Annotated in this window: 101 protein-coding genes (2 of these 101 cut by a window edge); 50 read left to right on the forward strand and 51 right to left on the reverse strand. The window is 65.0% G+C overall.

The features are described 5' to 3' along the window. Positions 1–78: the final stretch of a hypothetical protein gene (locus ACE10X_RS32730; RefSeq protein WP_038383026.1), read on the forward strand. Its footprint begins 318 nt before the window's first position; the window shows 78 of its 396 coding nt (coding positions 319–396); the start codon falls outside the window, past its left edge; the stop codon is at positions 76–78. A gap of 240 nt (positions 79–318) precedes the next feature. Then, positions 319–834, forward strand: a complete 516-nt coding sequence (locus tag ACE10X_RS32735; protein WP_038383025.1) for a mismatch-specific DNA-glycosylase — start codon at positions 319–321, stop codon at positions 832–834. A gap of 43 nt (positions 835–877) precedes the next feature. Here the strand turns inward: ACE10X_RS32735 and ACE10X_RS32740 are convergent, their stop codons facing one another. Further along, positions 878–1,312 (reverse strand): hypothetical protein, encoded by a 435-nt coding sequence (locus ACE10X_RS32740; RefSeq protein ID WP_038383024.1) that lies wholly within the window; start codon positions 1,310–1,312, stop codon positions 878–880. 206 nt (positions 1,313–1,518) lie between these two features. Between ACE10X_RS32740 and ACE10X_RS32745 the strand changes: the two genes are divergently transcribed. The 3 genes from ACE10X_RS32745 to ACE10X_RS32755 are packed head-to-tail and all read left to right on the forward strand — an operon-like array spanning position 1,519 to position 2,838. After that, a complete protein-coding gene (locus ACE10X_RS32745) occupies positions 1,519–1,956 on the forward strand; it encodes a YeeE/YedE family protein (protein ID WP_375763390.1) in 438 nt (145 codons plus the stop codon). A gap of 2 nt (positions 1,957–1,958) precedes the next feature. Further along, complete coding sequence (locus ACE10X_RS32750) at positions 1,959–2,438, forward strand: DUF6691 family protein (RefSeq protein ID WP_038383022.1); 480 nt, start codon at positions 1,959–1,961, stop codon at positions 2,436–2,438. Between the two features lie 4 nt (positions 2,439–2,442). After that, positions 2,443–2,838, forward strand: a complete 396-nt coding sequence (locus ACE10X_RS32755; RefSeq protein WP_028343730.1) for a RidA family protein — start codon at positions 2,443–2,445, stop codon at positions 2,836–2,838. 333 nt (positions 2,839–3,171) lie between these two features. Here ACE10X_RS32755 and ACE10X_RS32760 read toward each other — a convergent pair whose 3' ends face one another. Beyond that, a complete protein-coding gene (locus ACE10X_RS32760; RefSeq protein ID WP_304557593.1) occupies positions 3,172–3,933 on the reverse strand; it encodes an SOS response-associated peptidase in 762 nt (253 codons plus the stop codon). A gap of 62 nt (positions 3,934–3,995) precedes the next feature. Here ACE10X_RS32760 and ACE10X_RS32765 point away from each other — a divergent pair, with 62 nt between their 5' ends. From ACE10X_RS32765 to ACE10X_RS32785, 5 genes are all read left to right on the forward strand, one after another. After that, positions 3,996–4,496: a hypothetical protein gene (locus tag ACE10X_RS32765; protein WP_038383020.1), complete on the forward strand. Its 501-nt coding sequence runs from the start codon at positions 3,996–3,998 to the stop codon at positions 4,494–4,496. A gap of 42 nt (positions 4,497–4,538) precedes the next feature. Continuing rightward, positions 4,539–4,958: an NUDIX hydrolase gene (locus ACE10X_RS32770; protein ID WP_038383019.1), complete on the forward strand. Its 420-nt coding sequence runs from the start codon at positions 4,539–4,541 to the stop codon at positions 4,956–4,958. A gap of 85 nt (positions 4,959–5,043) precedes the next feature. Next, positions 5,044–5,421, forward strand: a complete 378-nt coding sequence (locus ACE10X_RS32775) for a TIGR02301 family protein (protein ID WP_028343726.1) — start codon at positions 5,044–5,046, stop codon at positions 5,419–5,421. After that, complete coding sequence (locus ACE10X_RS32780; protein WP_038383018.1) at positions 5,411–6,067, forward strand: HAD family hydrolase; 657 nt, start codon at positions 5,411–5,413, stop codon at positions 6,065–6,067. Before ACE10X_RS32775 ends, ACE10X_RS32780 begins: the two co-directional genes overlap by 11 nt. A gap of 155 nt (positions 6,068–6,222) precedes the next feature. Continuing rightward, positions 6,223–6,489, forward strand: a complete 267-nt coding sequence (locus ACE10X_RS32785; RefSeq protein WP_028332620.1) for a hypothetical protein — start codon at positions 6,223–6,225, stop codon at positions 6,487–6,489. A gap of 77 nt (positions 6,490–6,566) precedes the next feature. On the opposite strand, the gene ACE10X_RS32790 is transcribed toward ACE10X_RS32785, so the two are convergent. Further along, positions 6,567–7,901 (reverse strand): dihydroorotase, encoded by a 1,335-nt coding sequence (locus ACE10X_RS32790; protein WP_304557592.1) that lies wholly within the window; start codon positions 7,899–7,901, stop codon positions 6,567–6,569. 127 nt (positions 7,902–8,028) lie between these two features. On the opposite strand from ACE10X_RS32790, the gene ACE10X_RS32795 reads away from it, so the two are divergent. From ACE10X_RS32795 to ACE10X_RS32815, 5 genes are all read left to right on the forward strand, one after another. Next, entirely contained in the window at positions 8,029–8,910 is an 882-nt protein-coding gene (locus ACE10X_RS32795; RefSeq protein ID WP_038383014.1) for a folate-binding protein YgfZ, read from the forward strand. Next, entirely contained in the window at positions 8,907–9,533 is a 627-nt protein-coding gene (locus ACE10X_RS32800; protein WP_038383013.1) for a DNA-3-methyladenine glycosylase I, read from the forward strand. Before ACE10X_RS32795 ends, ACE10X_RS32800 begins: the two co-directional genes overlap by 4 nt. Beyond that, positions 9,530–10,141 (forward strand): YfbR-like 5'-deoxynucleotidase, encoded by a 612-nt coding sequence (locus tag ACE10X_RS32805; RefSeq protein ID WP_038383012.1) that lies wholly within the window; start codon positions 9,530–9,532, stop codon positions 10,139–10,141. Before ACE10X_RS32800 ends, ACE10X_RS32805 begins: the two co-directional genes overlap by 4 nt. Before the next feature lie 115 nt (positions 10,142–10,256). After that, complete coding sequence (locus ACE10X_RS32810; protein ID WP_038383011.1) at positions 10,257–10,763, forward strand: tyrosine phosphatase family protein; 507 nt, start codon at positions 10,257–10,259, stop codon at positions 10,761–10,763. Between the two features lie 109 nt (positions 10,764–10,872). Further along, a complete protein-coding gene (locus ACE10X_RS32815; RefSeq protein ID WP_375763391.1) occupies positions 10,873–13,575 on the forward strand; it encodes a DUF2339 domain-containing protein in 2,703 nt (900 codons plus the stop codon). Between the two features lie 25 nt (positions 13,576–13,600). Here the strand turns inward: ACE10X_RS32815 and ACE10X_RS32820 are convergent, their stop codons facing one another. The 8 genes from ACE10X_RS32820 to ACE10X_RS32855 form a co-directional block, all read right to left on the reverse strand. Continuing rightward, positions 13,601–13,834 (reverse strand): DUF6894 family protein, encoded by a 234-nt coding sequence (locus tag ACE10X_RS32820; RefSeq protein ID WP_016844381.1) that lies wholly within the window; start codon positions 13,832–13,834, stop codon positions 13,601–13,603. Positions 13,835–13,973: 139 nt separating this feature from the next. Further along, the gene (locus tag ACE10X_RS32825) at positions 13,974–14,552 is read right to left on the reverse strand and encodes a hypothetical protein (RefSeq protein WP_028343719.1); all 579 of its coding nucleotides are present in this window, start codon (positions 14,550–14,552) and stop codon (positions 13,974–13,976) included. 186 nt (positions 14,553–14,738) lie between these two features. Continuing rightward, on the reverse strand, positions 14,739–15,725 hold the full coding sequence (locus ACE10X_RS32830) for an MDR family oxidoreductase (RefSeq protein ID WP_038383016.1): 987 nt from the start codon (positions 15,723–15,725) through the stop codon (positions 14,739–14,741). Between the two features lie 130 nt (positions 15,726–15,855). After that, complete coding sequence (locus ACE10X_RS32835) at positions 15,856–17,100, reverse strand: MFS transporter (protein ID WP_028343717.1); 1,245 nt, start codon at positions 17,098–17,100, stop codon at positions 15,856–15,858. Between the two features lie 397 nt (positions 17,101–17,497). Continuing rightward, the gene (locus ACE10X_RS32840) at positions 17,498–18,976 is read right to left on the reverse strand and encodes a cell wall hydrolase (RefSeq protein ID WP_038383009.1); all 1,479 of its coding nucleotides are present in this window, start codon (positions 18,974–18,976) and stop codon (positions 17,498–17,500) included. Between the two features lie 123 nt (positions 18,977–19,099). Continuing rightward, a complete protein-coding gene (locus ACE10X_RS32845) occupies positions 19,100–19,357 on the reverse strand; it encodes a hypothetical protein (protein WP_157787880.1) in 258 nt (85 codons plus the stop codon). A gap of 26 nt (positions 19,358–19,383) precedes the next feature. Further along, entirely contained in the window at positions 19,384–22,293 is a 2,910-nt protein-coding gene (gene ppdK, locus ACE10X_RS32850; protein ID WP_038383008.1) for a pyruvate, phosphate dikinase, read from the reverse strand. A gap of 91 nt (positions 22,294–22,384) precedes the next feature. Then, positions 22,385–22,540: a DUF3096 domain-containing protein gene (locus tag ACE10X_RS32855; protein WP_016844375.1), complete on the reverse strand. Its 156-nt coding sequence runs from the start codon at positions 22,538–22,540 to the stop codon at positions 22,385–22,387. A gap of 234 nt (positions 22,541–22,774) precedes the next feature. Between ACE10X_RS32855 and ACE10X_RS32860 the strand changes: the two genes are divergently transcribed. Further along, complete coding sequence (locus tag ACE10X_RS32860) at positions 22,775–23,134, forward strand: DUF1236 domain-containing protein (protein ID WP_028343713.1); 360 nt, start codon at positions 22,775–22,777, stop codon at positions 23,132–23,134. Positions 23,135–23,373: 239 nt separating this feature from the next. Here the strand turns inward: ACE10X_RS32860 and ACE10X_RS32865 are convergent, their stop codons facing one another. The 9 genes from ACE10X_RS32865 to ACE10X_RS32905 form a co-directional block, all read right to left on the reverse strand. After that, complete coding sequence (locus tag ACE10X_RS32865) at positions 23,374–24,474, reverse strand: hypothetical protein (protein ID WP_038383007.1); 1,101 nt, start codon at positions 24,472–24,474, stop codon at positions 23,374–23,376. Positions 24,475–24,612: 138 nt separating this feature from the next. Further along, complete coding sequence (locus ACE10X_RS32870) at positions 24,613–24,987, reverse strand: GFA family protein (RefSeq protein ID WP_038383006.1); 375 nt, start codon at positions 24,985–24,987, stop codon at positions 24,613–24,615. Beyond that, positions 24,984–25,580: a bifunctional 2-polyprenyl-6-hydroxyphenol methylase/3-demethylubiquinol 3-O-methyltransferase UbiG gene (locus ACE10X_RS32875; protein ID WP_038383005.1), complete on the reverse strand. Its 597-nt coding sequence runs from the start codon at positions 25,578–25,580 to the stop codon at positions 24,984–24,986. Before ACE10X_RS32875 ends, ACE10X_RS32870 begins: the two co-directional genes overlap by 4 nt. Positions 25,581–25,583: 3 nt before the next feature. Continuing rightward, on the reverse strand, positions 25,584–27,680 hold the full coding sequence (gene glyS, locus ACE10X_RS32880; protein ID WP_375763392.1) for a glycine--tRNA ligase subunit beta: 2,097 nt from the start codon (positions 27,678–27,680) through the stop codon (positions 25,584–25,586). Next, positions 27,680–28,615: a glycine--tRNA ligase subunit alpha gene (locus tag ACE10X_RS32885; RefSeq protein ID WP_038383003.1), complete on the reverse strand. Its 936-nt coding sequence runs from the start codon at positions 28,613–28,615 to the stop codon at positions 27,680–27,682. Before ACE10X_RS32885 ends, glyS begins: the two co-directional genes overlap by 1 nt. A 117-nt stretch (positions 28,616–28,732) precedes the next feature. Beyond that, on the reverse strand, positions 28,733–28,924 hold the full coding sequence (locus ACE10X_RS32890; RefSeq protein ID WP_026193154.1) for a hypothetical protein: 192 nt from the start codon (positions 28,922–28,924) through the stop codon (positions 28,733–28,735). Positions 28,925–29,040: 116 nt separating this feature from the next. Beyond that, the gene (locus ACE10X_RS32895; RefSeq protein WP_038382999.1) at positions 29,041–29,952 is read right to left on the reverse strand and encodes a S49 family peptidase; all 912 of its coding nucleotides are present in this window, start codon (positions 29,950–29,952) and stop codon (positions 29,041–29,043) included. 246 nt (positions 29,953–30,198) lie between these two features. Next, on the reverse strand, positions 30,199–31,056 hold the full coding sequence (locus ACE10X_RS32900) for a tRNA1(Val) (adenine(37)-N6)-methyltransferase (protein WP_375763393.1): 858 nt from the start codon (positions 31,054–31,056) through the stop codon (positions 30,199–30,201). Then, entirely contained in the window at positions 31,019–31,246 is a 228-nt protein-coding gene (locus tag ACE10X_RS32905; protein ID WP_026193157.1) for a DUF2007 domain-containing protein, read from the reverse strand. Before ACE10X_RS32905 ends, ACE10X_RS32900 begins: the two co-directional genes overlap by 38 nt. 135 nt (positions 31,247–31,381) lie before the next feature. Between ACE10X_RS32905 and ACE10X_RS32910 the strand changes: the two genes are divergently transcribed. Then, on the forward strand, positions 31,382–32,392 hold the full coding sequence (locus ACE10X_RS32910) for a polyprenyl synthetase family protein (RefSeq protein WP_038383001.1): 1,011 nt from the start codon (positions 31,382–31,384) through the stop codon (positions 32,390–32,392). 177 nt (positions 32,393–32,569) lie between these two features. Here ACE10X_RS32910 and ACE10X_RS32915 read toward each other — a convergent pair whose 3' ends face one another. Next, the gene (locus ACE10X_RS32915; RefSeq protein WP_038382998.1) at positions 32,570–33,409 is read right to left on the reverse strand and encodes an AraC family transcriptional regulator; all 840 of its coding nucleotides are present in this window, start codon (positions 33,407–33,409) and stop codon (positions 32,570–32,572) included. A gap of 238 nt (positions 33,410–33,647) precedes the next feature. Here ACE10X_RS32915 and ACE10X_RS32920 point away from each other — a divergent pair, with 238 nt between their 5' ends. After that, positions 33,648–34,889 carry an ABC transporter substrate-binding protein gene (locus ACE10X_RS32920; RefSeq protein WP_051002824.1) on the forward strand — a complete coding sequence of 414 codons (1,242 nt, stop codon included), beginning with the start codon at positions 33,648–33,650 and terminating at the stop codon, positions 34,887–34,889. Between the two features lie 222 nt (positions 34,890–35,111). Then, positions 35,112–36,215 (forward strand): mandelate racemase/muconate lactonizing enzyme family protein, encoded by a 1,104-nt coding sequence (locus ACE10X_RS32925; protein WP_028343703.1) that lies wholly within the window; start codon positions 35,112–35,114, stop codon positions 36,213–36,215. 187 nt (positions 36,216–36,402) lie between these two features. Here the strand turns inward: ACE10X_RS32925 and ACE10X_RS32930 are convergent, their stop codons facing one another. Next, positions 36,403–36,774: a hypothetical protein gene (locus tag ACE10X_RS32930; protein ID WP_304557589.1), complete on the reverse strand. Its 372-nt coding sequence runs from the start codon at positions 36,772–36,774 to the stop codon at positions 36,403–36,405. Positions 36,775–36,968: 194 nt separating this feature from the next. On the opposite strand from ACE10X_RS32930, the gene ACE10X_RS32935 reads away from it, so the two are divergent. After that, on the forward strand, positions 36,969–37,193 hold the full coding sequence (locus ACE10X_RS32935) for a hypothetical protein (protein WP_038382995.1): 225 nt from the start codon (positions 36,969–36,971) through the stop codon (positions 37,191–37,193). Positions 37,194–37,283: 90 nt separating this feature from the next. On the opposite strand, the gene ACE10X_RS32940 is transcribed toward ACE10X_RS32935, so the two are convergent. From ACE10X_RS32940 to ACE10X_RS32950, 3 genes are all read right to left on the reverse strand, one after another. Next, on the reverse strand, positions 37,284–37,421 hold the full coding sequence (locus ACE10X_RS32940) for a hypothetical protein (protein WP_375763394.1): 138 nt from the start codon (positions 37,419–37,421) through the stop codon (positions 37,284–37,286). A 30-nt stretch (positions 37,422–37,451) separates the two neighbouring features. Beyond that, positions 37,452–37,886 carry a cupin domain-containing protein gene (locus tag ACE10X_RS32945; protein WP_021080031.1) on the reverse strand — a complete coding sequence of 145 codons (435 nt, stop codon included), beginning with the start codon at positions 37,884–37,886 and terminating at the stop codon, positions 37,452–37,454. A gap of 321 nt (positions 37,887–38,207) precedes the next feature. Further along, the gene (locus tag ACE10X_RS32950) at positions 38,208–38,864 is read right to left on the reverse strand and encodes a glutathione S-transferase (RefSeq protein ID WP_038382994.1); all 657 of its coding nucleotides are present in this window, start codon (positions 38,862–38,864) and stop codon (positions 38,208–38,210) included. 174 nt (positions 38,865–39,038) lie between these two features. On the opposite strand from ACE10X_RS32950, the gene ACE10X_RS32955 reads away from it, so the two are divergent. Then, positions 39,039–40,262 (forward strand): polyhydroxyalkanoate depolymerase, encoded by a 1,224-nt coding sequence (locus ACE10X_RS32955; RefSeq protein ID WP_375763395.1) that lies wholly within the window; start codon positions 39,039–39,041, stop codon positions 40,260–40,262. Between the two features lie 238 nt (positions 40,263–40,500). After that, positions 40,501–41,295, forward strand: a complete 795-nt coding sequence (locus ACE10X_RS32960) for an extracellular solute-binding protein (RefSeq protein ID WP_375763396.1) — start codon at positions 40,501–40,503, stop codon at positions 41,293–41,295. 259 nt (positions 41,296–41,554) lie between these two features. On the opposite strand, the gene ACE10X_RS32965 is transcribed toward ACE10X_RS32960, so the two are convergent. The 6 genes from ACE10X_RS32965 to ACE10X_RS32990 form a co-directional block, all read right to left on the reverse strand. Continuing rightward, positions 41,555–43,291, reverse strand: coding sequence for a bifunctional protein-serine/threonine kinase/phosphatase (locus tag ACE10X_RS32965; protein ID WP_038382992.1), 1,737 nt, complete (start codon positions 43,289–43,291; stop codon positions 41,555–41,557). A gap of 59 nt (positions 43,292–43,350) precedes the next feature. Then, complete coding sequence (locus ACE10X_RS32970; protein WP_038382991.1) at positions 43,351–44,169, reverse strand: formate/nitrite transporter family protein; 819 nt, start codon at positions 44,167–44,169, stop codon at positions 43,351–43,353. A 431-nt stretch (positions 44,170–44,600) separates the two neighbouring features. Then, positions 44,601–45,347, reverse strand: coding sequence for a transporter substrate-binding domain-containing protein (locus ACE10X_RS32975; RefSeq protein WP_080583240.1), 747 nt, complete (start codon positions 45,345–45,347; stop codon positions 44,601–44,603). 157 nt (positions 45,348–45,504) lie between these two features. Further along, positions 45,505–45,930: a DUF4399 domain-containing protein gene (locus ACE10X_RS32980; RefSeq protein WP_028342408.1), complete on the reverse strand. Its 426-nt coding sequence runs from the start codon at positions 45,928–45,930 to the stop codon at positions 45,505–45,507. Between the two features lie 37 nt (positions 45,931–45,967). Next, on the reverse strand, positions 45,968–47,512 hold the full coding sequence (locus ACE10X_RS32985) for an SUMF1/EgtB/PvdO family nonheme iron enzyme (protein WP_038382989.1): 1,545 nt from the start codon (positions 47,510–47,512) through the stop codon (positions 45,968–45,970). 206 nt (positions 47,513–47,718) lie between these two features. Further along, positions 47,719–48,909 carry an MFS transporter gene (locus tag ACE10X_RS32990; protein WP_018273066.1) on the reverse strand — a complete coding sequence of 397 codons (1,191 nt, stop codon included), beginning with the start codon at positions 48,907–48,909 and terminating at the stop codon, positions 47,719–47,721. Between the two features lie 75 nt (positions 48,910–48,984). Between ACE10X_RS32990 and ACE10X_RS32995 the strand changes: the two genes are divergently transcribed. After that, positions 48,985–49,785 carry a helix-turn-helix domain-containing protein gene (locus ACE10X_RS32995; RefSeq protein WP_028342411.1) on the forward strand — a complete coding sequence of 267 codons (801 nt, stop codon included), beginning with the start codon at positions 48,985–48,987 and terminating at the stop codon, positions 49,783–49,785. A 158-nt stretch (positions 49,786–49,943) separates the two neighbouring features. Next, positions 49,944–51,296 (forward strand): malonyl-CoA decarboxylase, encoded by a 1,353-nt coding sequence (locus ACE10X_RS33000; RefSeq protein ID WP_038382988.1) that lies wholly within the window; start codon positions 49,944–49,946, stop codon positions 51,294–51,296. A gap of 250 nt (positions 51,297–51,546) precedes the next feature. On the opposite strand, the gene ACE10X_RS33005 is transcribed toward ACE10X_RS33000, so the two are convergent. The 9 genes from ACE10X_RS33005 to ACE10X_RS33045 all read right to left on the reverse strand — a co-directional run bounded on the left by ACE10X_RS33005 (position 51,547) and on the right by ACE10X_RS33045 (position 61,290). After that, complete coding sequence (locus tag ACE10X_RS33005; RefSeq protein ID WP_051002827.1) at positions 51,547–53,919, reverse strand: TonB-dependent siderophore receptor; 2,373 nt, start codon at positions 53,917–53,919, stop codon at positions 51,547–51,549. A gap of 300 nt (positions 53,920–54,219) precedes the next feature. After that, positions 54,220–55,281 (reverse strand): hypothetical protein, encoded by a 1,062-nt coding sequence (locus ACE10X_RS33010; protein ID WP_038382986.1) that lies wholly within the window; start codon positions 55,279–55,281, stop codon positions 54,220–54,222. 181 nt (positions 55,282–55,462) lie between these two features. Further along, the gene (locus ACE10X_RS33015) at positions 55,463–56,632 is read right to left on the reverse strand and encodes a mandelate racemase/muconate lactonizing enzyme family protein (RefSeq protein WP_168856946.1); all 1,170 of its coding nucleotides are present in this window, start codon (positions 56,630–56,632) and stop codon (positions 55,463–55,465) included. A 125-nt stretch (positions 56,633–56,757) separates the two neighbouring features. Then, complete coding sequence (locus tag ACE10X_RS33020) at positions 56,758–57,018, reverse strand: DUF3297 family protein (RefSeq protein WP_028342416.1); 261 nt, start codon at positions 57,016–57,018, stop codon at positions 56,758–56,760. Further along, the gene (locus ACE10X_RS33025) at positions 57,015–57,491 is read right to left on the reverse strand and encodes a glutathione peroxidase (protein WP_038382982.1); all 477 of its coding nucleotides are present in this window, start codon (positions 57,489–57,491) and stop codon (positions 57,015–57,017) included. The genes ACE10X_RS33020 and ACE10X_RS33025 overlap by 4 nt, the downstream gene beginning before the upstream one ends. Position 57,492: 1 nt before the next feature. Continuing rightward, entirely contained in the window at positions 57,493–58,884 is a 1,392-nt protein-coding gene (locus ACE10X_RS33030; protein ID WP_038382981.1) for an amidase family protein, read from the reverse strand. A 71-nt stretch (positions 58,885–58,955) separates the two neighbouring features. Then, positions 58,956–59,522: a c-type cytochrome gene (locus ACE10X_RS33035; RefSeq protein ID WP_038382980.1), complete on the reverse strand. Its 567-nt coding sequence runs from the start codon at positions 59,520–59,522 to the stop codon at positions 58,956–58,958. Between the two features lie 72 nt (positions 59,523–59,594). Further along, positions 59,595–60,866, reverse strand: a complete 1,272-nt coding sequence (locus ACE10X_RS33040) for a sorbosone dehydrogenase family protein (RefSeq protein ID WP_085970512.1) — start codon at positions 60,864–60,866, stop codon at positions 59,595–59,597. A gap of 166 nt (positions 60,867–61,032) precedes the next feature. Next, positions 61,033–61,290, reverse strand: a complete 258-nt coding sequence (locus ACE10X_RS33045) for a DUF6894 family protein (RefSeq protein ID WP_016839844.1) — start codon at positions 61,288–61,290, stop codon at positions 61,033–61,035. Between the two features lie 324 nt (positions 61,291–61,614). Here ACE10X_RS33045 and pqqA point away from each other — a divergent pair, with 324 nt between their 5' ends. The 6 genes from pqqA to pip all read left to right on the forward strand — a co-directional run bounded on the left by pqqA (position 61,615) and on the right by pip (position 66,070). Beyond that, a complete protein-coding gene (gene pqqA / locus ACE10X_RS33050; RefSeq protein WP_035635412.1) occupies positions 61,615–61,695 on the forward strand; it encodes a pyrroloquinoline quinone precursor peptide PqqA in 81 nt (26 codons plus the stop codon). 160 nt (positions 61,696–61,855) lie between these two features. Continuing rightward, complete coding sequence (gene pqqB / locus ACE10X_RS33055) at positions 61,856–62,785, forward strand: pyrroloquinoline quinone biosynthesis protein PqqB (protein ID WP_038382979.1); 930 nt, start codon at positions 61,856–61,858, stop codon at positions 62,783–62,785. A gap of 20 nt (positions 62,786–62,805) precedes the next feature. Beyond that, complete coding sequence (pqqC, locus tag ACE10X_RS33060) at positions 62,806–63,561, forward strand: pyrroloquinoline-quinone synthase PqqC (RefSeq protein WP_028342422.1); 756 nt, start codon at positions 62,806–62,808, stop codon at positions 63,559–63,561. A gap of 10 nt (positions 63,562–63,571) precedes the next feature. After that, complete coding sequence (gene pqqD, locus ACE10X_RS33065) at positions 63,572–63,880, forward strand: pyrroloquinoline quinone biosynthesis peptide chaperone PqqD (protein WP_016839838.1); 309 nt, start codon at positions 63,572–63,574, stop codon at positions 63,878–63,880. Next, positions 63,877–65,109, forward strand: coding sequence for a pyrroloquinoline quinone biosynthesis protein PqqE (gene pqqE, locus ACE10X_RS33070; protein ID WP_375763397.1), 1,233 nt, complete (start codon positions 63,877–63,879; stop codon positions 65,107–65,109). The genes pqqD and pqqE overlap by 4 nt, the downstream gene beginning before the upstream one ends. Next, the gene (pip, locus tag ACE10X_RS33075; protein ID WP_038382977.1) at positions 65,099–66,070 is read left to right on the forward strand and encodes a prolyl aminopeptidase; all 972 of its coding nucleotides are present in this window, start codon (positions 65,099–65,101) and stop codon (positions 66,068–66,070) included. The genes pqqE and pip overlap by 11 nt, the downstream gene beginning before the upstream one ends. A gap of 168 nt (positions 66,071–66,238) precedes the next feature. Here pip and ACE10X_RS33080 read toward each other — a convergent pair whose 3' ends face one another. Then, positions 66,239–68,596, reverse strand: a complete 2,358-nt coding sequence (locus tag ACE10X_RS33080; RefSeq protein ID WP_304557586.1) for a caspase domain-containing protein — start codon at positions 68,594–68,596, stop codon at positions 66,239–66,241. Between the two features lie 183 nt (positions 68,597–68,779). Here ACE10X_RS33080 and ACE10X_RS33085 point away from each other — a divergent pair, with 183 nt between their 5' ends. From ACE10X_RS33085 to ACE10X_RS33100, 4 genes are all read left to right on the forward strand, one after another. Continuing rightward, entirely contained in the window at positions 68,780–69,451 is a 672-nt protein-coding gene (locus tag ACE10X_RS33085; RefSeq protein ID WP_038382972.1) for a DUF4286 family protein, read from the forward strand. 287 nt (positions 69,452–69,738) lie between these two features. Beyond that, positions 69,739–71,538, forward strand: a complete 1,800-nt coding sequence (locus ACE10X_RS33090; RefSeq protein WP_038382971.1) for an FAD-dependent oxidoreductase — start codon at positions 69,739–69,741, stop codon at positions 71,536–71,538. Beyond that, positions 71,508–73,355 (forward strand): 2-oxoacid:acceptor oxidoreductase subunit alpha, encoded by a 1,848-nt coding sequence (locus tag ACE10X_RS33095; protein ID WP_018273082.1) that lies wholly within the window; start codon positions 71,508–71,510, stop codon positions 73,353–73,355. The genes ACE10X_RS33090 and ACE10X_RS33095 overlap by 31 nt, the downstream gene beginning before the upstream one ends. Continuing rightward, complete coding sequence (locus tag ACE10X_RS33100) at positions 73,352–74,407, forward strand: 2-oxoacid:ferredoxin oxidoreductase subunit beta (protein ID WP_028332672.1); 1,056 nt, start codon at positions 73,352–73,354, stop codon at positions 74,405–74,407. Before ACE10X_RS33095 ends, ACE10X_RS33100 begins: the two co-directional genes overlap by 4 nt. A 402-nt stretch (positions 74,408–74,809) precedes the next feature. Here ACE10X_RS33100 and ACE10X_RS33105 read toward each other — a convergent pair whose 3' ends face one another. The 4 genes from ACE10X_RS33105 to ACE10X_RS33120 form a co-directional block, all read right to left on the reverse strand. Next, entirely contained in the window at positions 74,810–75,502 is a 693-nt protein-coding gene (locus ACE10X_RS33105) for an ABC transporter substrate-binding protein (protein WP_244435706.1), read from the reverse strand. A 178-nt stretch (positions 75,503–75,680) separates the two neighbouring features. Then, positions 75,681–77,225 carry a SpoVR family protein gene (locus ACE10X_RS33110; protein WP_375763398.1) on the reverse strand — a complete coding sequence of 515 codons (1,545 nt, stop codon included), beginning with the start codon at positions 77,223–77,225 and terminating at the stop codon, positions 75,681–75,683. Positions 77,226–77,229: 4 nt separating this feature from the next. Beyond that, a complete protein-coding gene (locus tag ACE10X_RS33115; protein ID WP_038382968.1) occupies positions 77,230–78,498 on the reverse strand; it encodes a YeaH/YhbH family protein in 1,269 nt (422 codons plus the stop codon). 109 nt (positions 78,499–78,607) lie between these two features. After that, positions 78,608–80,551, reverse strand: a complete 1,944-nt coding sequence (locus ACE10X_RS33120) for a PrkA family serine protein kinase (protein WP_038382967.1) — start codon at positions 80,549–80,551, stop codon at positions 78,608–78,610. A gap of 497 nt (positions 80,552–81,048) precedes the next feature. On the opposite strand from ACE10X_RS33120, the gene ACE10X_RS33125 reads away from it, so the two are divergent. The 8 genes from ACE10X_RS33125 (at position 81,049) to ACE10X_RS33160 (ending at position 89,910) form a co-directional block, all read left to right on the forward strand. After that, positions 81,049–81,666, forward strand: a complete 618-nt coding sequence (locus ACE10X_RS33125) for a hypothetical protein (RefSeq protein WP_375763399.1) — start codon at positions 81,049–81,051, stop codon at positions 81,664–81,666. 53 nt (positions 81,667–81,719) lie between these two features. After that, positions 81,720–82,166, forward strand: a complete 447-nt coding sequence (locus ACE10X_RS33130) for a DsrE family protein (protein WP_375763400.1) — start codon at positions 81,720–81,722, stop codon at positions 82,164–82,166. Positions 82,167–82,382: 216 nt separating this feature from the next. Then, a complete protein-coding gene (locus ACE10X_RS33135; protein WP_375763401.1) occupies positions 82,383–85,229 on the forward strand; it encodes a bifunctional transaldolase/phosoglucose isomerase in 2,847 nt (948 codons plus the stop codon). Between the two features lie 12 nt (positions 85,230–85,241). After that, positions 85,242–86,225, forward strand: a complete 984-nt coding sequence (gene gnd, locus ACE10X_RS33140) for a phosphogluconate dehydrogenase (NAD(+)-dependent, decarboxylating) (RefSeq protein ID WP_038382961.1) — start codon at positions 85,242–85,244, stop codon at positions 86,223–86,225. Positions 86,226–86,345: 120 nt separating this feature from the next. After that, positions 86,346–87,839, forward strand: coding sequence for a glucose-6-phosphate dehydrogenase (zwf, locus tag ACE10X_RS33145; RefSeq protein ID WP_244435705.1), 1,494 nt, complete (start codon positions 86,346–86,348; stop codon positions 87,837–87,839). 1 nt (position 87,840) lies between these two features. Next, entirely contained in the window at positions 87,841–88,593 is a 753-nt protein-coding gene (gene pgl / locus ACE10X_RS33150) for a 6-phosphogluconolactonase (protein WP_375763402.1), read from the forward strand. A gap of 28 nt (positions 88,594–88,621) precedes the next feature. Next, on the forward strand, positions 88,622–89,110 hold the full coding sequence (locus tag ACE10X_RS33155; RefSeq protein ID WP_051002821.1) for a gluconokinase: 489 nt from the start codon (positions 88,622–88,624) through the stop codon (positions 89,108–89,110). Beyond that, positions 89,107–89,910 carry a Cof-type HAD-IIB family hydrolase gene (locus tag ACE10X_RS33160; protein WP_038382958.1) on the forward strand — a complete coding sequence of 268 codons (804 nt, stop codon included), beginning with the start codon at positions 89,107–89,109 and terminating at the stop codon, positions 89,908–89,910. Before ACE10X_RS33155 ends, ACE10X_RS33160 begins: the two co-directional genes overlap by 4 nt. A gap of 255 nt (positions 89,911–90,165) precedes the next feature. Here the strand turns inward: ACE10X_RS33160 and ACE10X_RS33165 are convergent, their stop codons facing one another. Next, complete coding sequence (locus tag ACE10X_RS33165; protein WP_375763403.1) at positions 90,166–91,974, reverse strand: glycoside hydrolase family 15 protein; 1,809 nt, start codon at positions 91,972–91,974, stop codon at positions 90,166–90,168. A gap of 15 nt (positions 91,975–91,989) precedes the next feature. Next, on the reverse strand, positions 91,990–93,939 hold the full coding sequence (gene malQ, locus ACE10X_RS33170) for a 4-alpha-glucanotransferase (RefSeq protein ID WP_038382956.1): 1,950 nt from the start codon (positions 93,937–93,939) through the stop codon (positions 91,990–91,992). Positions 93,940–94,142: 203 nt separating this feature from the next. On the opposite strand from malQ, the gene ACE10X_RS33175 reads away from it, so the two are divergent. The 6 genes from ACE10X_RS33175 to treY are packed head-to-tail and all read left to right on the forward strand — an operon-like array spanning position 94,143 to position 108,185. After that, on the forward strand, positions 94,143–96,092 hold the full coding sequence (locus ACE10X_RS33175; RefSeq protein ID WP_038382955.1) for an alpha-1,4-glucan--maltose-1-phosphate maltosyltransferase: 1,950 nt from the start codon (positions 94,143–94,145) through the stop codon (positions 96,090–96,092). A gap of 10 nt (positions 96,093–96,102) precedes the next feature. Then, on the forward strand, positions 96,103–99,408 hold the full coding sequence (gene treS, locus ACE10X_RS33180) for a maltose alpha-D-glucosyltransferase (protein WP_304557584.1): 3,306 nt from the start codon (positions 96,103–96,105) through the stop codon (positions 99,406–99,408). Further along, positions 99,405–101,552: a 1,4-alpha-glucan branching protein GlgB gene (gene glgB, locus ACE10X_RS33185; protein WP_038382953.1), complete on the forward strand. Its 2,148-nt coding sequence runs from the start codon at positions 99,405–99,407 to the stop codon at positions 101,550–101,552. The genes treS and glgB overlap by 4 nt, the downstream gene beginning before the upstream one ends. A gap of 3 nt (positions 101,553–101,555) precedes the next feature. Beyond that, positions 101,556–103,628, forward strand: coding sequence for a glycogen debranching protein GlgX (gene glgX, locus ACE10X_RS33190; RefSeq protein ID WP_304557583.1), 2,073 nt, complete (start codon positions 101,556–101,558; stop codon positions 103,626–103,628). Next, complete coding sequence (treZ, locus tag ACE10X_RS33195) at positions 103,625–105,397, forward strand: malto-oligosyltrehalose trehalohydrolase (RefSeq protein WP_038382951.1); 1,773 nt, start codon at positions 103,625–103,627, stop codon at positions 105,395–105,397. Before glgX ends, treZ begins: the two co-directional genes overlap by 4 nt. 4 nt (positions 105,398–105,401) lie before the next feature. Beyond that, the gene (gene treY, locus ACE10X_RS33200; protein WP_038382950.1) at positions 105,402–108,185 is read left to right on the forward strand and encodes a malto-oligosyltrehalose synthase; all 2,784 of its coding nucleotides are present in this window, start codon (positions 105,402–105,404) and stop codon (positions 108,183–108,185) included. A 9-nt stretch (positions 108,186–108,194) separates the two neighbouring features. On the opposite strand, the gene ACE10X_RS33205 is transcribed toward treY, so the two are convergent. Continuing rightward, entirely contained in the window at positions 108,195–108,503 is a 309-nt protein-coding gene (locus ACE10X_RS33205; RefSeq protein WP_038382949.1) for a polyhydroxyalkanoic acid system family protein, read from the reverse strand. Positions 108,504–108,671: 168 nt separating this feature from the next. On the opposite strand from ACE10X_RS33205, the gene ACE10X_RS33210 reads away from it, so the two are divergent. After that, positions 108,672–108,836, forward strand: coding sequence for a DUF3309 family protein (locus ACE10X_RS33210; protein ID WP_076823921.1), 165 nt, complete (start codon positions 108,672–108,674; stop codon positions 108,834–108,836). A gap of 79 nt (positions 108,837–108,915) precedes the next feature. On the opposite strand, the gene ligD is transcribed toward ACE10X_RS33210, so the two are convergent. Beyond that, entirely contained in the window at positions 108,916–111,558 is a 2,643-nt protein-coding gene (gene ligD / locus ACE10X_RS33215) for a DNA ligase D (protein WP_051002819.1), read from the reverse strand. Between the two features lie 127 nt (positions 111,559–111,685). On the opposite strand from ligD, the gene ACE10X_RS33220 reads away from it, so the two are divergent. Beyond that, positions 111,686–112,573, forward strand: a complete 888-nt coding sequence (locus tag ACE10X_RS33220) for a Ku protein (protein ID WP_038382963.1) — start codon at positions 111,686–111,688, stop codon at positions 112,571–112,573. A gap of 110 nt (positions 112,574–112,683) precedes the next feature. Here the strand turns inward: ACE10X_RS33220 and ACE10X_RS33225 are convergent, their stop codons facing one another. Next, entirely contained in the window at positions 112,684–112,938 is a 255-nt protein-coding gene (locus ACE10X_RS33225; protein WP_038382947.1) for a DUF6496 domain-containing protein, read from the reverse strand. Positions 112,939–113,021: 83 nt separating this feature from the next. Beyond that, positions 113,022–113,451: the 3' portion of a response regulator gene (locus ACE10X_RS33230; protein ID WP_038382946.1), read on the reverse strand. The gene runs 260 nt beyond the window's last position; the window shows 430 of its 690 coding nt (coding positions 261–690); its start codon lies off the right edge, out of view; the stop codon is at positions 113,022–113,024.

Genomic DNA, 113,451 nt, shown 5'->3' on the forward strand with positions numbered 1-113,451 from the left:
ACGTTCCTGATGGTGCGCGCGACCGGACCGTCGCAAGCGGTCACGACGGAAGAAGAGATCAAGGAGCCGGTGCGCTAGCGCGCGATGAAGTTTGCTTGAATGGGTCTGGCGAGACAAACTCGTTCCACCTCGCCCGCTTGCGGGGTCGTGACGAGCGAAGCTCGCTCTTAGGTCGGCGCCGGGTGGGGGCTCTCTCCACGATGCGACTCGCGGAGAGAGCCCCACCCCAGCCCGCCCCCGCAAGCGGGAGAGGGAGCGCAGCTCCTTCGCGGCTGCTACGCAACTCTGTCTCATCAATGCTCTATTGACCCTTCCGAGATGCCCGATCACAACCTCCACCGCCTCCCCGACCAGCTCCGCGCCAATCTGCGCCTGGTGTTCGTCGGCACCGCAGCGAGCACGCGGTCAGCCGCCGTCGGGCATTATTACGCGCATCCCGGCAACCGGTTCTGGCGCGCGCTGCATGAGGCCGGCATCACGCCGCGGCGCTATCGGCCGGATGAGTTCGCCGCGCTGTTCGCGCTCGGCATCGGCTTCACCGATCTCTCCAAGACCGGCGCCGGGATGGATCACGAAATCAGCAGGCAGTCGTTCGATGTGGTGGGCTTCCGGGCGAAGATCGAGACCTATCGGCCGAGCACCGTCGCCTTCACCAGCAGGAAGGCGGCGAGCCTGTTTTACAACAGGCCGACCAGCGCGCTCGTGCTCGGCCGGCAGCCCTCAGTGAACGGCTTTCCCGAAGTGTTCGTGCTGCCGTCGCCATCAGGCGCGGCCTCGGGGCATTGGACCTTACGGCCGTGGCGCGAGCTCGCCGAGTGGATCACAGAATCGTAGGATGGGCTCTACCCATCCTACGAGGTCGCACGAGACCGAACGCTTATTCCTTCAACGTGATCGCAAGCCCGCTGAGGTCGACATTGGCCATCAGGCCGACCTGCTTGCCGCTCAGCTCGAGCACCGCGCCGTTCGGGTTGGTCAAGAGGATGCCGCGCACGCCGGCGCCGAGCGCAACGCCCATGCCCGCCGCCGCATAGACGCCGTTGATATCCTGCGGACGGCGGATATTGCGCACCCGCCCCTGCAACGTGGTTTGCGAGCCGCCGAACACGAGGCCATAGTCCAGCCCGCCGGCGGTGAGCCCATAGGTCTGGCCGTGGAACGTCATGACACCCTTGCCGGCGGAGCCGCCGAACACCCAGCCGCCCTTGAAGATCACGAGCGTCACCGCGCCCTCGTCAGCCAGGGCGGCGGACGTTCCGGTGAGCAGCGCCAGCGCGAGCAGCGCGGCGCGGGCGGCGGATGGCAATCTCATGGGAGTTCTCCGGACGAAGTGAGAGCGAATCGCGGCAACCCAACCGACCGGCGGCACCACTGAAATGCCGCGAAACATGCGGGATTGCGCTTGTTCCTGATGGTGCGGAGTCTATCATCGCCTCCGCAGCCGCGCGACCACTGGCGCATGCGCGCCCACCGCTTTGCCGGACCGCTGAGGAGTTTGCGCAACAGGGATCTGCATCGATGCACGATTTCACCCCACTTTCCGGCCTCGCCGGCGGCGCGCTGATCGGGCTTGCCGCCGCGCTCTTGATGCTGCTGACCGGGCGAATCGCCGGGGTCACCGGCATCGTCGGTGGCGCGCTGCAGGCCGATACCGCCGACCGTAGCGCCGATCGTTCCTGGCGCATCGCGTTCATCGCGGGACTGATCGCAGCGCCCCTGATTGCGGCGCTGTTCGGCGCGCCGCTGCCGCGGCCGGCGATGAACGCGAGCCTTGTGGTGGTCGCGATCGCGGGACTGCTGGTCGGGTTCGGCACAAGGATGGGTAATGGCTGCACCTCGGGCCACGGCGTCTGCGGCTTTGCGCGGCTGTCCGGCCGTTCGATTGCGGCAACGTGCATCTTCATGCTGACGGCGATCGCAACGGTCGCGATCGTCAGGCACGGGATCGGAGGCTAGCGATGCCGGTGCTTACCAGTTTTGTCTGCGGCCTGATCTTCGGCGCGGGGCTTCTGATCTCCGGCATGACCGATCCGCAGAAGGTGCTCGGTTTCCTCGATCTGTTCGGCGCGTGGGATGCGACGCTCGCCTTCGTGATGGCGGCCGCGGTTGCGGTTGCAGCAACCGGCTTTGCGATCGCGCGGCGGCGCGTCGCGCCCGTCTTCTCGGCGCGCTTCCTCTGGCCCGACCGCCGTGACATCGATGCGCCGCTGGTTGCCGGCGCGGTGCTGTTCGGCATCGGCTGGGGCCTCGTCGGCATCTGCCCAGGGCCGGCATTGGTCAATCTCGCCGGCCTCTCGCTACCGATCGTGGTCTTCGTTGTCGCGATGCTCGCAGGCATGATCGGCCAGAATCTCTTCGGTACGAATCTTTGGCGCCGGCGTGCGGCGGCCCCGCGCGCCATCGAAACTTCTCCCCTTCCATCTCACGCAGACGGGTGACCCAATGACTGAAAAGACAGCTATCAAGCACTTCCCTCCTCCGCCCGGCGTCCAGGCGCCGCCACTCTCGTTCGGCGCCCGCGTCGGCGATTTGTTGTTCATTTCCGGCATTCCCGGCTTCGACGCCAATCGCGAGCTGCCCGACGGCTTCGAGGCGCAGTTCGCCAATGTCGTGACCAACTTCAAGCGCGTGCTGAATGAAGCGGGCGCGACGATGCGCGATCTCGTCAAGGTCAACGTGCTGCTGACGCGCGCCAGCGACGTCGCGACGATGAACGCGCTGTATGCCGGCGCGTTCGGCCCCGCGCCCTACCCCGCGCGCACCACCTGCGTGGTGGTGGCGCTGCCCAATCCGAAGATGCTGATCGAGATCGAGGGCGTGGCACACGTGAAGGGGTGATGCAGCGATCGTCGCAGTAATCGTAGGTGGGTTAGCGGATTCACGTCGCGAGAATGCGAATGTGTAACTCGCAGCGAGCCACAAACTCGAGTCGTCCCGGGCAAGCCAACGGGTCGGCGCGAAGCGCCGCCCGATGACAGGCTCCGCGCGACCCGGGGCCCATAGCCACCAATGCCAATTGCTTTGCAATGCTGGAGCCACAGCGCGCTGCGACAACCAAACCCTGTGGTTATGGGTCCCGGCCCCCGTGCGCAATTGCGCACTAGGCCGGGACGACGATGTGGAGAAACGTGGGCACAAATCCACTCCGCCCAGCGCGGCTTCAGATGCCCCTCAAAACAACGATCCCTGGCCGTCGTCCTCGCGCACGGTCGCCTTGCGCGGCGCGGCCTTCTTCGGCGCCGGCGCGTCCTCCGCGGCGATCTCCTCCGCCGTCATCGGCAGCAGCAATTGCGCATCATCGTTGGCGACGGCGTTGACGCGCATCGTCACCTGGTGCCAGGCGAACTCGCCGACCTCGGGACCCTTCAGCATCGGCATCACGTCCTCGACATCGTTCGGCAGGCAGTCGAGCCAGCGCGTGAATTGCTCGGGCCTGATCGTGACCGGCACGCGGTGATGCAGCTGCGCGAGGTCGGGACTGGCCGGCGCGGTGACGATCGCGACCGTATCCTGCTCCTCGCCGTTCGGCCCCATCCAGGTCTCGGCAAGCGCGGCGAAGGCGAGCGGGTGGCCGTCGCGGCGATGGATGAAGAACGGCCGCTTGCGGCCGCCGGCATCCTGCCATTCGTAGTAGCCGTCGGCCGGGATCAGCGCGCGGCGCCGCTTGATCGCGTTCTTGAAGGCGGGCTTCTCGCGCACCGTCTCCGAGCGCGCGTTGATCAGGAGCGAAAAGGTCCTGGGGTCCTTGACCCAGGACGGGATCAGGCCCCAGCGCATCAACTGAAAATGCCGGCCGCCATTCTGCAGCAGCACCACCGGGATCGGCTGGGTCGGCGCAACATTATACCGTGGCGGAAAATTCGGCTGCTCGATATAGCCGAACATCTCGCGCAAGGCCGCCGGCGGCGAGGTAATGACAAAGCGTCCGCACATTTGCCGTCCAGAGTGGTATCCGTTTATTCTGCCTTAACTTGGACCGTTAAAGACTGCGATCAATGACCTCAACGGCCGCCATAGCGGGCTCTTCCCCGCGACCGACGTACCCCGACGAGGCGCGGGCGGCGCTGTTGCGCGCCGCCAACATCAATCCCCGCACCGGGCTTGCCACCGACTACCTCAATCACTTCAACGAAGCCATCATGCTGCTGGAGATGGTCCCGGACCTGCCGGAATGCGCCAGCGATTTCCTCGAATGGCAGCCCCTGTCCTATGCCGAGCATTTCACCGCGTCCAATTTCCGGGCGCGCGATCTCGCGATCGAGGCCTATGAGACCGCGGACGCCGCAATCCGGGTCGAATTCGACCAGCTCACCGACAGCATGACGAAGATCCTGACCGAGGTTGGGGCGGCGATGCGGCAATTGCAGCAGGACAAGAGCCGGGTCGCGCTCGCCGAGCAGGCGATCGTCTGGGTCAAGCCGCTGGTGATGCAGACCGCCGGCATCATCAACGGCGCCGCAGAGGCCGATGTCGACAGCATCATGGCGGGCGCCTGAGATATCGGGCATGATGGCCTTCACAACCGGCTGCCAATCACCTTGACCTCTCCCGAACCTCCGATCCGCCCGCAGCTCGCCGTGTCCGGCGTGATTTTCCGTGAGGGCAAAGTGCTGCTGGTGCGCCGCGCCCGCTCGCCGGGCAAGGGCTTCTATTCGCTGCCCGGCGGCCGGGTCGAGTTCGGCGAAACGCTGCACACGGCCCTGCACCGGGAGATCGACGAAGAGACCGGCCTCAAGGTCGAGATCCTCGGCCTCGCCGGCTGGCGCGAGGTGCTGCCGACCGGCCCCGGAGGCGGGCACTATCTGATCATGACCTTCGCCGCGCGCTGGGCATCCCGCGAGCCCGTGCTGAACGACGAGCACGACGATTTCAAATGGCTGGCTCCGGAGGAGATCGGCGACCTCAAGGTCACTGGCGGGCTGCATGAGGTCATTGCGGCCGCCCGGCGGCTGGTTTGAGGCCGGTTTTAGCGGCTTTGGCGGGCCATGCCGCCTTGCCTCGGGCGCATTGAGGGGGCATACCACCGCCATTCCGGAACCCCTGATGATCAGAGCCTTTCTAGCCGTTGTGATCCTGATGTCGGCATGCCTTGCGACGCCCGCCCGGGCGCAGGACGCGGCTGCGCCGTTCGACGGCGATCTGCAGCGGCTGGCCGAGATCCTCGGCGCCCTGCACTATCTGCGCGGCATCTGCGGCTCCAACGAGGGCGCCAAATGGCGCAACGAGATGCAGGCGCTGATCGATGCCGAGACCCCCTCCGGCGACCGCCGCGCCCGCATGATCGCGGGCTTCAACCGCGGCTATAACGGCTTCCAGCAGACCTACCGGACCTGCACGCCCGCGGCCACCGTGGCGATCCGCCGCTACATCGAGGAGGGCTCGAAAATCTCCCGCGACCTGACGGCCCGCTATGCCAACTGAACGGGCGATCTTCTTCGACCTCGACGGCACCCTGACCGACCCGAAGCCCGGTATCACCGGTTCGATCCAGTACGCGCTGGAAAAGCTCGGCCGGCCGGTTCCCTCGCAGGATGACCTGACCTGGTGCATCGGGCCGCCGCTCAGGGCGAGCTTTGCGATGCTGCTCGGCGGCGAGGAGCTCGCCGATCGCGCGGTCGAGCTCTACCGCGAGCGGTTCGGCGATGTCGGGCTGTTCGAGAACGCGGTCTATCCCGATATCGCGGAAGTGCTGGCCGAGCTGCGCAGGGCGCCGGGCCGGATGTTCGTGGCGACCTCGAAGCCGCATGTGTTCGCGACGCGCATCGTCGCGCATTTCGGTCTCGGCGGCTATTTCGACCACGTGTTCGGCTCGGAGTTCGACGGAACCCGGGTCAACAAGGTCGACCTGCTCGGCTATGCGCTGGCGCAGACCGGGGCCGATCCGGCCAAATCCCTGATGATCGGCGATCGCAGCCACGACGTGATCGGGGCGAATCGAAACGGCATCCGCGCGGTCGGCGTCACCTATGGCTACGGCACGTCGGAGGAGTTGACCCAAGCCGGCGCCAGCCATCTGTGCGCCACGCCGCGCGCGGTGCTCGACCATATCCACAGCTCATTCGGCTGATCGAGGCCCGGATATCCGGAATTCCCCTTTAAATGCCGAGGCGGCCGTTAACCTTTTCGAAAGATGTGGGCTAGGCGGTACCCGCATGCGTGATACATCTCGCGGGTCGCAGTGGTTCGCTCCTCGGACCGCGCGCATCCATTTTGCAGAGTTTCATGCGCCATCCAGCGTCCTTCCCCCATCACCAAGACCCGCGGCCCGACCACGAGCAGAAACAGGCAGCGCTGGGCTACCTGAACGAGGCCTGGGCTGAAGCGCGTCACGACGGCGTCGATGGCGACTGCCTCGCGCAGGCGAGCCTGTTCGCGGCGCTCGCCGAGCTCGTCGGCACCTATGGCGAGGACGCGGTGGCAAAATTCGCCGAAGGCCTCGCCGCGCGCGTGCGCAACGGCGAGTTCTCGCTGGCATTGGCCAGGCAGTAATCCGGCAAAGCGTTTTCGAGCGGCACCGGTTCGCGCAAAGAAAACGCGTCAAACAAGAATCTAGCGCATTTGATGCGCTAGGCCTTCAGCGTCTCGAGGAACCGGACCGGTTCACCGGTGGACGGTGTCGTGACTTCGCCCTGCCACATCACCCGCCTGCCGCGCACGAAGGTGCCGACCGGCCAGCCCTGCACCCGCACGCCGTCATAGGGCGTCCAGGCGGCGCGCGAGGCGATCCATTTGTTGGTGATGATCTCGCTGCGCTTCAGGTCGACGACGGTGAAGTCAGCATCATAGCCGGCCGCGATGCGGCCCTTGCAGGCGATGTTGAACAGGCGCGCGGGCCCCGCGCTGGTGAGATCGACGAACCGCTGTAGCGGCAGCCGCCCGGCATTGACGTGATCGAGCATCAGCGGCACCAGCGTCTGCACGCCGGTCATGCCCGACGGCGAGGCCGGATAGGTCCTGGCCTTCTCCTCCAGCGTATGCGGCGCGTGGTCCGAGCCGAGCACGTCGATGATGCCCTGCTCGATGCCGTACCAGATGCCGGCGCGGTGATCGGCCGAGCGCACCGGCGGATTCATCTGGGCCAGCGTGCCGAGCCGCTCGTAGCACTCCGGCGCGGCCATGGTGAGATGGTGCGGCGTCGCCTCGCAGGAGGCGACATCCTTGTGGTCGCGCAGGTACAGAATCTCTTCCTTGGTCGAGATGTGCAGCACGTGGATGCGCTTGCCGGTCTCGCGCGCCAGATTGACCAGGCGCTCGGTCGCCATCAGCGCGGCGGTCTCGTCGCGCCACACCGGATGCGAGCGGGCGTCGCCCTCGATCCGCAGCGGTTTGCGCTCGTTGAGGCGGTATTCGTCCTCGGCGTGGAACGCGGCGCGGCGCCGGATCACCTGGAAGATCCGCCGCAGGCTTTCGTCGTCCTCGACCAGCAGCGCGCCGGTGGAGGAGCCGATGAACACCTTGACACCGGCGCAGCCCGGGGCGCGCTCGAACTCCGGCAGATCCCGCACGTTCTCGCGGGTGCCGCCGATGAAGAACGCGAAATCGCAATGCATGCGATGGCGGCCGCGCTTGATCTTGTCGGTGAATGCCTCTTCCGTGACCGTCAGCGGATTGGTGTTCGGCATCTCGAACACGGCGGTGACCCCGCCCATCACGGCGCTGCGCGAGCCGGTCTCGAGGTCTTCCTTCTGGGTCAATCCGGGCTCGCGGAAATGCACCTGGGTGTCCATCACGCCGGGCAGGATGTGCAAGCCCTTGCAGTCGATCACCTCGCCGGCCGAGGCCTGACCGAGCGAGCCGATCGCGGCGATGCGGCCGCCCGCGATACCGATATCGCGCAGGCCCTCGCCGTCCTGATTGACCACGGTGCCGGATTTTAGAATGGTGTCAAAATGCTGATTCATCGGTCCTCGACGCCCGCTTTCGGCTGTCGCGCGGGCCTTGTTCGGCGCACTCTAGCGCCTTAGCTTGGCAGGGGATATCGCGGCCTGCGCGTTTCCCAAGGAACTTGGAAAAAGAGCCAATTTGCGAATGAAAGCAGCGTTTCTTCCAGATCGGGGCGTGGTCAAGGTCTCTGGCGAGGACGCCCGCAACTTCCTCAACGGCCTCGTCACCGCCGACATCGCCGAGCTGCGCGCGGGACAGGCCCGATTTGGCGCGCTGCTAACGCCGCAGGGCAAGATCATCGTCGATTTCCTGATCACCGAGATACCCTCAGGCCATGGCGGCGGCTTCCTGATCGACGCGCCGCGCGCGCTCGCCAAGGGCCTCGCCGATAAGCTCGGCTTCTACAAGCTGCGCGCCAAAGTCGTGGTCGAGAACCTTTCCGACAGCCTCGGCGTGCTGGCCGCCTGGGATGGCGAGCCGGCGGCGGCACCGGATCTCGCGTTCGCCGATCCGCGCAACGCGGCGCTCGGCTGGCGCATCCTGATCCCGGAAGATTTGAAGCAGAAGCTCGCTGAGCTGATCGGAGCCGATCTCGTCGACTCCAGCGCCTACGAGGCGCATCGGATCGCCACCGGCGTGCCGCGCGGCGGGCTCGACTTCATGTATGGCGACGCCTTCCCGCACGAGACCAACATGGATCGCCTGAACGGCGTCGATTTCGACAAGGGCTGCTATGTCGGCCAGGAGGTGGTGTCGCGCATGCAGCACCGCGGCACGGCGCGCACCCGCACAGTGAAGATCATTCTCGATGGCCCCGCGCCAGAGGCCGGCGCGACGATCCTGGCCGGCGACAAGCAGGTCGGCACCATCGGCTCGACCGCCGGCGAGAAAGGTCTCGCGCTGGTGCGCATCGACCGCGTCGCCGACGCGCTCGACGCTGGGCTAGCGCTGACCGCGGGTGGGCTGTCGCTACACCTCGCCGAACCTGACGCCGTCCGCATCACACCCAAGCAGACCGTCGCATGAGCCGTACCGCGCAACTGCATCCCGACGGCAAGACACGATGCCCCTGGCCGGGCGAGGATGCGTTCTACGTCGCCTATCACGACAATGAATGGGGCGTGCCGGAATATGACGACCGCGCGCTCTATGAAAAGCTGATCCTCGACGGCTTCCAGGCCGGCCTGTCCTGGATCACGATCCTGCGCAAGCGCGAGAACTTCCGCAAAGCCTTCGACGATTTCCAGCCCGAGAAGATCGCGCGCTACACCGACAAGAAGGTGCATGCGCTGATGAACGACGCCGGCATCGTCCGCAACCGCGCCAAGATCGAAGGCACGGTGGCGAGCGCGAAGGGCTATCTGGAGATCATGGAGAAAGGCCCCGGCTTCTCGAAATTCCTCTGGGACTTCGTCGACGGCAAGCCGAAGGTCAATCAGTTCAAGACCACCGCGAGCGTGCCGGCCTCGACGCCGGTCTCGATCAAGGTCTCGAAGGAGCTCGGCGCACGCGGCTTCAAGTTCGTCGGCCCGACCATCGTCTACGCCTTCATGCAGGCGACCGGCATGGTCAACGATCACCTCGTCACCTGCTTCTGCCACGAAGCCTGCAGCGGCAAGCTCCGCACGCCGCGGCTCAAGAAAAAATGACCGCGCGCAAATCGACGGAGACCGTCCGCGCCTGGCAGCGGATGTTGTCCGGACGCCGGTTGGACCTGCTCGATCCGTCACCGCTCGATATCGAGATCGTCGACATCGCGCACGGGTTGGCGCGGGTCGCGCGCTGGAATGGCCAGACCAGCGGCGCGCACATCTTCTCGGTGGCGCAGCATACATTGCTGGTCGAGGCGGTGATGCGCCAGCAGATGCCGCGCGTCGACATCAGCCATCGTCTCGCCGCACTGCTGCATGACGCGCCGGAATATGTCATCGGCGACATGATCTCGCCGTTCAAGGCGGTGCTGGCCGGCGAATACAAGGTGGTGGAGAAGCGGCTGTTGTCGGCGATCCATGTCCGCTTCGGCCTGCCCGCCGTGCTGGCGGACGAGATCACCCAGCAGATCAAGGCCGCCGATCGCGGCGCCGCGTATCTGGAGGCGACGCATCTGGCGGGATTTTCGCAAGCCGAAGCAAAGCGGCTGTTCGGCCGCGATCCGGAACTGCCCGAAGCGACCGAACGCGACTATCTGACGCCATGGACCGCAGCGCGGGCCGAAAAGCAGTTCCTCGAGCGCTTCAAGGCATTGCACGAGTCATAGGAGCGGCACACGTGCCGCCGGTTGCGCCGCAAAACGAAGAATCGGCATGGCACCCCCGCATTTGCCCACTCGGGAGCAGCCGTTATAATCCGGCACACCCGATAGAAGGACCATCATGCTTCACGTCTGCTCGCTTGCCGCACTCTCCGACACGGTTCGCGCCACCGGCGCCAGCCATGTGCTGACCGTGATGGCCAATGTCGACCAGGTTCAGCGGCCGCCCTCCGTGCTGCCGGCCAACCACCTGAAAGTGTCGATGGACGACATCATCGAACAGATGGACGGGTTCGTTGCGCCCAACGAGTCGCATATCGAGAAGGTGCTGAGCTTCGTGCGCGGCTGGGATCGCCAAGCACCGATGGTGGTGCATTGCTACGCCGGCATCAGCCGCTCGACCGCGAGCGCATTTGCCACGGTCTGCGCGCTCAACCCGCACCGCGACGAAATGTCCATCGCCCGGATGATCCGCGAGGCCTCGCCGATCGCGGCCCCCAACCGGCTGATCGTCAGCCTCGCCGACAAGGCGCTGGGACGCGAGGGCCGGATGCTGCGCGCACTCGACGCGATGGGTCCCGGCAGCATGAGCGTCGAAGGGCGGCCTTTCCACATCGATCTGGACTAAGCGCGGCCGGTCACGCCCGATCGCTTGAACTTCCGGTCCTCCTCGCTGCACTACTAGGTTGCGACGGGCCGCCGGCTGGCCAAGCCCGGCGCGTCCTGCCGGAGGCCCAATGTTCGATTCGCCGTTCGACTTCCTGACGCTGGTCCTCGCCATCGTCGCCATCATTTTCGCGCGCAAGGCGCTGGGCCGGATCGACCTGCTGCAGCGACGCCTGGATGCGATCGAGGCCGCGGGCGGCGCCGCCGTGCGGACGGCCGTGCCGCCGCCGCTGGCCCCGCTGCAGGAGTTCGAGCAACCGCTGCCGACGGCGCCTTCCGCCGCGCCGCCACCGCTCCCGGAGGCGGCTCCCGGCGAGCCGGCCGCGCAGAGCGAGCCAGCCGCGGACGCTGCAGGCGCCGCACCGCCGCTGCCGGAGCCGCCGGCTCCGCCGCAGCCGACGCCCGGCTTCGAGGAGACGCTCGGCACGCGCTGGGTGGTTTGGATCGGCGGCCTGACGCTCGCGCTCGGCGGCTTCTTTATGGTGCGCTATTCGATCGAGGCCGGATTGCTCGGCCCCGGCGTTCGCACGATGCTCGGCGGATTGTTTGCGCTGGCGCTGCTCGGCGCCGGTGAATGGACCAGGCGCCAGGAAAGCATCTCCAATATCGCCGCGCTGCCGATCGCCAATATCCCGGCGATCCTCACCGCCGCCGGCACCGCGGTGGCGTTCGCCACCGTCTACGCAGCCTATGCGCTGTACGACTTCCTCGCGCCGGCAACCGCCTTCGTCCTGCTCGGCATGGTCGCGCTCGGCACGCTGGCGGCCGCGCTGCTGCACGGACCCGCGCTGGCCGGGCTCGGCATCGTCGGCGCCTTCGTCACGCCGCTTCTGGTGTCGTCAGACAAGCCCGACTTCTGGTCACTCTACATCTACCTCGCCATCGTCACGGCGGCAGCCTTCGCACTTGCCCGCATCCGGCTGTGGCGCTGGCTCGCGGTCACGACGATCGCCTTCGCGCTGCTGTGGACCTTTCCGTGCCTGGCGTGCGGGCCCGAGATGATCGCGCCACACGTCTTCCATGTGATCGCAGGCTTCGTGCTGGCGGCGCTGCTCGTGGTCTGCGGCTTCATGTTCGGTCCCGATGGCGATGGCGAGGAGATCGAGCCGATCTCCTCGGGCTCGCTCGCCGCCTATCTGCTTGGCGCGATGCTGATCGTGCTCAACAGCGCCCACGCCGACGTCGCGATGATCGGCTTTGCCCTGCTGACGGCCAGCAGCCTTTTCGTTGCATGGCGCGCACCCGCCGCCGCCGGAGCGATCGGCGCGGCATCGGTGTTCGTCTTCATCGTGTTCGGCGAATGGGCCGTCCGCCGCAACGTCGACATGCTGGTGCTGCCGGGCGGTGCGATTCCGGGCATCGGCCCGTCCGCGACCGATGGCTCGGTCTCGCTGCATCTCGTCACTGCGGCGCTTTTCGCAGCCGCCTTCGGCATCGCCGGCTTCGTCGCGCAATTCCGTTTTGCCACCACGAAGGTGACGGTGACCTGGGCCGCAGCGGCCGTGTTCACGCCGGTCGCGCTGCTGGTCGCGCTCTATGCACGCATCGCGCATCTCGACCGTTCGATCCCGTTCGCGATCCTCGCCGTGCTGCTGGCGGCGGCCTACGCAGCCGCGACCGAGGCGCTGACCCGGCGCGGCGAGCGGCCGGAGCTGTCGCCGTCGATTGCGTTGTCCGCCACCGGCGCCCTCGCCTCGCTGGCGCTGGCGCTGACCTTCGCGCTCGACAAGGGCTGGCTCACCATCGCGCTCGCGCTGGTCTCGGTGGGTACGGCGTGGCTGTCGGTACGGCGGCCGATCCCGTTCCTGCGCTGGCTTGCCGCGATTCTGGCCGGCATCGTCGTGCTGCGCATCGGCTATGAGCCGCGGATCGCGGGCGACGCCGTCGGCACCACGCCGATCTTCAACTGGTTGCTGTGGGGTTATGGCGTGCCGGCGCTGTCATTCTGGGCGGCAAGCCATTTCCTGCGCCGCAACGGCGACGACGTGCCGCTGCGCATCGTCGAATCCGCGGCGATCCTGTTCACGGTGCTGCTCGCCTTCATGGAGATCCGCCACGCGGTCAATAGCGGCGATGTCTACTACGCCAGCGCCGGGCTGACCGAGGTCGCACTGCAGGTCGGCGTGACGCTTGCGATGGCGATCGGACTGGAGCGGCTGCGCCTGCGCAGCGGCAGCATCGTGCATAATGTCGGCGCGATCCTGCTGACCGCGTTCGCCGGGCTTGCCAGCCTGTTCGGGCTGCTGGCGCTGGAGAACCCGATGCTGTGGTGGCAGGACGTCGGCGGCAGCTTCATCAACCTGCTGCTGCTCGGCTATGCGCTGCCGGCGGTGCTGGCGCTGCTGCTGTCCTATGCGGTGGCGGGCCATCGTCCTGCCGGCTACGCCAACACGATCGCCGCCGGCGCGCTGGTGCTTGCGCTCGCCTATGTCACGTTCGAAATCCGCAGGCTCTACCATGGACCGGTGCTGACGCGTGGCGAGACCACGGGCGCGGAGCAATACACCTATTCGATCGTCTGGCTGATGTTCGGCGTCGCGCTGCTCGGCGTCGGCATCATGGTCAACTCGCAGCGGGCGCGGCTCGCGTCTGCTGCGGTGATCGGGCTGACGATCCTGAAGGCGTTCCTGATCGACATGTCGACGCTCACTGGTGTCTACCGCGCGCTGTCGTTCATGTGCCTTGGCATCGTGCTGGTCGCGATCGGCTGGTTGTATCAGCGGATCCTGTTTCGCAGGCGGGCCGCTCCGACGCTCGCGCAGGCCGAGGGTTAGAACTTGCCGTCCTGAAAGACAGCCTTCAGTCGACGGACTCGGCGACCAGTCGAATCCTGAACACGGGTTTTCTGCCCTCGTCGAGCAGCTCCATGTGCCATTCGCTGTTCTGCTTCAGATTGCGCGAAATGCTGCCGAGGAAATTTCCGCAGACCTTGGTCATCTCGGCCCAGGCCACGTCGCGGCTTTCAAACTCCGTCGCGTGGTCGGATGCACCAGCGTAATCGCCGTCACTGATTCGAAAAAAATATTGCGCCATATGACTACTCAAAATCAGAGTCCCCAATGTCCCGCCTCGCGGCGAACGCCAGGTATTGAGTAGCGAGCAAGGCGTGGCGACCGCCATCCGTATGACTACGGCTTGGCGGCGCTATTCCCGCTAGCGCGCAGATGAAAGGTTAGTCAGTGGAGCGACGCAATTCCGGCGCGCTCTCGACCTTGGCGGGCTCAGCCTTGACCGGCTCGAGCTTCGCGCTTCCGACCTGCGGCGTCTCAACGCGCGACACTTCGGTCTGCGAGGCATCCGCGGATCGGGTGCGCGGATGCAGCGAGCGCGGACGCGCCGCCGCGCGCGCCATCAGCATCTGCTGGCCGCCCTGGTGATGGAAATCGCAATAGGCAAAGCCCATGCCGGAGACCGAACCGCGGAACGTGCGGTCATCCTGCTTGTCGAGATTGAAGCACGGTTCGAACGGAATGCCCTTCAGGGACGCGCAAACGCTCTGACCGCGGATCTGCAGCGTGTTGCCGGGCAGGCGCACGTGACGGATCGGCCCCGAGCCGGAGAACTGGATCGAACCTGTCGCACCCAAATCGTCGAGGATGCGGCCGGCGCCGCGGGTGCCGTCGAAACAGGTGAAGGCGAACACCTTGCCGGCGACGAACCTGCGGGCCTCATCGGCGTTCATCTGGCCCGCGAATGCCGGCACGACCATCGCTCCGGCCGTGACGGCCCCCAACACCAAACGCGCAAGCATGAGCTACTCCACTGACGAGCGCGGGCACCCGCTCCTTGTTGCGCATGATCCCCGCACCAACGCTTCTCGGCGTCTGCGCGAGGAAACCCGGCCCCCCGGGATCATGCCGCAAGTCTCTTTACCCGCTGCTTACCATACCAACAGTGGCAACATTGGAGCAGCTTGGTTGGTAAAGTCTGAACGTCCTCAGACTATTTTTACCACGATGCGGCCGCGGACCTGGCCACCGAGGATTTTTGCGCCAAAGCCGATGACTTCGTCCAGGGCGATTTCGTGAGTGATATCAGCCAGTTTTGCCTTATCCAGGTCGCTGGCGAGGCGGCGCCAGGCGGTCCTGCGCCATTCGATCGGACACATCACTGAATCGATACCGAGAAGGCACACACTCCGCAAAATGAAGGGCGCGACCGACGACGGCAGATCCATACCGGCCGCCAGACCGCAGGCCGCGATGGCTCCGCCGTACTTGGTCATCGACAGCAGGTTGGCGAGCGTGGTCGACCCGACGCTGTCGACGCCGCCGGCCCAGCGCTCCTTCGCCAGCGCCTTTGGCGCACCTGACAGTTCGGCGCGGTCGATCACCTCGGTGGCGCCGAGACCCTTGAGATAGTCGGTCTCCGACATCCGCCCGGTCGACGCGATGACGTGATAGCCGAGCTTCGAGAGCACGGCGATCGCCACCGAGCCGACGCCGCCGGCGGCACCCGTGACCACCACCGGGCCGCTCTTCGGGGTCAGGCCGTGCTTCTCCAGCGCCAGCACCGAGAGCATCGCGGTATAGCCGGCGGTACCGACCGCCATCGCATCGCGGGCCGAGATGCCGTCGGGCAGCCGCACCAGCCAGTCGCCCTTGACCCGGGCCTTTTCGGCATAGGCGCCGAGATGGGTCTCGCCCATGCCCCAGCCATTGCAGACGACCTTGTCGCCCGCCTTCCAGTCCGGATGGCTGGATTGCTCGACCGTGCCGGCGAAATCGATGCCGGCGATCATCGGGAACCGGCGCACCACCGGCGCCTTGCCGGTCAGTGCGAGGCCGTCCTTGTAGTTCAGCGTCGACCACTCGACGCGGACGGTGACGTCGCCGTCCATCAGCTCGGCTTCATCGAATTGGGTGAGTGCGGCGGTGGTACCCTTGTCCGCCTTGTCGATCCTGATTGCCTTGAACGTTGCCACGATGTGCACTCCCCGTAATCTTGGTTTCGGGGAATGGTTTAGAGCATGATCCGGAAAAGTGGAAACCGGTTTTCCCTCGCGACAAACGCGGAACGCGTTTGCGCGGAGATCATGCTCACTACAAAGAGCATCAGGCAGGCTGCGCAACCGGGCGGACGACGGGCTTTTCGACGATCGGCAGGTTGATCAGCGCCGACAGCACGCCAAACAGTACCGACAGCCACCAGATCGGGGTGTAGGAGCCATACTGCTCGAACACGATGCCGCCGAGCCAGACTCCGAGGAAGCCGCCAACCTGATGGCTGACGAAGGCGAAGCCGTACAGCGTCGCAAACCAGCGCGTGCCGAACATCAGCGCCACCAGCGCCGAAGTCGGCGGCACTGTGGAGAGCCAGGTCAGGCCAGAGATCGCGCCGAACGCGATCGCCGAGAAGGTCGTGATCGGGAACGAAATGAAGGCGATGATCGACAGCGCGCGGGTGAAGTAGATCACCGACAGGATGTAGCGCTTCGGGAAGACGTTCTGCAGCCAGCCGACGCTGAGCGAGCCCACGATGTTGAACAGGCCGATCGCCGCGATCACCCAGCCGCCGGTCGATGCCGGAATGCCGCGGTCGGCGAGATAGGCCGGCAGATGCACGGTGATGAAGGCGAGCTGGAAGCCGCAGGTGAAGAAGCCGAGCACCAGCAGCACGTAGGAGCGATGGCCGAACGCCTCCGCCAGCGCGGTCTTGAACGATTGCTGATCGGCGGGCGCAGCGTCATTCGTCTCCGCCGGCGGCGTCGAGAGCGCCAGCGACAGCGGCAGGATCAGCAGCATCAGCGCGCCGAATACGAGGAGCGCGGTCTGCCAGCCGAAATTGTCGATCATCGCCACGCCGAACGGCGCGAACAGGAATTGGCCGAACGAGCCCGCGGCGGTGCCGGCGCCGAGCGCGATGCCGCGCTGCGCGGGCGGCAACAGCTTGCTGAATGCCGACAGCACCAGGTTGAACGAGGAGCCCGACAGGCCGAAGCCGATCAGGACGCCGGCGCCAAGGTTGAGCGAGAGCGGCGTCGCCGAGTAACGCATCAGGAGCAGGCCCGCGGCGTAAAGCAGTGCGCCGACGACCATCACACGCAGCAGGCCGAAGCGGTCGGCAATTGCGCCGGCGATCGGCTGGCCGAGCCCCCACAGCAGGTTCTGCAGCGCCAGCGCGAGGCCGAACACGTCGCGGCCCCAGGTGAATTCATGGCTCATCGGCTGCACGAAGAAGCCGAGGCTGGAGCGCGGGCCGAAACTCAGCAGCGCAATCGCGCAGCCGCAGACGATGATGACAAGCGGCGTGCGCCACGTGCCCGACGTCGGTCGAAGATCCCCGGTGGTAACGGCCATCTTGTCTTCCCCAGCAACTGCTGCGCGGGGAGCAGCCCCGCCGAACATTACGGGGAGTTAATGCAGGTGCATGAAAACCCCAAGAGGGGCCGGAGAAAAATATTCGCCTGCAGGGCTGCTCTGCAGAATCGGAGAGGATGATGACCGTCATTCCGGGGCAGGCCCTGCGGACCATCCCGGAACGACGGCGTGAGGTTGCGACGCGTCCGCCCCGAATATCGCGACGGCTCAGGCCGAATGGCGGGAAACGTTCTCTTCTCCTTCCCCCTGAAAGGGGGAAGGTCGGGATGGGGGTCAGCCACGAGCATCGCTGCTCGTGGAGGGACCAATCCCCACCCGCTTTGCTCTGACGAGCAAAGCGACCTCCCCTTTTCAAGGGGAGGTTAGGTTGACAGCCCTATCGCCTGGCGCTGGCCTGCTCGGCCGAGCTCTGGGCGGCCTCGGCGAGCTGCGCCGAGATCTTGGCGGTCTCGGCCGGGTTGCCCCAGCTCGGCGCGTCACTGCCGTCGCCCCAGGCGCGCGGGCGGTAGAAGGTGTGGACGCCGAACTTGTACATCTTCTTCATCTCGCTGACCCAGGACGGCCGCACCCAGTAGGCGTGGTAGTGGGTCGAGCGGTCGACTTCCGGCAGCCACAATTCGCCGTCGAGCATCGCCTTCGCGATCTTCCTGGCGCGATCCCACATGTCGGGCTCGCGGACGACGTCAGCGATGTTGTCGCAGGCGAAGGTGAACTGACAGGCGTAGTGGCGGTTCTTGTTCTGGTAGACCACGCCGCACACCGTCTCCGGATATTTGCCTGAGAAGGCGCGGTTCAGCACCACCTGGGCGACCGCGATCTGGCCACGCACCGCTTCGCCGCGGGCTTCGAAATAGACCGCCTCGGCGAGGCACTTCTCCGACTTGGCGCGCGACTTCTCGTCGAACAGGCCGAGCCGCTCCGCCGGCGTCTTGGTGTGCTGGTCGTCGGCATTGACCTCGCCCTTCGGCGCGATGCTCTCGCCCATCTCGCCGGCCTTGACCGGACCATCGGCATCGACCGGCAGTGATGCCATCACCTTCATGTCGGGATCGGGCGTTGCTGCCGGCGTCACGACAACCGGCGCCTCGCCGGGCTGCCAGCGCTCGAGGTTCTCCGGCGTGCCGAGCGACGAGCCGAAGAACAGGCTGGCGGTCTGGAATGCGAACGGGTCGCGCTCCCGCGCCGCATCGGCGGGCGCAGCCGCGGGCTTCGCGGGCGCGGGCTTCAGATCGTCGAGCGGGTTGGCCTCGAGCGAGAGCGACACGTCGTTTTGCTGCGGCGACGGCTTGGCATATTGCGGCAAGGGCGGCGCGCGCAGCGCCTCCTGCAATTCAGGATCGAGCGGCGCGCTGTCGGCCGGCGCGGTCGCGGTCTTCATGCCCTTGATCGACGAATTCGATGTCGCGGGATCCTCGTTCGCCGGCGCCGTATTTGCAGGCTCCGCCGGTTCGACCTGGTCAGGCCGCCTGACGACGAGACGATCGCCCTTCAGGGTGCGATCGACCTTGGGAAAATCGGATGCCTGGTAGCGCGGCGGCGGGGCCGTGATCGGATTGCGCGTCACCGTTCCGGTGATGTCGAGGTTCGAACTGTCCAGTCTTGCGAGCAGGATTTGCGGGGCTTGCGGCGCGGACGTGCCGATCGGACGGCCGAAGCTGTAGGTCGCGACCTGGATGGAGCCGACCGCGGAGGCGAAGACGCGCTTCTGCCAGCGCTCGGCGACGCCGGGCTGCCGGGCCAGGAGCGAGGCAATATCCTGATATCCGATCTCGGTCGGCATCAGTGCGAAGATGCCAAGACCGAGACCGAAGAGCGCAAGACGTGCGCCCTTCGGCTGGTTACGCGACACAAACATCGTACGCTCACGCAACGCTTACTGAGTGCAATCGAACGCGGTACATCCGCGCAATTCGACCTTTCTCGTTGCTAAACCGTTTAGGTTGCCGCGGAGTTAATCGGCGTTGCTCGCGCGCTACACTCAAGCGTTGCAGCAGTGCTTGTCCGATGCATCGCGAGAGTTGGTAAATGCGCGGCGCATGGAAATCGTAAACATCCGGTCAACGCGGATGGTGAATAGAGTGTTGCGCGCGCCGTAGGACTCCGGCGCGTAGGATGGGTGGAGCGCAGCGATACCCATCATCTCTCCACGCAGAGGCAATTGATGGGTATCGCTTCGCTCCACCCATCCTACGAACTGCGCGACAAAACAAAATGGCCGGGACTTGGTCCCGGCCATTGCACTTCTCTGAACTACGTAGTCGCTCACGCCTGGCTGGCGATCTCCTTGCCGAGCGCGGCCTGCGCCGCGGCGAGACGCGCGATCGGCACGCGATAGGGCGAGCACGAGACGTAATCGAGCCCGACCTCGTGGCAGAACGCGACCGACGCGGGATCGCCGCCGTGCTCGCCGCAGATGCCGACCTTGAGGTTCGGCCGCGTCTTGCGGCCGCGGGTGACGCCGATCCTGACGAGCTCGCCGACGCCGTCGCGATCGACCGAGATGAACGGATCGATCTCGAGGATGCCCTTGGCGACATAGGTGCCGAGGAAGCTCGCGGCGTCGTCGCGGCTGATGCCGTAGGTGGTCTGCGTCAGATCGTTGGTGCCGAAGGAGAAGAACTCCGCGGTCTCGGCCACCTCGCCCGCCATCAGGCAGGCGCGCGGCAGCTCGATCATGGTACCGACCTGGTAGCTCAGCTTGACGCCGGTTTCCTTCATCACCGCGTTGGCGGTCGCATCGATCCGCGCCTTGACCAGATCGAACTCGGCCTTGGTCGCGATCAGCGGCACCATCACCTCGAGACCGACCGGCTTGCCGGTGCGCTTGCCGGCCTCGACGGCGGCCTCGAAGATCGCGCGCGCCTGCATCTCGGCGATCTCCGGATAGGCGATCGCAAGACGGCAGCCGCGGAAGCCGAGCATCGGGTTGAACTCGGAGAGTTCGCGGGCGCGGTCGGCGAGCTTGCGCGGATCGGTGTTCATGGCGCGCGCCACTTCCTCGATCTCGGCCTGGGTGTGCGGCAGGAACTCGTGCAGCGGCGGATCGAGCAGGCGGATCGTGACGGGCAGGCCCTGCATGATCTCGAACAGCTCGACGAAGTCGGCGCGCTGCATCGGCAACAGCTTCGACAGCGCGGCGCGGCGCGACTGCTCGTCTTCGGAGAGGATCATCTCGCGCACGGTGCGGATGCGGGTCTCCTCGAAGAACATGTGCTCGGTGCGGCAGAGGCCGATGCCTTCGGCGCCGAACTTCACCGCGGTGCGCGCGTCATCCGGCGTGTCGCCGTTGACGCGGACGCCGAGCTTGCGGACCTCGTCGGCCCAGCCCATCAGCGTACCGAACTCGCCGGACAGTTCCGGCTCGATCATCGGCATGCGGCCGGCCAGCACCTGTCCGACCGAGCCGTCGATCGTAATGACGTCGCCGGTCTTGAAGGTGCGTGATCCCACGCTCATGGTGCCGCGGCCGTAATCGACACGAATGGTGCCGCAGCCGGAGACGCAGGGCTTGCCCATGCCGCGCGCAACCACCGCCGCGTGCGAGGTCATGCCGCCGCGGGTGGTGAGGATGCCTTCCGCGGCGTGCATGCCGTGGATGTCCTCAGGGCTGGTCTCGATGCGGACCAGGATGACCTTGCGTCCGTCGGCCTGCAGCTTGGCCGCTTCGTCCGACGAGAACACGATCTCGCCGGAGGCGGCGCCGGGCGACGCCGGCAGGCCGGTCGCGATCACGTCGCGCTTGGCGGCCGGATCGATGGTCGGGTGCAGCAGCTGGTCGAGCGATGCCGGATCGATCCGCGTCACCGCGTCCTTGCGCGAGATCAGGCCTTCATTGGCGAGCTCGACCGCGATGCGCAGCGCCGCCTTCGCGGTGCGCTTGCCGCCGCGGGTCTGCAGCATCCACAGCTTGCCCTGCTCGACCGTGAACTCCATGTCCTGCATGTCGCGGTAATGCTTCTCGAGCAGCGTGTAGATCCGCGTCAGCTCCTTGAACGCGACCGGCATCGCGGCTTCCATCGACAGCTTGTCGGAGCCGGATTCCTGGCGCGCTTCCTCGGTGATGTCCTGCGGCGTACGAATGCCGGCGACGACGTCCTCGCCCTGCGCGTTGATCAGGAACTCGCCGTAAAGCTTGCTCTCGCCGGTCGAGGGATTGCGGGTGAAGGCGACGCCGGTCGCCGAGGTCTCGCCCATGTTGCCGAACACCATCGCCTGCACATTGACGGCGGTGCCCCAGGATTCCGGAATGTCGTGCAGCTTGCGATAGGTCACCGCGCGGGCGTTCATCCAGGATGAGAACACCGCGCCGATCGCGCCCCACAGCTGATCGTGCGGATCCTGCGGGAAGTCGTGGCCGGTCTCCTTGGCGACGGCCTCCTTGTACTTGCCGACCAGCTCGACCCAGTCGTCGCCGGTGAGGTCGGTGTCGAGCGAATAGCCCTGGCCGTCCTTGAAGGTGTCGAGGATGTCCTCGAAGTGATGATGCTCGAAGCCGAGCACGACGTCCGAATACATCGTGATGAAGCGGCGATAGCTGTCATAGGCGAAGCGGCGGTCGCCGGAGAGTTCGGCGAGCGCTTCGACGGTGCTGTCGTTGAGGCCGAGGTTGAGCACGGTGTCCATCATGCCCGGCATCGAGGCGCGCGCGCCCGAGCGGACCGAGACCAGCAGCGGGTTCTTGGCGTCGCCGAACGTCTTGCCGGTCAGCTTGCCGACATAGTCGAGCGCTTTCTCAACCTGAGCTTTCAATTCCCTCGGATATGTCTTGTCGTGCTCGTAGAAATAGGTGCAGACCGAGGTCGGAATGGTGAAGCCGGGAGGCACCGGCAGGCCGAGATTGGCCATTTCCGCGAGGTTGGCGCCCTTGCCGCCGAGCAGATTGCGCAAGGTCGCCTGGCCCTCGGCCTTGCCGTCGCCGAACGTATAGACCCACTTGCCGGCCTTGATCGCAGCCGGGGCCGCCTTCTTCGCAACGGCCTTCGCCGGCGCCTTGCTGGCGGGCTTTGCGGCCGGCTTTGCAGCCGATTTGGGGGAGGCTTTCGGCGCCGCCTTCGGGGCGCTCTTCTTCAGCGCCTTCCGCACTGGCGCGGCCTTGCGGGCTGCGGCGGAGGGCTTTGATTTCGCTGCTGTTTTGCCGGCAGTTTTCTTGGACTTCGCGACGGCTTTGGCCATGTCAGACAACAATCCGAAAAGAGGGGTCGAAGATGCGCGCCTTACACCATTTTGAGGGGTTCCGCGCAAGCCGCGAAACCCCGCTTTCCCGCTAGAGGTGCAGCCAGCGCAGCAGACCCATCCCCACGAGCCCGACGAAGATCAAATAGATCGCGACGATGTAATTCAGGAGCCGCGGCATGATCAGGATCAGGACGCCTGCGATCAGAGCGACGATAGCAGGCAGATGCCCAGCGGTGATGGTCATTGAAGTTTTCTCCGGGGGTTTCTTGGAAGAGCGAATCGAGCGGCAGTTTATCCGCTGAGGGGGTTCCCACATCAAGACGCCCGCACGGCCTGGGAGTTCCCGCAACTCACGAAAATTGCTCCAAATTGCCGCGTATATGGCGGCGGTTTCCCGGAACATCACCGCAGCCGATGCATTGGCTCGCCGTGCGCATCGGCGAAGGCTGGCGCGCACCGAAAAAGAATGGAGCGAGCCATGCGAAACAGAATACTTGCCGTTGCAGCGGTCGCTGCTGCGATCACGGTGCCGGCTGTTGCCGCACAGGCCCAGACCGTTGGCGTCGTCCGCGGTGGCCCGCCGGTTGCAGTCGATGATGACGAGGGCATTACTGTCGAGCAGCGTCCGGCCTTCCGCGAGTACATCGTGCGCGAGCGCGTGCCGAACTACACGGTTCCGGATCGCATCGTGGTCGGCACCGTGCTGCCGGACGCCGGCGTGACCACTTACGACGTGCCGCAACGGTTCGGCGCGACGCCCTATCGTTACACCGTCGTGAACGGTGAGACCGTTCTGGTCGAGCCGCGTTCGCGACGGATCGTTCAGGTGGTCGACTAGATCAACGTCAGCACGATCGCCTGAACGACAGTCCGGGCGCCGCGCAAGCGGATGTGCGCGAGTATCGACCGGACCAGAAAGCCCCGTCCGGCCTCCCCTCCGGGCGGGGCTCTTCCGTCGTGTTGTGATCGTCGTGTTGTGATCGTCGTGTTGTGATGAATTCCAGCGCCTGGTCTTGACGCGCTTTCTTCACGTTCTTCACGCAACCCGCTGCGCGCTTCGCCTCAGTGTCGAGGGGGTTACGATTTGAGGATCGAGAGCAACGTCGAGGTCGACTTGTAGCTCTTGATCGCAGCGTCCTGGAAATCCTGCGTCCAGTTGGTCGCCTGGCGCTCCTCCGCGCTCATCGAGGAATATTGCTTGAGGATGCCGAGGCTGAACTGGCGCGGATCGCCGGCGGTCTGGCTTTGCTTCAGCGCGTCGAGCACGGCGAGACGCGTCCGCGTGTTGAGTTCCTGCTTGGCGGCGAAGATCTCCTCGGTGGAGAACTTCTTGTCCTGGTTCAGCGAGATCGCCGAGAGCGAGCGGTTGTCGAGCGAGGACAGGTCGGCGAGCTGTCCGGTCTTGCGGCGGGAATCGTAGACCAGCTCCTTGCCGCTCTTCGCCGCCTCGCTCTTCTGCCGATCGAGGAAGGCGCGCACGTCGCCGGCGATGCTGCTGAAGTCGCGCGTCGTGCTCTTCGTGGGGGGCGCCGTCCCCGCCAGCGCGGCCGCGATCGGATCGCCGGAAATTCCAGACGGCGCCGTGTTGGGATCCTGCTGCGTCGCCTGATAGCCCTTCAGCACCGCGGCGCGCTGGCTGGCCCAGGTTGCGGTGGCCTTCTCCTCATCGCTCGCACCATCGAGATAATCGAGCGCGGCCTTGTAGCTGACGCTGTAGTCGCCGGTCAGGCGCGTGGTCGCCAGCGACGGTTCCAACGCCTTGTCGAAGCGCTGCTTCAGTTCGGTGGCCGCAACCGCCTGCTCGTCCGGCGTGAACTTGCCGCCATTGTTGGTCGAGATCGCAAACAGCGAGCGACGGTCCAGCGTCGAGAGATCGATGGTGGTCTTGCCGTCGACGATCGGTGCCGTGACGCCGGCGGCCGTGTAGAGCCGGTCGAGCGTGACGCGCGCATCGCTGGTGACAGTGGCAAAGTCCGGCAGCGGCGCCTTGGCGAGCTGCGCGCGGGCGGCATCCGACAGCGTCAGGTTGGTTGCGGCGTTGGACGCCGAGGACGCCGACAGATCGCCGGCGGTGCCGTCGCCCGATAAGGTCGCGGCCAGCGACGGCGTCGCCGCCGCCCGTGCATAGGCCGAACCATATTGGGCGTAGGGATTGGGCGTGGTGCCGATCGAGGTCATCGGGCGGTCCCTGCATTGGCGCGAGGGGCGATGTCTTAAGAAATCGTTGCTTCGTCAGGACCTTCGCAGGGCATGGTTAACAAATTACAAATTGTATCGAAATATTTCCATCGCGACGCAACTCGCTGCGTCGGCGGCCTATTTGTCGACGACCCAGGCGTGGCGGCGCTGCGTGAAGACCGATTGCGACGGCGCGGGAAAATCCGGGTCCGCGAAGGCGCCGACCGCAACGCCGATCAGATCCGGCGCGCGATGCGGCTCCCAATACACCGACGATCCGCAATTCGGGCAGAAATGAAACACCACAGCAGACCCGCTGCCGCCGATGCGACTGTATTCGCGCGCTTCGCCCTGCGGCGCCACGTCGGCGCGCGGAAAGAACGCCGCGACGCCGTAGGTGCTGCCGGTTCGCTTCTGGCACTCCAGGCAATGACACAGCGCTACTGTGACGGGCTCGCCCTGACAGGTGACGCGGAGCTGTCCGCAGGCGCATGTCGCGAGACGCGCCATCATCGCCTGCCCTTGCTGGCGACCAGCCGATGAATGATCTTGCCGGACGAAGCGCTGACGACCTCCGCGTCGAGCAGCAATTCGGCTGCCGCCAGCTCAGCGCGCACCAGCGCGGTATCGAACGCCGCGTAGAGCCGGCCATGGGCATCGCGCGCATCGTCACCTCTGGTGACGCGCCAGCTCAGATAGAAGATTCCGCCGGGCTTCACGACGTCGAACATGCGACGCACCGACGGCGCGATCAGCGCGTGGTCGAGATGCATGATCACGGTCTCGCACAGCAAATTGTCGAAGCTGCCGGTGGCGATGCCGGACAGGTCAGGCAGTTCGGCGCGGATGAAGCGCAGCGCCGGGTAGCGGGTGCGAGCTTCCGCGAGCAGGCCCTCGGAGGCATCAAAACCTTCGGCCGGGAAGCCATTGGCGTTCAGCCACGCCACCTCGCGGCCGCTGCCGCAGCCGATATCGGCGGTCGCACCGCCCTTGATGAAGTATTGCCCGACGATCTCTTGCAGATCGACCGGCGCCGGCTGGTCGTGCCAGTCCTGCGCAAACGCCGCCGCATCCTTGTCGTAAGCGGCGAGCGTCGCGCGGTCCATCGATCAGCCCTCGATCCTGGAGAAATCCGCCACCGCACGCGTCGCGGCGCGGATCTCATTGAGCAGCTTCAGGCGGTTTTCGCGCACCTTCGGATCGTCGTCGTTGACCTTGACCTTGTCGAAGAACGCATCGACCGCCGGGCGGAGCTTGGCCATCGCACTCATCGCACCGGCGAAGTCTTCCTTGGCGACGGCGGCGGAGGCCTCGGCCTTCACCTGATTGATCGCCTTCGCCAACGTCTTCTCCTCGTCGAGCTTGTAGAGCGCAGCGTCAGGCGCGCCGTCGAAGGTCCGCTTGTCCTTCTTCTCCTCGATCGCGAGAATGTTGCTGGCGCGTTTCGTGCCAGCGAGCAGGTTTTTGCCGTCGTCGCTGTCGAGGAATTTGCCGAGCGCCTCGACGCGCCGGACGACGAGCAACAGATCGCCCTGGCCACCAAGCGAGAACACGGCATCGACGAGATCGTGACGTGCGCCCTGATCGCGGAGCTGGACCTTCAGGCGGTCGGCAAGGAAGGCTAGCAGATCGTTCGGCAGCGTTTCGGCATCGGCCTTGAGCGACAATCCGAGCAACGCGGATTTAGCCGTCTTCAGGATCGGCAGGCGCAGCGTATTCTCGACGATCAGCCTGATCGCGCCGAGCGCCGCCCGGCGCAGCGCGAACGGGTCCTTCGAGCCCGTCGGCTTCTCATCGATCGCCCAGAATCCCGCGAGCGTATCCAGCTTGTCCGCCAGCGCCACCGCGACGCTGACCGGATCGGTCGGCACGCGATCGGTCGGCCCCTGCGGTTTCCAGTGCTCCTCGCTGGCGGCCGCGACGAAGGCATCCTCGCCCTGCGCCAGCGCGTAATACTTGCCCATCAGGCCCTGCAGCTCCGGGAATTCGCCGACCACTTCGGTCAGCAAATCCGCCTTCGCGAGGCGTGCCGCGCGCCTGGTCTTCTCGACGTCGGCGCCGACCAGCGGCGCGATCTCGGCGGCGAGCCGCTCGATCCGCTTGATCCGCTCCGCCTGTGTGCCGAGCTTTTCGTGGAACACGATCTGCTCGAACTTCGGCAGCCGGTCCTCGAGCTTGGTCTTCAGATCGGTTTCGTAGAAGAACTTCGCGTCCGACAGTCGCGGACGGATCACGCGCTCATTGCCGGCGACGATGGTCTTGCCCCCGTCGGGCGCCTCGATATTGGCGGTCAGCACGAACTTGTTGGTCAATTTCCCCGTCTTGGGATCCCTGACCACGAAGCACTTCTGGTTGTTGCGGATGGTGGCGCGGATCACCTCGTCGGGGATCGACAGGTATTGCTCCTCGAACGATCCCATCATCACGACCGGCCATTCGACGAGGCCGGAGACCTCGTCGAGCAACACCTGATCCTCGACCAGTTCGAGGCCCTGCGCGAACGCCAATTCCTTGGCGTCCTCGAGGATGATGTCCTTGCGCGCCTGCGGATCGAGGATGACCTTGGCCGCCTTCAGCTTGGCCTCGTAATCCTCGAAGCGGCGCACCGAGATCGGACCCGGCGCCATGAAGCGGTGGCCATAGGTGGTCTGCCCGGCCTCGATGCCGTCGACGGAGAACTTGACGATGTCAGGCTCCTCGGTCTCCAGACCAAAGGTCGCGGTGATGGCGTGCAGCGGGCGCACCCAGGTGAGCGAGCCTGATTTGGCCGAGCGCGCGCCCCAGCGCATCGATTTCGGCCAGGGGAAGGTGCGGATGATCACCGGCAGCATTTCCGCGATCACGTCGATCGCGGCGCGGCCGGGCTTTTCGATCAGCGCGATGTAGAAGTCGCCCTTCTTGTCGTGCTGGATCTTTGCCTCGCTGATCGAGGCGAGGCCCGTGGCCTTCAGAAATCCCTGGATCGCGGGCTCGGGGCCGCCGACGCGCGGGCCGCGGCGCTCATCCTTCAAATCGGGCTGGCGCGCGGGAATGCCGTGCACGGTGAGCGCCAGGCGGCGCGGGGTCGCGAACGCCTTGACGCCCTCATAGACGAGGCCTTCGGCGACCAGCTTGTCGGTCACCATGCGGCGCAGATCGTCCGCCGCCTTGGCCTGCATGCGCGCGGGAATTTCTTCGGAGAACAGTTCGAGGAGAAGATCGGGCATCAGACCGCCCTGCCCGTTTCAGTGTGGATCCATGCCTCGCCGCAGGCCTTCGCCAGGTCGCGCACACGGGCGATGTAGCTCTGCCGCTCCGTCACCGAGATGACGCCGCGGGCGTCGAGCAGGTTGAACACGTGGCTCGCCTTGATGCACTGGTCGTAGGCCGGCAAGGCCATCAGGTGTTCCTTACTGTTGCCCCCTTCGCGCCAGCCGGCAGCGAGATATTTGCGGCAGGCCTCTTCCGCCATCCTGAACTGCTCGAACAGCATCGCGGTGTCGGCAACTTCGAAATTGTGCCGCGAATATTCCTGCTCGGCCTGCAGGAAGACGTCGCCATAGGTCACCTTCTCGGCTCCCTCGCGGCCGTTGAAGTTGAGATCGTAGACGCGGTCGACGCCCTGCACATACATCGCGAGCCGCTCGAGCCCGTAGGTGAGTTCGCCCGCGACCGGCGCGCATTCGACGCCGGCGACCTGCTGGAAGTAGGTGAACTGCGACACCTCCATGCCGTCGCACCAGCATTCCCAGCCGAGACCCCAGGCGCCGAGCGTCGGGCTTTCCCAGTCGTCCTCGACGAAGCGGATGTCATGGACGGCGGCGTCGATGCCGATCGCGGCCAGCGACTTCAGGTACAGTTCCTGAAGGTTCGCCGGCGACGGCTTCATGATCACCTGGAACTGGTAGTAGTGCTGGAGGCGGTTGGGATTTTCGCCGTAGCGGCCGTCCTTGGGTCGCCGCGAGGGCTGCACATAGGCCGCGTTCCAGGGCTTTGGCCCCAGAGCACGCAGCGTGGTCGCGGGATGGAAGGTGCCGGCGCCCATTTCCATGTCGTAGGGCTGCAGGATGACGCAACCCTGCTCGGCCCAGAACCGCTGGAGGGCCAGGATGAAGCCCTGGAACGAACGTTCCGGGCGCATGTGGTCAGGCAGGGCGTCCATCGTTGGAATCGATCTCGCGAGGGGGTGTGAGGCGCGCGGGACCGTATCGGCGGCAGCCAATGGAATCAAGGCGATGCCGGAAATCCGGCACCGCCATTTTGCGGATTTTAGAGCTGGTTAGCCCGGGCGATAGGCCCCGGTCACGGGGTCGCGGCGAAGGGTCTTGATTTCGCCCGCGCGGGTGGCCTCGGCCACGCGGGACAATCGCGCCTCTTCGAGTTCCTGGTTGATCCGGACGGCCGTCTTGTACGCCCAGCGGACCACGGCCAAGCTTCCCAAGACGCCTGCGAATGCAATCAGCGGCGGCATCGGTCGATCCTTGTCGTTCACGTCTGTCAGGCCCCCAATGCCAAGCATTCTCGCGCAAGGCGGCCTGCGCCGCAATCGCGGTTTTGGGACTAAATGGCGCGCTCACATCCCTGTGTTCACAGCCCGAATCTGGCCCAAATCGCACGGGTTTCCAGCGCCGAGATCACCTCGTCCGGCAGCGCGGCCAGCCCATCCAGCGCCGCCAGCGACCCCGCCCCTGGCGCCCGCCGGCCCAGCAGGCCAGACAGCAAGCCGCTGGCCGGCGCAATCACCGGGGTCAGCACCTTGTCGCCATAGCGGGCCCGCAGCGTGGAGCGGATGTCGCCGATGCCATCGGCGAGCCCGAGACCGATCGCGGTATCGCCGGCCCAGTACTCACCGGTGAACAGCACGTCGTCGGCGCCATTGAGCCGGCTGCCGCGGCTCTGCTTGACCAGCGCGATGAAGATCGCATGGATCTCGCGCTGGATCGCCTTCAGCCGGGCGACGTCGTCGGGGTTCTCGGGAAGGAAGGGGTCGAGCATCGCCTTGTGGCTGCCCGCCGTATAGAGCCGGCGCTCGACCCCGATCTTCTTGATCAGCCCCTCCAGGCCAAAGCTGCCGCCGACCACGCCGATCGAGCCGAGGATCGAGGACGGATCGCAATAGATCTCATCACCCGCACAGGCGATCATGTAGCCACCGGAGGCCGCGACGTCCTCGACGAACACCAGCACCGGCAGCTTCTTCTCGGCGGCGAGTTGCCGGATGCGCAAATAGATCTGCCGCGACTGCACCGGCGAGCCGCCCGGCGAATTGATCACCAGCGCCACCGCCTTGGCATTCCGCGTACCAAAGGCGCGCTCCAGCATCTTGGCGACGCCGGAGAGTGTCATGCCGGGCCGCAGCGGCGTCACCGCACCGATCACGCCTGCCAGCCGCACCACCGGCACGACGGCCGCGCCGCGCCTGAAGCGCGCCGGCAACATTGCCTGCACGCGTTCGAGCAGTCCCGAACGTCCAGCGTGATCACTTCTTTGTTCACTCATGCCGTTACCTCGAATTAACCACTTATTATCACGCCACTGTCATTGGAATCCGTGGAACGCGTTTTGCATTTTGTCATTGGGGCTGCAATGCGCGAGCGGGGAGGGACTCATGAAAATCTATCTGCTGATTTTGCTGATCGGTACACTCCTGGCGGCGATCCACTTCACGTCCACGCCGGATCGCCAGTCGGAAACGGCTTCGCAGTGATTTAGTGCCTCTGACGACGTGGGCAGCATGCCTGCCCGCTAGCGCCGCGCCAGCGGCAATTCCTCCTTCCCAGCCAACAACTCCTGCACCCATTTATTGGGCACGCCTGACTCTTCATTGAGCAGCAGTGCGGCATGGAGCCGCGTCGGCGCCCGGCCGCCCTTGGTCGCCCGCACCAGGATTCGGATCGCCGGCGACGTCCTGTCGCCGTGAACCGGCAGGATCTCGACACTGCCAAAGCCGCGGTCCAGCGCGGCCAGCACCTCGGAAATACCGTCGGCCCGCCAGATCAGCGCAAGCTGCCCGTTCGACTTGAGAATCCGCCGCGCCGCGTGAACCCAGCCGGCCAGCGTGGTCGCGGTCGCGACATGGGCGCGCTCGCGTACACCGTCCGGCGAGGCGCGATGCCGCGACGGATCGTTGAACGGCGGGTTCATCAGCACGACGTCAGCGCTATCGGGCCCGAGGCCGGAATCATCGAAGGCCGCGGCGCCGGCTTCGACATCAAGCACAATCACCTCTGCCAGGATCGCGTTGGTGCCGGCGTTATTCCGCGCAAGCTCGGCCAGGGTCGGGTCGATTTCGACCATGACGAGTTCGATCCCCCTCACCCGCCGCGCCACGGCCAGCCCGGCCGCGCCGACGCCGGAGCCGAGATCGACGACGCGGTCGCCTGATCGAGCCGGTGTCGCCGCGGCGAGCAGGATCGCGTCATGGCCGGCGCGGTGGCCGCTGCGGGGTTGCCGCAGGCGCAATTGGCCCCCGAGAAATCCGTCTTCGGTGATCTCGGCCGCCGGAGACTCCTTTTTTGACGCGTTTTCTTCACGCGAACCGGGGTCCACTTCGCTTGAAAACGGTCTAATCATCGGCCCGCAATTCGTGGCCGAGGCCGGCATCGGTCAGCAGCTGGCGGGCCTCGTGGTTGTCGTCCTCATGCACCAGGATTCGCCGCGGCAGCACGCCGAGCGAGCCCTCGATGATGCTCATGTTCTGGTCCAGCACCAGATGATGGATGTTAGCGCTGTCGAGCAGCGCGCCAATGGCGGAGACCAGCACCATGTCATTGGTCCGTACCAATTCCCGCAAAATACGCTCTCCTGTCGCCCCGCCTGTGCGGCACTTGCGCCACATGTCAATAACTTGATGGCCTTGCCGCTGCACCGCGCAGTTTCTATTGTTATAGCTGAGCATAGTGCGTATTCGGCAAAATTGGAGACCAGCGTGGCGGTTATTGTACCCTTCGAAAGCCCGTCCAATGCTTCGATCGACGGGCTGGTGGGACTTGTCGCCGCCGACATGGAGCGCGTCAACGCGACGATCCTTTCGCGGACCGGCTCCGAGGTCACCATGATCCCCGAGGTCGCCAATCACCTGATCTCCTCCGGGGGCAAGCGGTTGCGGCCGATGCTGACGCTGGCGATGGCCCAGCTCGCCGACTATTCCGGCGACGGCCATATCAAGCTCGCCGCCGCGGTCGAGTTCATGCACACCGCGACCCTGCTGCATGACGACGTGGTCGACGAGAGCGAGCTGCGCCGCGGCAAATTGTCCGCGCGGATGCTGTGGGGCAACGAGGCCAGCGTGCTGGTCGGCGACTTCCTGCTCGGCCAGGCGTTCCGGATGATGGTCGAGGTCGGCTCGCTCCGCGCACTCGACATCCTCTCCGCTGCCGCCGCCACCATCGCCGAGGGCGAGGTGATGCAGCTCGCCGCCGCCAAGAACACCGCGACCACCGAGGACGAATATCTCGCCGTGATCCGCGGCAAGACGGCGGAGCTGTTCGCCGCGGCCTGCGAGGTCGGCCCCGTGATCGCCAACCGCCCGAAGGCCGAGCAGACCGCGTGCCGCTCGGTCGGCATGAATCTCGGCATCGCCTTCCAGCTCGTCGACGACGTGCTCGACTATGGCGGCAAATCCGCAAAACTCGGCAAGAATGTCGGCGACGATTTCCGCGAGGGCAAGATCACGCTCCCGGTGGTGCTCGCCTTCCGCCGCGGCAATGACACCGAGCGCAAATTCTGGATCCGGGCGCTGGAGCGCGGCGAGATCGGAGCGGCCGACCTCGACCACGCCATCGGCCTGATGACCAAGCACCGCGCCCTCGAAGACACCATCAGCCGCGCCCAGCACTACGGCGCGATGGCCGTCGACGCGCTGGCGCTGTTCCCGCCCTCACCGATGAAGACGGCGCTGGAAGAGGTCGTCGCATTCTGCCTGGCGCGCTCTCATTGATCTAGGCACTCGCGAGCAACAAGACGGTGTCGTCCCTGCGAAAGCAGGGACCGATACTCCGCGGCCAGAGTTTTAGGCGGGACTCGTCATTCCGGCGTCACGCAAATAACAACCATCGGTGGTTATGGGTCCCTGCTTTCGCAGGGACGACACCAGGTTCTGCTGCACCGGCGCCCGCTACTCCTTCACCGGCACCCAGATCTCCAGCCCGCCATTGCCGGTGCTCGCGTCGAACTTCTCGTCGTAGCGCTCGAAGTTCGGCGCGTCCGCGACCTTCATGCCGGATTGCGGCAGCCAGCGATTCCAGATCGTGTTGACGGTGCGGCGGATGGTCGAGATGTGGTCGGCGTGGGTGAACACGACGTATTTCTGCTCGGGAATGCGGACGCGCGCGAACTCGCGCGGCAGGTCGGAGAAATCGGCGACCTCGACGCCGGCGATGTAATCGAAATTGCCGGCATCGTCGCCGTTGCAGCAGACGCCATAGGCGACGTTACCGACCTGGCGGGGGATGTGCGCGCATTGCTGGTGGAAGCCCTGCCACTGCTTCGGAATGCCGGCATCGCTGCCATTGTCGTGGTTGTAACGCTCGCCGATGCCGGCGACGAGGAACGCCTTTCCGGTGGCAATGCGCGGCGGATCGATGTGGTCGAGAGCTGTCGAGATCATGGTGATCGGCTCCTGGAGATTGAGCTTCGTCAGGCACGTTGTCGCGCGCACCGTCTCGGGCGTGACGGCGAAATGGTCCCGAAACGCGCGGGTGAATGCTTCGTGGGAGCCGTAATCCGCATCCAGCGCGAGGCTGAGAATATCGGGCGCACCGGCCGCGAGTTGGCGCGCGGCTTCGCTGAGGCGGCGCGCCCGCACATAACGCATCACCGAGAACCCGGTCGCTTCCGCGAACGCACGTACCAGATGGAAGCGCGAGACGCCCGCAACGGCGGCAATCTCGTCGAGCGTCAGCGGCGCGCCGAGATGGCTTTCGATGTACCAGAGCGCCTTCTGGGCTGGATTCATGGACGACGGCCTTCCTGTAAAGCTTGGGCATCATGCACGGCTGCCGCGCGCGGCATTTGACAGTCCTTGCTGCCCGGGCGACGAAACCGCGATTCCGCTCCACGGAAATTTACCCGCAAAGCCGTCGCTGGCAACAATGTTGCAATCGTGCATACTCGCGACGCATCGATCCGACGGCTCACCAAGCTGCCCGATAATCAAGACTGCAAGAGCCGCGGCCAGCATGTCAGGGAGGACAATGATGCACCACCAACGCTTGAGCTATGCCAACTGCGTCAAGTCCGCGGCGCTTGCGGGGCTTTTGACGATCGCCTTCGCAAGCGCAGCCAACGCGCAGAAGAAATACGATCCGGGCGCAACCGACACCGAAATCAAGGTCGGCAACATCATGCCCTATTCCGGTCCGGCGTCCGCCTACGCCACGATCGGCAAGACCGAAGCCGCCTATTTCAACAAGCTCAACAGCGAAGGCGGCATCAACGGCCGCAAGGTCAACTTCATCTCCTACGATGACGCCTACTCACCGCCGAAGATGGTCGAGCAGGCCCGCAAGCTGGTCGAGAGCGACGAGGTGCTCCTGATCTTCAATCCGCTGGGCACGCCGGGCAACACCGCGATCCAGAAATACATGAACGCCAAGAAGGTGCCGCAGCTGTTCGTCTCCACCGGCGCGGCCAAGTGGAATGATCCGAAGAACTTCCCGTGGACCATGGGCTGGCAGCCGAGCTACCAGGTCGAAGCGCGCATCTATGCCAAGTACATTTTGCAGAACTATCCGGGCAAGACCATCGGCGTACTCTATCAGAACGACGATTTCGGCAAGGACTATCTGATCGGCCTGCACGACGGGCTCGGCGACCAGGCCAAGAAGCTGATCGTCGTCGAATCCTCCTACGAGACCTCGTCACCGACGGTGGATTCGCAGATCGTGCAGATCAAGGGCGCCAACCCCGACATCTTCGTCAACATTGCAACGCCGAAATTCGCGGCGCAGGCGATCAAGAAAGCCGCCGAGCTCGACTGGCATCCGGTGCAGTTCCTGACCAACGTGTCCGGCTCGATCGGCGGCGTGATGAAGCCGGCCGGCTATGAAGCGAGCCAGGGCGTGCTGTCCACGGCGTATCTCAAGGACCCCAAGGATACCGAGTGGAAGAACGATCCGGCGATGACCGAGTGGCGCGCCTTCATGACCAAGTGGTATCCCGAAGGCGACCTCGACGACGCCGCGACCGTATTCGGCTATGGTGTCGCCAAGGGGCTCGAGCAGGTGTTGCGGCAATGCGGCGACAATCTTACCCGCGAGAATCTGATGAAGCAGGCGGCCAGCCTCAACTTCGAGATCGGCATCTATCTGCCCGGCACCAAGATCAAGACCGGGCCGGACGACTATGCGCCGATCGAGCAGCTGCAGATGATGCGCTTCAAGGGCGAGAGCTGGGAGCGGTTCGGCCCCATCATGAGCGGCGAGAAGAGCAGTTGAGGGCTTTCCTCCACAACTTTGCGGTTCGTGATGCCCGGCCGTGCGCCGGGCATCCACGTCTTCGACATGATTCACGAGCAAGACTTGTCGCAAGCAAGACTCGTTACGAGCAAGATTTGCGATGGCCGGAACCCAGACAGCCGAAGCGACGCCGTTCTTCAGGCTCAAGTGTCCGGCCACCACGAATTCCAGGCACATCCTGCGATCGGAAGGACAACAACAATGAAAATCACCGACGTCCGCGCCCACCATATCCGCATTCCCTATGACGCCGGGCCCGCGAGCTTCCGCCAGGGAGCTTCCGCGATCTCGGCGCTCGACATGGTGCTGGTCGAGGTTTCGACCGATGCCGGCCTCACCGGCTGGGGCGATGCGTTCGCCTATGTCTGCCCGAAGACGAGCTGCACGGCGGTGGCCGAGATGATCGCGCCGCAGGCGCGCGGCCTCGAGGTGCCCGACGCCGCCAGCATCCCCGCCGCGATGGAGCAGATCCAGCGCAACCTGCATCTGTTCGGCCGCTACGGCATCACGATGTTTGCGATCTCGGCGCTCGACATCGCGCTATGGGATCTCGCCGGCAAGGTGAAGGGCGTGCCGCTGCATCAACTGATCGGCGGCGCGAAGCGCAGCACGATCCCGGCCTATGCGAGCCTGATGCGGATTGGCAATCCGGCGCATATCGCCGCCGAGTGCAAGAAGGCGATCAAGCTGGGCTATTCCGCGATCAAGCTGCACGAGACCACCGTGCCCGCGGTGGCCGCCGCGCGCGAGGCGATCGGCCCCGGCGTGCCGCTGATGGTCGACATGAACTGCCCGCTGGACGGACCCGCGGCGATCCAGTTCGCGCGCGACTGCAAGCAGGCCGCGCCGCTGTTCCTGGAGGAGCCGGTCTGGCCGCCGGAGGATTTTGCGACGCTCGCCGAGGTGCGCAGAGAAGGCCGGCTCGATATCGCGGCCGGCGAGAACGCCTGCACCGTGCATCAATTCCGCCAGATGATGACCGCGGGCGCGGTCAGTCACGCGCAGCCCTCCGTGATCAAGGTCGGCGGCATCACCGAATTCCTCAGGGTGGCCGTCCTCGCCGACGAGTTCGGCGTCCAGGTGATTCCGCACTCGCCCTATTTCGGGCCGGGCTTCCTCGCCACGCTGCATCTGATGGCGATCCGCGACGCAGGGCTGATCGAGGTGTTCTTCATGAAGCGTCCCGCCTGCCTGTGGGGCGACCGCATCGACGTCGACGCCAACGGCCATGTCGCCGTGCCGCAGGGCCCCGGACTCGGTTACGAGCCGGATCGCGACGTGATGGAGAAGTATCGGGTGGCATGAGTCGAGCGCTGCGAGCCACGACAATGGTGCGCCCCCTGTCCCGCTTGCGGGGGAGGGCTGGGTGAGGGTATCACCGCAAGCGATATCCTTCGTGTGGAGAAAGCCCCCACCCGTATCGCATCTGACGATGCGATACGGCCTCCCCCGCAAGCGGGGGAGGCGAAGACAATTCGCGGATCGACCTTTGCTACTTCGTCCCGTCCTTCGCGGCGGGCGCGGCATCCTTCGCCGGCGGCGCGTCGGCCTTCTTCTTCGGATCCTCGGTGAGCTTGACCTGCGCGGCCTGCAGATCGGTGACGAGCTTCTGCAAGCTCGCGACCGAACTCTGCAAGCTCACGATCTGCCGGTTGGCGGCATCGAGCTTTTGCTGATGATCCGACGTGAGCTTGTTGATCGTCTTCTGCAGGAAATCGACATTGCTCTGCAGACAGCTGGTGCGCCGCTCCATGGTTTTCTCGACGGTGCAGATCTCGATGCCGGGAACGTCCTGCGCATGCGCGGTTGCGGCGACGCCGAGTGCGAGCGGCGCCAGCAGGGCGAGAACAAAACGAGCGGTCATCGGCGTCTCCAGGCAAATGCGTCATTCACAGTTTTGTGCTCGCGACGCTGAAAGCGAGGCAGACATACCACACTGAAACCGCATTCAAGCGGTGTGCTTCACCCATTACGGGACTACTCGTGGGGACGGGGGCCTTCGGAACTTGTTTGGTTCGATCCCTTTTGGCTCGACCTTGGGCAGTGGAGACAGATCGCATGGCAACGCGCGAAAAACGGATGGCGCAATTCGACGGCAATGGCGAACCTGCGCCGGAACAGCGCGTGGAAGTGCTTTGTGAGGATCATAGCGGAACGTATCAGCTGCCGTTCGCCTGCCGCTTCGTCAACGGCCAGTGGCGCAATGACACGACCGGCGGCGCGCTGGAAGCCAACGTCATCGCCTGGCGGATGCCCCGCGAGAAGCAGGCGGGCATCGCCTGAGGCCGGCATCGGCGCGCGCTGTTTCAAAACGCGACGCGCGCGCACCGTGTCTTAAGATTTGGAACGCGGGTGGAACGAACCGCGTCCGAATCACTGATCGAGCGGCGTACCGCGTTGTTCACGGCTAGATGTGGTCATCAGCCCGAGGCTGCGCACCACATACAGAAGCATGACGATCGGCCGCAGCCAGCGGCCGATAACAAAGGTTAACTCCTCCGCAGACGACATTGCGATCCCTCCTCTCTGTACCCCTGGCGATCATTTCCACGGCGTGATCGGCGGCACCGTTTCGGTCGCCGGCGGCACGTCCACGGTCTTGAAATCGGCGGGGCTGACGATTTCGAGGTATTCCATGTCCTTCGAGTAATCGAACAGGTAGTGGGTGATGCCGGGACGCTGATGGATGACGTCGCCGGCCTCGACCAGCGTCTCCTTGTCCTCGTACATGAAGCGCGCCCAGCCCTTGGTCATGATGACGATCTGAAAATCGCACAGATGCTTGTGCCAGCCGGTGCCCTGCTCCGGCGGCATGTCGGGATTGGCCTTGACCAGGTGGCAGATCACCTGCCCGCCGGTGGCATCGGCGATGCCGAGATCGCGATACAGGAAGAAGTCGCGCAGACCTCCGCCCTTGAACTCGGTGTCACCGGGTTTGACGTGGGAAAATTTGCTGACGACGGCGTGCTGGTTCATTTCAAGCCTCCACGGTTCTCGTGTTCGCGAGATCGCGGCGCGGCTCAGCGTCCAAATTTTCGGCAGCGTCGCATCGTCGCGGTCACAGCTCGGTCATTGCCATGCGAAATCCTTGCCAGCCGGGTTGGGCTGCGGCGAACCGTCTCGCCATGCGCTGGTATCGCCGCGGAAGCATTTGGAGCGAGGCGCGAATTTGCGCTTCGACGGCTGTCGTGCACACCTGTCGCGTGACGCCAATGCCTGACGCCGACGGCACGTCCATTGAGCAAGGCTTGCCTCGTGCTTGAGCCGCCGATGCAGGCAGGCCGGCCCGGGCGCTGCCTAATATTCGACCTCGAGCTCCTCGACGTCGGCCGGCTCCGCCTTCGCGGCCTCGATCCATTCCTGCATCTCGGGCATCGTCATGATGGTGCTGGCATACACCGCAAGCGCAGGCTCGAGCTTGACGTCATAAGTCATGAAGCGGGTCACGACCGGCGCATACATCGCGTCCGCCATGGTGCGGCGTTCGCCGAACAGGAACGGTCCGCCCGATGCGCCGAGGCAGTCGCGCCAGATGGTGCAGACGCGGTCGATGTCGGCCTGCGCCCGCGACCAGATCTTGAAGCCGGGGAAATGGCCCTTGAGATTGACCGGCAGCGACGAGCGCAGCGTGGTGAAGCCGGAATGGATTTCGCCCGAGATCGAGCGGCAATGCGCGCGCCGGATCCGGTCTTCCGGCAGCAGCCCGGCATGCGGCATGATCTCGTTGAGATACTCGCCGATCGCCAGCGTATCCCACACCGTCGCACCGTCGTGGCGCAGGCAGGGCACCAGGATCGAGGACGACAGCAGCAGCAGCTCGGCGCGCGCCGACGGGTCGTCGGGCGCGGTGACCACCTCCTCGAACTCGAGCCCGGCGAATTTCGCCAGCAGCCAGCCGCGCAGCGACCAGGAGGAGTAATTCTTGCTGCTGATGGTGAGTGTCGCTTTCGCCATATCGGTCCCTCACGCCTGAACGCGTCCTCAGCTCCCGGACATCGCGCGCCGGTTCAGCCGCCGCGCACCCGGCGCCATCGGCTTTTGCAGCAAGCCACGTGCCAATTTGCCGGGCGGCCGGCCCCGCCTCTGGCGTCGATATTGCATGGCAAGCGGGGCCACGGGTGGATGCGTATGATGTCAATGCTGTACCAGGCCTATCAGAACCACATGGACCTCACCGCGCCGTGGCGAACCGGCGCCGCGGCGGCGTTGCGCTATCTCAATCTGGTGCCGCGCGGCGCGTCCTACCGGACGTTCGGCCGGCTCGCCGCCGCGCTCGAGCTGATCTCGCGCTCCAGCCTGAGCTATGCCCGTCCCGACTACGGCATCGGCAGCGTGACCGTCGGCAACAGGGAATTGGAGGTGACGGAGGAGGTCGCCTATGCGACGCCGTTCGGCTCGCTGCTGCATTTCAGGAAGGTGGACGGACCGGAGCAGCCGCGGCTGTTGCTGGTGGCGCCGATGTCCGGGCATTTTGCCACGCTGCTGCGCGGCACCGTGAAGACCCTGCTGCAGGACCACGACGTCTACATCACCGACTGGCACAACCCGCGCGACATCCCGCGCAGCAAGGGCCGCTTCGGGCTCGAGGATTACACCGACCATCTGATCGACTTCCTCGGCCAGCTCGGCCCCCGCGCGCATATGGTGGCGATCTGCCAGCCTTCGGTGTCGGCGCTGGCGGCCGCCGCGATCATGTCGGAGGACAATCATCCGGCGCGGCCGGCCTCGCTCACCCTGATGGCCGGGCCGATCGACACAAGGATCCAGCCGACCAAGGTGAACGAATTCGCCAAGAGCAAGCCGATCAAATGGTTCGAGGACAATCTGATCAATTACGTGCCGATGCAGTGCAAGGGCGCGTTGCGTCAGGTCTATCCCGGCTTCGTGCAGCTCACGGCGTTCGTGTCGATGAATCTGGAGCGGCACATCAAGCAGCATATCGATCTGGCCGATCATCTCGCCAAGGGCGAGACCGCCAAGGCCGCGGTGATCAAGACCTTCTACGACGAGTATTTCGCGGTCATGGATCTGCCGGCGGAGTTTTACATCGAGACGGTGCGCGACGTGTTCCAGGAACATCTGTTGCCACAGGGCATGCTGATGCATCGCGGCCGCCCGGTGAATACGGCGGCGATCCGGCGCATGGGGTTGATGACCGTGGAAGGCGAGAAGGACGACATCTGCTCGATCGGCCAGACGCTCGCCGCGCAAGACCTCTGCACCGGGGTCCGCACCTATCGCAAGGTGCATCACATGCAGGCCGGCGTCGGCCATTACGGCGTGTTTTCCGGCAAGCGCTGGAACAACGAGATCTACCCGCTGCTGCGCGATTTCGTGCATGTGAATTCGTGAGAGATTCCCGGTAGCCCGGATGAAGCGAAGCGCAATCCGGGAAGGTGTTTCTGCGGAGAAGCCGGCCCCGGATTTCGCTCCGCTTCATCCGGGCTACGAAATCGCGCCTCCCGACACTGCTCTATCTCCATCACTGCGCGCCTCGCAAAGACGCTGCGGCTAGCCATGCCTGCCCTCGCGCAGTAGTCTCCCCGGCCACGACGACCCCCTTCCAAGAATCGTCCAGGGAGAAACCTCCATGCGATCAGCCACCGCCTTCCGTGCCCTCACGCTCGCCGTCATCGGCGCCCTCGCTTTCAACTCAGCCGTATCCGCCGCCGAAGTCCATGTCATGATCTCGGGCGGCCTGACGGCGGCCTACAAAGCGCTGGTGCCGGAGTTCGAGCGCAAGACCGGGCACAAGGTGGTGACCGCCTTCGGGCCGTCGATGGGCACCACGACCAATGCCATTCCGGTACGGCTGGAGCGCGGCGAGCCGGCCGACGTGCTGATCATGGTCGGCTATGCGCTCGGCGATCTCGTCAAGCAGGGCAAGGTGGTGTCCGACAGCCGCGTCGACCTCGTGAAGTCGCCGATCGGCATCGCGGTGAAGGCCGGCGCACGGAGGCCCGACATCGGTTCGGCCGACGCCGTCAAGCAGGCGCTACTGGCGGCGAAATCGGTCGCCTATTCCGACAGCGCGAGCGGCGTCTATGTGTCGACCGAGAAGTTCGCAAAGCTCGGCATCGCCGATCAGATGAAGGACAAGGCGCGGATGATCCCGGCGACCCCGGTCGGCGAGATCGTGGCCAAGGGCGAGGCCGAGATCGGCCTGCAGCAGATCTCCGAGCTGAAGCCGGTGACCGGCATCGACATCGTCGGCCCATTGCCGGAGCCGTTGCAGAAGATCACGGTGTTTTCCGCCGGGATCGCGACGGTTTCAAAGGAGCGTGAGGCCGGCAAGGCGCTGATCAGCTTCCTCGCCTCATCAGACGCGCGCGACGCGCTGGTGAAGAGCGGCCTCGATCCGATCGCGGCGGGTGGGACGCATTAGCGGCGTCCGACTCTCTCCCCGTTCTACTCCCTCCCCGTCATCCTGAGGAGCCCGCACTTGCGGGCGTCTCGAAGGATGCACGGCCCGGCTGGTGGCCGTCGACCCTTCGAGACGCGCGCAAGTGCGCGCTCCTCAGACTAGAGCTTTTCCCGTTCCGATGGAATCGGAACGGGGCTCTAGATTCTTGTGATGACGCGTTTTCTTCACGCGAACCGGTATCCACTTCGCTCGAAAACGCTCTAGATGGCGACTAGATACACTACCGTAAATGATGCGCGCCGTAGGCCAGCAATACCACCACGACCAGCGCCAGCAGCAGGGTGGTCGACTTCCAGAACAGCACCGGGTTGCGCTCGATCAGCGGGGTCGATGACGTCGTCAGATATTTTGCGTTGGGATTGCGCAGGTCGAACAAGAATTCCGAAAAGCTCTCGTAGCGCTTGAGCGGATTGGCGTGCACGGCGCGCTCCAGCGCGCCGTCGACCCAGATCGGGACGTCGCGGCCGGCATGCGCGGCCGGCCGGTAAGCCAGCCGGTTGAAGTCGGATCGTGTGCGGGCGCGCGCGATCTGCGCGCCATAGGGCAAGCGTCCCGTCAGCATCTGGTAGGTGACGACGCCGAGCGAGAACAGATCGGAGCGCGCGGTGCCGCGCTCGCCAAGGAAATATTCCGGCGCGGTGTATTGCTGGGTGCCCAGGATATCCTCGACGCCCGCCGGCACCGCGTCTGCGACACCCGCAATCCGCGTCGAGCCGAAATCGATGATCTTCACCGTGCCGGTCCTGTCGATCATGATGTTGTCGGGCCTGACGTCCTGATGCAGCATCTCCTTGCGGTGGAAGGCGCGCAGCCCTTTTGCAATTTGCTCGGTGATGTCGCGCACCGTCTCCAGCGCCGGTGCGGGATTGTCCGTGATCCACTGCGTCAGGGTCTGACCGTCGATATATTCCATCGTGACGTAGAGGAAGTTGCGCTTGCGCTGCGGCAGAAACGGCTTCAGCACATGCGGGCTGTCGATCCGCCGAGCGACCCACTCCTCCATCACGAAGCGCTTCAGATAAGCCGGATCGTCGCGCAGGTCGATCGAGGGGATCTTGATCGTGACCGTGGTGGCGCTGTCCTCGTCGACCGCGAGATAGATGTGGCTGCGGTGCGATGCGTGCAGCTCGCGCACGATGCGATAGCCGTCGAACAGCATCCGTGCGTCGAGCAGCGGCGGCAGCGGCAGTTCGGTCGGCTGGCCGAACACCTCGCCGGCATCGCCGTCGGGCAATTCGTCGATCCGGACGATCTGCACGGTGAGATTGTCCGGGCTGCCGTTCTCATAGGCCTGCTCGACGATCGACTTCGCGGCAACATCGAGATCGGCGGCGCCGTCTTTGATCGCCTTCGCCAGCTGCCGCGCCGGGACATGCTCATAGATCCCGTCGGTCACCAGCAGGAAGATATCGCCGCGCTCCAGCGGGAGAGCCTGGTAGTCGATCTCGAGTTGCGGGTTCACGCCGAGCGCGCGGCCGAGATAGCTCTGCTGCGAGGAGATCACGACGCGGTGGTCGTTGGTCAGTTGCTCGAGGCTGTTGCCGGCGACGCGGTAGATCCTGGAGTCGCCGACGTGGAACAGGTGCGCGGTGGTCGACCGGACGACCAGGGCGCTCAGCGTGCAGACGTAACCCTTGTCCTTGTCGTAGGGATTCTGGCTGCGCCTGGTCTGCGCATGCAGCCAGGAATTGGTCGCCTCCAGCACGCGCTGCGCCGAGGTTTTGACCGACCACGATTCCGAGGTGCAGTAATAGTCGGTCAGGAAGCTCTTGACCGCGGACTCGGCGGCGATGCGGCCGACGCTGCTCGAGGAGATGCCGTCGGCGAGCACCACGGCGATGCCCTTCAGGCCGAGCAACGGCTCGTCGGGGATCAAGGCGCCGTGGAAGTCCTGATTGGCGTCCTTGCGGCCCTGATCAGAGAATTGCCCGACCGATATTTTCAGCGCGCGCGGCATCGACCGTCCCAAGCCAATGGGGCCCTCCGCGACAGGAGAGCCCCATAAGCTAGCCAGGATCAAGCCGCGAGGCGCTGGCGCTTCGGCGCCGTCTTCACATGCGTGGTGTAGAGCGTGAGCCCGGTGAAGGCGAGGCCGCCGGCGAGATTGCCCAGCACGGTCGGGATCTCGTTCCAGATCAGGTAATCCATGATCGAAAACTTCGCATGCAGCATCAGTCCGGACGGGAACAGGAACATGTTCACCACCGAATGCTCGAACACCATGTAGAAGAACACCAGGATCGGCATCCACATCGCGATCACCTTGCCGGGCACCGTGGTGGAGATCATCGCGCCGACGACGCCGGTCGAGACCATCCAGTTGCAGAGCATGCCGCGGATGAACAGCGTGGCCATGCCCGCCGCGCCATGCGCCGCGTAGCCCAGCGTTCGCCCCTCGCCGATGTTGCCGATGGTCATGCCGACCTTGTCGGGCTCCTGCGTGAAGCCGAACGTCGTCACGAACGCCATCATGAACGCCACCGTGAGTGCGCCTCCGAAATTGCCGATGAAGACGAGGCCCCAGTTGCGCAGCACGCCGCCGAGTGTGACGCCGGGACGCTTGTCGAGCAGCGCAAGCGGCGAGAGCACGAACACGCCGGTCAACAGATCGAAGCCCAGCAGATAGAGCATGACGAAGCCGACCGGAAACAACAATGCTCCGACAAGCGGCTGACCTGTATTGACGTTGATCGTCACAGCGAACCACGCCGCCAGCGCGAGGATCGCGCCCGCCATATAGGCGCGGATCACGGTGTCGCGCGTCGACATGAAGATCTTGGATTCGCCGGCATCCACCATCTTGGTGACGAATTCGGACGGAGCGAGATAGGCCATTCGTAAAATCCCCTTGCGCAATTCGGCCGCGCCGGTTGCCTGCCGGAAGCGACGCGGGTTGGTTGAAATGCTCGTCCGTCCGGGGAGATGGGGCTGCAACGATTGCTCGAGACGCCCGGGCCGGGCACCTTGATCCCCTCGCCTCGGCCAGCACTGGCCTCGGCAATCCGGAGGACGGCAGTCGTCATTGACTGGTGCAATCAAAAGCAATGGATGTGCCAAGCGGCGACGCTGGCGGTTGGCTTTAAATCCCTGTCAATACAAAGAGTTAGGCTGGTCGCGCAGGAACCGCGCGGCGCGATGGCGCGGAATTATGCAGCATGCCCAGATGTCGCCCAGAGGATGCGCGCCCCTCCATCACCGTCATCCCCGCGCAAAGGCTTCGCCTTTGCGCGGGGATGACGGGGAAAGAGTCGATACGCACCGCTAGTTCACTTCACCTCGGTGCGGACCGGCGAGCCCTTCAGCCCGTTGTTGTCGTAGGCCTTGCGCAGCGTGCCATTGGCGATCGCCTCCGTCATGAACCTGGTGGCGAAGGCCGCGGCGAGCGGATGGTTGAGCGGCACCGCGATTGCCGTGACGGTCTGCTTGAAGGTCTCGTCCAGCACGCGCGTGCCCGGAATCTTCTTCGCCATCGCATTGAGCTGATCGCGCGACAATGCGAAGGCGTCGATCTCGCCGCTCTTCAGGAGATTGAAGATCTCGTCATAGGTCTGATAGCCCGTGACCTTGGCGTGCTTGAGATGGGCGATCGCGCCGCGCATCGTCGTGGTGGCGTTGACGGCGGCGACCTTGACGCCGTCCTGGTCGAGCGCCGCGAAATTCGTGATCGTCGAGCCGGGCTTGACGATATAGGTGGCGTCGGCAACCTCATAGATCGGCCCGAACGTCATCTTGGTCTCGCGCTCGGGATCCTTGGGCAGGAAGGTGATGTCCCAGGTGTTCTCGGCCGCCGCGTCGGTGATCTGGCCGGAATTCTGATGCACGATATATTCGACCGGGATGCCGAGTTGCGCCGCCATCTCGCGGCCGAGATCGACGGGAACGCCCGCATAGCCGCTCTCGGTCTTGGTCGACCAGAACGCGCCGCCGGCCGGGCTGATCGCGATCGCGACCCGGAGCTTTCCGGTCGGCGCGATCTGATCCTTCAAGGCGTCGGCATCCGCTGATGTGGCCATGACAATCACTCCCAGAACGAGGCCAGCCAGACGCAGCAGTCGAGACGACATCGGACTTCCTCCACACCGAATCTTGCTGTCCGGCAGGCGCGCAACAAACCGCACGGCGCGGCCTTGTGCAAGCGCCGGTTCTCGCAAGGGAGCTATCCGTATCGGCCTATCTGACCCGGATGGTGATTTTTTCGGAGACGACCGGCGGGCTGAATGGATAGTGCTTGGCGTCGCCCAGCACCAACTGCAGGGTGTGCTTGCCGGGCGCCAGATCGAGCTGCGTCTCGGTCTGGCCCGCACCGAAGTGCAGATGAGACTTGTCCGACGGAATCGGCTCATTCGGGTTCAACGGCTCATTCACGTCGATCAGCAGATGGTGATGGCCGCTGTTCGGGTAGTCGTCGCCGGCATGGGTGACGCCCATGTTGCGCAGCCCAAAGCGGCACCAGAACGGGCTTTTGAGCTTAGCGCCGTCGCGCGGCCAGATGAAATACAGCTTGGTGTCCTTGCCGGCCGGCTTGTTCTGGGCGTCGGCCGGGGCCGCGAACAGCGTCAGTGCCGCAGCGAGCATGATCAAGCCTGCACTTTTCATAGCCCCTCCATGAAGCCCGGCGATCAGGGATGATCGCTCAGGGTGACAGCGCGACCCGGAAACCGTGGGTCGGATAACGAACATTGGTGTCGTAATTATCGCGATTGGCGGGACGCACATAACGTGCGTCGTTCTTCCACGAGCCGGAGCGGATGACATGCGAGGCGCAGTCGCCGCCGGACCAGACCGCACCGTCGGCCGGCGCGCCCTGGTAATTCCTGTGCCAGCAATCCTCGACCCACTGATCGACCCCGCCGCCCATGTCGTAGAGGCCGAACGGATTCGGCTTGTAGCTGCCGACCTTGACCGGCTGCTCGGCCGCACTGTCGCCGCCGCAATCCTTGCATCCGGCGTGGCCCGATTGCATCTGGTCGCCCCACCAGTACTTCGATTGCGTTCCGCCGCGCGCCGCATATTCCCACTCGGCTTCGCTCGGAAGCCGGTAGGGCTTCTTGGTGCGCTCGGCGAGCCAGGTCACATATTGCTTCGCATCGCTCCAGCTCACATTGGTGACCGGAACGTCGTCCTTGCCGCTGGCCGTGAAGCCACAGGCCTTGGCCGCTGCGCAGGCGTTCCATTCGCGGACCGTGACCGGATATTTGCCCATGGCAAAGGGCTTGACCGTCACCCGGCGGATCGGCCGCTCGGAAGGATCGTCATTGCTTCCCATCGAGAAGCTGCCAGCTTGAAGCAAGACCAGTTCGGGCTCCGGCAGCTCCGGGGTGGGGCTCGCGGAGGGCGCAGGTTGCGGCGACGCTTGCTGCGTCGGTGCCGCCGGGGTCGGACTTGCAGTTTGGCTTGGGGCCGGGCTTGGTGCCGGCGGCTGGACCGCAGGCGATGCCGCCGGTGCCGGAGGCGCCTGTGCCACGTCGGCCGGCTTGCCGCGCGGTTGCGCCAGCAGATACCAAAGCACGCCACCGGCGATGATCGCGACCGCCAATCCAAGCAACGTGAGCAGAATGGACTCGCGGCGCCTGCGCGTCCGTTGGTACGCGGCTGCATCCGGCAGCACACGATAAACCCGGACCGGATCCGTGATGTTCTTGACCTTGCGGTCGCCGAGCGATTCGTATCCGCAGACCATCTTGTGCTTGATCTGCTCATAGATGCCGCCGGAGATGAAGACGTCACCCGGCGCCGCGATCCCTTCCAGGCGCGAGGCCACGTTGACGCCGTCGCCATAGATATCGTCGGGCTCGATGATGACGTCGCCGAGGTTGACGCCGATCCGGTACTCGATCCAGTGATCTCTCGCGATCGCCGCGTTGCGGCCGATCATGTTCTGCTGGATCACGATGCTGCAACGGACGGCCTCGACAGGACTGTCGAACATCGCGATAAAGCCGTCGCCGGTGGTCTTGACCAGCTTGCCATGGTGCTCGGCAATGGTGGGCTCGATCAGATCGCGCAGGATCCGCTTGACGCGCGCATGCGTACCTTCTTCATCAAGCTGCATCAACCGGCTGTAGCCTGCGATATCGCCGGCAACGATCGCGGCCAAGCGCCGCGGCATTGAATCGCCGGGAGGCTGTGTATTGTCGGGCTGTGACCGGCCTGACTTGAAGTCGCGAATTTCTCCCATGGCGCTCCGGCTGCTCCGCAAAGACGTGCTCAAGGCGCAACCGGCGCCTTCGTCCCCGAGGCCCGCTTGAACCTACCACACCTGCGGGTCGGAACAAAGTTCGCCAAGCGTGACCATGTCACGGTTGTCCGCCGTCGGCCGAGGCCCGCCGGCCGGCCGGGCACGCCTTGCCGCAACGGCCAACGGGCGGCAAAAGCGCCCCTGCGTCAGCCCGCCTGCGTGGCCGGGGTGCGGATCTCGCGCGGCAGGATGATCGCAGCTGCGATCGCCAGCAGGCACAGTGCCGCGAAGGCGCGCAGCATCATCGAGAAGCCACCCTGGTCGTACAGCCAGGCCACCAGGCCGACGGAAGCGCCGGCCGCGGTGAAGCCGACGAAATAGCGCACCGCATAGGCGCGCGAGCGCCATTCCTCGGTGGTGTACTTGCCGACCATGGCATCGTTCACCGTGACCTGGCCGAACGCGCCCATCACGATGCCGATCGAGACCACGATCAGCGGCAGGTTGGACAGGCTCGCCGCCAGATAAAGGAACGGCGCCAGCAGGAACGACAGCGGCAGCGCCACCGTCTTCAGCGAATATCTGTCGAGCAGCTTGCCGATGGTGTACTGCGTCATCGCGCCGAACACATAGACCCCGGCCGCGATCACGCCGAGCAGCGCCGGGCTCCTGGTCAGGTCGGCGAGCCGTTCGGCGAACAGCTTGGGAAGCGCCACCGTCACCGCGTTGAAGGTGGTGGAGATCGCGATCACCACGATCAGGAGTGACAGCACCACACGCCACATGTCCTCCTTGGCGACCCGCACCTGCGCTGCAGCCTGCCTGGAGCCCTTGCGGTCCTCATGCACCACCGTCATCGCAAAGACGATGCCGATCAGCACGGTGACCGTGCCGGGCACGATGAACGCCCAGCGCCAGCCGAGATACTGGCCGATCACGCCGGTGACCAGCGCCGACGAGGCGACCCCGAGATTGCCCCAGACGCCGTTGATCCCCATCTGGGCGCCGAGCTTCTCGGCATAGGACACGATCATCGCGGTGCCGACCGGATGATAGATCGAGGCGAAGATGCCGATCGCCAGCAGTGCGGCGCCGAGCTGCAGCGGCGTCTGCACGAAGCCGACCGAGATCATCGACAGGCCGATGCCGACGAAGAAGATCACCATCATGTGGCGGCGGCTCCAGCGGTCGCCGAGCCAGCCCGTGACCAGCGAGCCGGCGCCGAAGGCGATGAAGCCCGGGGTCGCATAGGGCAGGAGTTCCGAATAGGCCATGCCGAGCGCCGGGCCCATGATGATGACGGCGGCAGCGAAAATCAGCATCGCGTAGTGATCGATGAAATGGGCGGCGTTGACGAAGGTGATCACCCGGCTGGGACTGTTGCTTGGACCGTTCATCGGCACCGTCTCTCACGCGATTCTTCAATTGCTCGAAAATAGGTTATAGGTGCTTGTCCTGACGGGATGTCGCCAATGACTATCGCTGAGCCGCCAATAAGAGCCCTCCACCAGGACCGGCGCGTCACCGGGGACGGCGTGCATCTGGTGGCGCGCAGCTACCGCAAGGGCGTCCGGCTCGACCCGCACATGCACCGCGAGGCACAGCTGGTCTATGCCGCCAGCGGCACCATGCAGGTGACGACGCCCAAGGGGCGCTGGCTGGTGCCGCCGGACCGCGCGGTGTGGGTCCCTGCCCTGCTCCCGCACGCGATCGACGTGCTCGCCGACATCGAGATGCGCACGCTGTATTTCGACCAGGCCTGGCTCGCGCGCGAAAAGCGCAGCGACAGCCTCGACCACGAATTCGTGGTGCGGGTGTCACCGCTGGTGCACCAGGCGATCCTGGCACTGTTCGACGCCTCATGCGGACGCGAGCGCACCGCTCTGTTGATCCGCCTCGTGATGCTGGAGCTGCACCAGGCCGAGGATTCGGCGACCTTCATCCCGCTGCCGCAGGAGCCGCGCTGCCGCCGCGCCGCCGACATCGTGCTGGCCGATCCGACGAAGGACCACGACATCGATGCGCTGGCGCGCACGGTCGGCACCTCGGCGCGGACGCTGTCGCGGCTGTTCTCGGCGGAGACGCAGCTCTCGTTCAAGAGCTGGTGCCAGCGCGCCCGCATCGCGGCCGCCATCGAGCGCCTGTCGAGCACCGCGAACGTTTCGGTCAAGCAAGTCGCCTCCGACCTCGGCTATGCCAGCGTGCCGGCATTTTCCCACGCGTTCCGCCAGGTTACCGGCAAGACACCGACCGCGTTCGCGGAGAAAACGTGAACGGGATTCGCCACCGGGCGCGGCGACGACGAATTATACCGCTGTCGCGCTGCGACATATTTCCGTACGATCCATGCGCTTGATTGCAGTGCTCCCGACCTTAAATCCCGTGTAAGGTCCGGCTTCACTGGATACGACCTGCTGGATACGACCTGCTCATGGCCAATGCCTTCTTCTCCGATCTGCTCTCGACGATTTCCGAACGCGGCCGCGTCCTGCTCGGCCGCGCCAGCCCGGCCAACGACAAGCAGGATGCTTCCGAGCTGCTGGAATTGTGCGAGGCGCTGCTGTCCGGCCGCGGCGAAGCCTCCGGCACCGCGATGGCGCGCGAAGTGCTCGACCGCTACCACCACCTCGATGCCGCCGGGCGGCTGTCGTTCTTCCAGACGCTGGCCCGCGATTTCGGCCCCGATCACGCCAAGCTGGCGCAGGCGATCGAAAGCTGGCGCGCCAAGGCCAATGGCGATGACGCTAGCGATCTGCATTTCGCCTCCGAGCCGCGCCGCCAGGAATTGATCCGCCGGCTCAATCGCGCGCCGGGCGGCACCGGCGAGCTGGTGTCGATTCGCTCGGATCTGCTTTCACTGATGAAGGGCAACAAGGACCTTGCCGCGCTCGATCGCGACGTGGTCCATCTGCTCTCGTCCTGGTTCAACAGGGGATTCCTCGTGCTGCGCAGGATAGACTGGTCGTCGCCGGCCAATATTCTGGAGAAGATCATCCGTTATGAGGCCGTGCACGAGATCCGCGATTGGGACGATTTGCGCCGCCGCATCGATCCGATCGATCGCCGCTGCTACGCCTTCTTCCATCCGGCGCTGGCCGACGAGCCACTGATCTTCGTCGAGGTCGCGCTCACGGAAACCATCCCGGGCGCGATCGCGCCGCTGCTTGCGGAAGAGCGCGAGCCGGTCCCGGTCGAGCGCGCCCGCACCGCGGTGTTCTATTCGATCTCCAACACCCAGCGCGGCCTTGGCGGCATCTCCTTCGGCAGCTTCCTGATCAAGCAGGTGGTCGAGGAGCTGCGCCGCGAATTGCCGAAGCTCGACAACTTCGTGACGCTGTCGCCGGTGCCGGGCTTCATGCAGTGGGTCAAGCAGGCCGACGACGTGCCGCTCACCGATGAGGACCGCCAGCTGCTGGAAAGCCTCGGCAAGCCCGACTGGTTCGAGAACGCCGAGCTAGCCATCCAGCTGCGCGCCGTGCTGGAGCCGCTTGCCGCCTACTATTTCCTGAAGGCGCGAACGCCGAAGGGACGGCTGATCGATTCGGTCGCGCGCTTCCATCTCGGCAACGGCGCACGGCTGGAGCGGATCAACTGGCTCGGCGACCTCTCGCCCAAGGGCCTGCGCGAATCCGCAGGCATCATGGTCAACTACCTCTACCGCCTCGACGACATCGAGAAGAACCACGAGGCCTACGCCAACAATGGCGAGGTGATCGCCTCGAGCGCGGTGAAGAAGCTGTTAAAGGGCGAAGGCCGGCGGCTGCTGGACATGCGATTGGGATGACGGGGATGCAGCGCAATCTCTCCCCTCGTCGTCCCGGCGAAAGCCGGGACCCATAACCACAGAGTTGAGTTGTTAGAAGGCTGTGGCCCCAGCGTCGCACAACAATGACCTTCGGTGGTTATGGGTCCCGGCTTTTGCCGGGACGACATCGAGTATGTTGCGTCATCGAGAGTGATACATTCATGGTCTCTCAGGATGACGGGGCAGTGAACATCGACAATCACGGCGCGGCGGTCGACGCCCTCGGCACCTAAAACCTCGCCCTTGCCATCAGCCTTACCGTGCGGCCCTGCCCCGGCGAGATGTTATTGTTGCCGTCGGCGGACGCCCAATAGCCCTTGTCAAAAATGTTCTCGACGTTGAGCTGGGCGCTCCAGGTCTCGTCGATCTTGGCATAGACCGCCGCGTCGAAGCGCACGAAGCCCGGCAGCCGCACCGTGTCGTCGGACGAGGCGAAGGAATCGCCGAAATAAATCACGCCGAGCGCGGCGGCCCACATCGGCGTGAACTGATACTTGTTCCACCAGGCAAACTGATTGTACGGCACCAGCTGGACGCGGTTGCCGGGCAGGACGGTCGCCGAGGTCGCGCCGGTGATCTTCGCGTCGGTGTAGGCATAGGCCAGCGACGACTGCCACTGAGCGGTGACATAGCCGGTCAAGCTCGCCTCGACACCTCGCGTGAGCGTGCTGCCGGAGGGAAAGAAGAAGCCGGGATTGTTGCCGTCGGCGATCGGCTGGTTGGTGCGGTTCAGATTATAGACCGCGGTCGAGAACAGCAGCTTCGGGTTGATGTTCCATTTCATGCCGAGCTCGACATTCTCGAACCGCTGCGGCTGCAGGATCAGGGTGCCGTCGTTCAGCGCGCTGAACTGGTCGCCCGAGGCCGGCAGGAAGGAGACGCTGTAGGCGGTATAGACCGACATCGAATCGATCGGCTTGATGATGAGGGCGCCCTGCGGCGACACCAGATTGTCGACGCGATTGCGATTGATGTTGGTGTTCATGTCGGTGGCCGACATGTCGTAGCGATCGAACCGCGCGCCGGCGATGATCTGCACGGCGCGCGAAATCTCGATGGTGTCCCTGAGATAGCCGGACTGGATGTTCAGCGCATAGCGGCTGTTCGAATCGGGCGTGGTGACGCCGTCGCTGTTGGTGCCGGTGAAGTGGTGAAGAAACGTCACCGGGCCGAAATAGGTCGGCGCGAACGGGTTCTGCACGATGGTGTTGGTGCCGTTCGGGAACACGCCGGTGTTGCGGATGTCGACGCCGGTCTGCCGGCCGAACTCGGTGCCGAAGCCGACGGTGTGGAACAGCGGCCCGGTCCAGGTCTTGCAGGTGAAATCGGTCTGGTTGAAGACGTTGTCGCGGTTCGTCGTGTGCTGGTAGGCACCGAGATTGACCGCGGTGTCCGCGGGATTGACCGCGCCGGCGAGCGGGCCGCCGGTCGGATAGACGTTCTGATAGAACTTCTGGTAGTCGGCGGCGATGGTGCCGTTGCGCACCGTCAGCCCGTTCTCGAAATCGTGCTCGATAACAGCCATGCCGGTCTGCACGGTCGCCTGCGCGGTGTTCAGGCTTGGGCTGCCGAAGAAGGTCGAGAAGTCGCCGTTCGGCGCGAACGGCGTGGTCGGGTTGAAGCGGGTCGCGCCGCCGGGAAGGCCCTGCGAGGGATTGCCGCGATCGGCGGTGCGCTCGTCGTGGAAGTATTCATAGCTCAGTTTGATTTTGGTGTTGTCGTCGGGCTTCAGCGTTACCGTCGGATTGATGCCGTAGCGCTCCAGATGATTGAAATCGCGGAAGGCATCGGCGCCTTCGTAGAACACGTTGAGCCTTGCTGCGACGTTGTCGTTGATCGCCTGTCCGGCATCGAGGCTGACGCGGCGATCGCCCCACGAGCCGGTCTGCGCCGTCGCCTCGTAGACGCGGTTGCCGTCGGCCTCCTTCAGCGTGCGGTTGAGCAAGCCGCCGCCGGCGCCGCGGCCGAAGGTCAGTGCACTCGGTCCCCTCAACACCTCGATGCTCTGGGCGTTGTACATGTCGCGGAAATACTGCACGTCGTCGCGAAAGCCGTTGACGAAGAAGTTGGCGCTGGAATCGACGCCGCGGATCACGAGCTCGTCGCGATTGCCCTCGCCCTGGTGCACCGCAACGCCGGGGACATAGCGGGTGACGTCGGTGAGGCCCTGGTAGTTCTGGTCGCGGATCTGCTCCCGCGTGATCACGTTGAGCGATTGGGGGATGTTGACGATGGCGGTGTTGGTCCTGGTCGCAACCGACGTACTGTTGGCGAAATAGCCCGATGTGCCGGTGCGGGCATCCTGCGACTCCGCGAAGGGTTTTGCCGCCGCCGCGGGCGCGATCCGCCTTGCCGTCTGGGTGCGGCGGCCTCGTGCGGCGGCCGTGCTGCGCAATGTCGACGGTGCGCTGCGGCGACGTTGCGTGGCCGGCGGAGTGACCGTCACTGGCGGCAGCGACGAGGCTCCGCCCTGCGCCGGCGCCGATTGCGCCTGTGCGGCAGACGTTGCGAGCGGAACGCCCAGCGCGAGATAGCTCGCCGTGAGCAGCGACAGCTTCGCAAGCAAAGCGATGCGACGATTGTTTTTTGATCTTGATGTCATGACGTCGTCCCCAAGCAACTCTCGCCTTCGCTGAAGGCGATGCGCCGTCCTCTAGAGAGGTGAGGCGCTGTGCGTCCAGACGACGGACCCGGGAAAATTTTTGCGTGACGACGGAATAAAATCGCGACGAATGGACGCGGATACACCTCGCGGCGAGCGCAGGATTGGAAAAGTCAAGGATGCGAATGGTTTCTGTCGGCTTCCGGATTTGCGCCGGGAAACGAAGGACGGCGCTCGCGCGCCGCCCTTCTTGTAGAGATTCCAGATTGTAGCGGTTCTAAAACGATCGGGACGTCTCGGTCACGCGGTTGCGGACCGCGGCCGCAGCCCCGCCGGCAGATGCGCGTCGATCCAGCCAGTAATCGCACGCTCGTTGCGATGGTAGAGCAGGCCTGCGGCGATCACGGCAATGCCGATCAGCGACAGCGAGAACGGAAACCACAGCGAGTCCTTGAACACGACGTCGGCGAGATGGCCGAGATAGAGGCAGATGCCGAACGCGCCGAACACCGCATAGGCGCGCCGCATCAGGATCACGGCGATCGCGATCAGGCCGATATTGAGCAGGCAATACACCGCCTTGCTCAATTCGGTTGAGCCTTCGGATGCGCTAATTCCGCCCCAGAACGCCATCAGGCCGAACAGATGCAGCCAGAACGCAAAGTCGCCGTTGCGGCTGCGATAGTCCACGATCCACGCCACCGCGAGCACGGCAAGCCCGAACCAGATCGATACCCTGCGGCGCATCTCGAAATCGGCGTGAGCCATGCCGCTGAACCACGGCGCCAGATCCATCGACATGAACCACAGCGCGACCGAGATGATCGCGACGATGAAGGCGAAGCGGTAGTAGCGCAGCGCGACGATGCCGGCGGCGATCGTCGCAATCTCCATGAAGATCCAGCTGCCCTTCACCCAGACGTAGAAGTCCTGCACGGTTCCCGGCTTGCCGAACTTGCCCCACCAGCCAAGCTCGTCCTGAATGCCGTAGACCGCGAGCGGCGCCATCGAGACCGCGATCGCGATCAGCAGGCCGCCGGGAACCCGCAGATTCTTCGGGTGCCAGAGATAGTGGCCGCCCATTGTGAAAGCGGTGGCGTAGGCGACGGCACAGATGGTCAGCGCCCGGCCCCCCATCTGGGTGAAGGCCAAGGTCGAGAACAGGCCCATGGCACCGATCACGATGAGCGCGCCGGCGTACCAGAGCACGTGCGCGGCATCGAATTTGGCGGTGGGACTAACATCGCCCGCCGGACCCGGCCCTGCGCTGCTCGTCAGGAAAGCAAGCAACCGTTCCAGATCGGCCGGGCTGATCACTCCGGCATTTGCGGCTTCCCGGAGATCCTTGGCTGAATATGGCATGCGGCACTCCTCACGGCCGGTTCCGCGTCTGCTCCCGATCATTCGGGAGAAAGACGCCCTGTTCTCGTGAGTATATCTCGAAATGAGCAACGTTCAATAATTTATTGAGCAACGCTCACAAAATTTGCAGGTGAACTCAAGCCCGCCCCGCGCCCGGCAGATCGGCAGTCGCTGGCCGGACTCAGTCCGCCAGCGCCTTCATCTCCTTGTAGAGATCGGATTTGCCCTCGAAGCCGATGCCGGGAAGGTCGGGCATCACGATGTGGCCACCCTCGACGCGCACGCCGTCCGGGAAGCCGCCATAGGGCTGGAACAGGTCGGGGTAGCTCTCATTGCCGCCGAGGCCGAGGCCGGCCGCGATGTTCAGCGACATCTGGTGGCCGCCATGCGGGATGCAGCGGCTCGGCGACCAGCCGTGGGTCTTCAGCACCTCGAGCGTCCGCTGATATTCGCAGAGCCCGTAGGACAGCGCGCAATCGAATTGCAGCCAGTCGCGGTCCGGCCGCATGCCGCCGTAGCGGATCAGGTTCCGCGCATCCTGGTGGCTGAACAGGTTCTCGCCGGTCGCCATCGCGCCGGGATAGAACTCGGCCAGCGCGGCCTGCAGCGCGTAGTCGAGCGGGTCGCCGGCCTCCTCGTACCAGAACAGCGGGTACTCGCGCAGCATCTTGGCGTAGGCGATCGCGGTCTCCAGATCGAAGCGGCCGTTGGCGTCGACCGCGAGCTGCGCCGCGCTGCCGATCTCCTTCAGCACCGCCTCGATGCGCTCGCGATCCTCGGCGAGCGGCGCGCCGCCGATCTTCATCTTCACGACGTTGTAGCCGCGGTCGAGATAGCCGCGCATCTCCTTGCGCAGCGCGCCGAGATCCTTGCCCGGATAGTAGTAACCGCCGGCGGCATAGACGAAGACGCGCGGATTGGCGGTCAAACCGTGGCGCTCGGCGAGCAGCCGGAACAGCGGCTTGCCGGCGATCTTGGCCACCGCGTCCCACACCGCCATGTCGATGGTGCCGACCGCGACCGAGCGCTCGCCATGGCCGCCCGGCTTCTCGTTCGACATCAGCGTCGACCAGACCTTGTCCGGATCGAGATTGCCGCCATCAGCATCGAGCAGCGATTTCGGATCGGCTTCCTTGAGGCGCGGCGCAAAGCGCTCGCGGATCAGACCGCCCTGCCCGTAGCGGCCGTTGGAATTGAAGCCGTAGCCCACCACCCGCTTGCCGTCGCGCACCACGTCGGTGACCACGGCCACCAGGCTCGAAGTCATCTTGGTGAAGTCGATATAGGCATTGCGGATCGGCGATGAGATCGGTTTTGTGACCTCGCGGACGTCGACGATACGGACGGACATGGGGGGCTTTCTATTGGAGTCATTTCGGGGCGATGCGAAGCATCGAACCGCCAGGTGCGCAGTTGCACACCGAGAATCTCGAGATTCCGGGTCCGGTCCTTCGGACCATCCCGGAATGACGGTTGCTACTTCTTATCCCGGAAATACGGCTCGACCGGCCCGTGCACCTTGATGGTGAGCGGATTGCCGTAACGGTCCTTGGCGTTGCCCGCGGTGACGCGGACCCAGCCTTCGCTGATGCAGTACTCCTCGACATTGGTCTTCTCGGCACCCTTGAATCGGATGCCGACATCGCGGGCGAGAATATCCGCATTGTAGTACGGGCTGTTCGGATCGACCGAGAGGCGGTCGGGGAATTGGTCATTGGTGTCGTTGTCGTCGCTCATAGCAGCGCCTCGATTTCCTTCCTCAATCCTTCGGGCCGGGCGGTCGGCGCATGCCGCGCAACGACCTTACCGACGCGATCGACCAGGAACTTGGTGAAGTTCCATTTGATCGCGGGCCCAAGCAGGCCCGACTTCTCACGTTTCAGGTGTTCGTACAATGGATGCGCACCTGAGCCATTGACGTCGATCTTGGCGAACATCGGAAACGTCACGGCATAGTTGGTCTCGCAGAACGCGGCGATCTGCTTCGCATCGCCGGGCTCCTGCGCGCCGAACTGGTTGCAGGGAAAGCCGAGCACGGCAAAGCCGCGCGCCGAGAGGCCGGCGTGCAGCTCCTGGAGGCCCTTGTACTGCGGTGTGAACCCGCAGGCACTCGCCGTGTTCACGATCAAAAGCACCTGGCCCTCGAACCGCTGCAGCGGTACGTCGTCGCCGGCGAGCGACTTGGCGGTGAAATCGTAAACGGTCGCCATCTTAATTGACCGGATCGATCGGCGACGACGGCGTGCCGCCGGCCTCGACCGCCTCGCCGGCGGCAAGGCAGAGATCCTCGCGGTAGCGACCGGCCACCAGCTGCACGCCGACCGGGATCCGTCCCACGAGACCGGTGGAGACCACGAGCCCGGGAAGCCCCATGAACGGGATCGCGATCTGCGGCAGCTGCGCGTGCCACACCCGCGCGAACGACGCCTCGTCCTTGCGGTCGAGATGGTCGGGGAACGGCAGCTCGCCGGACACCGGCATCAGCAACACCGGATATTTCTCGAAGAAGGCGAACCATTCGCGCGTCAAGGTCGCGCGGCGGGTCAGCGCCTGCGACAGGTCGAACGGATGCACGCGGGCGCGGACGCCGCGCAGGCAGGCCAGCGCGCCGGGATCGCCCTCGCGCTCGGCGAAGGCGAGCTGGGCCTCATAGCCGTCGCCGAGCCAGAGCCGGGTCTGGATTTCGGCCGCCTCGCGTAAGGACGGCGTGTCGGCGATTTCCTCGACGATCCAGCCGGCCTTCTGCAAGCGCTTGCCGGCGTCGGCCACCGCGGCGACCACTTCCGGCACCGGGTCGAGACCATCGGGATTGAGGCACATCGCAACGCGCTTTTCGCGCGGCGGTCCTTCGAGCGGCACCGGCGCATACCAGGGGTCTCGATAGTCCGGCGCCGACATCGCCGCGAGCGAGATGCGCAGGTCGTTGACGGTGCGCGCCAGCGGGCCCGACACCGCGCTGATCTGCGGGCCGATCGGACGCTCCGGCAAAGCCGAATTGAAGGCCGGGATGCGGCCCATGCTCGGCCGCAGGCCGTGCACGCCGCAGGCATAGGCCGGATAGCGGACCGAGCCGGCGATATCGGTGCCGTGGGCGATGTGGCCGATGCCGGCCGCGACCGCCGAGCCCGCGCCGCCGGACGAGCCGCCCGGGGTGATGCCGGGATCGCGCGGGTTCTTGGTGTCGCCGTGAATGAGGTTGGTGGTGAACCAGCGATAGGAGACCGCCGGACAGTTGGTGCGGCCGAGCAGCACCGCGCCCGCCTTGCGCAAATTGGCGACCACCGGGTTATCGACCTTGGCGATGACATCACGCTGCGCCTTCAGCCCGTTGGTGGTGGCGTAGCCCTCCTGGTCGACATTGACCTTGATGGTGACGGGTACGCCGGCGAGCGGCCCGACCGCCTCGCCGCGCGCAATGGCCGCATCGACCTTGGCGGCCTGCGCCAGTACGTCGTCCGGCCGGTGATCGACCACCGCGTTGAGCTTCGGGTTGACCGCGTCGAGCCGGGCGAGCCCGGCCTCCGCCGCCTCCTTCGCCGACACCTTCTTCGATTTGATGAGGCTGGCGAGCTCGGCCGCCGACAGACGCCAAATATCCTGCATGTGACACTCCGTATGACGCTGCGTTTTAGCGCCGCGCGGAGAACATGACCAGCGGCCCGCCGCCCGATGTTTCAGCGGACATGCGCGATGTAATAGGCAAGGTCGCCGATCTGCTCCTTGGTGACCGTCTGCATCACGTCAGCCATGGTGGCATCATAGCCGTGGCGGCTGTTGTCCTTGTATTCGGCCAGCGTCTTGGCGAGGTAGTCCTCGCGCTGGTTGGCGATGCGCGGGACGTTGTCCTTGCCGGAGAAATCGGTGTTGTGGCAGCTGTTGCAGCGGTTCTGCTGCGCCAGCGCCTGGCCACGCGCCATCCGCGCGGGATCGCCGGCATCGGCGGGCGGCGTGGGCTTCGGCAAGGTCGCGATGAAGTCCGAGAAGCTGCGCAAATCGTCGTCGGTCAGCGGCTTCGCCATCTCGTTCATGGGGTCGAACACCCGCAGCTTCTCGCGGAACATGAAGAGCTGGATCAGCGCATAGGGCGCCGTCTGGCCGCCGAGCGACGGCGTGTTCTCGGTTTCCGACGTGCCATGCTCGCCATGGCAGGCAAAGCACGCCGCAGCGCGCTCCTGGATGGTCTCGGCATTTGCGGAGAAGCTGAGAGCGGCGAGCGCCGCGACGAGTGCGAGCTTACGCATCGGTCCATCCTTGCATGCACTTCAAAAGAAAATCGGGGGCAGCGGACGCTGCCCCCGATCCGTGGCTTCAACTTACTGATTGGCGACCTTCGGCTTGCCGTAGCTGACGCGATAGACCGCGCCGTTCCAGTCGTCGGAGACCAGCAGCGAGCCGTCCTTCAGCAGCATCACGTCGACCGGGCGGCCGACATACTTGTTGTCCTCGAGGAAGCCGGTCAGGAACGGCTCCATCGACTTCACCGTGCCGTCCTTGTTCAGCCTGACGGCGACCACGTCACCACCCTGCTTCTGCGACTTGTTCCAGGAGCCGTGACGCGCGACAAAGATGACGTTCTTGTAGCTCTTCGGGAACATGCTGCCGGTGTAGAAGCGCATGCCGAGCGAAGCGGTATGCGGGCCCATCAGGCCGACCGGCGCGGTGTAATCCTTGCAGTTCTTGCCCCAGCCGAGCTCCTGGTCGATGATGTTGCCCTGGTAGCAGTACGGCGCGCCGAAATCCTCGCCCGCCTTGGTGACGCGGTTGAGCTCGTCTTCCGGCACCGTCTCCGACAGCCAGTCGCGGCCGTTGTCGGTGAAGTACATCTGCTTGTTCTCGGGATTCCAGTCGAAGCCGACCGTGTTGCGCACGCCGAGCGCGTAGACCTCGGCGCCGGAGCCATCGAGATTCATGCGGCGGATCTGGCCGTGGTCGGAGTCATGCAGCACGTTGTTGCCGGGCTGGCCGACCGGAACATAAAGCTTGTTGTCGGGACCGATGGCGACGAACTTCCAGCCATGCGCCTCGTCCTTCGGCAGCTTGTCGTAGATGACGGTGGGCTTCGGCGGGTTGTCCAGGTTGTCCTCGATCTTGTCGATCTTGGAGACCTTCGAGAGTTCGGCGATGTAGAGCGTGCCGTCCTTGAAGGCGACGCCGTTCGGACGATAGAGACCGGAGGCGATCACCTTGACCGAGCGCTTGCCGTCCTTGTTGACGATCGCATAGACCTTGTCGACGAGCCGGCTGCCGACGAACACCGTGCCCTTGTCGCCGAGCGCCAGCGAGCGCGCATTGGCCATGCCGGCCGCATAGACCTCGACATTGAAGCCGGCCGGCGCCTTGAGCTTGGCGAGCGGAAGCTTGTCGGGCGCGGACGGCAGCGGCGGCGGCGCCACCGGCGCGAGCTTGGCGGCGGCTTCATTGTCGGGACGCCCGATCAAGGGCGAGCCAGGCGGCAGCGGCTGGGCGGCGGGGGCGGCACCGGCCGCCGGCGCGGCTGGCTGTTGCGCCGCAGCAGAGAGCGTGAACGCCCCGAGCATGGCCCCCGCGAGCAGCAGGCTGCGCGGTGCGAACGAGTGTTTTTTCATGATGATCTCCCCTGGGTGGAAGCCGTTGTTGATTGCGCCATTGACGTCGCCCGGCGCCGTTCGGCTTTCCGTTCATAGTCTTGGGAATTTGTCCGGACAATTGCAATCGGAAACATGCTGACATCGGCCAACGCATGGTTGTGACCACGCGGCGGGCCAGCGCGCGTCAGTGCCTTGTCATCGAGCGGTCCGGGCGGTCGAGGATCGCCTCCGTGAACGGAAACTCCAGAACGATCTCGCCCTCATCGTCCGTCACCTCGATCACGGCGCTGAGCAGCGCGCCGTCGGCGCCCTCGGTCTTGAGCAGTTCGCGAATCATCGCGCGCGCCATTTCCCACGCACGATCCGGATCCCGCAGGATTTCGCCGTCGGGATCGGAGATCAGCTCGTCGCCGATACGGGTATTGAAGAAGTAGCGTGGCATCGGCTGAACTCGGCTCGGTTAGTCGCTTCCCGTCAGGGGAGAGCACAGGATCGTCACAGGACCTTCGGAGGACCGCAGGGCCCTGTTTACTTATTCCAAGATCACCATTCACCGTGTGGCGAACAACAGGAAAAAGGTCTGATGCCACGGGCTTTTGACGGGAAACACGCGCACAAATTTGTGAGTGGGCAGAACTTGCCTGCCGCAGTGCAGCATACCTTGCGAGGCGGCACCTTACAGAAAATTTAACTGGCGAACTTTTCCAACCACAGTACTTTACTCTGCAGGGCGGAAAGTTCGTCCGGTTGCAACAAGGAGAGCCAAATGGCCTGGAAAGCACCGAAGATCGTGGAAGTGTCGGTCGGCATGGAAATCAACATGTATATGTGCGCAACCCGCAAGTAGGCGGCAGCGCCCCATACACGTTTAGCGTTTTAGCGCAGGTGGACATCCGGGCGTAACGCGCTCCCGAGCAAGGGAGTGTGTTTCAAATCCGGGGTCCACCTCGTAACGTTTTTGGGTCCAACAGACTTCTCCAGGGCCAAGCTTCTCCAGGGGACGGATCATGCTTCGTGTCGTCGTCCTGGGTGCCGCGGCGGGTGGCGGCGTTCCGCAGTGGAACTGCGGCTGTGCCGTCTGCAGGACGGCGCGAAGCGACCATCCCGAACTGCAGAGCACGCAAGCCTCGATCGCCGTCAGCGGCGACGGCGCGCACTGGTTCCTGGTCAATGCGTCCCCGGATTTGCGCCAGCAGTTGATTGCCACGCCGCAGCTGCATCCGAAGCACGGCGCACTGCGCCACAGCCCGGTCGCGGGCGTCATCCTCACCAATGGCGAGATCGACGCGGTCGCCGGGCTGCTGTCGATGCGTGAGGGCTCGCCGTTCACGATCTACGCGCATGAGCGGGTGCTTGCGATCCTGCGCTCGAACAGCATCTTCAACGTGCTCAGCGACAAGAACGTCGACCGCCGGCCGATCGCGGTCGACCAGGCCTTCGAACCGGCCCTGCCCGACGGATCGCCGTCCGGGCTCGAGGTGCTGCCGTTCGAGGTTCCCGGCAAGGGCGCGTGGTACCTTGAGGGCAAGGCGCATCCGGCGGGCGCCGACGGCGTCGGCGATACGCTCGGCCTGCGTATTGCGGACAGGCGCCGCGGCAAATATTTCTATTTCCTGGCCGCCTGCGCACGGGTGACCGACGACCTGAAATCGCGGCTCAGGGGCGCCCCGCTGGTGTTTTTCGACGGCACGGTGTGGCGCGACGACGAACTGATCGCGGCGGGCCTTGGCAACAAGACCGGCCAGGGCATGGGCCATATCGCCATGTCGGGCGATCAGGGTGCGATCGCCAGCCTCGCCGGGCTCGACATCGGACGAAAAGTGTTTTTGCATATCAACAACTCCAACCCGGCGCTGCTTGGGACCTCGGCCGAACGCAAGGCGGCCGAACAGGCGGGCTGGCAGATTCCCTCCGACGGAACGGAGATCGTGCTGTGAATGTCGTGCCTACCACCGGAATGACCGCGCTCTCGATCGGCAAGGGCATCACGCTCGACAGTGCCGAGGAGATGGAGGCGACGCTGCGCACGATCGGTGCCACGCGCTATCACAGCCTGCACCCGTTCCACCGCCTGCTGCACGGCGGCAAGCTCAACAAGGGCCAGGTCCAGGCCTGGGCGCTGAACCGCTATTACTACCAGAGCACAATCCCGCTGAAGGACGCGATGGTGATCTCGCGCTTCCGCGACCGCAACACAAGGATCGAATGGCGTCACCGCATCGAGGATCACGACGGCGATCTCGGCAATGAAGGCGGCATCGAGCGCTGGCTGAAGCTGACCGAAGGCCTCGGCCTCGACACGGCCTATGTGGAGTCCACCGAAGGCATTCTGCCGGCGACGCGCTTTGCGGTCGAAGCCTATGTGCATTTCTGCCGCGACCGCACCCCGCTGGAGGCGATCGCCTCCTCGCTCACCGAATTGTTCGCGCCGAACCTGCACGAGGAGCGTATCTCGGGGATGCTGAAGCACTACGACTTCGTCAACCCCGACATCATGAGCTATTTCAGCCGCCGCCTGACCCAGGCGCCGCGCGACGCCGGCTTCGCGCTCGACTACGTCAAGCAGCACGCCAGGACGCCGGCGGAGCGCGAGGCGGTCTGCAATGCGCTGATCTTCAAGACCAACGTGCTGTGGGTGCAACTCGATGCGCTCTATCACGCCTATGTCGACGGCCAGATTCCGCCCGGCGCCTTCGTGCCGAAGACAGGTTAGGGACACGATCATGGCCAGCCGCAACATCAGCGTCAGCGAGACCAGCCGGCCGAAACTGCCGCGCCATACCAAGCTGAAATTCGACGAGACGCGGCAGGTCTGGGTGATCCTGGCGCCGGAGCGCGTGCTGGCGCCGGATGACATCGCGGTCGAGGTGCTGCAACTCTGCGACGGCGTGCGCAGCGTCGCCGCGATGGTGGACCAGCTCGCGGAGAAATATGCCGCCCCGCGCGAGGCGATCGCAACCGACGTGATCGCTATGTTGCAGGATCTGGCCGACAAGGGCTTTCTCACCGAAGCGCGCGAGAGCACAGCATGAGTGACACGCTCGCCGACAACAAGACAACGACAGCAGGCCCAACCGACGGGCTCGCGGTGCTCGAGCAAACGCGCTCGGCGGCGGAGACCTACGGCATTCCCCTTGCGGTGCTCCTCGAGATCACCCACCGCTGCCCGCTGCAATGCCCGTATTGCTCCAACCCGGTCGAGCTCGACCGCGGCTCGACCGAGCTCACCACCGACGAATGGAAGAAGGTGCTGAGCGAGCTTGCCGAGCTCGGCGTGCTGCAGATCCATTTCTCCGGCGGCGAGCCGACAGCGCGCAAGGATATCGTCGAGCTGGTGCAGCACGCGACCGATGTCGGGCTGTATTCGAACCTGATCACCTCGGCCGTGCTGCTGACCAGGGACAAGCTTGCGGCGCTGGCCGATGCCGGCCTCAGCCATGTGCAGATCAGCTTCCAGGGTAATGAGCCCGTTGTGGCGGACCGCGTCGCAGGTCTGAAGGATGCGCATCGCAAGAAGCTCGAAGTCGCGAAATGGACACGCGAGCTGGAATTGCCGCTCACGGTGAATGCGGTGATGCACCGGCAGAACCTGCATCAGCTGCCCGACATCATCCAGATGGCGGTCGACCTCGACGCCGACCGTCTCGAGGTCGCCAACGTGCAGTATTACGGCTGGGCGTTGAAGAACCGCGCCGCGCTGATGCCGACGATCGAGCAGATCGAGGAGACCAGCCGCATCGTCGAGGAAGCCCAGGTGCGCCTGAAGAGCACGCTCGCGATCGACTATGTGGTGCCGGACTACTACGCGCTGCGACCGAAGAAATGCATGGGCGGCTGGGGCCGCCAGTTCTTCAACATCTCGCCGGCCGGCAAGGTGCTGCCCTGCCACGCCGCCGAAAGCATCACCGGGCTCGAATTCGAATCGGTGCGCTCGAACCATTCGATCGCCTGGATCTGGCAGAACTCCGAGGCCTTCAACCGCTATCGCGGCACCGGCTGGATGCCGGAGCCGTGCAAGAGCTGCGAATTCCGCGAGGTCGATTACGGCGGTTGCCGCTGCCAGGCCTTTGCGCTGACCGGCGATGCCGGCAACACCGACCCGGCCTGCGCGCTGTCGCCGCGACACGAGGAGATCTTCAAGCAGGCCGAGCAGGAATCCGCCGGCACGCAGAACCGCTTCCTGTATCGCAATTTCGCCGGCGGCACGCTGGAGACGGACGAACCCCAAATCGGATCCCAGGACAAGCGCAATGGCGCCTGACGCCGATGTCGGCAAGGCCGCGAGGCGTGCCGATCCCTTTGCGCCGCTGACGTCGGAATGGCTCGACGTCGGCGATGGCCACGATCTCCATGTCGAGAGCGTCGGGCGCGAGGGCGGCATTCCCGCGGTCTATCTGCATGGCGGCCCCGGCAGCGGCTGCCAGCCCGATCATCGCCGGCTGTTCGATCCCGAGCGCTTTCACGCCGTGCTGTTCGACCAGCGCGGCTGCGGTCGCAGCCGGCCGAAAGGCAGCCGCGACAACAACACGACGCAGCACATGATCGCGGACATGGAGAAGATCCGCGAGCGGTTCGGCTTCGCGCGCTGGATGGTGGTCGGCGGCTCCTGGGGCGCGACGCTGGCGCTGGCCTATGCGCAGGCCCATCCCGAACGGGTCAGCGGGCTGGTGCTGCGCGCGACGTTTCTCGGCACAGCCGAGGAGCTGGACGATGTTTTCCTGCGCGCCTTGCCGCGCTTCTATCCCGCCCTCTCCGAGGACTTCCTCAACTTCCTGCCCGAGAGCGAGCGTGCATCGCCGCTTGCCGCCTATTATCGCCGCATCCTCGATCCCGACGCCGCCGTGCATGCGCCGGCCGCGCGCGCCTGGCACGACACCGAACGCGCGCTGTCGGAGCACACGCCGAAGCAGACGCGGCTCGACCTCAAGGCCTCAGGCGCCCTGCCCTCGACGCCGTTCATGGAGGCGCACTACTTCGCCAACAATTGCTTCATGCGGCCGCACCAGTTGATGGACGAGGCCGACAGGCTCGCCGGCATTCCCGGCATCCTGGTGCAGGGCCGCTACGATCTGTTGTGCCCGCCCGCGACCTCGCACGCGCTCGCTGCGCGCTGGCCGGGCAGCGAGGTCCGCATCGTCGATGGCGCGGGCCACATCCTCTACGATCCCGGCATCCGCAACGCCGTGATGAAGGCGATCGCCGACCTCGCCGCCAAGCGCTAGAGCGTTTTCGAGCGAAGTGGGCACCGGTTCGCGTGAAGAAAACGCGTCAAAACAAGTATCTAGAGCTTCGGTTCTGATCCAATCAGAACCGAAAATGCTCTAGGCCGCCGCAGGAACACCCTCGACATCAGGAGCCGGTGAAGAACTCGACCGGCTCCCTTGCTTCCCTCAATGTTTGCACTTGCCGGGAGGACATGCCGGCGCTGCCCGTGGCGCGGGCGCAGGCCTTGGCGGCGCCGCCATTCGCGGCGGCGGTGCTGCGCGTTGCGCCTGCATCGCCGGCCGTGGCGGCGGCGTAACGTGCGGAGCCGGAGCCGGTGCCGGACGCGGCGCAACGGCGGCGGCGCGCGGCGGCGGGGCAACCGGCCGCGGCGGCGGAGCTGCGGCCCGCACCGGCGGAGCTGCGGCATGCGTCGGCGCGGGCCGGGAGACCGGCGCCGGCGACACCGCGGCGCGGGCGGGTGCCGGGCGCGCGGCCGGCGGCGGCCGTGTCGACATCGCGCGGTTCGCCGGTGACGGCGCCGCCGAGGGCTTCACGTTTGCGGTCGGCGCGATCGCGGCATGCGGGAGCGGTTGCGCGCCCGGCTTGCCGGCGGCCGCGGGTGAGGAGGGCGCGTTTGTCGCCGGGGCGGCACCGGGCTTGGCCGGAGGAGCAGGCTGCGCATTGGCAGGCGCCATCGCGGTCGCCGGCTTGCCCGGCACCACCGCATTCGGCTTTGCCCCAGGTTGCGCGGCGCCGGATTGTGCGGCTCCCGGAGGCACAGCGCCATGCTGCATGGCATTGGGCGGTGCGGTCGCCGACTGCGGCAGCGGCGGTCCATTTTTCGCGCCCGGCAGGGTATGGGCACCCGGTGTGCCCGGCGCGCCCATCGCATTCGGAGCGGCGGCAGCATTCGGAGTGGCAGCAGCGTTCGGTGCCGCGGCAGCGTTTGGTGCGGCGCGTGGAGCTCCCATCGCCGCACCTTGCGCGGGCGTCACGCCTTGCGCAGCGCCAGGCAGGTTGGCGCGCTGCATTGCCGCAGCCGGCAGTCGCGGTGCCGCCGTCACCGGCGCGCCGCCCATCGCCGCCGTCACCCCGGCCGCATGGAGCTGCGCCGGCGTCGGGTTGGGATTGTTGATGACCGTGTTGATGACGGTGGTGTTGTGGATGTTGTTGAACACGATGTTGTTCTGCGGCGGCACGACATAGGCCGGTGCGGCGACATAGGCCGGCATCGCCACGAACATCGGCGTCGGCAGCACGTACAGGCCGATCGGCGGCGGCGGTGGCGGCAGCACGACGAAGTCCGGCGGCGGCGGCGGCAGGAAGACCACCGGCGGCGGCGGGGGCGGCGCGAAGTCGAACACCGGATCGCTGTAGTACAGCACCGGACGGTCGACATAGACGACCTCGTCGGGCGGCGGCGGCGGCACGTCATAGTCGAGCACCGTGAACTGCGGCGGCGGCTCGAGCGCGGCCGACAGATAGGCGAGCCGGCGCCGGGCGTCGTATGCATGCGGCCCGCGCGGATAACGCCGCAGGTACGACCAGTACGCATCAGGCGTGTCGGCATTGTAGGTGCGCCGCCAGGTGATCGCCTCGCGCCGCGCCGCCACGATCGCGCGCACGCGCCTCGCCAGCGGATCGCTCGGATAGGCCTGCAGGTAGTCCTCGTAGCCCTGCAGCGTGTCGCGCTCCAGCGCCGCGGCGTAGGCATCCTGCGCCGAGAAATCGCGGATCGGCTTGGTGCGCAGCCCGGCATCGACCTGCTGCGGCGGGGCGTCCGGCTTGCGCTCGAAGAACATGAAGGGCGCGTCGACCTTGTGCGCATCCCACGGGATCTCGGCGCCCTTGGTCATCTCGTTGACGCGCAGGCGGACGCGGTCGAACACCTCGGGCAAGGTCAGGCCGCCGGTGCGGATCATTTCCGCCAACGCTTGCGCATAAGGCCCGTAAGGCGGCGCACCGTCAGGGGCGACGGTGCCGGGCGCCGAGTTGAAGCCGATCAGCATCTTCGGATCGGGATCGACCAGCGCAAGACCGCCGGCCAGCGGCTGACCTTCCTTGGCGAACGGATTGCTGCGCGCCGCATCGAGCACGATCACGCCGGCCTTGATCGGCAGCGCCGAGAGTTGGTGGCTGTAGTCGGAGATGCGGATCGCCTCGACCGGCACGTCGGTGTCGCGGGCGATCTTGGCGTCGACCGGCACGAAATAGTTCTCGCCGGTGAGCTGCACGCCGTAGCCGGCGAGATAGACGAAGGCGACGGCATTGGGCCCCGCCTCCTGCACCTTCTGGATGAAATCGCGGAACGATTTGCGCAGCGTCTCGCCGTCGAGATCGCGTGCGCCGATCACGTCGAAGCCGGCGGCCTGCAAGGTCTGCGCGATCAGGCCGGCATCGTTCGCGGCGGTCTGCAACGCGCCGGCCTCATAGGCGCCGTTGCCGACGACAAGTGCGAGACGCTTTTCCTGATCCTGCGCATGCACGGGAAGCGAGGCGAGCGACACCAGACCGACGATCAATGCCCACAGAATGCGTGCCATGGTGGCCGTCCCTTTTCTTCTCGAGAGTTGGTGTAGCGAATGAAATGCTACCTCTGTGAACCGATGCTGAACAGGTTGCGGCAATTGTGGCAATCCTTGGTCTGCGCTGCCGGGAACCGGCTTCCCTGGTCCACGCGATCAGGCGATATTGCGCGGATAAAACAGGCAAAAAAGGAGCATTCGATGCCAATCGCCGGACAAGGCATGCTGCTGACCTCGATGGATATCGACAGCTTGCACGAAGCTGAATTCAATCGCTGGTACGACCGCGAGCATCTCGAGGAACGGGTCGCCATCGACGGCTTCCTGGAAGCCCGCCGCTACGTCGCCCATGACGGCAAGCCGAAATATCTCAGCCTCTACTCGACCGCGACCTTCGATGTGCTCGAGAGCCCGGCCTATCGCAAGGCGCTCGCCAACCAGACCGACTGGTCGAAGGCCAATATCGCGCGCTTTCAGAACATGATCCGCGGGGTCGCGCGCATCACGATCAGCCGCGGCGTCGGCAGGGGCGCAGCCCTCGGCATCATCCGCCTGCGCCCGCCCGTCGAAGGCGCGGACAAACTTCGCGCTGCATTGCGGGAGCAACTCGATCCAGCTTCGCGCAACGGCATCATCTCGATGCACCTCCTGGAGAACGACCCTGACCTGTCGAAACCGCTCACGCCGGATGCGCAGAAAGCCGATCCCGGCGCCGGCGACTGGTTCGTGCTGATCGACGCGACCGACGTCAGCGTGGTCCCCAACGCGGCTGCAGGCATCACCGGCAATGCAGCCTTGAAGCCGCTTGTGGTCACCAGCGGCGTTTACAGGCTGTTGTGGGATATCGCGAAGAGCGACCTTCCGCGCCCGTAAAGCACGATCCGGAAACGTGCGAAGCGCTTTCCCGAAAAAAATCTTCTCAACAAGTGGCGGCGCAGATCATGCTGCACCGCCACATAACGCAATCGAGATTAACGCTACACGCGCATCAGCCGCGCGAAAGCTGATGATCGGACAATTTAGCCTTTGCCTTCTCTGGAACGGCTCTAATAAGATAAGCCTATGATCCAATTCAAAAACCAGAACAACGCAACGTGAGCGTTCGTCGTCAACGATAAGGCCGCGCGGGTCTGGCATTTTCGCGCGGGTCAAAGGTAGGAATGAAACCGACTGATATCTCGGCGCCGGATTACTTTCATAAAGTAGTCGACTGCCAATGGGCCTGCCCCGCACACACCCCTGTTCCCGAGTACATCCGGTTGATTGCTGAGGGGCGTTACAGCGACGCCTACATGATCAATTGGAAGTCCAACGTGTTCCCCGGCATTCTCGGGCGCACCTGCGACCGTCCATGCGAGCCGGCATGCCGCCGCGGCCGGGTCGAGGACAATCCGGTCGCGATCTGCCGCCTGAAGCGCGTCGCCGCGGACTTCAAGGACGACATCAAGCATCGCCTGCCGAAGCCCGGGCCGAAGAACGGCAAGCGCATCGCGCTGGTCGGCGGCGGCCCTGCCTCGCTCACGGTGGCGCGCGATCTCGCGCCGCTCGGCTATCACTGCACCGTGTTCGACGGCGATCCCAAGGCCGGCGGCATGATGCGCAGCCAGATTCCGAAATTCCGCCTGCCCGACAGCGTGATCGACGAGGAGACCGACTACATCCTGAACCTCGGTGTCGAGTTCAAGGGTGGCCGCCGCGTCGACAGCCTGAAGCAGCTGCTCGCCGAGAACTATGATGCGATATTCGTCGGCTCTGGCGCGCCGCGCGGCCGCGAGCTCGACATCCCCGGCCGCAAGGAGGCCGCCGCCAACATCCATATCGGCATCGAGTGGCTGGCCAACGTGTCGTTCGGCCACGTCGACAAGATCGGCCGCCGCGTCATCGTGCTCGGCGGCGGCAACACCGCGATGGATTGCTGCCGCACCGCGCGGCGCCTCGGCGGCGAAAGCGTCAAGGTGATCGTCCGCTCCGGCTTTGAGGAAATGAAGGCCTCGCCGTGGGAGAAGGAAGACGCGCTTCACGAGGACATCCCGATCCTCAACTACATGGTGCCGGTGGCGTTCAAGCATGTGGCCGGCAAGCTGATCGGCGTCACCTTCCAGAAGGTGAAGGCGGAGTACGACGCCAAGGGCCGCCGCAATCTGGTGCCCTCGGGCGAGCCTGACGAGACCGTGCCCTGCGACGATGTGCTCGTTGCGGTCGGCCAGGAGAACGCGTTCCCCTGGATCGAAGCCGATTGCGGCATCGAATTCGACAAGTGGCACATGCCGAAGGTCGATCCCAAGACGTTCGTCTCGACCAATCCGAAGGTGTTCTTCGGCGGCGATGCGGCGTTCGGGCCGAAGAACATCATCTGGGCCGTGGCGCACGGCCACGACGCCGCGCTCTCCATCCACCGATTGCTGTCCGGCGAGGACATCAACGAGCGCCCGCTGCCCGAGGTGCACGTCACCTCGCAGAAGATGGGCATCCACGAGTGGAGCTACGACAACGACATCTCCGCCGACAAGCGCTTCAAGGTGCCGCATCGCGACAAGGTGGTCGCGCTGAAGGACATCCGCGCCGAGGTCGAGCTCGGTTACGACCTCAAGCTCGCGCTCGGCGAGGCGCAGCGCTGCCTGAATTGCGACGTGCAGACGGTTTTCTCCGCGCCGCTGTGCATCGAATGCGACGCCTGCGTCGACATCTGTCCGATGGACTGCATCAGCTTCACCGAGAACGGCGAGGAGGATGATTTGCGGCAGCGGCTGAAAGCGCCCTCGCCGCATCACGACCAGGCGCTCTACGTCTCCGGCGACCTCAAGACCGGCCGCGTCATGGTGAAGGACGAAGACGTCTGCCTGCATTGCGGGCTGTGTGCCGAGCGCTGCCCGACCGGCGCCTGGGACATGCAGAAGTACCTCATCGATATGGTTCAAGCGGGATCAACATGTCAGTCCAAAGCCCGATCAGCAGCGTAAACGACTTCGTCGTCCGCTTCGCCAACGTCAACGGTTCGGGCTCGGCCTCCGCCAACGAACTGTTCGCGCGCTCGATCCTGCGCCACGGCGTGCCGGTCTCACCACGCAACATCTTCCCCTCCAACATCCAGGGCCTGCCGACCTGGTATGAGGTGCGCGTCACCGAGGACGGCCATCTCGGCGCCCGCGGCGGCGTCGACTTGATGGTGGCGATGAACCCGCAGACCTGGGACAAGGACGTCGCCTCGATCGAGCCCGGCGGCTATCTGTTCTACGATTCGACCAAGCCGATGCCGTCGTCGAAATTCCGCGAGGACATCACCGTCATCGGCGTGCCGCTGACCGCGATCACCAACTCGACCTACACCGATCCCAGGCAGCGCCAGCTGTTCAAGAACATCATCTATCTCGGCGCGCTCTGCGCCCTGCTCGACCTCGATCCCAAGCTGGTCGAACAGCTGATCGGCGAGCAGTACAAGGGCAAGGAGAAGCTGCTCTCCTCCAACGTCCATGCGCTGCATCTCGGCCGCGACTGGGCGCTGCAGAACCTGAAATGCCCGCTCGGGCTGCGGGTGAAGAAGTCCGACAAGGTCGGCGACCGCATCTTCGTCGAAGGCAACAGCGCGGCCGCGCTCGGCGCCGTCTATGGCGGCGCCACCGTGTGCGCCTGGTATCCGATCACCCCGTCATCGTCGGTGGCGGAAGCCTTCACCAGCCACTGCAAGAAGTACCGCCACGATCCCGAAACCGGCAAGGCGAAATACGCGATCGTGCAGGGCGAGGACGAGCTCGCCTCGATCGGCATCGTGATCGGCGCGTCCTGGAACGGCGCGCGGGCCTTCACCGCGACCTCGGGTCCCGGCATCTCGCTGATGACCGAGTTCATCGGCCTGTCCTACTTCGCCGAGATCCCGGCCGTGATCATGAACATCCAGCGCGCCGGCCCCTCGACGGGCATGCCGACCCGCACCCAGCAATGCGACGTGATCGCCTGCGCCTATGCCTCGCATGGCGATACCAAGCACGTGCTGCTGTTCCCGGAGGATCCGGCGGAGGCGTTCGAGTTCGCAGCGGCCGCCTTCGACCTCGCCGAACGGCTGCAGACCACGATCTTCCTGATGCTCGATCTCGACATCGGCATGAACCACCGGCTGTGCCGTCCGCTGAAGTGGGACGACGCGAAGCAATACGACCGCGGCAAGGTGATGACGGCGGAGATGCTCGAGGAAGGCCGCGACTTCGGCCGCTATCTCGACGTCGACGGCGACGGCATCCCCTATCGCACCTATCCGGGCACGCATCCGACCAAGGGTTCCTACTTCACCCGCGGCACCTCGCGCGACCGCTACGCGCGCTATTCCGAGGAAGGCGCGGTCTACGCCGACAACATGCAGCGCCTGGTCCGCAAGTTCGAGACCGCCCAGGACATGGTGCCGCGGCCCCTGCAGGCCAATGCGGCGAAGCCGACCAAATACGGCGTGATCTATTTCGGCTCGACCTCGCCCGCGATGGACGAGGCGATCGGGATCCTGGAGGCGCGCGGCCATCAGCTCGACCGCATGCGCATCCGCGCCTTCCCGTTCCACTCCAGCGTCGCGAGCTTCATCGCCGACCACGATTTCGTCTATGTGGTCGAGCAGAACCGCGACGCGCAGCTCCGCCAGCTGATCGTCAACGAGAACGGCATCGACCCCGTCAGGCTGGTGCCGATCCTGCACTATGACGGCACGCCGATCACCGCGCGCTTCATCGCAGGCGCGATCGGCGACCACCAGGATCATCTCAAGGTGACCCCTCTCCGCAAGGCCGTGACATGACCTACATTGCAAAGCCGAAGTTTCATCATCCGGGCCTGAAGAAGAACGAGCTGGGCTATACCCACCGCGACTATGAGGGGAAGATCTCGACCCTGTGCGCCGGCTGCGGCCACGATTCGATCACCGCCTCGATCATCGAGGCCTGTTACGAGCTCTCGATCGAGCCGCACCGGGTGGCGAAGATTTCCGGCATCGGCTGCTCGTCGAAGACGCCGGACTACTTCCTCGGCAATTCGCACGGCTTCAACTCGGTGCATGGCCGCATGCCGTCGGTGCTGACCGGCGCCAACCTCGCCAACCGCGACCTGATCTATCTCGGCGTCTCCGGCGACGGCGATTCCGCCTCGATCGGTTTCGGCCAGTTCGCGCATTCGATCCGGCGCGCCGTCAACATGACCTATATCGTCGAGAACAACGGCGTGTACGGCCTGACCAAGGGCCAGTTCTCGGCCACCGCCGACCGTGGCTCGAAGTCGAAAAAGGGCGTCACCAACACCGACAATGCGATCGACCTGGTCGCGATCGCGCTGCAACTCGGCGCCACCTTCGTGGCCCGCAGCTTCTCGGGCGACAAGACCCAGCTTGTGCCGCTGATCGCGGCTGCGATCCGCCACAAGGGAGCGTCCTTCATCGACGTGATCAGCCCCTGCATCGCCTTCAACAACCACGCCGGCTCGACCAAGAGTTTTGACTATGTCCGCGAGCACAATGACGCGGTGAACCGCCTCGACGTGCTGGTCGGCCGCGATCCGATCAGCGTCGACTATGCGCCGGGCACCGTGCAGGTGGTCGAGCAGCATGACGGCTCGCGGCTCGCGCTGCGCAAGCTCGACGCCGACTACGATCCGCATGATCGCCTCGGCGCGATGACCTTCCTGCAGAAGCACGCGGCCAAGGGCCAGATCGTCACCGGCCTGCTCTATGTCGATCCGGACGCCGAGGATCTGCACACCCATCTCGACACCGTCGAGACGCCACTCAACACGCTGGACGAGCAGGCGCTGTGCCCCGGCTCAGCGGTGCTCGACAAGATCAACGCCAGCCTGCGCTGAGCAGTGGCAGCACACTCCATGTCGTCCCTGCGAAAGCAGGGACCCATAACCACCGATGCAGATTGCCTGGCTATGCTGGGACGACGAGTCCCGTTCACGACAGCGCGGCGTATGGGCTCCTGCTTTCGCAGGGACGACAGCGGAGTTGGTGACGGCCACTTGTTGCTCAAGACGTCGTCGGCTTGCCGTCGCAACGCGGCAAAGACGTGCAGCAAACTCCGTGTCGTCCCTGCCTAGTGCGCAATTGCGCACGGGAGCAGGGACCCATAACCACCGATGCAGATTGCCTGGCTACGCCGGGACGACGAGTCCCGTTCACAACAGAAGCCGCGGCGTATGGGTCCCTGCTCCCGTGCGCAATTGCGCACTAGGCAGGGACCACAAGGACGGAGTTGGTGACGGCTACTTGTCGCTCAAGACGTCGCCGAACAGCGCCCAGGACTTGCCGTCGAACCGCGCCATCTGGATTTGCCGGATCGGCGTCACATTGTCGGGCTCGGTCTGCACCTTGATGCCGGGCAGCAGCATCGGCAATTCGAGCGCCTTCAGATTGGTCGCCTGCTTGATGATGTTGTCGCGGCTGTAATCGCCGTTGCAGTTCTTCAGCACCGCCGTCATGACCTGCGCCACCGTGTAGCCCTGCACGTTGAAGAGGTCGCCCGGGCTCGCATTCGGCTGGTACTTCTTCATCCAGGCCGCAAACTCCTTCTGCGCGGGATCGTCGGCCCAGCGCGGATCGGTCGGATCCTTCAGATAGAGGCCGGTCACGACGCCGATGACGTTCTCGAGGCCGGCGGGCTCGAGCACCGCGGAGACGGAATTGGAGACGGTCGGCAGGATGGTCAGCGGCTTCCAGCCCATGCTCGCCGCCTTGCGCAGCGCCTGGGCCACGAATTTCGGCGTCGCCTCGGCGAAGAACACGTCCGCGCCGGACTCGCGCATCGTCACCATCTGGGAATCGATGGTGGGATCGGTCGTGAGATACGTGGTCTCCGCGACGATCTGGCCGACATGCTCGCCGAGCCCGTCCTTGAAACCCCTGAGATAGTCCTTGCCGGCATCCTGCCCGTGCAGGCAATCGCGAAGAAGACGCAATGAGATTTCCGCATGCCGGCAATCACATTCGCTCGCCGAGCATCATGCGCTTTCAAGATCCGGAATGTTGCCCTGATGTTCATCATGTGAGCCTTCGATAGTCACGAAGGTTCACCGAGCAAGACTCGCATTCCGCGCGGCGGCCTGCGCCGCGCTCATCTTCGCGAGAGCATCATCCTCAAGCCGCGACCGCCGCCGCGCGCGGGCTGACGACATATTCCTTCAGCACCTTGTCGGTGCCGTCGATCTCGGTCAGCGCCACGTCGTAAGTCCAGAGATCGGCGAGATGCTGCAGCACGCGCCGGGCATCGGTCTCGTTGAGCTGCGCGCCCTTCACGGTGGTGTGACGCAGCATCAGCCGGCGATCGCCGTCGAGATCGACATCCACGACCTCGATATTGGCGTCGACGAAGCCGACGTCGTACTGCCGCGCCAGCTCGCGGCGGACCCGGCGGTAGCCGCGCTCGTCGTGGATCGCGTCGACCTTGATCCCCTGGCTTTCCGCGGGGTCGTCGTGCAAATGGAACATGCGGAAGCGCCGGATCAGCGCCGGGCTGAGGAACTGGTTGATGAAGCTCTCGTCGCGGTAGTTGCTCCAGATGTCGCGCAGCACGCCCTCGACGTCACCCTTGCCGGCGATGTCGGGGAACCACTCGCGGTCCTCGTCTTCCGGATTTTTCACGATCCGCTCGATGTCCTGCATCATGGCGAAGCCGAGCGCGTAGGGATTGAAGCCGGAATAGCGGCGGTCGTCGAATTCGGGCTGGAACACCACATTGGTGTGCGACTGCAGGAATTCGAGGAAATTGCCGTCGGTGATCCGGCCCTGCTGATGCAGCCGGCTCATGATGCGGTAATGGACGTAGGTCGCGGTGCCCTCGTTCATCACCTTGGTCTGGCCCTGCGGGTAGAAATACTGCGCGATGTGGCGAACGATGCGGATGAGTTCGCGCTGCCAGGGTGCAAGGCGCGGCGCGGTCTTCTCGAGGAAATAGAGGATGTTCTCCTGCGGCAAGCCGAGCAGCGCGCGGCGGCGCTCGGCCGTGAGCGCAGCCTTGCTCTTGGCCTTGGTGTTCGGCACCGTCCGCCACAAATCGTTGAACACGCTTTCCTCGTGCTGTCGGCGCTCGCCGGCCCGCTTCTCCTCGGCACGCAAATCGAGCGTCTTCTTTCCGGGATAGCGGTCGACGCCATGCGACATCAGCGCATGCGCGGCATCGAGCGTTCGCTCCACCGTCTCGCGGCCATGGCGGTCCTCGCAGACCGAGATGTAGCCCTTGGCGAATTCCAGATAGTCGAGAATGCCGTCGGCATCGGTCCACTGCTTGAACAGATAGTTGTTCTTGAAGAAGTGATTGTGCCCAAACGCCGCGTGCGCGATCACCAGCGTCTGCATCGTCGCCGTGTTCTCCTCCATGAGATAGGAGATGCACGGCGAGGAATTGATCACGATCTCATAGGCGAGGCCCATCAGGCCCTTGCGATAGGACGCTTCCTGGAACGCGAACTGCTTGCCGAACGACCAGTGCTTGTAGAACAGCGGCATGCCGACCGAGGAATAGGCGTCGAGCATCTGCTCGGCGGTGATCACCTCGATCTGGTTGGGATAGACGTCGAGCCCGAGCTCGGTGCGTGCGATTTTCTCGCAGGCGTCGTGGACCCGCTGCAAGGTCTGGAAATCCCAATCGGCGCCCTCGAACAGCCGTTCCCCGGAAGAACCCATCACGCTACACCCTTTCCTGCTTGCTGCGGCGCTTGAACAGGTCCTGGAACACCGGGAAGATCTCGCCGCGCTCGCTCACCTTGCGCATCGACAGCGGCGCGCCCTCGTTGCGCAGACGCTCATAGAGCGTCCAGAGCGAGGAGTCCGGCATGTCGAAGGTGTAGTTGGCGGCTTCGCCGACCTCGAGATAGGCGAAGAACTGGCAGACCGGCAGGATCTTGTCGGTCAGGAGGTGACCGGTCAGCGCGCTGTCGGAGGTCATGTTGTCTCCGTCCGAGGCCTGAGCGGCATAGATGTTCCAGTCGGCCGGACGGAAGCGGGTGCGGACGATATCGTTCATCGCGACCAGCGCGCTCGACACCAGCGTGCCGCCGGAAGCCGGTCCGTGGAAGAAGGTGTCTTCGTCAACCTCCTCGGCGCGGTCGGTATGGCGGATAAACACGATCTCGACGTGCTTGTAACGCCGCTTCAGGAACACGTAGAGCAGCATATAGAACCGCTTCGCCAGATCCTTCATGTGCTCGGACATCGAGCCCGAGACGTCCATCAGGCAGAACATCACGGCCTGCGCCACCGGCTTCGGCACCGTCTCGAAGCGGCGGTAGCGGATGTCGATCGGATCGATAAAGGGAATCCGCTTGGCCTTGGCCTTCAGCGCTTCGAGCAGCGCCAGCAGCTCGCGGCGGCGCGTGGCATCGTCGCATTCCGCAAGCTCGGCCTCGAGCGCCTCGATTTCGTCCTTGCGCGGCCGGCGCAGCGCCACGCGTCGCGCCAGCGCCCGGCTCACCGTGCGGCTGATCGAGATGTTGGCGGGCGATCCCGAGGTCGCATAGCCGGCGCGCTGAATGCCCTCGCTCTCGGTCTCCGCCAGCTTGCGCTTGGCAAGATCGGGCAGTTCGAGGTCGTCGAGGAAGAGGTCGACGAATTCCTCGCGGCTGAGCACGAAGCGGAAGGCGTCCTCGCTGTCGCCCTCGCCTGCGCCGGACCCCTTGGCGCCGCTTTGGTTCGGGCGCTGCAGCCAGTCGCCCTCGACGAACTTCTTGTTGCCGGGCAGCACCATGTCACGCGTGCCACCCTCGCGCCGGAACCGCGGCTCGTCCATGCCGTCCAGCGGGATTGTCACTTCGCCGCCCTCCAGGACATCCTTGATGTCCCGGTCCTGTGACGACTTCTTGACGGCTCCCTGCACCAGCGCCTTGGCGCGCCGCAGGAAGCGCTGGCGGTTCTCCAGGCTCTTGCTACCCGGATTCAACCGCCGATCGACGATATGCATGACCACGTTGCATCTGCCTCACCGGATGCGATCATGACCAGTCGCATCACATTTTCTTGGACGAGACGGGACAAAACGGAAAGCCGGTGCCGGCTTTCCGGATCGCGCATTAGCCGGCCTGCTTCACCCGCATGTACCACTCGACGAGCCGGCGGACCTGGCGCTCGGTATAACCGCGCTCCACCATCCGCTCGACGAACTCGCCGTGCTTCTTCTCGGTCTCGCCGTCCTTCTTGGAGCCGAACGAGATGACCGGAAGCAGATCCTCGACCTGCGAGAATATCCGCTTCTCGATCACGTCGCGAACCTTTTCGTAGGAGGTCCAGCTCGGATTCTTGCCGCCATTATGCGCCCGCGAGCGCAGCGAGAACTTGACGACCTCGTTGCGGAAGTCCTTCGGGTTGGCAATGCCGGCCGGCTTCTCGATCTTGGTCAGCTCCTGGTTCAGGAGCTCGCGGTTCATCAGCTGGCCGGTGTCGGGATCCTTGAAGTCCTGATCCTCGATCCAGGCATCGGCGTAGTCGACATAGCGGTCGAACAGGTTCTGGCCGTAGTCGGCGTAGGATTCCAGATAGGCCTTCTGGATCTCGTTGCCGATGAATTCGGCATAGCGCGGCGCGAGATCGGCCTTGATGAATTCGAGATAGCGCTTCTCGGTCTCGTCAGGCAGCTGCTCGCGGCGGATCGCCTGCTCCAGCACATACATCAGGTGCACCGCATCGGCGCCGACTTCGGTGGTGTCATGGTTGAAGGTCGAGGCGAGCACCTTGAAGGCAAAGCGGGTGGAGACCCCGTCCATGCCCTCGTCGACGCCGGCCGCGTCCTTGTACTCCTGAACGCTGCGCGCCTTCGGATCGGATTCCTTGAGGCTCTCGCCGTCATAGACCCGCATCTTGCCAAACAGCGTCGAGTTCTCGTGCTTGCGCAGCCGCGACATCACCGAGAAGCGCGCCATCGTCTCCAGCGTCGCCGGAGCGCAAGGTGCTGCGGCAAGCTCGGAGCCCTGGATCAGCTTCTCGTAGATCTTCTGCTCCTCGGTGACCCGCAGGACGTACGGGACCTTGATGACGCAGATGCGGTCGATGAAGGCCTCGTTGTTCTTGTTGGTCTTGAAGCTCTGCCACTCCGCCTCGTTGGAGTGCGCGAGGATGATGCCGGTGAACGGAATCGCGCCGATGTTCTCGGTGCCGATGTAGTTGCCCTCCTGCGTCGCGGTCAGCAGCGGGTGCAGCATCTTGATCGGTGCCTTGAACATTTCGACGAACTCGAGCACGCCCTGGTTGGCGCGGTTGAGGCCGCCGGAATAGCTGTAGGCGTCGGGATCGTTCTGGGCGTAGGTCTCGAGCTTGCGGATGTCGACCTTGCCGACCAGCGAGGAGATGTCCTGGTTGTTCTCGTCACCGGGCTCGGTCTTGGCAACCGCGATCTGGCGCAGCCTTGAAGGCTGGATGCGCGCGACGCGGAATTGCGAGATGTCGCCACCGAAGGCTTCGAGCCGCTTGTAGGCCCAGGGCGACATCAGCCCGCTCAGCCGGCGGCGCGGAATGCCGTACTTCTCCTCGATCATCGGGCCAAGCGTCTCGGGATCAAACAGCCCAAGCGGGCTCTCGAACACCGGCGACAGCTCGTCGCCCGCCTTCAGCACGTAGATCGGATGAATCTCCATCAGCGCCTTGATGCGCTCGGCGAGCGATGACTTGCCGCCGCCGACCGGCCCGAGCAGATAGAGGATCTGCTTGCGCTCTTCGAGGCCCTGCGCGGCGTGACGGAAGAAGCCGACGAGGCGCTCGATCGTGTCCTCCATGCCGTAGAAGCCGGCGAAGGCCGGATACGACCTGATCGTACGGTTCAAAAAGATACGGCCAAGGCGTGGGTCCTTGGCCGTGTCGATCATCTGGGGCTCACCGATTGCCGCCAATAACCGCTCGGCCGCATTTGCATATCGCATCGGATCACTTCGACACGACTCCAGATACTCAGCCATCGACATGTCGGTCTGGCTTCGCGCTTCAAACGACCTTGCGAAGGCGTTGAACAAAGAATCGTTGTACATGATCCCTCTCTCCACGATATGTATCGCCGCACGACTGACACGAGTCGTAACAAGAGCGTCCTAGGATCGAATCAGCGTCGGCACGCTGGGTCTATTGGACACTCGACCGACTCAGTTCGGCAATGCACGGCGCGTGCAGCCTCTGCCTTATCAACAGGCAGGAAGCTTAATGGTTCATCAATATCCCCTTGTTTTTGGTGGCTGTAACCCCCTCGCCACATCCGTGGTTTACCGGGGCCCAGTCCTCCGAAGCGGACATCCGAGCGGGCAACTTCCCGTCCGGCGATGGACGTTGGGCTTCCCTGAAAAAGTGTGACCGTTCAGCCGTGGCGTCAAGATGCACGCGTCACAGACTCGCATGAACAAACGTTCAGCCGCCGTTGAACGTGCCTCCTTGTCGCCGCGACTAAGGCAACGAGCCCGCGCAGTTCCGCGCGGCACCATTGCCGCGCTTTAAAGATGACACCTTGGAGGCGCTGGCTATTCCCGAGCCGGCCATGAAGCAGGCGTTCCTTGTTGTCGCACTCGCAGCCGCCGCCTGTACCGGCGCGCCGTTAACCGTCCAGGCGCAGGAAGGCGTCGACAAGGCCGCGGCGGCCGCCTTCGACAACAGGATGTTCGCCGGCCCGCCCGGCGCGAAAGCCTATGCCTGCTTTGTGCGGCGGTACGATGCAAATCATCTGGCGCAGCATCCAAAGCAGAAGGTCAGCGCGATGAAGCTTCTGGTGGCAGCGGAAGACGCGCCGGAGGACAAGGCCACCAACCATTCATTCCGGCTCGGCGTCACATACCGCCACCGCTCCGGCAATTTCGACTCCAGCGGCTACTGCAATCACGCCATCGCGACCGAATCCGGACACGAAATACGCTTCGAATGCAGCGTGGATTGCGAGGGCGGCGGCATCACCGTGGCGTTATCCAGGGACAATAAATCCGCCATTGCGCGCCTCGGCCGCATCATGGTGTGGAATCGCAACAAGCCCGACGACGATGCGGGCGAAGCGCTGTTGGCCGGCGCCGACGACAAGATCTTTCGCGTCGATCGCGTGGACTTGGGCGAATACGCCGAACTTGTGACCGACCGCAAGGAACTCGCCGCGCTCCGGCACAAATGATAGGTTTGCCCAAGGGACAACACTGGATCAACAATAGTTGCGCGAGGGACGCCATGCACCGACGCAGCATCCTGTGGGGCACCGTGTCGGCGATCGGCGCCGTCTTCGCAGCGTCACGAGCCGACGCCGCCACCGAAGCGCCGCCGCAGAAGCTGAAGGTGGTCTATCACCTCGATGACCTCAACAAGGTCAATTTCGTGATCGGCAACGTCCAGAACCATCTCGACGGCGTCGGCGGCCCCGGCAATGTCACGATTGCGCTGGTGGTGCACGGCCAGGCGCTGAAGGCGTTTCATTCAGCCGCCGCCAATCCCGACCTGTCAAAACATGTCAGGCAATTCACCAGGGATGGGATCGAGTTCGCCGCCTGCGGCAACACCATGAAATCGCAGAACATCGGCCTCGCCGACTTGCTCCCCGGCTTCGTCGCCGCCGAGCGCGGCGGGGTGGCCCGCCTCGCCGAGCTGCAATCCCAGGGTTACCTCTACCTGCGGCCCTGACCCGCGGTCCTGCGCCGCAACGCGTCATAAAAATGTGCTGAGATCAGGGTCTGCTCGGACTGCGTCCGAGGGGATCGAACTGTTGTGAATGGCGTTATCCCTTGGAAATGCTGATATTCCGCCCGGGGCTTCAGCCATGTTGACAATCCCCTTCCGCCCCCGAAAGCTGCCCGGGAACCCAAAAATCGACCCTCGATCGAACGAGAACAGGCACCCATGAACCCCGTCAAAGCACTCGAAAATCACCGCCAGGCCGTCTGGCTGGACTTCCTCGCCCGCGGCTTCGTCGCCAACGGCGACCTGAAGCGGCTGATCGAGACTGACGGCGTCAAAGGCGTGACGTCCAACCCCTCGATCTTCGAGAAGGCGATCGGCAGCTCCGACGAATATGACGGGGCGATCGGCAAGGCCCTCAAGAACGGCGACCGCTCGGTCGCCGACCTGTTCGAGCACCTTGCGGTCGAGGACATCCAGCACGCCGCCGACGTGCTGCGCCCGGTCTACGACCAGAGCCACGGCGGCGACGGCTTCGTCAGCCTCGAGGTGTCGCCCTATCTCGCGACGGACACCAAGGGCACGATCGCGGAAGCCGAACGGCTCTGGAAAGACGTCCACCGCAAGAACCTGATGGTCAAGGTGCCGGCGACGCCCGAGGGCCTGCCGGCGATCGAGTACCTGATCGGCGAAGGCATCAGCATCAACATCACGCTGCTGTTCTCGCAGAAGGTCTATCGCCAGGTCGCCGAGGCCTATCTCAAGGGCCTGGAGAAGTACGTCGCCAAGGGCGGCGATCCCTCCCATGTCGCGAGCGTCGCCAGCTTCTTCGTCAGCCGCATCGATAGCGCCGTCGACAAGCAGCTCGACGAGAAGATCGCGAAGGCCAACGATCCGCACGAAAAGGAGCGGCTCGCGGCCTTGAAGGGCAAGGTCGCGATCGCCAATGCCAAGCTCGCCTATCGGGACTACAAGCGGCTGTTCGCAGGCAGCCGCTGGGACAAGTTGACGGCCAAGGGCGCCAAGCCGCAGCGGCTGTTGTGGGCGTCGACCGGCACCAAGAACAAGGACTATAGCGACGTGCTCTATGTCGAGGAGCTGATCGGCCCCGACACCGTCAACACCGTGCCGCCGGCAACGCTCGATGCCTTCCGCGACCACGGCAAGGTCCGCGACAGCCTCGAGGAGAATGTCGAGGACACCCGCCATGTGCTGGAGGAGCTGGAGAAGTCCGGCATCTCGCTCGATGCGATCACCGAGGAGCTGGTCAAGGACGGCGTCAAGCTGTTCGCCGACGCGGCCGACAAGCTCTACGGCGCGGTCGCCCACAAGCGCGCCACCTCGCTCGGCGGCGGCATCGACCGCCAGAAGCTCGCGCTCGGCGCCGCCATCGAGAAGGCGGTCGAGAAGAGCACCGAGGAATGGCGCGCCTCCGCCAGGATCCGAAGGCTCTGGCACAAGGACAAATCGGTCTGGACGGGCGACGACGAGGACAAATGGCTGGGCTGGCTCACCAGCGCGGCCACCGCGAACGTCGCCGACTATGAGGACTTCGCCCAGCGCGTGAAGGGGCAGAACTTCACCGATGCCGTCGTGCTCGGCATGGGCGGGTCGAGCCTCGGGCCGGAGGTGCTGGCCCAGACCTTCCCGCACCGGTCCGGTTTCCCGCGGCTGCACGTGCTCGACTCCACCGATCCGGCGCAGGTGCGCGCGATGGAGGAGTATGTCGACATCGCAAGGACGCTGTTCATCGTCTCCTCCAAATCCGGCGGCACCACCGAGCCGAACGTCATGAAGGACTATTTCTTCGATCGGGTGGCGAAGGCGATCGGCAAGGACAAGGCCGGCCACCGCTTTATCGCGGTGACCGATCCGGGCTCGTCGCTGCAGAAGGTCGCGATCAAGCAGGGCTTTGCCCGCATCTTCTACGGCGACCCTGCGATCGGCGGCCGCTATTCCGTGCTGTCGCCGTTCGGCCTGGTGCCGGCGGCCGCCGCCGGCATCGACGTCCGCAGCCTGCTCGGCCATACGCTCGCGATGGTGCGCTCCTGCGGTGCCGACGTGCCGCCGCAGGAGAACCCGGGCGTGCAGCTCGGGCTCGCGATGGGCATCGCGGGGCTCGAAGGCCGCGACAAGGTGACGATCTTCGCCTCGCCGGACGTTGCCGATTTCGGCGCCTGGGCCGAGCAGCTGATCGCGGAATCGACCGGCAAGGACGGCAAGGGCCTGATCCCGGTCGAGGGCGAGGCGATTGGCGAGGCGGCAGTCTACGGCAACGACCGCTTCTTCATCGATCTGCGCACCGATAGCGAGAACGATGCCGCGCATGAGGCCAAACTCGCGGCGCTCGAGGCCGCAGGCCATCCCGTGGTTCGGATCGTGATGAAGTCGATCGACCATATCGGCCAGGAGTTCTTCCGCTTCGAGATCGCGACCGCGGTGGCCGGCTCGATCCTCGGCATCAACCCGTTCAACCAGCCCGATGTCGAAGCCGCCAAGATCAAGACCCGCGAACTGACGGCGGCGTTCGAGAAGACCGGATCGCTGCCGGCCGAACAGCCGGTGGTATCGGCGGACGGGGTCGATCTCTACACCGACGCGCAGAACGCCGAGGAGCTGCGCAAGGCCGGTGCGAACGGCGATCTCAACTCCTGGATCAAGGCGCACCTTTCGCGGTCCGGCCGCGGCGACTATGTCGCCCTGCTCGCCTATATCGAGCGCGACGGCGACACCATCGACGCCATGCAGGCGATGCGGCTGAAGCTACGCGACGCAAAACACCTTGCGACCTGCGCCGAGTTCGGTCCGCGCTTCCTGCATTCGACCGGGCAGGCCTACAAGGGCGGGCCCGACAGCGGCGTGTTCCTGCAGGTCACGACCGACGATACGCAGGACCTGCCGGTGCCCGGACAGAAGGCGAGTTTCGGCGTGATCAAGGCGGCGCAGGCGCGCGGCGATTTCGACGTGCTCACCGAGCGCGGCCGGCGGGCGCTGCGCGTGCATCTCAAGGGCGATCTCACCTCCGGGCTCGCGGCGCTCGATGCCGCGATCTCGGCTGCACTGAACTGACGGAGGCGAGGGATGCAACTCGGCATGATCGGCCTCGGGCGGATGGGCGGCAACATCGTCCGTCGCCTGATGACCCAGGGCCACACCACCGTGGTCTACGACAAGGATCCGAAGGCCGTCGCGGCACTCGTCGCCGACAATGCCACCGGGGCCTCGTCGCTGGAGGATTTCGTCCTCAAGCTGGAGGCGCCGCGCACCGCCTGGGTGATGCTGCCGGCCGGCAAGATCACCGAAGCCACCATCGAGGCGCTGTCGAAGCTGATGCAGCCCGGCGACGTCATCATCGATGGCGGCAATACCTTCTGGCAGGACGACGTCCGCCGCGGCAAGGCGCTCAGGGAGCGCGGGCTGCATTACGTCGATGTCGGCACCAGCGGCGGCATCTGGGGCATCGAGCGCGGCTACTGCATGATGATCGGCGGCGACAAGAAGGTGGTCGACCGGCTCGACCCGATCTTCAAGACGCTGGCGCCCGGCATCGGCGACATTCCGCGCACCTCCGGCCGCGAGGGCCGCGATCCGCGCATCGAGCAAGGCTACATCCACGCCGGTCCAATCGGCGCCGGGCATTTCGTCAAAATGATCCATAACGGCATCGAATACGGCCTGATGCAGGCCTATGCCGAAGGCTTCGACATCCTGAAGAACGCCAATATCGAGGCGCTGCCGCCGGAGCATCGCTTCGACCTCGACATCGCCGACATCGCGGAAGTCTGGCGGCGCGGCAGCGTGATCCCGTCCTGGCTGCTCGACCTCACCGCATCGGCGCTGGCGCAGAACCACACGCTCGACAATTATTCCGGCTTTGTCGAGGATTCCGGCGAAGGCCGCTGGACCGTCAATGCCGCAGTCGACGAGGCCGTGCCCGCCGAGGTGCTCACGGCCGCACTCTACACGCGCTTCCGCTCGCGCAAGGATCACACCTTCGCGGAGAAGATCCTCTCGGCGATGCGCGCAGGTTTCGGCGGCCACAAGGAGCCGCCGAAGAAAGCTTAAAAAGCGTTTTCAAGCGAAGTGGGCACCGGTTCGCGTGAAGAAAACGCGTCAAAACAAGAATCGAGAGCTCCGTTCCGATACAATCGGAACGGAGCTCTCGAGATAACCGCGGAAGGTCACGTGCAGAAGAAACCCGATCCTTGCTCCTTCATCATCTTCGGCGCCACCGGTGATCTGACGCACCGGCTGGTCACCCCGGCGCTCTACAATCTCGCCGCCGGCAATCTGCTGCCGGACAAATTCTGCGTTGTCGGCATCGCCCGCAAGGGCATGTCGAGCGACCAGATGAAGGACAGCCTGATGCAAGGGCTGCGCAAATTCGCGACCCGGCCGCTTGATGAGGCGGTCGTCACGCGGCTGTTCGAATGCGTCACCTCGATCGAGGCCGATCCGAGCGATCCGCCCTCCTTCGATGCCATGAACGAACGGCTCGACAAGCTCGAGACCGCGCGCGGCACCGGAGGCAACCGGCTGTTCTATCTCGCGACCCCGCCGCGAGCGTTCCTGCCGATCAGCCAGCAGCTCGGGCGCACCGGCATGCTGGAGGAGAACGGCGCCTGGCGCCGGCTGATCGTCGAAAAACCGTTCGGCACCGATCTGGCATCGGCCAAGGCGCTGAATTCAGCGCTGCTGAAGCTGATGGACGAGCACCAGATCTACCGGATCGATCACTATCTCGGCAAGGAAACCGTCCAGAACATCCTGGTGCTGCGCTTCGCCAACGGCATGTTCGAGCCGATCTGGAACCGCAACCACATCGACCACATCCAGATCACCGTGGACGAGAAGCTCGGCGTCGGTCATCGCGGCAGCTTCTACGACGCCACCGGCGCGCTGCGCGACATGGTGCCGAACCATCTGTTCCAGCTGCTGTCGCTGGTGACGATGGAGCCGCCGGCGCGGTTCGACGCCCATGCGGTGCGCTCCGAAAAAGCCGAGGTGCTGAGCGCGATCCAGACCCAGAGCGAACAGGAAGCGCTGCACAATTCGGTGCGCGGCCAGTATCGCGCCGGCCGGATCGGCGACACCGAGATCGAGGACTTTCTCAAGACGCCCGACATCAGGCCCAACAGCTCGACCGAGACCTACGCCGCGCTGAAGCTGACCATCGACAATTGGCGCTGGGCCGGCGTGCCGTTCTACCTGCGCACCGGCAAGGCGCTCACCACCAAGCGCACCGAGATCGCGATCAAGTTCAAGCAGGCGCCGTTCGCGATGTTCCGCGACACCGCGGTCGACCGCCTGTCGCAGAACTACCTCGTCATCTCCACCGAGCCGACCGAGGGCATCGAGCTGCAGTTCAACACCAAGGTACCCGGCCCGACCATCAACATCGACGGCGTCGAGATGAAGTTCCGCTACAAGGACTACTTCAAGGCCGAGCCGTCGACCGGCTACGAGACGCTGATCTATGACTGCATGATCGGCGACAACATCCTGTTTCAGCGTGCCGACAGCGTCGAGGCCGGGTGGCAGGCGGTGCAGCCTTTCCTCGACGCCTGGAAGAGCGCCGGCGGGCGCGGTCTGCAACCCTACAAGGCCGGCAGCGAAGGCCCGGAGGCCGCCAACGCGCTGCTGACGCGCGATGGCCGCAGCTGGCGGAAGCCGGGCTGACATGACCGCGAGCCGCGAGCGCCAGATCATCACGGTCGCCGATCCGGCGGCACTGGCGCAGGCGGCCGCCGAGCGGATGATCGCCAGGATCGACCAGAACAGCGGCCGGATCGCCGTGTGCCTCACCGGCGGCTCCAGCCCCAAGGCGCTCTACCAGCTGCTGGCGACGCCCGACTATCGCCAGAGGATTCCGTGGGACCGCGTCGACTGGTTCATCGGCGACGAGCGCCTGGTGCCGCGCAAGGACAAGCTGCACAACATGAGCATGGCGCGCCAGGCCTTCCTCGACCGCTGTGCGCCGGCCGCGAATGTCCATCCGATCGCGACCGACACCGCCGATCTCAGGGATCCCGACATCAGCGCGGCGCTTTACGAGAACGAGCTGATGGCATTCTACGGCGCCGAACAGCTCGATCCGAAGCGGCCGCTATTCGACCTGGTGCTGATGGGCATCGGCCCCGACGGCCACACCGCTTCGCTGTTTCCGGGTTATCCCGCGGTCGAGGAAACGCAGCGCTGGGTGGTCGGCGTGCCCAAGGCCAATGTCGAGCCGTTCGTGCCGCGCGTGTCGCTGACCCTGCCCGCCCTCGCCTCGTGCTGCGAGATGCTGTTCGAGGTGGCGGGCGAGAGCAAGCGCGCGATCTTGACGCGCCTGTTCGCAGGCGAGAACCTGCCGGCAAACCGCGCGCGATCGCAGGGCGAGACCGTCTGGCTGATCGATCAGGCCGCGCTGCCGGAGGACTTTCGTGGGTGACGGACAAAACCCCTGCGCACTGGTCGTGATGGGCGTCTCCGGCTCGGGCAAGAGCACCATCGCCGACCGCCTGGCGATCAGGATCGGCTGGCGCTTCGAGGACGGCGACAGTTTTCATCCGCCAAGCAATGTCGCCAAAATGCATTCGGGACAACCGCTCACCGACGAGGATCGCTGGCCCTGGCTGCGCGCGATCGCCGACGAGATCGACCGCACCTGCGGCGTCCGCGAACGCGCCGTCATCGCCTGCTCCGCGCTGAAGCGTGCCTATCGTGACATCCTGGTGCATGGCCGCGACGATATCCGCATCGTCTTCCTCGACGGCTCGCAGGAGCTGATCGCCACGCGGCTCGGCGCGCGCAAGGGCCATTTCATGCCGCCGGGGCTGCTCGCCAGCCAGTTCAAGACGCTGGAGCCGCCGACACCGGAGGAACGCCCGATCACGGTCGCGATCGACCGTCCGGTCGAAATCATCGTCGAAGACATCGTCACTCAACTGAAGCTGGACCGCCCATGACCCGCATCGCCCTTGTCGTATCCGATGTCGACGGCACGCTGCTCACCAAGGACAAGACCTTGACCGACGGCGCCAGGGCGGCGGTGCGCAGGCTGCATGAGGCCGGCATCGGCTTCACCATCGTTTCCAGCCGGCCGACGATCGGGATGGGTTTCCTGATTGCTCCGCTTGCGATCACCCAGCCGATTGGTGCCTTCAACGGCTCCTCGATCGTCGATCCGCAGCTCAAGCCCCTCGAGCAGCATTTGATCCCGGCAGCGGTCGCAAAACGCTGCATCGACATGCTGCACGAGCGCGGCGTCGATATCTGGCTGTTTACCAACGATCGCTGGCTGACGCGCAACCCTGACGGCGAGTACACCGCCCACGAGCAGCACACGATCAAGCATGATCCGACCATCGTCGGCGATTTCACGCCCTATCTCGACCAGGCCTGCAAGATCGTCGGCGCGAGCTCGGATGCAGCCCTGCTGCAACGCTGCGAGGCGGAGATGCAGCAGATGGTCGGCCGCGATGCCACCGCGGTCCGCTCGCAGACCTACTATCTCGACGTCACTCCTCCCGGTCACGACAAGGGCACCTTCGTCGAGGGCATCGCGAAGCGCCTTGGCGTGCCGCTGGAGAATGTCGCCACGATCGGCGACATGCAGAACGATCTGCCGATGTTCGCCAGGAGCGGCGTCTCCTTCGCGATGGGCAATGCCAGCGATGACGTGAAGGCGCGCGCCACGCATGTCACCGAAACCAACGAGCACGACGGTTTCGCACGCGCGATGGACACGGTGTTGCAGCTTCGCTGAGGCGTGCGGACGATCGCCCCACCCGTGATCGAGCGCGGGCCGCAGCGTGATCGCCGCTTGCACGATTTCTGAATATTGGAAATATACTCCTGATTTGCCCGACATGTCAATTTGACTCGTCGAACGCCGGCAGCTGCCGGCTCCTTTGCATGGGGTTGTTTTCGATATTTTGGCAGCGCGCACCTCCGGCGGTCCCGCAAGCGGAAGACGGAGGGCGGCATCGCCGCGGTCGCGGGTTCAACTTGACTTCACGCTTCAAGTCGACCGCTGCACCGCGGGCTTCTCGGCGTCGGCCCTGGCGGCGCTGAGATTGTGCGCGGTGTTGATCAACGCGATATGGGTCAGCGCCTGCGGGAAATTGCCGGTCAGCCGGCCGGCGTCGGAATCGAACTCCTCGGCCAACAGTCCGAGATCGTTGGCGACCGCGACCACGCGGTCGAACATGGTCTGCGCCTTGTCGACATCTCCCGCCAGCACATGAGCGTCGGCAAGCCACAGGCTGCAGGCCAGGAATGCGCCCTCGATCGGCTGGACCTCATCGGACACCTCGCGCGGATCGTGCCGCAGCACGAACCCGTCGCGCATCATGTGCCGCTCGACCGCGTCGATCGTGCCACGGATGCGCGGATCGCCCGGCGGCAGGAAACCGACCGACGGCAGCAGCAGCAGGCTGGCGTCGAGCAGCTTTGAGCCATAGCTCTCGACGAAACTGTTGAGGCCAGGGTCGAAGCCGCGTTGGCAGACGTCGCGATGAATGGCCTCGCGCAGCACCCGCCACTTGACCAGCGGCCCCTTGAAGCCGAACCGCTCCGCGCTCTTGATGGCGCGGTCGAAGGCGACCCAGCACATCACCTTGGAGAACACGTAGTGCCTGGGGGTGCCGCGGCGCTCCCAGATGCCGTGATCCGGCTGATCCCAGACATCGGCGAGATGGGTGACGACGGTGCATTCGAGCGACCAGTTCTCTTCGTCGAGCTTCAGCTTGGCCATGCGAGACTGGTGGAAGGCGTCGATCAACTCGCCATAGACGTCGAGCTGAAGCTGCGCATGCGCGGCGTTGCCGGCGCGGACCGGCTGCGCCCCTTCATAGCCGGACAGCCATCCGGCCTCCCATTCCAGGAGGCGCCGCTGGCCCAGGATACCGTACATGATCTGCATATTGGCCGGCGCGCCGGCTGCGGCCCGCAGCAGCCAGTTGTGCCAGGCCGCCGCTTCCTCGGTGTAGCCCGAATTCATCAGGGCCAGCAGCGTAAAGGTGGCGTCGCGCAGCCAGCAGAACCGGTAGTCCCAATTGCGCGCGCCGCCGAGCTTTTCCGGCAACGACGTGGTGGGGGCCGCGACGATGCCGCCGGTCGGCCTGTAGGTCAGCGCCTTCAGCGTGATCAGCGAGCGCATCACGAGGGCGCGTTGATAGCTGCCGTCATAGGTCGAACGGCTGCACCATTCCCGCCAATATTCCTCGGTGTCCTTCAGCGCAGCCTCAGGGTCGATCGCCTCCGGCACCGGGTGATAGGACGGTCCATAGGTCAGGACGAACGGCACGGTGTCGCCCTCGCCGACCTCGAAATCGGCGAACGTGGTCAGGTCCTTGCCGCGGGTTTCGACCGGCGTGCGCAGCACGGTCATGTCCTGCCCGCTGATCGCCAGAAGCCCGTCGCCATCCGGATTCTTCCGAACCCAGGGAACATCGACCCCGAAGCCGAAGCGGATCACCAACTCCATGCGCATCTTGACGCGGCCGCCGATGCCGCGAACGAGGCGGACCACATCGGAGGCGTTGCCGCGCGGCGGCATGAAATCGATCAGCGCGACCGCGCCGCCTTCGGTCTCGAACCGGGTCTCCAGGATCAGCGTATCGTCCCAGTAGCGCCGCGCGGCCTGCTTGATCTCCCCGGCGGGCGCCAGCAGCCAGCGACCATTCCTCGACGTGCCAAGCAGCGCCGCGAAGCAGGGGTCGGAATCGAACGCGGGCCAACACAGCCAGTCGATCGAGCCCTCGCGGCCGACCAGGGCTGCGGTCTCGCAATCGCCGATCAGCCCATAGTCTTCGATACGAGAGGCCACGCGCTGCGCTCCGCGTTACCCGGTGTGCGAGCGCTCGCGGGTCGCGCGCTTGAGCGCGTCGACGTCGATCGCCGACGCGAGATGCTCGATCGAGACCGGGAGCCGCCGCTTCCAGTTCGGATGCTCGTAGACGGTGCCGGGGATGTTCGGCTGCTCGACAATGCCGAGCAGGTCCTCCATCGACACCGCCATCATCCGCGACCGCGTCCGTGCCAGGAAGCTCGCCACCGAATAGAAATCGTTGCCGTGGATGTCGTGCCGGCGCAGCACGTCGTCGAGTTGGCCGAGCGCGTGCCAGCGGCCCTCGTCGGTCTCGCCGGGATCGATCCCGAGCGCACGCTTGGTCTTGAGGTCGCTGAACGAGCGCCAGCCCGCATAGGTCGAAAGGTCGTGGGTGTTGAAGGTCACCAGCGCATCCGGCAAATAGTAGTCGGCATTGCGGAAGACGCCCTGGTCGTCGGTCTCGAACATCATCACGAGATAGGACCAGATGCCCCAGCCGTTCATCTGCTCGCGGAACCCCGGAGGTACGGTGCCGAGGTCCTCGCCGATCACAACGCAGCTGCTCGCCACGCTCTCCTGCGCGGTCGCCGCCAGTAGCGCCTCGAACGGCATCAGCACATAGGCGCCATTGGCCGGGCCGAAGCCGCGCGGCACCAGATAGAGCCGCTTCAGCCCGAACGCGTGGTCGAGCCTGATTGCGCCGGCGTGGTGCATCGAGGCGCGCAGCATCTGCCTGAACGGCTCGAACGAGCGCTGTTCGAGGCCCGCGGCGTTGAAGCCGGCGAGTCCCCAGTCCTGGCCCGCGGTGTTGAGCGGGTCCGGTGGCGCGCCGACGCCGAGATGGCGCGAGATCGCGGTCTGCTCATTCCAGGCATCGAAACCGTCCGACTGCACGCCGACGGCAACGTCGAGATAAAGCCCGACCCGCATGCCGAGCTCGTGCGCAAGCGCCTGGCAGGCGCCAAGTTGACGGTCCGCGGTCCATTGCACGAATTCGACGAACTCGACCTCGGCGGCAGAGTCGCGCGCACGGCGCAATTTGGCGCAAGCTGTATCGCTCGGCTGCCGCCATTCGTCCGGCCATTCCCACCACGGCGTGTTGAATTTGTGCCGCATCACCTCGAAGCAGGCGAAGCGCGACAGCAGCGTGCCCTGCTCGTTGCGATAGGTCTCGAAATCCTGCCAACGGCCGAGGCCGGGATTGGCCTTGAAGGCCGCGAACGCCGCGCGCAGCGCAGGCCATTTCTGCGCGGCGACGCCGACATAGTCGACCATGTCGTGGCTGCGGAGTTGTGCCAGCGCGGCCTTGGTCTCGGCATCGACGCGGAATTCGGGAATCTGCTCGACGTCGATGTAGAGCCCATTGAGGAACAGCCGGCTGTTCGGCGAGTACGGGCTGCAATCGCCGGGCCGATCGTCGAACAGCGCATGCAGCGGATTGAGCCCGACGCCGTCGGCGCCGAGCCGGTGGGCGAATTCGAGCAGGTGCTGCAGGTCGGTGAAGTCGCCGATGCCCCAGTTGCGCGCGGACCGCACGCCGTAGAGCTGGACCGCGATCACCCAGCAGCGGTCGAACTCGCCGCCGAACGCGCCGTGCGGCGCCACCAGCAGCGGCAGCTCCTCGCTGCCAGATGCGTCCGATAGCTGCAACCGGTGCACGCCTTCGGGCAGACCTGACGGCCACGTCAAACAGCGCTCACGCGCCTCGCCCTGCGCGAGCACCCCGGTCCCATTCGCAAGCTTCCATTGCACCGGAAGCCGGGCAACCTCCGAGAGTTGCGTTTGCGCGGCCTGGCCGCCTCTGATCACCACGGGATCGGCGATGATCCGACGGGGCGCCTGCGGCGGCAGCGCGTCGAGGATCGCCGTGAGCGCCTCAGGGGTTGTCACACGGCGGTGACCGCTGCCATCGATATACTCGGTCTGGATTCCCAGGGTCTGGGCTTTGGCGTAAAGGTCCATTCGGCACGCTGCCTGCTCGCAACGGTAGGTGGATCGTTGCTAAATTGTACAGATACGGGAAAGGGATAGTTGATGTTCAACGCTCTACCCTATCCGGCGTTCCCACCGGGAACCATTGCCCGGCGAGCGGCTTTCTATATGGGTCTGGCGCGCCTCCTTCCCGGCGCCGGGACGTCATTTGCATTTTTAATGGCGGCATCACCGTGAACAAAACCCTCCGGCCTGTCGAGAGTGCCCATGGCACTTTTCATATCACCGATGTCTATCCGTCGGTTGATGGCGGCCGCTTTCCGGTCAAGCGCATTGTAGACGAACCTGTCGAGGTGTGGGCCGACATCTACCGTGCCGGACATGACGTGATATCGGCGGCATTGGTGTGGCGGCGCGAGGGCGACGACGAATGGCAGGTCGCGCCGATGACGCCGCACAGCGACGACCGCTGGGGCGGCGCCTTCGTGCCCGACAGGCCCGGCCGCTACGCGTTCGCGATCGAGGCCTGGACCGATGAATTCGCCAGTTGGCGGCATCGTTTCGAGCAGAAGGCGCGCGATGGCAGCGACCACACGCTGGACGCGCTCGAAGGCGCGGCCATGCTGACCCAGGCGCAGGCCGGCAGCCCGGCGGCGGCCGCCGTCATCATCAGGCAGTGCGAAATCTTTCTGCAGACCGGCGAACCAGGCGCGCTGCTCGCGCCCGAATTGCGGGAGGCGATGGCCGGCAGCCAGTTTCGCCGCGATCTGATGCGATCGCAACTCTACCCCCTCACCGCGGACCGCCCGCGGGCGCGCAGCAGTGCGTGGTACCAGATGTTTCCGCGCAGCCAGGGCAAGACACCATCCATGCATGCGACCTTCAACGACTGCATCGCGCGGCTTCCCGACATCGCCGCGATGGGCTTTGACGTCGTCCTGCTCGCGCCGATCCACCCGATCGGCCGGCAGCACCGCAAGGGCCGCAGCAATGCCGCGATCGCACAGGCGGGCGATCCCGGCAGCCCGTACGCGATCGGCGCAGCCGAGGGCGGCCACGACGCCGTGCATCCGGAACTCGGCACGCTCGACGACTTCCGCGCCTTCGTGGCGGCATGCCAGGCGCATGGCCTCGAGGTCGCACTCGATTTCGTCGTGCAGTGCTCCCCCGATCATCCCTGGCTGAACGAGCATCCAGAGTGGTTCAAGCGGCGCCCGGACGGATCGATGCGCACGGCCGAGCATCCACCGCAGCGCTGGGATGATGTCGTCAACCCGGATTTCGCGTCCGAAGGCGCCGGTGCCTTGTGGCGCGCGCTGCGCGACGTCGTGCTGTTCTGGGTCGAGCAGGGCGTCAGGATCTTCCGGGTCGACAATCCGCACACCAAGCCGCTGGCGTTCTGGGAATGGCTGATCCGCGAGGTGCGGGACCGCGACGCGGAGGTGCTGTTCCTTGCGGAAGCCTTCGCGCGTCCGAAACTGATGAAGGGCCTCGCCAAGCTCGGCTTCACGCAATCCTACAGCTATTTCACCTGGCGGACGCAGCGCTTCGAGCTCGAACAATATCTCGGCGAGTTGACCTCCTATCCCGAGCGTGACTTCTTTCGGCCGAATTTCTTCGTCAACACACCGGACATCCTGCCCTTCCACCTGCAAAGCGGCGAATCCTGGATGTTCAAGTCGCGTCTCGCGCTGGCCGCGACGCTTTCAAGCAGCTATGGCATCTACAGCGGCTTCGAATTGATCGAGCACACGCCGGTCCCCGGCCGCGAGGAATATCTCAACTCCGAGAAGTACGAGATCAGGGTTCGCAACTGGGAGCAGCCGGGGAACATCAAGCCCTATGTCGCGGGTCTCAATCGGATCAGGCGCGGCAATCCGGCCCTGCAACAATTCGCCAATTTGCGCTTTATCAGTGTCGATGACGGCGGCGTGATCGGTTTCATCAAGGAAGCGGTCGATCAGAGCAATGTGATCGCGGCCGCGATTGCATTGTCAGCCGAGCTGCGTGACGTCTGGCTGCCGCTCGGCGACGTCACGGTAGGCCGTGGCGATGCCCGCCGCCCCGTCTCGGCAGTGGAAGACCTTGTCACCGGCGAGCGCCACGCGCTCGAATGGGGAGGCATCCGCCTACGTATCGATCCTGCGCGCGATCCCGCGTTGCTGCTACGCTGTATCGCCTGAAGGAGCCGTCATGAACGTATTCTCCAACGTCGACATCAAGGAGAAGGTCGCAACCGAGACTGCGGACCAGCTGTGGTACAAGGACGCGATCATCTACCAGCTGCATGTCAAGGCATTTGCCGACAGCAACAATGACGGCATCGGCGACTTCGCGGGGCTGACGGAGAAACTCGGCTATCTGCAGGAGCTCGGCGTCACCGCGCTGTGGCTGTTGCCGTTTTATCCCTCGCCCGGCCGCGACGACGGCTACGACATCGGCGACTATGGCGACATCAATCCCGATTTCGGGACGATGAAGGACTTCAAGCGCTTCATCCAGGAGGCCAAGAAGCGCGGCCTGCGCGTCATCACCGAGCTCGTCGTCAACCACACCTCGGACCAGCATGCGTGGTTCAAGCGCGCACGCCGCAGCCCGCCGAATTCGAGCGCGCGCAGCTGGTATGTCTGGAGCGACACCGACCAGAAATACCTCGATACAAGGATCATCTTCACGGATACGGAGAAGTCGAACTGGACCTGGGATCCTGAAGCCGGTCAGTTCTACTGGCATCGCTTCTTCTCGCACCAGCCGGACCTGAATTTCGACAATCCGCGCGTGGTGCGGGCCATCGTGCAGGTGATGAAGCGCTGGCTCGACACCGGCGTCGACGGTTTCCGGCTCGACGCCATTCCCTATCTGTGCGAGCGCGACGGCACCAATAACGAGAACCTGCCGGAGACGCATGCCATCATCAAGCGGCTGCGCCAGGAGCTCGACGCCTATGCCAGGGGCAAGATCCTGCTGGCCGAAGCCAATCAATGGCCGGAGGACGTGCAGGAATATTTCGGCCATGGCGACGAATGCCACATGGCCTATCACTTCCCGCTGATGCCGCGCATCTACATGGCGATCGCCCAGGAAGACCGCTTTCCGATCACCGACATCCTGCGGCAGACGCCCGACATTCCCGCCGCTGCCCAGTGGGCGCTGTTCCTGCGCAATCACGACGAGCTGACGCTGGAAATGGTCACCGACGTCGAGCGCGACTATCTGTGGTCGACCTACGCCGACGACCCGCGCGCCCGCATCAATGTCGGCATCCGCCGCCGCCTTGCGCCGCTGATGGACAACGACCGGCGCAAGATCGAGCTGATGAACTCGCTGCTGCTGTCGTTCCCGGGCACGCCGATCATCTATTACGGCGACGAGATCGGCATGGGCGACAACATCTATCTCGGCGACCGCAACGGCGTGCGGACGCCGATGCAGTGGTCGCCGGACCGCAATGGCGGCTTCTCGCGCGCCGACCCGGCGCGGCTCTACGCGCCGATGATCATGGACCCGGTCTACGGCTACGAATCCGTCAATGTCGAGGCGCAGTCGCGCAGCCTGTCGTCGTTGCTTTCGGCGACCAAGCGGCTGATCGCGGTGCGCAAGTCGACGCTTGCCTTCGGGCGCGGCACCATGACCTTCATTCGCCCGGAGAACCGCTCGGTGCTGGCCTATGTGCGCCAGTACCAGGGTGAGGCGATCCTGTGCGTCGCCAATCTGTCGCGGTCGGCTCAGGCCACCGAGCTCGACCTCTCCGCCTTCAAGGACCGCATTCCGCTCGAGATGCTCGGGCGCACGCGCTTCCCGGCGATCGGCGAGCTGCCCTACATGATCACGCTGGCGCCGTATGGCTTCTACTGGTTCCAGCTGCAGGAGCGCGACAAGTCCGAGCCGGTGACGCCGCGCGCGGTGCCGGAATTCGAGACGCTGGTGGTGCCGCTGAATTCGACCTGGATGTCGTTGGCGCGCACCCGCGGCGTGTTCGAGCACGACGTGCTGCCCGGTCATCTCGCCCGCACGCGCTGGTATCCGGAGCGCTCGGCCAGCGCCATCCAGCCGATGCTGGTCTCCGCGATCCCGTTCTGCGACATCGGCGACAACCGGCCGTGGCTTGCCTTCTTCGAGACCACGCAGCGCGGCACCACCAGCCGCTACGTGCTGCCGATGCAGATCGAGTGGGTACGCTTCGACCGCGAGCGCTACAATCCGCGCGCGTTCGCCGCCGTACGCCAGGGCGCGCGCGAGGGCACTTTGCTCGATGTCGCCACCGACCAGATCTTCACCGGCCTGTTCCTGCGAAACTTGCGGGAAAACCTGACGGTCGACGAAGGCGAGCAAGGCCTCAAGCTCGAATTCCGGCCGACCAGCCGCTTCTCCGACCGGCCGGTGCGGCAGCCCGAGCGCATCCGGGTGTTCGAGAACGATCAGCCGCATTCGACCGCGCTGGTCGACAACGAATATGTCACCAAGATCTACCGCAAGCTCGAGGTCGGCATCAATCCGGAGATCGAGATGGGCCGCTTCCTCACCGAACTGGTCAACTTTCCGAACACCCCTGCCTTGCTCGGCACTGCCGAGTTGATCGAGGGCGACAAGCGCAGCGCCATCGCCGTCCTGCATGCGATGGTCGTCAACCAGGGCGACCTCTGGACCATCGCCGGCGCACACCTCGACCGCCTGGTCGAACGGCAGCGCCTGCTCACAGTGAGCGAGCACCCCGTGGAGAACGGCGACCAGGCGACCTATCTGCGCCACATGTCGCATAGCGGAAAGCGGCTCGCCGAGCTGCATATCGCGCTCGCCAGCAACCGCGACCTGCCGGACTTCGCGCCCGAGCCGACCAAGCCCGACGACCTGCAGCGCTGGGCCGACGAGATCATGGCGCGGGCCGAACGCGTGTTCGATACGCTGAAGCAGCGGCGCGGCTCCCTGAAGGAGGCCGACCGGCTGCTGGCCGATCAGTTGCAGGCCCAGCACGACACGCTGCCGGAGCGGCTCAAGGCGCTGCTGCCGCGCGAGACCGACGGCTTCAACATCCGCCATCACGGCGACCTGCATCTCGGCCAGCTGCTGGTGGTCAAGGACGACGTTTTCATCATCGATTTCGACGGCGGACCGGGCCGCACCATCGCCGAGCGGCGGCGCAAGGCACCGCCGGCACGCGACGTCGCCGGGCTGATCCGTTCGATCGACTATGCGGCAACGGCCGCGCTGGAACGGACGCTCAAGGTCTCCCCCGACGAGAGCGGCCGGCTGAGCCTCGCCTTGGCCGAATGGCGCGACCAGGCCGCGGATACCCTGCTGGCGGCCTATCGCGAGACGATGGCCGGCCAGAGGCTGTGGCCCGCCGACACCAAGACGGCCGACCGCCTGCTCAATTTTTTCCTGCTTGAGAAAGCCTTCTATGAGATCGAGTATGAGCTGGCCAACCGGCCGGATTGGCTGCGGGTGCCGCTCACCGGCCTGCTGAGGATCCTGGCGCAACAGCCGCATGAGGTTGCATGAGCAAACTGCCCGCCGAGGCCTATGCCATCATCGAGGGCCGCCACTCCGACCCCTTCCACTATCTCGGGCTTCACCCCGAGGGGGACCGCAACGTCGTGCGCGCCTTCCTGCCTGATGCCAGCAATGTCGAGGCGATCGGCGAGCATGGCGAGACGGCGCCGCTGGCGCGGATCCATGACGCCGGCCTGTTCGCAGGTCCCCTGCCGAACGGCTCGACGCGCTACCAGCTCCGCGCTCGCTTCGGCGACAACGTCGTCGAACTGGAGGATGCCTACCGCTTTCCGCCGATCCTGAGCGATTTCGATCTCTACCTGCTCGGCGAAGGCACGCATCAGCGCGTCTACGATACGCTCGGTGCGCATCCGATGACGCTCGACGGCGTCGACGGCATCGGCTTCGTGGTGCTGGCGCCGAATGCGCGGCGGGTCAGCGTGGTCGGCGACTTCAATTTCTGGGACGGACGGCGGCATCCGATGCGCGTGCGCGGCCCGGGCTACTGGGAACTGTTCATCCCGCGCGCGCGGGTCGGCGACCACTACAAGTTCGAGATCATCGGGCGCAACGGCCAGCATCTGCCGCTGAAGTCCGATCCCCTGGCGTTCGCCGCCGAGGTACGGCCGAAGACCGCCTCGATCGTGATCGACGAGCGCAGGATCCCGCATCCGCGCCCGGCGCCGGATCGCGTCAATGCGCTGAGTTCACCGATGTCGATCTACGAGGTCCATCTCGGGTCGTGGCGGCGCAAGGGCCGCAACGAGTGGCTGACCTATCGCGAGATGGCGGAGCAGCTGCCGGCCTATGCCAGCGACATGGGCTTTACCCATGTCGAATTCCTGCCGATATCAGAGCATCCGTTCGACGGCTCCTGGGGCTACCAGCCGACCGGCATGTTCGCGCCGACCAGCCGCTTCGGCTCGCCGGACGATTTCGCCGCGCTGATCGACGCCTGCCACGGCGCAGGGCTCGCCGTGCTGCTCGACTGGGTGCCCGGGCATTTTCCCGACGATCCGCACGGACTCGGCAATTTCGACGGCACCGCGCTCTATGAGCACGCCAATCCGTTGCAGGGCCGTCACCTCGATTGGGGCACGCTGATCTACAATTACGGGCGCACCGAGGTCACCAACTTCCTGGTGTCGAACGCGCTGTTCTGGCTCGATCGCTACGGCATCGACGGGCTGCGCGTCGATGCCGTCGCCTCCATGCTCTATCTCGACTACAGCCGTCCCGCCGGCGGCTGGATTCCGAACAAATATGGCGGCCGGGAAAACATCGAGGCGATCGACTTCCTGCGCCGCTTCAACACCGAATTGTTCGCGCACTTCCCGCAGGCGACCACGGCGGCGGAGGAATCCACGGCGTGGCCGCAGGTGTCGCGCCCGGTCGAATATGGCGGGCTCGGCTTCGGCTACAAGTGGAACATGGGCTGGATGCACGACACGCTGAAATATATCGGCAAGGATCCGATCCACCGCAAATACCATCACGGCGACATCCTGTTCGGCCTGCACTACGCCTTCTCGGAAAATTTCATCCTGCCGCTGTCCCACGACGAGGTCGTGCACGGCAAGCGCTCGATCCTCGGCCGCATGCCCGGCGACGACTGGCAGCGCTTTGCGAATCTGCGCGCCTATTACAGCTTCATGTTCGGCCACCCCGGCAAGAAGCTGATGTTCATGGGCTGCGAATTCGGCCAGGAACGCGAGTGGAATCACGACTATTCGATCGATTGGCATCTGCTGCAACAGCCGAGGCATAGCGGCATCCAGAACCTGGTCCGCGACCTCAACCGGCTTTATCGCGCGCTGCCAGCGCTGCACGAGCTCGACTGCGACCAGGCCGGCTTCGAGTGGGTCATCACCGACGATGCCAACAACAATGTGTTCGGCTGGATCCGCAAGGGCAATGCTGAGCGCGCACGCTGCCTCGTGGTCGCGAACTTCTCGCCCAACGTCTACCGCAACTATCGCGTCCGGGTGCCGTTCGCGGGCAAGTGGCACGAGGTGTTCAACTCGGACTCCGCGCATTACGGCGGCACCAATGTCGGCAATGTCGGCGAGGTGCGCGCGTCGGAGGGCGCCACGCCCGAACTGAGCCTGACGATTCCGCCGCTGGCTGCGATCTTCCTCGTACCGGAAAGCTGATTGATGCGACTGACCGGGGGTACGTCCGCGCGGCTCGGTGCAAGCTGGGACGGCAGAGGCACCAATTTTGCGCTGTTCTCGGCGAATGCGGAGAAGGTCGAGCTGTGCCTGTTCGACGGCCAGGGCCGCCGCGAGCTCGAGCGGATCGAGATGCCGGAGCGCACCGAAGACGTCTGGCACTGCTATCTCAACGACGTCTCGCCCGGCCAACTCTACGGCTATCGCGTCTACGGACCCTACGCGCCGGAGCGCGGCCACCGCTTCAACGCCAACAAGCTGCTGCTCGATCCCTACGCCAAGCGGCTCGCCGGCCGGCTGGTGTGGAGCGATGCGCATTTCGCCTATCGCACCGGCAGCGCGCGCGAGGACCTCTCCTTCGACCGGCGCGACAATGCCCGCGGCATGCCGAAGGCGGTGGTAGTCGACGAGAGCTTCAACTGGGGCCGCCGCGAGATTCGGCCGCACATTCCCTGGGAAGACACCATCATCTACGAGGCCCACGTCAAGGGCCTGACGCAGAAGCGCGAGGATGTGCCGCCGAACCTACGCGGCACCTATGGCGGCCTGTCGTCGCCTGCGATGATCGAGCATCTCAAACGGCTCGGCGTCACCACCATCGAGCTGTTGCCGATCCACGGCCTGATCGATGACCGTATCCTGGTCGAGAAGAAGCTGGCGAATTACTGGGGCTACAACACCATCGCCTTCTTCGCGCCGGAGGCGCGCTACGCCCAGGACAATGCGCTCGACTCCTTCCGCACCACGGTGGCGCGGCTGCACGATGCCGGCATCGAGGTGCTGCTCGACGTCGTCTACAACCACACCGCCGAGGGCAACCATATGGGCCCGACGCTGTGCTTCCGCGGCATCGACAATGCCTCCTATTACTGGCTGAACCGCGAGAACCCGCGCTTCTACGACGACTTCACCGGCTGCGGCAGCTCGGTCAACCTCACCCATCCGCGCGTGCTGCAGATGGTGATGGATTCGCTGCGCTATTGGGTCGAGGTCTGCCATGTCGACGGTTTCCGCTTCGATCTCGCCACGACCCTGGCGCGCGGGCCGAACGGGTTCGATCGCAACCACCCCTTCCTCGCCGCGATCCGCCAGGATCCGGTGCTGGCAACCGCCAAGATGGTCGCCGAGCCCTGGGACCTCGGTCTCGGCGGCTACCAGGTCGGGGCGTTCCCATCGCAATGGTCGGAATGGAACGACCGCTATCGCAGCGCGATGCGGCGCTACTGGAGCGGCGAAGGCAGCCTGATCGGCGATATTTCGGGCCGCATGACCGCGTCCTCGGATCTGTTTCACCACGACAATCGTGCGACCCGCGCCAGCGTCAACCACATCACGGTGCATGACGGTTTCACGCTCGCCGATCTCTTCAGCTACAACGAGAAGCACAACGAGGCCAACGGCGAGGACAATCGCGACGGCTCCAACGACAATCACAGCAACAATTGCGGCCATGAGGGCCCGACCGACGATCCTGCCATCATCGCGCTGCGCCGCCAGCTCAGGAAGAATGCGCTGGCCTGCCTGCTGCTGGCGCAAGGCACGCCGCTGATCCTCGCCGGCGACGAGGTCGCGAACACGCAGGACGGCAACAACAACGCCTATTGCCAGGACAACGAGACCGGCTGGATTGGCTGGGAGAACCTCGGCACGGACGACGACGCCATCGATTTCATCGGCCACCTGACCGCGCTGCGGCGTCGCTTCGGCCAGATCCGCTGCCAGAGCTGGCTCGACGGCCGCCGCACCGACGGCAGCTACGGCGTGCTCTGGCTGACGCCCGCGGCGGAAGAGATGAAGGAATCCGACTGGAAATTTCCGGAGAGCCGATTCGTCGCCTATGTGCTGGGGCCGATGGAACCAGGACAGGCGCCGATCTTTATCGTTCTCAATGCCGCACCGCAGGAGATCGTGTTCAGGATGCCGAGGATGGCGGAATACAGGACCTGGCAGCAGGTCCTGAACACGACCAAGGCCGAGCAAACGGCTGAGCAATTCGCATCCGGCGCCGATACCAAGGCACCCCCGCGCTCGGTGCTGGCATTTGCAGGCTCCACATGAATAGACAACATTTCGGCGCCGAGCTGACACCTGACGGCACGCGCTTCCGGCTCTGGGCGCCGGCGGCCAAGCGCGTCGACCTCCTGATCGACCAGCCGCATGCTCGAAGCCGCGATGCGCATGCGCTCACGCGCGACGCCGCCGGCTGGTACGTCGGCGAGATCCGAGGCGCGCGCGCCGGCACACGTTACAAATTCCGCGTCGATGACGAGGTCGATGTGCCGGATCCCGCCTCCGCATTCCAGCCGGACGACGTGTTCGGCTCGAGCGAGGTGATCGATCACGCCGCCTTCAAATGGCGCGCCACCGACTGGCGCGGACGTCCCTGGCACGAGACCGTCGTCCTCGAGGCCCATGTCGGTACCTTCACCCGAGAGGGCACCTATCGTGCCATGATCGACAAGCTCGATCATCTCGTGGCGACCGGCATCACCGCGCTCGAGCTGATGCCGCTGTCGGATTTCGCCGGGAAACGCAACTGGGGCTATGACGGGGTGCTGTGGTACGCGCCCGACAGCGCCTATGGCCGGCCCGACGACCTCAAGACCCTGATCGACGAAGCGCATCTGCGCGGGCTGATGGTGATGCTCGACGTGGTCTACAACCATTTCGGCCCCGAGGGGAATTATCTCGGCCGCTATGCGCCCGCCTTCTTCAGTAACGCGCATACTCCGTGGGGCAGCGCGATCGATTATCGCGTACCCGAGGTGCGCGCGTTTGCGATCGGCAGCGTGGTGAGCTGGCTGCGCGACTATCGCTTCGACGGGCTGCGGTTCGATGCCGTCAACACCATCGTCGAAGCCGGCGAGATCGCCGTTATCCATGACTTCAGCAAGGCCGCCGGCAAGCTCGCCACCGAGACCGGCCGCTACATCAACCTCATGCTCGAAAACGGCGACAACATTGCAAGCCTGCTCGACGCAGCCGAGGATCCGCCGCACGGCAAATTCCGCGGCCAGTGGAACGACGACTATCATCACGCCTGGCACGTGCTGCTGACCGGCGAGACGCAGGGCTATTATGGCGACTACCGGGCGCCGAAGCAGGACCTCGCACGCGCGCTGTCGTCCGGCTACATCTACCAGGGTGAAGTCTCGGAGTTCTGGGGCGGCAAGGCCCGCGGCGAGCCGAGCGGTATGCTGTCGCCGATCTGCTTCATCAACTTCCTGCAGAACCACGACCAGATCGGCAACCGGCCGCTCGGCGATCGTCTCGTCAGCATTGCCCGGCCGGAGGCGGTCGCGGCGGCGCTGGCGGTGACGCTGATCGCGCCGACCACGCCGATGCTGTTCATGGGTGAGGAATGGGGCGCGACGACGCCCTTCCCGTTCTTCTGCGATTTCAAGGGCGATCTCGCCAACGCTGTCCGCGCCGGACGGCGCAAGGAGTTCGCCTGGGCCTATGCCAAATATGGCGACGACATTCCCGACCCGCTTGCCGAGGCGACGATGCGATCGGCCGTGCTCGACTGGGCGGCCCTCGGCCATGATCCGGCGCGCGCACGGCTTGCGCTGGTGCGCGACCTGCTCGCCGTGCGCCGGCAGGAGATCATGCCCCGGCTCAGAGGGTGCCGCTTCGGCGACGCCACCGTGGCGGGCGACCTGTTGACGGCGCATTGGCAGATGGGCGACGGCGGCACGCTGCGGCTGACCGCCAATTTGTCCGATCGCGATATCCCCAATGGACCGGAGCCGAAGGGAACTGCGATCTGGGGCGGCGCGTTGTCGAGCGACCTCCCCGGCTGGGCGGTGCGCTGGCACATCGGATAGCACAATGCCCCCGGCGATCCCGATCGCAACCTACCGTCTGCAACTCACTGCCGATTTCGACTTCGATGCCGCCGCCGGCGTCGCGCCGTATCTGAAGGCGCTCGGCATCAGCCATGTCTATGCGTCGCCCTTCATGAAGGCGCGCAAGGGCTCGACCCACGGCTATGACGTCGTCGACCACACCAAATTCAACCCGGAGCTCGGGGGCGAAGCGGGCTTTGCGCGGCTGAGCGACGCATTGAAGCGCCACGATCTCGGCCTGATCCTGGATTTCGTGCCGAACCATGTCGGCGTTCACTTCGCCGACAATCCGTGGTGGCTCGACGTGCTGGAATGGGGACCGGTGTCGCCGCACGCGGTCTCCTTCGACATCGATTGGGACCAGCTGCCCTATCGCGCGCGCGGCGGCGTGCTGCTGCCGATCCTCGGCTCGTCCTACGGCCAGGCGCTGGAGCGCGGTGACATCGAGCTGCGCTATGACGCGAACGAGGGCAGCTTCTCGGCCTGGTATTTCGAGCACCGCCTGCCGATCGCGCCGGAGCGCTATGGCGAGGTGCTGCGCACCGTCGTCCGCGAGGCCGCTGCCGAACAGAGCGCCGCTGGACGCGCGATGCTCGAGCTCGCCGTGCGATACCGGGGGCTGCGTCATCCCAACCGCGTCGAGGCGCCGGCGCTGAAGGCGGCGATCAAGGCGATCGAGGGCGGCGCCGACATCATCGGGCGCGGGCTCGATGCCTATCGCGCCGGCGAGGACCGCCCGACCCAGACGCTGGCGCTGCACCATTTGCTGGAACGCCAGCACTACAAGCTCGGCCACTGGCGGCTGGCGTCCAGCGACATCAACTATCGCCGCTTCTTCGACGTCAACACGCTGGCCGGCCTCAGGGTCGAGGACGCCGCCACCTTCGAGGCGAGTCATAGCCTCGTCAAGCGGCTGATCGCCGAGGACCGGCTGCAGGGCTTGCGGCTCGACCATATCGACGGCCTGCGCGATCCCGCGCAGTACTTCCAGCGGCTGCGCCGCCTGATCCGCTCCGCGCAGGGCGCGAAAGCCAGACCCTTCTATACGGTGATCGAGAAGATCCTCGGCGAGGACGAGAAGCTGCCGAGATTCAGCGGCGTTCACGGCACCACCGGCTATGAATGGATGAACACGATCAGCCAGGCACTGGTCGACGGTCGCGGCCTCGATCCGCTCAACGAGATCTGGCGCCAGATCAGCAACCAGTCGCCGAACCTGACGCCGGTGTTGCGCGAGGCCAAGCAGCGCGTGCTGGAGACGCTGCTCACCAGCGAATTCACCGTGTTGGCGCGGCTGCTCGCGCGCATTGCCAGCGGACACTACTCGACCCGCGACTTCTCCGGCGACAGTCTGCGGCAGGCGCTCGAGCTCTATGTGCTGCACTTTCCGGTCTATCGCACCTATCTCACCGCCTCGGGACCAGCCGCGCATGACCGCGCACTGATCCGCGAGACCATCGAGCGCGCCCGCGCCGACTGGTTCGCCGCCGACGAAGGCATCTTCGATTTCCTGCGCGACGCCTTGACCATGGACCTTTTGCAGCCCGGCCGGCCGCCGCATGGCGCGCCGCGGGTCCGGCGCTTCGCGCTGAAGGTGCAGCAATTCACCGGGCCGATGATGGCGAAGTCGCTGGAGGATACCGCCTTCTACCGCTATCATCGCCTGCTGGCGCTCAACGAGGTCGGCGGCGATCCGGCGGCGAGCGCGATCGCACCCGAGGCCTTCCACGCCATGATGCAGGCCCGCGCCCGCGAATGGCCGCACGGCATGACGGCGACCGCGACCCACGACACCAAGCGCGGCGAGGACGCCCGCGCCCGCATCATGGCGCTTGCGGAAATCCCCGGCGAATGGACCAGCGCGGTGGCGCGCTGGAAGGTGCTGAATGCGCCGCATCTCGTGCTCGACGGCGAGATGCGCGCGCCATCGGCGACGTTCGAATACATGCTGTATCAGGCCCTGCTCGGCGCCTGGGATCCCGATGATGCCTCGCTCGTCGCGCGCATCCAGGCCTACGCGCTGAAGGCGGCGCGCGAGGGCAAGCAGGAAACCAGCTGGCTCAATCCGCACCAGCCTTACGAGGCCGGCGTGAAAGCCTTTATCGAGCGAATCCTCGATCGCAAGACCTCACCCGAATTCCTCGATGCGCTGGGGACGCTGGCGCAGCGCACCGCGTTGATCGGCGCGTTGAATTCGCTCAGCCAGATCACGCTGAAGGCAACCATGCCGGGCGTGCCGGATTTCTACCAGGGCACCGAAGGCTGGGATCTTTCGCTGGTCGATCCGGACAACCGCCGCCCGGTCGACTTTGCCGAACGGACAGGAATGCTCGCCGCACTGGAGACGCCGGATTGGGATGCGCTGGCGCAAGACTGGCGCGACGGCCGTCTCAAATTCGCATGGACGCGGCATCTGCTGCGGCTCCGCAACGAGATGGCCGATGTGTTCACCAGCGGCGACTACGTGCCGCTCGCGGTCAGCGGCCCGCACCGCGATCATGTCATTGCCTTCGCGCGGCGCCATGGCCGTGAGGCGGCCATCGTTGCGGTGGCCAAATCATTCGCCCCGTTCACGCAAGGCGGCCGCAGCTGGCCGCGCCCCGAAGCTTTTGAGGGTGAAATCGACGCGGCTGGATATGCACTCAGGGATGGCGCAACCAGGATTCAGCTCCCGGCGCTGTTCGCCAATCTTCCGGTCGCGGTGCTAAAGGCCAAGGCCGCAACGGCGTCGAAACCAACCTCAAAACGAGCGCGCTCGCACGCCTAGTTTGGTGCGTCAGCGCTTGGTCAGCAGCAATTTCCCGCGCTTCTGGATCGCCACCTGCGCGACCTCGGCGAACCGTTGCAGCAGCCACGGCAGCGTCACCTCGACCCGCACATGGGCATCCTCGACATCGACATGCCCGGCCGCGACCTGCCCCAGCGCCCGGACGCGAAAGCTCATCCGGTTGTCGTCCCAGCGCTCCTCGTCGACGCTTATGACCGGCAGGTTCGCCGTCGCGCGCGACAGGCCCGTTTTCAAGCGGCGCATCGCCTCGTCGCGGCCGAGGCTATGGGGTATCGAAACGATCAGCGGCGCCGACATTGCGATGCACTCCTTCGTGGATTTCGTTGATGTAGTTCTGTTCCAAGGCAAACGGAAGAACCACACAGTTTTATCGCGCCGCCAACTCCGGAACCTTCACAGTTACGGGTTGTTTTCCTTCCCGAAGGGCAGAAACGAGACGAGCCCGCGGGGCTGAGGAGACGCTAGATGTCAATTGGAACGATCATTCTCATCATTCTGGTCATTGCGCTGCTTGGCGGCTTCAGCGGCATCGGCGGCGGACCGTTTTACGGCACCGGCTATTACGGCGGCGGCGGGCTCGGCCTGGTCGTCGTGATCCTGCTGATCCTGCTCCTGATGGGACGACTGTAGCGCGTGGCGGCACTGTGCCCGATCCACATCAACGACTGTCATCACCCGCGCAAGCGGGTGATGCTTCGTTGGACAGCGCTTACCTGGCCGCGAGCTTTTTCATCGCCGATTTGATCGACGACGCTGCGTCCTCGTAGTCATCCCAGGCCTTCGTCTTCGCGAGCAAGGCCGGCACGGCGCGTAGCGTGAATTTCTTCGGATCGAGATCACCGCGCAGCTGCGGCCAGGTCAACGGCATCGACACCGTCGCCCCCGGACGCGCCCGCGGCGACAACACCGCGACCGCCGTCGACATCCTGTCGTTGCGCAAATAGTCGAGGAATATCTTTCCCGTGCGCTTGGCCTTGGACATGTTGATCAGATAGCGCTCGGGATCGTCCTGCGCCATCCACTGGCAGACCGCCTGCGCGAACGCCTTGGCCTCCCTCCACGTCACCTTGTCCCTGCTGCCTGCAAGCAGCGGTGTGACGACGTGCAGCCCCTTGCCGCCGGTGGTCTTGCAGAAGCTCTCGAGGCCGACCGCGGTCAGCCGTTGCCGCATGTCCCTGGCGGCGTCGATCACGTCGGGGAATGCGACGTCGGGCGCGGGATCGAGATCGAACACCAACCGGCCCGGCGTGTCATAGGCATCGGGCGCGCAATTCCAGGGATGCAGCTCGAGGCCGCCGGCCTGCGCGACCGCCGCCAGGCCCTCGATCTGGTCGATCTGCAGATAGGGTTTGCGGTCGCCCGAGACCTTCGCAAGCTTGAGGAGTTTTGATGTGCCGGCCATCGCATGACGCTGGAAGAAGGTCTCGCCCTTGATGCCGTCGGGCGCTCGCACGATCGAGCACGGCCGGCCCTTGAGATAGGAGATCATCCATTCGCCGACCGCCTCGAAATAGTTGGCGAGGTCGAGCTTGGTCACCGGCTCGCCATCGCCCGCATCAGGCCACAGCGCCTTGTCCGGATGCGAGATGACGACGCCCATCACCTCGCTGGACGCCTTCCCGGTGCCCTTCTTCGCCACGCCCTTGGCCATCGGCTTCACCACTTTGGTTACAACCGGCCGCTCGGCCTCGACTTCGTGCGCCGGCTTGTCCTGGCGCAGGCCCTTGAAGGCGGCCTGGCGGATATTTCCGGCGTCGGTCCAGCCGGCGAACTCGATCTCGGCGACCAGCTCCGGCTTCAGCCAGTGCACGTCGCGGGTCTTCTTCGGCGCGTCCTTGCCGCCGAACGGGCTCTTGTCCGCCTCCGCCGCCTTCAGCGCCGGCATGATGCGGCGGACGGTATCCTGGCCGAAGCCGGTGCCGACGATACCGACAAACGCCAGATGATCGCCGCGATAGACGCCCGCCATCAGCGAACGGAATTTGCCGTTGGTGGTCTTCCAGCCGCCGAGCACCACCTCATGGCCGGCGCGGATTTTTGCCTTGGTCCAGTCGTCGGAGCGGCCGGAACGGTAGGCGCCGTCGAGCCGCTTGGAGACGATGCCTTCGAGGCCGAGTTTGCGCGCGGATTCCAGCACCGCCTCGCCGCGCTCCTCGAAATGTTCGACATAGCGGATCAGGAGGTTCTTGCCCTTGCGCGCCGCGAGCAATTGCTTCAGCCGTATCTTGCGCTCGGCGAGCGGCAGCGGGCGCAAGTCCCCGGTGCCGGCGAACAGCAGGTCGAACGCGTAGAAGATCAGCCGATCCGTCTTGCCGTCGGAGAGCGCGGCCTGCAGCGTCGAAAAATGCGGCGTGCCGTTCTTGTCGAGCGCGACGATCTCGCCATCGATCAGCGCGTCGGGCAGCTTCTCCGCCTCCTTCACGATCGCGCCGAACTTGCCAGACCAGTCGAGCCCCTTGCGCGTCTTCAGCACGGCCTCACCGTCTTCGACACGGAGCTGCACGCGGTAGCCGTCGAACTTGATCTCGTGGCACCAGCCCGTGCCATTGGGTGGAGACTCGACCGCGGCGCAGAGCTGCGGCGCGACGAAATCGGGCATCTCCGATACCTGCTTCGGTTTCGCCTGCCGCGTCACTTTCAGCCGTTCCTTGGGCGCCGGCGCCTTGGTCCTGGCGCGCGCGTCCGCGGCCATGCCGTGGTTGGACTGCCAGACCGCGTCAGCTTTGGCCTTGCCGTTACCCTTGTCCAGCATGAACGGCTTCGGCGCCCGGCCCTTGCCGGCCGCGATCTGCGCCATCGAGCGTCCGGAGGCGACCGAACGGTCCTCGTCGAGGATCTCCTCGCCATTGCCGTCAACGGCATATTCGTCGCGGTGCTTGATCAGGAGCCAGTTGGTGCGCTTGCCGCCAAAGCGGTCGCCCTTCATCCGCACCAGAACCCAGCTGCCGTGCAGCTTGTCGCCCTCGAGCGTGAACTTCAGGTCGCCCTTCCTGAAGCCGCGCTCGGGATCGTCCGATTCCCAGGTGCCGCGATCCCACAGCTGCACCGTGCCGCCGCCATACTGGCCTTCGGGAATGGTGCCTTCGAAGTCACCATAGTCGAGCGGATGATCCTCGACCTCGACCGCCAGCCGCTTGTCATGCGGATCGAGCGACGGCCCGCGCGTCACCGCCCAGGACTTGAAGACGCCGTCGAATTCGAGCCTCAGATCGTAATGCAGCCGCGTCGCGTCGTGCTTCTGGATCACGAAGCGCCGCTGCTTGCTAGGTGCGACCTTGACGTCGCCCGACGGCTCGCTGGTCTTCTCGAAGTCGCGCTTCTTGCGATAGGTGGACAGGTTTCTCAGCGACACAACAAACCTCGGCAAAACCTCGGCAAACCCTCGGCGCAAACGACAGCCGCCGCCTCCGTGCGGCCATCAGGAACCAAAACCCACGGTATCCGTTCAAGTTCCAAACTCAAGCTGTTTGGAGGCGATCATGGCCGCTCCCCGCGCCTACTGGAAAGGCACGCTCAAGCTCTCGCTGGTGTCATGCCCGGTGGCGCTCTACCCGGCCTCGACCGCGGTCGAGAAGACCCGCTTCCATATGATCAACCGGGAGACCGGCAACCGGCTGAAGCAGCAGATGGTCGATACCGAGACCGGCGACGTTGTCGAGGGCGATCAGAAGGGCCGCGGCTACGAGGTCAGCAAGGGCAAATATGTCGAGATCGAGAAGGACGAGCTCGAAGCGGTCCAGATCGAGAGCAACCATACCATCGACATCGACAGCTTCGTGCCCGAGGGCGAGATCGACAAGCGCTATCTCGACCACCCCTACTATATCAGGCCCGACGGCAAGGCCGGCGTCGATGCGTTCGCGGTGATCCGCGACGCCATGAAGGATCAGGACCGCGTCGCGCTGGCGCGGATCGTGCTGACCAACCGCGAGCATGTGATCGCGATCGAGCCGCTCGACAAGGGCATGCTCGGCACCACCTTGCGCTACCCCTACGAGCTGCGCGACGCCGACGATTACTTCGACGACATCAAGAGCCCGAAGGTCACGAAGGACATGATCGAGCTCGCCGGCCATATCCTCGACAGCAAGGCTGCGCATTTCGATCCGTCGAAATTCAAGGACGAGTATGAGACCGCGCTGAAGGCTCTGGTCCGCCGCAAGGCGGCCGGCAAGCCGATCAAGACCGCCGAGCGCGAGGAGAAGCCAAGCAACGTCGTGAGCCTGATGGACGCGCTGCAGCAGAGCCTCAAGGGCGGCAAGAGCGGCGCAAGGCGCTCGCGCTCCACCGCGCGCCGCCCGACCGCGCATCGCCGCGCCGCCAAGAAGGCGCACCGGTCAAGCGCGCGGCGACGCAAGGCGGGGTAAGTCGGATTTTACGCGTCATGCCCGGGCTTGACCCGGGCATCCATCGACTTGGTCAGAACGACGTGGATGGTCGGGTCAAGCCCGGCCGTGACGAAGCAGGCAGTCTAGCCCTACTTCTTCTTCGAGCTCTTCCGCTTCTTGGCCGTCTTGTTGGCAGTCTTGCGCTTCTTCGCCGTCTTCTTCTTGGACGACTTCTTCGGCACCTTCCGCCCCTTGGCGCGGGCCTCGGACAGCCCGATCGCGATCGCCTGCTTGCGGCTCTTCACCTTCTTCTTGGAGCGGCCGCTGCGCAGCGTGCCGGTCTTGCGCTTCTTCATCGCGCGCTCGACATCACGCGATGCCTTCCGCGAATATTTCCTGGCCATGGGTTCTCTCCCGGTGAGGGAAAGTAATCCTCGCCGCAAGCAAAGGTTCCAGATCGCGGGTTGTGAGCCGTCGACGCTTGTGCCTAGTCCGCCGCGCGCAGCCGATAGCCGATGCCGGTCTCGGTCAGCACGAATTGCGGACGCTCCGGGTCGGCCTCGATCTTCTGGCGAAGCTGGCGCACATAGACCCGCAGATATTGCGCGTCGGTCAGTTCGTCCCACAATTCCTTCAAGAGGAAGCGGTGGGTCAGCACCTTGCCGGCATGCTGCACCAGCACGCGCAACAGGTCATATTCCTTCGGCGACAGCTTGATCTCCCTGTCGCCGACCTTGACGATCCGGCGCACCAGATCGACCGAAAGATCGCCGGAGCGAAACACCGGCCGCTCGCCCTGCACCTGCAGCTGGTGCCGCAGCGCCGCGCGCAGCCGCGCCAGCAATTCGTCCATGCCGAACGGTTTTGTCAGATAGTCGTCGGCGCCGAGGTCGAGCGCCTGCACCTTGCCGGCCTCG

Source organism: Bradyrhizobium sp. Pha-3, assembly GCF_042258325.1.
Lineage (GTDB): Bacteria > Pseudomonadota > Alphaproteobacteria > Rhizobiales > Xanthobacteraceae > Bradyrhizobium > Bradyrhizobium elkanii.

What these genes read in the sequence shown, in the direction of transcription:
- ACE10X_RS32735 (WP_038383025.1), top strand. Translation starts at nt 319, where the DNA reads ATGCCCGATCACAACCTCCACCGCCTCCCCGACCAGCTCCGCGCCAAT.
- ACE10X_RS32740 (WP_038383024.1), bottom strand. Translation starts at nt 1,312, where the DNA reads ATGAGATTGCCATCCGCCGCCCGCGCCGCGCTGCTCGCGCTGGCGCTG.
- ACE10X_RS32745 (WP_375763390.1), top strand. Translation starts at nt 1,519, where the DNA reads ATGCACGATTTCACCCCACTTTCCGGCCTCGCCGGCGGCGCGCTGATC.
- ACE10X_RS32750 (WP_038383022.1), top strand. Translation starts at nt 1,959, where the DNA reads ATGCCGGTGCTTACCAGTTTTGTCTGCGGCCTGATCTTCGGCGCGGGG.
- ACE10X_RS32755 (WP_028343730.1), top strand. Translation starts at nt 2,443, where the DNA reads ATGACTGAAAAGACAGCTATCAAGCACTTCCCTCCTCCGCCCGGCGTC.
- ACE10X_RS32760 (WP_304557593.1), bottom strand. Translation starts at nt 3,933, where the DNA reads ATGTGCGGACGCTTTGTCATTACCTCGCCGCCGGCGGCCTTGCGCGAG.
- ACE10X_RS32765 (WP_038383020.1), top strand. Translation starts at nt 3,996, where the DNA reads ATGACCTCAACGGCCGCCATAGCGGGCTCTTCCCCGCGACCGACGTAC.
- ACE10X_RS32775 (WP_028343726.1), top strand. Translation starts at nt 5,044, where the DNA reads ATGATCAGAGCCTTTCTAGCCGTTGTGATCCTGATGTCGGCATGCCTT.
- ACE10X_RS32780 (WP_038383018.1), top strand. Translation starts at nt 5,411, where the DNA reads ATGCCAACTGAACGGGCGATCTTCTTCGACCTCGACGGCACCCTGACC.
- ACE10X_RS32785 (WP_028332620.1), top strand. Translation starts at nt 6,223, where the DNA reads ATGCGCCATCCAGCGTCCTTCCCCCATCACCAAGACCCGCGGCCCGAC.
- ACE10X_RS32790 (WP_304557592.1), bottom strand. Translation starts at nt 7,901, where the DNA reads ATGAATCAGCATTTTGACACCATTCTAAAATCCGGCACCGTGGTCAAT.
- ACE10X_RS32795 (WP_038383014.1), top strand. Translation starts at nt 8,029, where the DNA reads ATGAAAGCAGCGTTTCTTCCAGATCGGGGCGTGGTCAAGGTCTCTGGC.
- ACE10X_RS32800 (WP_038383013.1), top strand. Translation starts at nt 8,907, where the DNA reads ATGAGCCGTACCGCGCAACTGCATCCCGACGGCAAGACACGATGCCCC.
- ACE10X_RS32805 (WP_038383012.1), top strand. Translation starts at nt 9,530, where the DNA reads ATGACCGCGCGCAAATCGACGGAGACCGTCCGCGCCTGGCAGCGGATG.
- ACE10X_RS32810 (WP_038383011.1), top strand. Translation starts at nt 10,257, where the DNA reads ATGCTTCACGTCTGCTCGCTTGCCGCACTCTCCGACACGGTTCGCGCC.
- ACE10X_RS32815 (WP_375763391.1), top strand. Translation starts at nt 10,873, where the DNA reads ATGTTCGATTCGCCGTTCGACTTCCTGACGCTGGTCCTCGCCATCGTC.
- ACE10X_RS32820 (WP_016844381.1), bottom strand. Translation starts at nt 13,834, where the DNA reads ATGGCGCAATATTTTTTTCGAATCAGTGACGGCGATTACGCTGGTGCA.
- ACE10X_RS32825 (WP_028343719.1), bottom strand. Translation starts at nt 14,552, where the DNA reads ATGCTTGCGCGTTTGGTGTTGGGGGCCGTCACGGCCGGAGCGATGGTC.
- ACE10X_RS32835 (WP_028343717.1), bottom strand. Translation starts at nt 17,100, where the DNA reads ATGGCCGTTACCACCGGGGATCTTCGACCGACGTCGGGCACGTGGCGC.
- ACE10X_RS32840 (WP_038383009.1), bottom strand. Translation starts at nt 18,976, where the DNA reads ATGTTTGTGTCGCGTAACCAGCCGAAGGGCGCACGTCTTGCGCTCTTC.
- ACE10X_RS32845 (WP_157787880.1), bottom strand. Translation starts at nt 19,357, where the DNA reads ATGGCCGGGACCAAGTCCCGGCCATTTTGTTTTGTCGCGCAGTTCGTA.
- ppdK (WP_038383008.1), bottom strand. Translation starts at nt 22,293, where the DNA reads ATGGCCAAAGCCGTCGCGAAGTCCAAGAAAACTGCCGGCAAAACAGCA.
- ACE10X_RS32855 (WP_016844375.1), bottom strand. Translation starts at nt 22,540, where the DNA reads ATGACCATCACCGCTGGGCATCTGCCTGCTATCGTCGCTCTGATCGCA.
- ACE10X_RS32860 (WP_028343713.1), top strand. Translation starts at nt 22,775, where the DNA reads ATGCGAAACAGAATACTTGCCGTTGCAGCGGTCGCTGCTGCGATCACG.
- ACE10X_RS32865 (WP_038383007.1), bottom strand. Translation starts at nt 24,474, where the DNA reads ATGACCTCGATCGGCACCACGCCCAATCCCTACGCCCAATATGGTTCG.
- ACE10X_RS32870 (WP_038383006.1), bottom strand. Translation starts at nt 24,987, where the DNA reads ATGATGGCGCGTCTCGCGACATGCGCCTGCGGACAGCTCCGCGTCACC.
- ACE10X_RS32875 (WP_038383005.1), bottom strand. Translation starts at nt 25,580, where the DNA reads ATGGACCGCGCGACGCTCGCCGCTTACGACAAGGATGCGGCGGCGTTT.
- glyS (WP_375763392.1), bottom strand. Translation starts at nt 27,680, where the DNA reads ATGCCCGATCTTCTCCTCGAACTGTTCTCCGAAGAAATTCCCGCGCGC.
- ACE10X_RS32885 (WP_038383003.1), bottom strand. Translation starts at nt 28,615, where the DNA reads ATGGACGCCCTGCCTGACCACATGCGCCCGGAACGTTCGTTCCAGGGC.
- ACE10X_RS32890 (WP_026193154.1), bottom strand. Translation starts at nt 28,924, where the DNA reads ATGCCGCCGCTGATTGCATTCGCAGGCGTCTTGGGAAGCTTGGCCGTG.
- ACE10X_RS32895 (WP_038382999.1), bottom strand. Translation starts at nt 29,952, where the DNA reads ATGAGTGAACAAAGAAGTGATCACGCTGGACGTTCGGGACTGCTCGAA.
- ACE10X_RS32900 (WP_375763393.1), bottom strand. Translation starts at nt 31,056, where the DNA reads ATGCCGGCCTCGGCCACGAATTGCGGGCCGATGATTAGACCGTTTTCA.
- ACE10X_RS32915 (WP_038382998.1), bottom strand. Translation starts at nt 33,409, where the DNA reads ATGAATCCAGCCCAGAAGGCGCTCTGGTACATCGAAAGCCATCTCGGC.
- ACE10X_RS32920 (WP_051002824.1), top strand. Translation starts at nt 33,648, where the DNA reads ATGATGCACCACCAACGCTTGAGCTATGCCAACTGCGTCAAGTCCGCG.
- ACE10X_RS32925 (WP_028343703.1), top strand. Translation starts at nt 35,112, where the DNA reads ATGAAAATCACCGACGTCCGCGCCCACCATATCCGCATTCCCTATGAC.
- ACE10X_RS32930 (WP_304557589.1), bottom strand. Translation starts at nt 36,774, where the DNA reads ATGACCGCTCGTTTTGTTCTCGCCCTGCTGGCGCCGCTCGCACTCGGC.
- ACE10X_RS32935 (WP_038382995.1), top strand. Translation starts at nt 36,969, where the DNA reads ATGGCAACGCGCGAAAAACGGATGGCGCAATTCGACGGCAATGGCGAA.
- ACE10X_RS32940 (WP_375763394.1), bottom strand. Translation starts at nt 37,421, where the DNA reads ATGTCGTCTGCGGAGGAGTTAACCTTTGTTATCGGCCGCTGGCTGCGG.
- ACE10X_RS32945 (WP_021080031.1), bottom strand. Translation starts at nt 37,886, where the DNA reads ATGAACCAGCACGCCGTCGTCAGCAAATTTTCCCACGTCAAACCCGGT.
- ACE10X_RS32950 (WP_038382994.1), bottom strand. Translation starts at nt 38,864, where the DNA reads ATGGCGAAAGCGACACTCACCATCAGCAGCAAGAATTACTCCTCCTGG.
- ACE10X_RS32955 (WP_375763395.1), top strand. Translation starts at nt 39,039, where the DNA reads ATGATGTCAATGCTGTACCAGGCCTATCAGAACCACATGGACCTCACC.
- ACE10X_RS32960 (WP_375763396.1), top strand. Translation starts at nt 40,501, where the DNA reads ATGCGATCAGCCACCGCCTTCCGTGCCCTCACGCTCGCCGTCATCGGC.
- ACE10X_RS32965 (WP_038382992.1), bottom strand. Translation starts at nt 43,291, where the DNA reads ATGCCGCGCGCGCTGAAAATATCGGTCGGGCAATTCTCTGATCAGGGC.
- ACE10X_RS32970 (WP_038382991.1), bottom strand. Translation starts at nt 44,169, where the DNA reads ATGGCCTATCTCGCTCCGTCCGAATTCGTCACCAAGATGGTGGATGCC.
- ACE10X_RS32975 (WP_080583240.1), bottom strand. Translation starts at nt 45,347, where the DNA reads ATGGCCACATCAGCGGATGCCGACGCCTTGAAGGATCAGATCGCGCCG.
- ACE10X_RS32980 (WP_028342408.1), bottom strand. Translation starts at nt 45,930, where the DNA reads ATGAAAAGTGCAGGCTTGATCATGCTCGCTGCGGCACTGACGCTGTTC.
- ACE10X_RS32985 (WP_038382989.1), bottom strand. Translation starts at nt 47,512, where the DNA reads ATGGGAGAAATTCGCGACTTCAAGTCAGGCCGGTCACAGCCCGACAAT.
- ACE10X_RS32990 (WP_018273066.1), bottom strand. Translation starts at nt 48,909, where the DNA reads ATGAACGGTCCAAGCAACAGTCCCAGCCGGGTGATCACCTTCGTCAAC.
- ACE10X_RS32995 (WP_028342411.1), top strand. Translation starts at nt 48,985, where the DNA reads ATGACTATCGCTGAGCCGCCAATAAGAGCCCTCCACCAGGACCGGCGC.
- ACE10X_RS33000 (WP_038382988.1), top strand. Translation starts at nt 49,944, where the DNA reads ATGGCCAATGCCTTCTTCTCCGATCTGCTCTCGACGATTTCCGAACGC.
- ACE10X_RS33005 (WP_051002827.1), bottom strand. Translation starts at nt 53,919, where the DNA reads ATGACATCAAGATCAAAAAACAATCGTCGCATCGCTTTGCTTGCGAAG.
- ACE10X_RS33010 (WP_038382986.1), bottom strand. Translation starts at nt 55,281, where the DNA reads ATGCCATATTCAGCCAAGGATCTCCGGGAAGCCGCAAATGCCGGAGTG.
- ACE10X_RS33015 (WP_168856946.1), bottom strand. Translation starts at nt 56,632, where the DNA reads ATGTCCGTCCGTATCGTCGACGTCCGCGAGGTCACAAAACCGATCTCA.
- ACE10X_RS33020 (WP_028342416.1), bottom strand. Translation starts at nt 57,018, where the DNA reads ATGAGCGACGACAACGACACCAATGACCAATTCCCCGACCGCCTCTCG.
- ACE10X_RS33025 (WP_038382982.1), bottom strand. Translation starts at nt 57,491, where the DNA reads ATGGCGACCGTTTACGATTTCACCGCCAAGTCGCTCGCCGGCGACGAC.
- ACE10X_RS33030 (WP_038382981.1), bottom strand. Translation starts at nt 58,884, where the DNA reads ATGCAGGATATTTGGCGTCTGTCGGCGGCCGAGCTCGCCAGCCTCATC.
- ACE10X_RS33035 (WP_038382980.1), bottom strand. Translation starts at nt 59,522, where the DNA reads ATGCGTAAGCTCGCACTCGTCGCGGCGCTCGCCGCTCTCAGCTTCTCC.
- ACE10X_RS33040 (WP_085970512.1), bottom strand. Translation starts at nt 60,866, where the DNA reads ATGAAAAAACACTCGTTCGCACCGCGCAGCCTGCTGCTCGCGGGGGCC.
- ACE10X_RS33045 (WP_016839844.1), bottom strand. Translation starts at nt 61,290, where the DNA reads ATGCCACGCTACTTCTTCAATACCCGTATCGGCGACGAGCTGATCTCC.
- pqqA (WP_035635412.1), top strand. Translation starts at nt 61,615, where the DNA reads ATGGCCTGGAAAGCACCGAAGATCGTGGAAGTGTCGGTCGGCATGGAA.
- pqqB (WP_038382979.1), top strand. Translation starts at nt 61,856, where the DNA reads ATGCTTCGTGTCGTCGTCCTGGGTGCCGCGGCGGGTGGCGGCGTTCCG.
- pqqC (WP_028342422.1), top strand. Translation starts at nt 62,806, where the DNA reads ATGACCGCGCTCTCGATCGGCAAGGGCATCACGCTCGACAGTGCCGAG.
- pqqD (WP_016839838.1), top strand. Translation starts at nt 63,572, where the DNA reads ATGGCCAGCCGCAACATCAGCGTCAGCGAGACCAGCCGGCCGAAACTG.
- pqqE (WP_375763397.1), top strand. Translation starts at nt 63,877, where the DNA reads ATGAGTGACACGCTCGCCGACAACAAGACAACGACAGCAGGCCCAACC.
- pip (WP_038382977.1), top strand. Translation starts at nt 65,099, where the DNA reads ATGGCGCCTGACGCCGATGTCGGCAAGGCCGCGAGGCGTGCCGATCCC.
- ACE10X_RS33080 (WP_304557586.1), bottom strand. Translation starts at nt 68,596, where the DNA reads ATGGCACGCATTCTGTGGGCATTGATCGTCGGTCTGGTGTCGCTCGCC.
- ACE10X_RS33085 (WP_038382972.1), top strand. Translation starts at nt 68,780, where the DNA reads ATGCCAATCGCCGGACAAGGCATGCTGCTGACCTCGATGGATATCGAC.
- ACE10X_RS33090 (WP_038382971.1), top strand. Translation starts at nt 69,739, where the DNA reads ATGAAACCGACTGATATCTCGGCGCCGGATTACTTTCATAAAGTAGTC.
- ACE10X_RS33095 (WP_018273082.1), top strand. Translation starts at nt 71,508, where the DNA reads ATGTCAGTCCAAAGCCCGATCAGCAGCGTAAACGACTTCGTCGTCCGC.
- ACE10X_RS33100 (WP_028332672.1), top strand. Translation starts at nt 73,352, where the DNA reads ATGACCTACATTGCAAAGCCGAAGTTTCATCATCCGGGCCTGAAGAAG.
- ACE10X_RS33110 (WP_375763398.1), bottom strand. Translation starts at nt 77,225, where the DNA reads ATGGGTTCTTCCGGGGAACGGCTGTTCGAGGGCGCCGATTGGGATTTC.
- ACE10X_RS33115 (WP_038382968.1), bottom strand. Translation starts at nt 78,498, where the DNA reads ATGCATATCGTCGATCGGCGGTTGAATCCGGGTAGCAAGAGCCTGGAG.
- ACE10X_RS33120 (WP_038382967.1), bottom strand. Translation starts at nt 80,551, where the DNA reads ATGTACAACGATTCTTTGTTCAACGCCTTCGCAAGGTCGTTTGAAGCG.
- ACE10X_RS33125 (WP_375763399.1), top strand. Translation starts at nt 81,049, where the DNA reads ATGAAGCAGGCGTTCCTTGTTGTCGCACTCGCAGCCGCCGCCTGTACC.
- ACE10X_RS33130 (WP_375763400.1), top strand. Translation starts at nt 81,720, where the DNA reads ATGCACCGACGCAGCATCCTGTGGGGCACCGTGTCGGCGATCGGCGCC.
- ACE10X_RS33135 (WP_375763401.1), top strand. Translation starts at nt 82,383, where the DNA reads ATGAACCCCGTCAAAGCACTCGAAAATCACCGCCAGGCCGTCTGGCTG.
- gnd (WP_038382961.1), top strand. Translation starts at nt 85,242, where the DNA reads ATGCAACTCGGCATGATCGGCCTCGGGCGGATGGGCGGCAACATCGTC.
- pgl (WP_375763402.1), top strand. Translation starts at nt 87,841, where the DNA reads ATGACCGCGAGCCGCGAGCGCCAGATCATCACGGTCGCCGATCCGGCG.
- ACE10X_RS33155 (WP_051002821.1), top strand. Translation starts at nt 88,622, where the DNA reads ATGGGCGTCTCCGGCTCGGGCAAGAGCACCATCGCCGACCGCCTGGCG.
- ACE10X_RS33160 (WP_038382958.1), top strand. Translation starts at nt 89,107, where the DNA reads ATGACCCGCATCGCCCTTGTCGTATCCGATGTCGACGGCACGCTGCTC.
- malQ (WP_038382956.1), bottom strand. Translation starts at nt 93,939, where the DNA reads ATGGACCTTTACGCCAAAGCCCAGACCCTGGGAATCCAGACCGAGTAT.
- treS (WP_304557584.1), top strand. Translation starts at nt 96,103, where the DNA reads ATGAACGTATTCTCCAACGTCGACATCAAGGAGAAGGTCGCAACCGAG.
- glgB (WP_038382953.1), top strand. Translation starts at nt 99,405, where the DNA reads ATGAGCAAACTGCCCGCCGAGGCCTATGCCATCATCGAGGGCCGCCAC.
- glgX (WP_304557583.1), top strand. Translation starts at nt 101,556, where the DNA reads ATGCGACTGACCGGGGGTACGTCCGCGCGGCTCGGTGCAAGCTGGGAC.
- treZ (WP_038382951.1), top strand. Translation starts at nt 103,625, where the DNA reads ATGAATAGACAACATTTCGGCGCCGAGCTGACACCTGACGGCACGCGC.
- treY (WP_038382950.1), top strand. Translation starts at nt 105,402, where the DNA reads ATGCCCCCGGCGATCCCGATCGCAACCTACCGTCTGCAACTCACTGCC.
- ACE10X_RS33205 (WP_038382949.1), bottom strand. Translation starts at nt 108,503, where the DNA reads ATGTCGGCGCCGCTGATCGTTTCGATACCCCATAGCCTCGGCCGCGAC.
- ACE10X_RS33210 (WP_076823921.1), top strand. Translation starts at nt 108,672, where the DNA reads ATGTCAATTGGAACGATCATTCTCATCATTCTGGTCATTGCGCTGCTT.
- ACE10X_RS33220 (WP_038382963.1), top strand. Translation starts at nt 111,686, where the DNA reads ATGGCCGCTCCCCGCGCCTACTGGAAAGGCACGCTCAAGCTCTCGCTG.
- ACE10X_RS33225 (WP_038382947.1), bottom strand. Translation starts at nt 112,938, where the DNA reads ATGGCCAGGAAATATTCGCGGAAGGCATCGCGTGATGTCGAGCGCGCG.